General features: G+C 47.6%; 95 protein-coding genes and 2 tRNA genes (2 of these 97 cut by a window edge). 38 read left to right on the top strand and 59 right to left on the bottom strand.

Annotation, left to right across the window (positions count from 1 at the left end):
- On the bottom strand, positions 1 to 1715 hold the 5' portion of the coding sequence (gene alaS / locus LWL52_RS08815; protein ID WP_242918925.1) for an alanine--tRNA ligase. It extends 922 nt beyond the left edge of the window; the window shows 1715 of its 2637 coding nt (coding positions 1-1715); its start codon is at positions 1713 to 1715; its stop codon lies beyond the left edge, outside the window.
- Positions 1716 to 1919: 204 nt separating this feature from the next.
- On the opposite strand from alaS, the gene LWL52_RS08820 reads away from it, so the two are divergent.
- From LWL52_RS08820 to LWL52_RS08830, 3 genes are all read left to right on the top strand, one after another.
- Positions 1920 to 2267, top strand: coding sequence for a MerR family transcriptional regulator (locus tag LWL52_RS08820; protein WP_242918926.1), 348 nt, complete (start codon positions 1920 to 1922; stop codon positions 2265 to 2267).
- 22 nt (positions 2268 to 2289) lie between these two features.
- Complete coding sequence (gene dprA, locus LWL52_RS08825; RefSeq protein ID WP_242918927.1) at positions 2290 to 3411, top strand: DNA-processing protein DprA; 1122 nt, start codon at positions 2290 to 2292, stop codon at positions 3409 to 3411.
- 145 nt (positions 3412 to 3556) lie between these two features.
- The gene (locus LWL52_RS08830) at positions 3557 to 4372 is read left to right on the top strand and encodes an aminotransferase class IV (RefSeq protein ID WP_242918929.1); all 816 of its coding nucleotides are present in this window, start codon (positions 3557 to 3559) and stop codon (positions 4370 to 4372) included.
- Between the two features lie 35 nt (positions 4373 to 4407).
- Here the strand turns inward: LWL52_RS08830 and LWL52_RS08835 are convergent, their stop codons facing one another.
- From LWL52_RS08835 to LWL52_RS08845, 3 genes are all read right to left on the bottom strand, one after another.
- Positions 4408 to 4965, bottom strand: a complete 558-nt coding sequence (locus LWL52_RS08835; RefSeq protein WP_242918931.1) for a hypothetical protein — start codon at positions 4963 to 4965, stop codon at positions 4408 to 4410.
- Between the two features lie 138 nt (positions 4966 to 5103).
- Positions 5104 to 7647 carry a family 20 glycosylhydrolase gene (locus LWL52_RS08840; protein WP_242918933.1) on the bottom strand — a complete coding sequence of 848 codons (2544 nt, stop codon included), beginning with the start codon at positions 7645 to 7647 and terminating at the stop codon, positions 5104 to 5106.
- 230 nt (positions 7648 to 7877) lie between these two features.
- On the bottom strand, positions 7878 to 9068 hold the full coding sequence (locus tag LWL52_RS08845) for an MFS transporter (RefSeq protein WP_242918935.1): 1191 nt from the start codon (positions 9066 to 9068) through the stop codon (positions 7878 to 7880).
- Positions 9069 to 9225: 157 nt separating this feature from the next.
- Between LWL52_RS08845 and LWL52_RS08850 the strand changes: the two genes are divergently transcribed.
- The 4 genes from LWL52_RS08850 to LWL52_RS08865 all read left to right on the top strand — a co-directional run bounded on the left by LWL52_RS08850 (position 9226) and on the right by LWL52_RS08865 (position 13496).
- Positions 9226 to 10293, top strand: a complete 1068-nt coding sequence (locus LWL52_RS08850; RefSeq protein WP_242918938.1) for an oxidoreductase — start codon at positions 9226 to 9228, stop codon at positions 10291 to 10293.
- 54 nt (positions 10294 to 10347) lie between these two features.
- On the top strand, positions 10348 to 11190 hold the full coding sequence (locus tag LWL52_RS08855; protein ID WP_242918939.1) for a prephenate dehydrogenase: 843 nt from the start codon (positions 10348 to 10350) through the stop codon (positions 11188 to 11190).
- A 143-nt stretch (positions 11191 to 11333) separates the two neighbouring features.
- The gene (locus tag LWL52_RS08860) at positions 11334 to 12050 is read left to right on the top strand and encodes a 3-ketoacyl-ACP reductase (protein ID WP_242918941.1); all 717 of its coding nucleotides are present in this window, start codon (positions 11334 to 11336) and stop codon (positions 12048 to 12050) included.
- A 288-nt stretch (positions 12051 to 12338) separates the two neighbouring features.
- Positions 12339 to 13496 carry a Gfo/Idh/MocA family protein gene (locus LWL52_RS08865; protein ID WP_242918944.1) on the top strand — a complete coding sequence of 386 codons (1158 nt, stop codon included), beginning with the start codon at positions 12339 to 12341 and terminating at the stop codon, positions 13494 to 13496.
- An 81-nt stretch (positions 13497 to 13577) separates the two neighbouring features.
- On the opposite strand, the gene LWL52_RS08870 is transcribed toward LWL52_RS08865, so the two are convergent.
- Positions 13578 to 14351: an MBL fold metallo-hydrolase gene (locus LWL52_RS08870; protein ID WP_242918945.1), complete on the bottom strand. Its 774-nt coding sequence runs from the start codon at positions 14349 to 14351 to the stop codon at positions 13578 to 13580.
- 419 nt (positions 14352 to 14770) lie between these two features.
- On the opposite strand from LWL52_RS08870, the gene LWL52_RS08875 reads away from it, so the two are divergent.
- Positions 14771 to 15919 carry a putative sensor domain DACNV-containing protein gene (locus LWL52_RS08875; protein WP_242918947.1) on the top strand — a complete coding sequence of 383 codons (1149 nt, stop codon included), beginning with the start codon at positions 14771 to 14773 and terminating at the stop codon, positions 15917 to 15919.
- 30 nt (positions 15920 to 15949) lie between these two features.
- Here LWL52_RS08875 and LWL52_RS08880 read toward each other — a convergent pair whose 3' ends face one another.
- From LWL52_RS08880 to LWL52_RS08895, 4 genes are all read right to left on the bottom strand, one after another.
- On the bottom strand, positions 15950 to 17377 hold the full coding sequence (locus LWL52_RS08880; protein ID WP_242918950.1) for an amidohydrolase family protein: 1428 nt from the start codon (positions 17375 to 17377) through the stop codon (positions 15950 to 15952).
- A gap of 50 nt (positions 17378 to 17427) precedes the next feature.
- The gene (locus LWL52_RS08885; protein ID WP_242918952.1) at positions 17428 to 17589 is read right to left on the bottom strand and encodes a hypothetical protein; all 162 of its coding nucleotides are present in this window, start codon (positions 17587 to 17589) and stop codon (positions 17428 to 17430) included.
- 33 nt (positions 17590 to 17622) lie between these two features.
- Positions 17623 to 18417 (bottom strand): thymidylate synthase, encoded by a 795-nt coding sequence (locus LWL52_RS08890; protein WP_242918954.1) that lies wholly within the window; start codon positions 18415 to 18417, stop codon positions 17623 to 17625.
- 210 nt (positions 18418 to 18627) lie between these two features.
- A complete protein-coding gene (locus LWL52_RS08895; RefSeq protein ID WP_242918956.1) occupies positions 18628 to 18876 on the bottom strand; it encodes a hypothetical protein in 249 nt (82 codons plus the stop codon).
- Between the two features lie 115 nt (positions 18877 to 18991).
- Between LWL52_RS08895 and LWL52_RS08900 the strand changes: the two genes are divergently transcribed.
- The 4 genes from LWL52_RS08900 (at position 18992) to LWL52_RS08915 (ending at position 24576) form a co-directional block, all read left to right on the top strand.
- Positions 18992 to 21262, top strand: a complete 2271-nt coding sequence (locus LWL52_RS08900) for an efflux RND transporter permease subunit (protein ID WP_242918958.1) — start codon at positions 18992 to 18994, stop codon at positions 21260 to 21262.
- Between the two features lie 49 nt (positions 21263 to 21311).
- Positions 21312 to 21881 carry a hypothetical protein gene (locus LWL52_RS08905; RefSeq protein ID WP_242918960.1) on the top strand — a complete coding sequence of 190 codons (570 nt, stop codon included), beginning with the start codon at positions 21312 to 21314 and terminating at the stop codon, positions 21879 to 21881.
- A 152-nt stretch (positions 21882 to 22033) separates the two neighbouring features.
- The gene (locus tag LWL52_RS08910) at positions 22034 to 23977 is read left to right on the top strand and encodes an AAA domain-containing protein (RefSeq protein ID WP_242918961.1); all 1944 of its coding nucleotides are present in this window, start codon (positions 22034 to 22036) and stop codon (positions 23975 to 23977) included.
- Between the two features lie 86 nt (positions 23978 to 24063).
- On the top strand, positions 24064 to 24576 hold the full coding sequence (locus LWL52_RS08915; RefSeq protein ID WP_242918962.1) for an FKBP-type peptidyl-prolyl cis-trans isomerase: 513 nt from the start codon (positions 24064 to 24066) through the stop codon (positions 24574 to 24576).
- 373 nt (positions 24577 to 24949) lie between these two features.
- Here the strand turns inward: LWL52_RS08915 and LWL52_RS08920 are convergent, their stop codons facing one another.
- Positions 24950 to 27142 carry a glutamine synthetase III family protein gene (locus LWL52_RS08920; protein WP_242918963.1) on the bottom strand — a complete coding sequence of 731 codons (2193 nt, stop codon included), beginning with the start codon at positions 27140 to 27142 and terminating at the stop codon, positions 24950 to 24952.
- 267 nt (positions 27143 to 27409) lie between these two features.
- Between LWL52_RS08920 and LWL52_RS20655 the strand changes: the two genes are divergently transcribed.
- The 3 genes from LWL52_RS20655 (at position 27410) to LWL52_RS08935 (ending at position 31414) form a co-directional block, all read left to right on the top strand.
- Positions 27410 to 29248: an LTA synthase family protein gene (locus tag LWL52_RS20655; protein ID WP_242918964.1), complete on the top strand. Its 1839-nt coding sequence runs from the start codon at positions 27410 to 27412 to the stop codon at positions 29246 to 29248.
- Between the two features lie 131 nt (positions 29249 to 29379).
- Complete coding sequence (mtaB, locus tag LWL52_RS08930; RefSeq protein WP_242918965.1) at positions 29380 to 30699, top strand: tRNA (N(6)-L-threonylcarbamoyladenosine(37)-C(2))-methylthiotransferase MtaB; 1320 nt, start codon at positions 29380 to 29382, stop codon at positions 30697 to 30699.
- A 91-nt stretch (positions 30700 to 30790) separates the two neighbouring features.
- Positions 30791 to 31414 carry an OmpH/Skp family outer membrane protein gene (locus LWL52_RS08935; protein ID WP_242918966.1) on the top strand — a complete coding sequence of 208 codons (624 nt, stop codon included), beginning with the start codon at positions 30791 to 30793 and terminating at the stop codon, positions 31412 to 31414.
- Between the two features lie 241 nt (positions 31415 to 31655).
- Here the strand turns inward: LWL52_RS08935 and LWL52_RS08940 are convergent, their stop codons facing one another.
- Positions 31656 to 32900, bottom strand: a complete 1245-nt coding sequence (locus LWL52_RS08940) for an ABC transporter permease (protein ID WP_242918968.1) — start codon at positions 32898 to 32900, stop codon at positions 31656 to 31658.
- Positions 32901 to 33034: 134 nt separating this feature from the next.
- On the opposite strand from LWL52_RS08940, the gene LWL52_RS08945 reads away from it, so the two are divergent.
- Positions 33035 to 34300, top strand: coding sequence for an asparagine synthetase B (locus LWL52_RS08945; protein ID WP_242918970.1), 1266 nt, complete (start codon positions 33035 to 33037; stop codon positions 34298 to 34300).
- Between the two features lie 84 nt (positions 34301 to 34384).
- Here LWL52_RS08945 and LWL52_RS08950 read toward each other — a convergent pair whose 3' ends face one another.
- The 3 genes from LWL52_RS08950 to lpxK all read right to left on the bottom strand — a co-directional run bounded on the left by LWL52_RS08950 (position 34385) and on the right by lpxK (position 38110).
- Positions 34385 to 35002 carry a MiaE family protein gene (locus tag LWL52_RS08950; RefSeq protein WP_242918972.1) on the bottom strand — a complete coding sequence of 206 codons (618 nt, stop codon included), beginning with the start codon at positions 35000 to 35002 and terminating at the stop codon, positions 34385 to 34387.
- 56 nt (positions 35003 to 35058) lie between these two features.
- Positions 35059 to 36966 carry a putative porin gene (locus LWL52_RS08955; RefSeq protein WP_242918974.1) on the bottom strand — a complete coding sequence of 636 codons (1908 nt, stop codon included), beginning with the start codon at positions 36964 to 36966 and terminating at the stop codon, positions 35059 to 35061.
- Between the two features lie 94 nt (positions 36967 to 37060).
- Entirely contained in the window at positions 37061 to 38110 is a 1050-nt protein-coding gene (lpxK, locus tag LWL52_RS08960; protein WP_242918976.1) for a tetraacyldisaccharide 4'-kinase, read from the bottom strand.
- Between the two features lie 70 nt (positions 38111 to 38180).
- Between lpxK and LWL52_RS08965 the strand changes: the two genes are divergently transcribed.
- The 10 genes from LWL52_RS08965 (at position 38181) to groL (ending at position 49109) form a co-directional block, all read left to right on the top strand.
- On the top strand, positions 38181 to 39281 hold the full coding sequence (locus LWL52_RS08965; RefSeq protein WP_242918979.1) for a Nif3-like dinuclear metal center hexameric protein: 1101 nt from the start codon (positions 38181 to 38183) through the stop codon (positions 39279 to 39281).
- Between the two features lie 3 nt (positions 39282 to 39284).
- Positions 39285 to 40016 (top strand): zinc ribbon domain-containing protein, encoded by a 732-nt coding sequence (locus tag LWL52_RS08970; protein WP_242918981.1) that lies wholly within the window; start codon positions 39285 to 39287, stop codon positions 40014 to 40016.
- 218 nt (positions 40017 to 40234) lie between these two features.
- The gene (locus LWL52_RS08975) at positions 40235 to 41524 is read left to right on the top strand and encodes an anthranilate synthase component I family protein (RefSeq protein WP_242918983.1); all 1290 of its coding nucleotides are present in this window, start codon (positions 40235 to 40237) and stop codon (positions 41522 to 41524) included.
- A gap of 307 nt (positions 41525 to 41831) precedes the next feature.
- Positions 41832 to 43262, top strand: a complete 1431-nt coding sequence (miaB, locus tag LWL52_RS08980; RefSeq protein WP_242918985.1) for a tRNA (N6-isopentenyl adenosine(37)-C2)-methylthiotransferase MiaB — start codon at positions 41832 to 41834, stop codon at positions 43260 to 43262.
- Positions 43263 to 43350: 88 nt separating this feature from the next.
- On the top strand, positions 43351 to 44622 hold the full coding sequence (locus tag LWL52_RS08985) for a sigma-54 interaction domain-containing protein (RefSeq protein WP_242918987.1): 1272 nt from the start codon (positions 43351 to 43353) through the stop codon (positions 44620 to 44622).
- Entirely contained in the window at positions 44606 to 45133 is a 528-nt protein-coding gene (locus LWL52_RS08990; RefSeq protein ID WP_242918989.1) for an LptE family protein, read from the top strand. Before LWL52_RS08985 ends, LWL52_RS08990 begins: the two co-directional genes overlap by 17 nt.
- 38 nt (positions 45134 to 45171) lie before the next feature.
- Entirely contained in the window at positions 45172 to 46482 is a 1311-nt protein-coding gene (locus LWL52_RS08995; protein WP_242918991.1) for a DUF8458 domain-containing protein, read from the top strand.
- Between the two features lies 1 nt (position 46483).
- A complete protein-coding gene (gene secG / locus LWL52_RS09000) occupies positions 46484 to 46876 on the top strand; it encodes a preprotein translocase subunit SecG (RefSeq protein WP_242918993.1) in 393 nt (130 codons plus the stop codon).
- A 270-nt stretch (positions 46877 to 47146) separates the two neighbouring features.
- The gene (gene groES, locus LWL52_RS09005; protein ID WP_242918996.1) at positions 47147 to 47437 is read left to right on the top strand and encodes a co-chaperone GroES; all 291 of its coding nucleotides are present in this window, start codon (positions 47147 to 47149) and stop codon (positions 47435 to 47437) included.
- Between the two features lie 37 nt (positions 47438 to 47474).
- Entirely contained in the window at positions 47475 to 49109 is a 1635-nt protein-coding gene (groL, locus tag LWL52_RS09010) for a chaperonin GroEL (RefSeq protein ID WP_242918998.1), read from the top strand.
- 856 nt (positions 49110 to 49965) lie between these two features.
- On the opposite strand, the gene LWL52_RS09015 is transcribed toward groL, so the two are convergent.
- Entirely contained in the window at positions 49966 to 50559 is a 594-nt protein-coding gene (locus LWL52_RS09015; RefSeq protein WP_242919000.1) for a hypothetical protein, read from the bottom strand.
- 160 nt (positions 50560 to 50719) lie between these two features.
- Entirely contained in the window at positions 50720 to 52162 is a 1443-nt protein-coding gene (locus LWL52_RS09020) for a peptide MFS transporter (RefSeq protein ID WP_242919002.1), read from the bottom strand.
- Positions 52163 to 52377: 215 nt separating this feature from the next.
- Here LWL52_RS09020 and pckA point away from each other — a divergent pair, with 215 nt between their 5' ends.
- The 3 genes from pckA to LWL52_RS09035 all read left to right on the top strand — a co-directional run bounded on the left by pckA (position 52378) and on the right by LWL52_RS09035 (position 55546).
- Positions 52378 to 53991 carry a phosphoenolpyruvate carboxykinase (ATP) gene (pckA, locus tag LWL52_RS09025; protein ID WP_242919004.1) on the top strand — a complete coding sequence of 538 codons (1614 nt, stop codon included), beginning with the start codon at positions 52378 to 52380 and terminating at the stop codon, positions 53989 to 53991.
- Positions 53992 to 54131: 140 nt separating this feature from the next.
- A complete protein-coding gene (locus LWL52_RS09030; protein ID WP_242919006.1) occupies positions 54132 to 54848 on the top strand; it encodes a 16S rRNA (uracil(1498)-N(3))-methyltransferase in 717 nt (238 codons plus the stop codon).
- 29 nt (positions 54849 to 54877) lie between these two features.
- Complete coding sequence (locus LWL52_RS09035; protein WP_242919008.1) at positions 54878 to 55546, top strand: DUF4159 domain-containing protein; 669 nt, start codon at positions 54878 to 54880, stop codon at positions 55544 to 55546.
- 42 nt (positions 55547 to 55588) lie between these two features.
- Here LWL52_RS09035 and LWL52_RS09040 read toward each other — a convergent pair whose 3' ends face one another.
- Positions 55589 to 56098 (bottom strand): hypothetical protein, encoded by a 510-nt coding sequence (locus tag LWL52_RS09040; RefSeq protein WP_242919011.1) that lies wholly within the window; start codon positions 56096 to 56098, stop codon positions 55589 to 55591.
- 363 nt (positions 56099 to 56461) lie between these two features.
- On the opposite strand from LWL52_RS09040, the gene smc reads away from it, so the two are divergent.
- A complete protein-coding gene (gene smc / locus LWL52_RS09045) occupies positions 56462 to 59998 on the top strand; it encodes a chromosome segregation protein SMC (RefSeq protein WP_242919013.1) in 3537 nt (1178 codons plus the stop codon).
- 307 nt (positions 59999 to 60305) lie between these two features.
- Here the strand turns inward: smc and LWL52_RS09050 are convergent, their stop codons facing one another.
- The 6 genes from LWL52_RS09050 to LWL52_RS09075 form a co-directional block, all read right to left on the bottom strand.
- Complete coding sequence (locus LWL52_RS09050) at positions 60306 to 60665, bottom strand: MmcQ/YjbR family DNA-binding protein (protein ID WP_242919015.1); 360 nt, start codon at positions 60663 to 60665, stop codon at positions 60306 to 60308.
- A 57-nt stretch (positions 60666 to 60722) separates the two neighbouring features.
- Complete coding sequence (locus tag LWL52_RS09055) at positions 60723 to 61277, bottom strand: 1-acyl-sn-glycerol-3-phosphate acyltransferase (protein WP_242919017.1); 555 nt, start codon at positions 61275 to 61277, stop codon at positions 60723 to 60725.
- A 98-nt stretch (positions 61278 to 61375) separates the two neighbouring features.
- On the bottom strand, positions 61376 to 62002 hold the full coding sequence (locus LWL52_RS09060) for a hypothetical protein (RefSeq protein WP_242919019.1): 627 nt from the start codon (positions 62000 to 62002) through the stop codon (positions 61376 to 61378).
- Positions 62003 to 62093: 91 nt separating this feature from the next.
- Positions 62094 to 62858 (bottom strand): patatin-like phospholipase family protein, encoded by a 765-nt coding sequence (locus LWL52_RS09065; RefSeq protein WP_242919021.1) that lies wholly within the window; start codon positions 62856 to 62858, stop codon positions 62094 to 62096.
- 2 nt (positions 62859 to 62860) lie between these two features.
- Complete coding sequence (locus tag LWL52_RS09070) at positions 62861 to 63703, bottom strand: MBL fold metallo-hydrolase (protein ID WP_242919024.1); 843 nt, start codon at positions 63701 to 63703, stop codon at positions 62861 to 62863.
- Between the two features lie 177 nt (positions 63704 to 63880).
- Complete coding sequence (locus LWL52_RS09075) at positions 63881 to 64831, bottom strand: acetyl-CoA carboxylase carboxyltransferase subunit alpha (protein WP_242919026.1); 951 nt, start codon at positions 64829 to 64831, stop codon at positions 63881 to 63883.
- A 222-nt stretch (positions 64832 to 65053) separates the two neighbouring features.
- On the opposite strand from LWL52_RS09075, the gene LWL52_RS09080 reads away from it, so the two are divergent.
- Positions 65054 to 65127, top strand: a tRNA-Asp gene (locus tag LWL52_RS09080).
- A 54-nt stretch (positions 65128 to 65181) separates the two neighbouring features.
- Positions 65182 to 65255: transfer RNA gene (locus tag LWL52_RS09085), tRNA-Asp, on the top strand.
- A 1112-nt stretch (positions 65256 to 66367) separates the two neighbouring features.
- Here the strand turns inward: LWL52_RS09085 and LWL52_RS09090 are convergent.
- From LWL52_RS09090 to LWL52_RS09245, 32 genes are all read right to left on the bottom strand, one after another.
- The gene (locus tag LWL52_RS09090; protein WP_242919028.1) at positions 66368 to 67687 is read right to left on the bottom strand and encodes a nucleotide sugar dehydrogenase; all 1320 of its coding nucleotides are present in this window, start codon (positions 67685 to 67687) and stop codon (positions 66368 to 66370) included.
- 220 nt (positions 67688 to 67907) lie between these two features.
- Positions 67908 to 68717 carry a glycosyltransferase family 2 protein gene (locus LWL52_RS09095; protein WP_255748870.1) on the bottom strand — a complete coding sequence of 270 codons (810 nt, stop codon included), beginning with the start codon at positions 68715 to 68717 and terminating at the stop codon, positions 67908 to 67910.
- Positions 68718 to 68796: 79 nt separating this feature from the next.
- Positions 68797 to 69372, bottom strand: a complete 576-nt coding sequence (locus tag LWL52_RS09100) for a WcaF family extracellular polysaccharide biosynthesis acetyltransferase (protein WP_242919030.1) — start codon at positions 69370 to 69372, stop codon at positions 68797 to 68799.
- 3 nt (positions 69373 to 69375) lie between these two features.
- Positions 69376 to 70524, bottom strand: a complete 1149-nt coding sequence (locus LWL52_RS09105) for a glycosyltransferase family 4 protein (protein ID WP_242919032.1) — start codon at positions 70522 to 70524, stop codon at positions 69376 to 69378.
- A complete protein-coding gene (locus LWL52_RS09110) occupies positions 70521 to 71513 on the bottom strand; it encodes a glycosyltransferase family 4 protein (RefSeq protein WP_255748873.1) in 993 nt (330 codons plus the stop codon). The genes LWL52_RS09105 and LWL52_RS09110 overlap by 4 nt, the downstream gene beginning before the upstream one ends.
- Positions 71514 to 71573: 60 nt before the next feature.
- Entirely contained in the window at positions 71574 to 72956 is a 1383-nt protein-coding gene (locus tag LWL52_RS09115; protein ID WP_242919037.1) for a hypothetical protein, read from the bottom strand.
- A gap of 15 nt (positions 72957 to 72971) precedes the next feature.
- Positions 72972 to 74129: a glycosyltransferase family 4 protein gene (locus LWL52_RS09120; protein WP_242919039.1), complete on the bottom strand. Its 1158-nt coding sequence runs from the start codon at positions 74127 to 74129 to the stop codon at positions 72972 to 72974.
- Positions 74126 to 75334, bottom strand: coding sequence for a glycosyltransferase family protein (locus tag LWL52_RS09125; RefSeq protein ID WP_242919041.1), 1209 nt, complete (start codon positions 75332 to 75334; stop codon positions 74126 to 74128). Before LWL52_RS09125 ends, LWL52_RS09120 begins: the two co-directional genes overlap by 4 nt.
- A gap of 37 nt (positions 75335 to 75371) precedes the next feature.
- Positions 75372 to 76592: a glycosyltransferase family protein gene (locus LWL52_RS09130; RefSeq protein WP_242919043.1), complete on the bottom strand. Its 1221-nt coding sequence runs from the start codon at positions 76590 to 76592 to the stop codon at positions 75372 to 75374.
- Positions 76589 to 77587, bottom strand: a complete 999-nt coding sequence (locus LWL52_RS09135) for a glycosyltransferase family 2 protein (protein WP_242919045.1) — start codon at positions 77585 to 77587, stop codon at positions 76589 to 76591. The genes LWL52_RS09130 and LWL52_RS09135 overlap by 4 nt, the downstream gene beginning before the upstream one ends.
- A 27-nt stretch (positions 77588 to 77614) precedes the next feature.
- Positions 77615 to 78508, bottom strand: coding sequence for an SP_1767 family glycosyltransferase (locus LWL52_RS09140; RefSeq protein ID WP_242919046.1), 894 nt, complete (start codon positions 78506 to 78508; stop codon positions 77615 to 77617).
- Between the two features lie 148 nt (positions 78509 to 78656).
- Positions 78657 to 79535, bottom strand: a complete 879-nt coding sequence (locus LWL52_RS09145; RefSeq protein ID WP_242919048.1) for a glycosyltransferase family 2 protein — start codon at positions 79533 to 79535, stop codon at positions 78657 to 78659.
- A complete protein-coding gene (locus tag LWL52_RS09150; RefSeq protein WP_242919050.1) occupies positions 79522 to 80769 on the bottom strand; it encodes a glycosyltransferase family 4 protein in 1248 nt (415 codons plus the stop codon). Before LWL52_RS09150 ends, LWL52_RS09145 begins: the two co-directional genes overlap by 14 nt.
- Complete coding sequence (locus LWL52_RS09155) at positions 80769 to 81797, bottom strand: glycosyltransferase family protein (RefSeq protein ID WP_242919052.1); 1029 nt, start codon at positions 81795 to 81797, stop codon at positions 80769 to 80771. The genes LWL52_RS09150 and LWL52_RS09155 overlap by 1 nt, the downstream gene beginning before the upstream one ends.
- Positions 81798 to 81850: 53 nt before the next feature.
- Complete coding sequence (locus tag LWL52_RS09160; RefSeq protein ID WP_242919054.1) at positions 81851 to 82792, bottom strand: glycosyltransferase family 2 protein; 942 nt, start codon at positions 82790 to 82792, stop codon at positions 81851 to 81853.
- 1 nt (position 82793) lies between these two features.
- Entirely contained in the window at positions 82794 to 83858 is a 1065-nt protein-coding gene (locus tag LWL52_RS09165) for a glycosyltransferase family 2 protein (protein ID WP_242919056.1), read from the bottom strand.
- A gap of 18 nt (positions 83859 to 83876) precedes the next feature.
- The gene (locus LWL52_RS09170; protein WP_242919058.1) at positions 83877 to 84542 is read right to left on the bottom strand and encodes a DUF1919 domain-containing protein; all 666 of its coding nucleotides are present in this window, start codon (positions 84540 to 84542) and stop codon (positions 83877 to 83879) included.
- Positions 84543 to 84613: 71 nt separating this feature from the next.
- A complete protein-coding gene (locus LWL52_RS09175; RefSeq protein ID WP_242919060.1) occupies positions 84614 to 85282 on the bottom strand; it encodes an acyltransferase in 669 nt (222 codons plus the stop codon).
- A gap of 83 nt (positions 85283 to 85365) precedes the next feature.
- A complete protein-coding gene (locus LWL52_RS09180) occupies positions 85366 to 86217 on the bottom strand; it encodes a DUF5672 family protein (RefSeq protein ID WP_242919062.1) in 852 nt (283 codons plus the stop codon).
- Positions 86214 to 87170: a glycosyltransferase family 2 protein gene (locus LWL52_RS09185; protein WP_242919064.1), complete on the bottom strand. Its 957-nt coding sequence runs from the start codon at positions 87168 to 87170 to the stop codon at positions 86214 to 86216. The genes LWL52_RS09180 and LWL52_RS09185 overlap by 4 nt, the downstream gene beginning before the upstream one ends.
- A 72-nt stretch (positions 87171 to 87242) precedes the next feature.
- On the bottom strand, positions 87243 to 88154 hold the full coding sequence (locus LWL52_RS09190; protein ID WP_242919066.1) for a glycosyltransferase family 2 protein: 912 nt from the start codon (positions 88152 to 88154) through the stop codon (positions 87243 to 87245).
- Positions 88117 to 89070 carry a glycosyltransferase family 2 protein gene (locus LWL52_RS09195; RefSeq protein ID WP_242919069.1) on the bottom strand — a complete coding sequence of 318 codons (954 nt, stop codon included), beginning with the start codon at positions 89068 to 89070 and terminating at the stop codon, positions 88117 to 88119. The genes LWL52_RS09190 and LWL52_RS09195 overlap by 38 nt, the downstream gene beginning before the upstream one ends.
- Positions 89067 to 89510: a GNAT family N-acetyltransferase gene (locus LWL52_RS09200; protein WP_242919071.1), complete on the bottom strand. Its 444-nt coding sequence runs from the start codon at positions 89508 to 89510 to the stop codon at positions 89067 to 89069. The genes LWL52_RS09195 and LWL52_RS09200 overlap by 4 nt, the downstream gene beginning before the upstream one ends.
- A 15-nt stretch (positions 89511 to 89525) precedes the next feature.
- On the bottom strand, positions 89526 to 90359 hold the full coding sequence (locus LWL52_RS09205) for an O-fucosyltransferase family protein (RefSeq protein WP_242919073.1): 834 nt from the start codon (positions 90357 to 90359) through the stop codon (positions 89526 to 89528).
- A gap of 94 nt (positions 90360 to 90453) precedes the next feature.
- Positions 90454 to 91158 carry a WbqC family protein gene (locus LWL52_RS09210; RefSeq protein WP_242919075.1) on the bottom strand — a complete coding sequence of 235 codons (705 nt, stop codon included), beginning with the start codon at positions 91156 to 91158 and terminating at the stop codon, positions 90454 to 90456.
- Between the two features lie 2 nt (positions 91159 to 91160).
- Positions 91161 to 92243 carry a DegT/DnrJ/EryC1/StrS family aminotransferase gene (locus LWL52_RS09215; RefSeq protein WP_242919077.1) on the bottom strand — a complete coding sequence of 361 codons (1083 nt, stop codon included), beginning with the start codon at positions 92241 to 92243 and terminating at the stop codon, positions 91161 to 91163.
- On the bottom strand, positions 92240 to 93511 hold the full coding sequence (locus tag LWL52_RS09220; RefSeq protein ID WP_242919079.1) for an ABC transporter ATP-binding protein: 1272 nt from the start codon (positions 93509 to 93511) through the stop codon (positions 92240 to 92242). Before LWL52_RS09220 ends, LWL52_RS09215 begins: the two co-directional genes overlap by 4 nt.
- A 182-nt stretch (positions 93512 to 93693) precedes the next feature.
- Positions 93694 to 94566, bottom strand: a complete 873-nt coding sequence (locus LWL52_RS09225; RefSeq protein WP_242919081.1) for an ABC transporter permease — start codon at positions 94564 to 94566, stop codon at positions 93694 to 93696.
- 1 nt (position 94567) lies between these two features.
- On the bottom strand, positions 94568 to 95680 hold the full coding sequence (gene gmd, locus LWL52_RS09230; protein WP_242919083.1) for a GDP-mannose 4,6-dehydratase: 1113 nt from the start codon (positions 95678 to 95680) through the stop codon (positions 94568 to 94570).
- A gap of 348 nt (positions 95681 to 96028) precedes the next feature.
- Complete coding sequence (locus LWL52_RS09235) at positions 96029 to 98416, bottom strand: GumC family protein (RefSeq protein WP_242919085.1); 2388 nt, start codon at positions 98414 to 98416, stop codon at positions 96029 to 96031.
- 39 nt (positions 98417 to 98455) lie between these two features.
- On the bottom strand, positions 98456 to 99235 hold the full coding sequence (locus LWL52_RS09240) for a polysaccharide biosynthesis/export family protein (protein ID WP_242919087.1): 780 nt from the start codon (positions 99233 to 99235) through the stop codon (positions 98456 to 98458).
- Positions 99236 to 99367: 132 nt separating this feature from the next.
- Complete coding sequence (locus LWL52_RS09245; protein WP_242919089.1) at positions 99368 to 100204, bottom strand: DUF481 domain-containing protein; 837 nt, start codon at positions 100202 to 100204, stop codon at positions 99368 to 99370.
- Positions 100205 to 100554: 350 nt separating this feature from the next.
- Here LWL52_RS09245 and LWL52_RS09250 point away from each other — a divergent pair, with 350 nt between their 5' ends.
- On the top strand, positions 100555 to 101211 hold the full coding sequence (locus LWL52_RS09250) for an HD domain-containing protein (protein ID WP_242919091.1): 657 nt from the start codon (positions 100555 to 100557) through the stop codon (positions 101209 to 101211).
- 744 nt (positions 101212 to 101955) lie between these two features.
- The gene (locus LWL52_RS09255) at positions 101956 to 103947 is read left to right on the top strand and encodes a monovalent cation:proton antiporter family protein (protein ID WP_242919093.1); all 1992 of its coding nucleotides are present in this window, start codon (positions 101956 to 101958) and stop codon (positions 103945 to 103947) included.
- 15 nt (positions 103948 to 103962) lie between these two features.
- Here the strand turns inward: LWL52_RS09255 and LWL52_RS09260 are convergent, their stop codons facing one another.
- Positions 103963 to 104553: a DUF4136 domain-containing protein gene (locus LWL52_RS09260; RefSeq protein ID WP_242919095.1), complete on the bottom strand. Its 591-nt coding sequence runs from the start codon at positions 104551 to 104553 to the stop codon at positions 103963 to 103965.
- A gap of 171 nt (positions 104554 to 104724) precedes the next feature.
- Here LWL52_RS09260 and LWL52_RS09265 point away from each other — a divergent pair, with 171 nt between their 5' ends.
- From LWL52_RS09265 to LWL52_RS09280, 4 genes are all read left to right on the top strand, one after another.
- The gene (locus LWL52_RS09265; RefSeq protein ID WP_242919097.1) at positions 104725 to 106017 is read left to right on the top strand and encodes an acetyl-CoA hydrolase/transferase family protein; all 1293 of its coding nucleotides are present in this window, start codon (positions 104725 to 104727) and stop codon (positions 106015 to 106017) included.
- 91 nt (positions 106018 to 106108) lie between these two features.
- On the top strand, positions 106109 to 106942 hold the full coding sequence (locus LWL52_RS09270; RefSeq protein WP_242919099.1) for a DUF1206 domain-containing protein: 834 nt from the start codon (positions 106109 to 106111) through the stop codon (positions 106940 to 106942).
- A 348-nt stretch (positions 106943 to 107290) separates the two neighbouring features.
- Positions 107291 to 108649, top strand: a complete 1359-nt coding sequence (locus LWL52_RS09275) for a sigma-54-dependent transcriptional regulator (RefSeq protein ID WP_242919101.1) — start codon at positions 107291 to 107293, stop codon at positions 108647 to 108649.
- 194 nt (positions 108650 to 108843) lie between these two features.
- Positions 108844 to 113514, top strand: a complete 4671-nt coding sequence (locus tag LWL52_RS09280; protein ID WP_242919104.1) for a PAS domain-containing hybrid sensor histidine kinase/response regulator — start codon at positions 108844 to 108846, stop codon at positions 113512 to 113514.
- Between the two features lie 116 nt (positions 113515 to 113630).
- Here the strand turns inward: LWL52_RS09280 and LWL52_RS09285 are convergent, their stop codons facing one another.
- From LWL52_RS09285 to LWL52_RS09295, 3 genes are all read right to left on the bottom strand, one after another.
- Entirely contained in the window at positions 113631 to 114056 is a 426-nt protein-coding gene (locus LWL52_RS09285) for a helix-turn-helix transcriptional regulator (protein WP_242919106.1), read from the bottom strand.
- A 598-nt stretch (positions 114057 to 114654) separates the two neighbouring features.
- Entirely contained in the window at positions 114655 to 115200 is a 546-nt protein-coding gene (locus tag LWL52_RS09290) for a plastocyanin/azurin family copper-binding protein (protein WP_242919108.1), read from the bottom strand.
- Positions 115201 to 115243: 43 nt separating this feature from the next.
- A protein-coding gene (locus tag LWL52_RS09295; protein ID WP_242919110.1) for a L,D-transpeptidase family protein crosses the window boundary here: on the bottom strand, positions 115244 to 115343 show its end. It continues 1661 nt past the right edge of the window; the window shows 100 of its 1761 coding nt (coding positions 1662-1761); its start codon lies beyond the right edge, outside the window; it ends in the stop codon at positions 115244 to 115246.

Genomic DNA, 115343 nt, shown 5'->3' on the forward strand with positions numbered 1-115343 from the left:
AGGGCGGCATGCAGCAGGTGCGTGGCCGAGTGGTTCTTGCGGATCAGGTTACGACGGACAGCATCTACCTCGCTTTTAAATGTTCCTTCCACCTGCTGCGGCAGCTTGGCCGTGATATGCAGGATCAGGTCGTTTTCCTTTTTGGTGTCCAGCACCTCGATCTGTTCCGTGTCGGAAATCAGGTAACCGGTATCACCTACCTGGCCGCCGCTTTCGGCGTAGAACGGTGTTTTGTCCAGCACCAGGTGGTACTCGCTCTTGTTCTTGGTTTTCACCTGGCGGTAGCGCACAATGTGGGATTCTGTTGATTCCACATCGTAACCAACAAATTCGTTGACCACCTCCGGCTGCAGGATCACCCAATCGGTCTGCTCAGTGGCGGAAGCATTGCGGGAGCGGTTCTTCTGCTGCTCCATCTCCACATCAAAACCAGCTTCATCTACCTTCAACCCTTTTTCACGGGCGATAAGTGCCGTCAGATCCAGTGGGAAGCCAAAGGTATCATAGAGTTCGAAAGCCGTGCGGCCATCTATGGTATTGTTATTTTTCCTGAAGGTCTCCTCCAGGGCATCCAGGCGTTTAAGACCATTTTCGAGTGTTCGCAAAAAGGCGTTTTCCTCTTCTTCGATCACGCGCTGTACAAAGCTCAGCTGCTGCAGCAGCTCGGGGAACACGTGCGCCATCTGGTCGGCCAGTACGGCAGCCAGTTTATAGAGGAAAGGCTTTTTGAAGTCGAGGAACGTAAACCCGTACCGCACTGCGCGGCGCAGGATACGGCGGATCACATAGCCCGCCTTGTTGTTGGACGGCAACTGGCCGTCGGCAATGGTAAAGGCAATAGCCCGGATATGATCCGAAATCACCCGGATGGCAATGTCCGTCTTTTCATTGGCGCCATACGTTACGCCGGCTTCCTTTGCCACAAACTGGATAAGGGGCTGGAACACATCGGTATCGTAGTTAGAGCGCTTGCCCTGGATGGCCATGCACAAACGCTCAAAGCCCATGCCGGTATCTACGTGCTGCGCAGGTAGTTTTACCAGCGAACCATCGGCCAGGCGGTTGAATTCCATGAACACGTTGTTCCAGATCTCCACTACCTGCGGGTGGTCGTTGTTCACCAGCGATTTACCATCCACCTGCGCGCGTTCTTCATCCGTACGCAAATCAACGTGAATCTCAGAGCACGGACCGCACGGACCGGTATCGCCCATTTCCCAGAAGTTATCCTTCTTATTACCCATTAGGATACGGTCTTCCGCGATCATAGACTTCCAGATATCGAACGCATCCTGATCCAACGGCAGGTTATCCTTTTCATCACCCTGGAAAACTGACACATACAGCCTGTCTTTTGGCAGCTTGTATACTTGGGTCAGCAACTCCCACGACCATTCCAGCGCATCCTTTTTAAAGTAATCCCCAAACGACCAGTTACCCAGCATCTCGAACATCGTATGGTGGTAGGTATCGTAGCCTACTTCTTCCAGGTCGTTGTGCTTGCCGCTCACGCGCAGGCATTTCTGGGTGTCGGCAACGCGCTTGTAAGGAGCCGGCTTATTGCCCAGAAAATAATCTTTGAAGGGAGCCATGCCCGAGTTGATAAACATCAGGGTAGGGTCATCTTTTACTACAATTGGCGCAGAGGGCACGATCTGGTGCTGTTTGGAAGCAAAGAAGTCCAGGAACTTTTGTCTAATCTCAGCTGAGTTCATGTATGAGTGTTAAGCATTTAGATACTAAGTGCTATACTTGTTGTTTAAGAACAAAAAATATAGAATTTTTGCCTTTCAGAAACACACTGTTTTCGCGGGGTCTGAGGCGCTCAATAGAGACAAAAGTAGCATATTTTAGCCGTAATCAGTAGCATCGCCCCCGAAAATTAGTAGTTGTGCCTGCCATACAATAGACTTAACACTATGCCTTATAAAGAAAGAGAAATAGAAAAGCAGTACTACACCATCGGGGAAGTGGCTGCCATGTTTGAAGTTGCCCCCTCGCTGATCCGCTTCTGGGAAACCGAGTTTGAGCAACTGAGCCCTAAAAAGAGTAAAAAAGGGAACCGCCAGTACACGCCAAAGGATATTGAGATGCTGCGCACGGTATACCACCTGGTAAAAGAGCGCGGCTATACGATACAAGGCGCCCGCGAGATGCTCAAGAACAAAGGGGTGCAGACCAAGGACAAGATCGAAATTATCCAGTCGCTGGAGAAAGTGCGCGCGTTCCTGGTGGGCATCAAAGACCAGCTGAACACCAAAGCTTGAAAGTTCCGTACAGGATTAGCCTATGGTAGAAGAGCAGAACCTGTACGAAATAGCCCTGACGAAATTGCCCGGGGTGGGCGGGCAACTGGCCCGCTTACTCGTGAGCTACTGCGGCTCGCCGCAGGCTGTTTTTACCTCGCCGGCCGGCAAACTGCTCAAAGTGCCGGGCATTGGTAACAAGCTGGTGCAAAGTATAACTGCGGGTGGCCGGGCGGCTTTGCTGCAGGCAGAAGATATCCTGAAACAGGCCCAGGAGCAGGATGTGCAGGTGCTGTTTTATACTTCCGAAAAGTACCCGGATCGCCTCAAACAACTACCCGACGCGCCGATCCTGTTATACTTTAAAGGCAACGGTAACCTGAACACGCGCCGCATCATCAGCATGGTGGGTACGCGCCAGATCACCAGCTATGGCCAGGCTATTACCGAACAGATCATAGCCGATCTGGTGCCTTATAATGTGCTGGTGGTAAGCGGCCTGGCGTATGGCGTGGATATTGTAGCGCACCGGGCGGCACTGCAGGCCGGCTTATCGACGATTGGCGTCATGGCCAGCGGCCCGGATGTGATCTATCCGGCTGTACACCGCAAGTATGCAGAACGCATGCTGACGCAGGGTGGGCTACTGACGGAAAACCCGTTTGGCACCAAGCCCGATGCCCCGCGCTTTCCGGCCCGCAACCGCATCATTGCCGGCATGTCGGATTGCACCATCGTGGTGGAAGCTGCCCTGAAAAGCGGCACCCTGATCACAGCTGACATTGCCCACAGCTACGACAAGGAAGTAATGGCGGTGCCGGGCAACCTGACCTCGCCGGTATCGGAAGGCACCAATTACCTAATTAAGACTAACAAGGCGGCTGTGTATACTTCAGTGCAGGACCTGGTAGAGTTGCTGAACTGGGATCTGGAAGATGCGGCGGCAGCCAAAAAGCAGGCAAAGCAGCTTTTTCAGCCGGACGATTTTACAGCCGAAGAATGGAAAGTTGTTGACGTCTTGCTGCAGTCGCGGGAAGAGCACATGGATAACCTGAGTTGGAAGGCGCAGCTGCCTGTCAGCCTCCTGGCTTCTGTGCTGTTAGGGCTGGAGTTTAAAGGAGTCATCAAAGCCAAACCCGGTAAGAAGTTCGCCCTCATCCGATAAGGGTTGGGAGTTCTGAGTCTTGAGTGCTGAGTCCTGAGTTGAAAAAACTGTGTTCCTTCACTCTTATGCATTAACTCATACCTAGCCTATACTTTATACTTGCTGCCAATTCTTAATTCCTAATTCAGAACTCAGAACTCTACACATGTTACTTTACAATGGCCATTTGATGCAGGAGCAGGCGCTTCGGCTGCCACTCTCAAACCGGGCTTTTCAGTACAACGACGGATTTTTTGAAACGCTGATCGTGCAGCAAGGGCGCATCCGTTTCTGGCAGCACCATGTGGCGCGGATGCAGGACGCGGCTGCAGCCCTGCAGATCAGGTTATTTGATCAGCTTGCACCTGCTGCCCTGGAGCAGCAACTGCTCACGCTGGCCGGGCAGAACAAGGCTGAAAAGTATGGCCGCCTCAAACTGAAAGTATGGCGGGACGGAGCGGGCTTGTATACGCCCCAAACAGATGAAGCTGCCTGGCTGGCTACCGCCGAAGCTACAACACCAGCCGATGTAAGCCCTTTGCAGGTGGGCCTGTGTAGGCGCACCACGACATTACCCTCATCGTTCTCTCACTTTAAAGGCCCCAATGCGCTGGTATACGTGCAGGCTGCCCGCGAAAAAGCAGGTACAACCTATAACGACATGCTGCTGCTCTCACCCGAAGGCGCAGTGGCGGAACTGATCTCGTCCAATATTTTCTGGCTGCAGCAAAACACGCTTTTCACGCCTTCGCTTACAACGGGCTGCGTCAATGGCATCCTGCGGCGGGCTATCATGCAATGGGCTTCTGAAAAAAGGGTTGATGTGGTGGAATGCCAGATAGGATTGGCAGAACTCAGTGAAGAGGCAACTGTTTTTGCGGCTAATGTAACCGGCTTCAGGTGGGTGCCAGCTATCAGCGGGCAGGCATACGGGCAGCAGCACCCGTTGTTAGACCAACTGCAGCAGGACTTGTTCCAATAAAAACAGTTTTGATAAGGGAAATTTTTGCTTAAAAGCTAACCGGCAGCAGCATGTTCGGCCGCTTGATAGTTTCCATAGTTTCGCAGCATTTCTTCCAGTACCTCCTGCGGCACCGAATCACTGAAGATCTCGCGAAATTTGCTTTTCATGATCTGCAGCCAGCTTTTCTGGCCTAAAATATTGAGTAGCGCTTTCAGTTCTTCCACCTCTTTCAGAAATTCTACCGCAGGTATACTTGGCCCATATTCGGACTGAAGCATGCGCATGGTAAACTCGTCCATCTGGTGCCGCAGTAACTCCCGCTGCAAAGGTAAAATCCGGTCTTTGGGGATATAGGTGCTTTCGTTAAAGAAATTACTTTCCTCCAAGAACTCGACACCATCTGCTGTGATCTGAGCCAGGAACTTATCTCCAATGGCAATCGATCTGATCAGGCCGTCCTTTGTGAGCGTATCTACTATTTCTTTTGCTTCTACCTGTACAATTTCTAAATGATGGGACGTAAATAAATCTGCTACGTCGTACCATTTTCCATCATACTTTTTCTCGTAGAGCGCCAAAAGCAGGAACCGGATGTTTACTGCTACTTCCATAAAAAATTCTCTACTTACTTATAGAGGGAACAAAATTATCCAATGATAATTTCCGCAGAAGGGTTTAAGTAAGTGAGCCAAGCTAGAAGTCGGGCAGAGACATCCTTTAAATTGGTAGATACCTCTGCCCGTCTAATCCTATTTTTTGGTATTTACTATTGTCACTTTTCCGCCGCGGCCGGTGGTCGTAAACGCTCTCAGTTTTACAGTACCGTTGGCGGTGATCGGAGCTTTGTATTCCGGACTTTTTGCGGAAGGTTCCGTGCCATCGGTGGTATAGCGAATTGTCAGGCCGGGTAACTGCTGGTTAGCATGTACCTTGCCGTCTGCAACCATTGCTCCTGGTGCCGGTATGCGGTAATTGAAACCACCTGCATACTTGTCCAGGCGCGGAAGCTCGCGTTTGCCCACTACATTCACAAACTCAGACCAGGCTGTGCCATACAGGGCATTGCTTTTCGCTTCGTCGGATTCGGTGGCCCAGGCCGGGTCGCTGGCCCAGGCTCTTTCGGCCAGACCAAGCAGTTTAGGTAGGATCATGAACTCCAGCCGTTCGTTGTTCCGTACTGTTTCGCTCCACAACGGCGCCTGAATACCCACAATATTTGCTTTTCCTGCTTCTGTGAGCCGCACTTTGTCTTTGAAAATAGCGCGATCAACAGGTTCACCCCTGCTGTCCTCTTTCGTGTTTTTCAGGTAATCGTAAGGGATAAAATAAAAGGGCTTGTCTACATCCACATAGCCGCCCCAATACAGACCCGGCTCGTCATAATCCTTCTGAGAGGCCAGGTCGAAGTATAAATTGGTCACGTTGGTGAGCACCACTTTGTAACCGGCATTGGCTAGCTTATAGGCCAGGTCTTCCGCTCCGGTCAGGTTGTTCCATACATCCACATGGAAGTTTTCATTAGCAAACTGCGGGTTGGGCACATACACTGTGCGGCCATTTTCCTTCACTTTTTTCAGGCCGATCTCTTCCCAGCCCGACAAGTATAAGTTGCGTTTCTTAAGCATGTCGTTTACGTTGCCGTAAAAGTAGAACCACAGGTCATCAGTATTTTTAACCTTAGGGTTGCTTTTGATCAGGGCCTGCACGGCCGGCGACTTCTGCCACACACCGCCCGGCACTTCATCGCCTCCAAAGTGAATTGTCTGGATCGGAGCACCGGCCTCTTTATACATTTTCAGGATCTCATCTACTACCGTTTCCAGGAAGTTGTAGGTAGAAGGCTGTGCAACGTCAATCACGTTGTCGTTCCAGTTCTGCACAGATTTGTAGACTGATTTATCATTCAGGTCACGTAGCAGATAGCGTTCTGCCTCCGCTTTCTTTCCTTCCTTCATCAGGCGGTCATAACGCGCATCCATGGCTTTGATGGCAGCGCGGGCGTGTCCTGGCGTTTCTATTTCAGGGATTACCCGGATATGGCGGTCGTTGGCATACTTGAGTATTTCGATGAAATCTGCTTTGCTAAAGTAGCCACTGCCGGATTTATTATCGCCCGATGGACCTGAACCATAGGAAGGCTGCAGAAATTGTTTGTTGTCTAATGTATGACCACGCTTGGCACCTACTTGGGTCAGTTCCGGCAAAGCAGGAATTTCCAGGCGCCAGCCTTCATCATCGCTCATATGGAAGTGAAACACGTTGAGCTTATACAAGGCCATCAGATCGAGCAATTTAAGCACCTCCTGCTTGGGATGAAAGTTGCGGGCCACATCTAGCATAAAGGCGCGGTGCCCGAAACGGGGTGCATCCTGAACGCTCACACCGGCAATGGCTACAGACTGCTGGGGGCTGGCCAGCGCAGCAGGAGGAATAAGTGTTTTAAGGGATTGGATGCCGTAAAAAATACCGGCGGGTGTCGTTCCTGAGATCGTGATCGCATCGGCAGTTACCTTGAGCTCATAGGCTTCAGGTCCCAGGCCTTCCTTTTTCTCCAGGCGAACAGCTTTGCCCGTGCCTGTGGTTTGTACAGCCGGTTTTTTGCCGAAGACTGTTTCCAGGTAATTTGCCAGCAAGGTTGCTTCGCCTTTAAAGGCAGCCTCCGCAACAATAGGCACAGCAGCCGTTAAGGCAAAGCTTTTACCAGTTTCGGAATAGCTGGTAGGTGTCGGGAAAACTTTGGGTAATTTTTCAAGCGGGATGTCTTCAATGGTTTTATTCTGCTCATACAGCGCCTGGGCTGATTTCCAGAGAACGGCATTTTTCTCCCGGTCCGGCGTAGTATAGACCGTCGCCGGTAAGGCGATTCCCTTGGAAGGGTTGCTGTCCCAAACCAGGTAAAAGCCTTCAGGGGTATCGTTGGTATTGAGTACCTGCCTGCGGCTTACAAATTCAAGCCGACGGGATTCTCCGGCAGGAAGGCTCTTAAAAGAAGCGGTGGGCACCATTTTTAAAAGATCGCCATTTACGGCCATCACATTTACCTGGCCGTCTTTCGATTTAGCTGATCCGCTTCCGTGAAAGTATAAGCTCCAGCCTGAGGCCGGCAGCGCCTGTTTGCCTGTGTTGGCCAGCGTCAGAGCGGAAACGGTTTGCTCCGGGCTGCTGTTATCCACTAATTCCCAGGTGATTTTCAGGGTAGCGGGGTCGAAGGTGGAGGCTGCTTTTTTTGTCTGAGCCTGTAGTAGCGTACCAAAACTGACAAATAGCAGGATTACTAGCAAGAGGTGCTTCATGTGTTTGCCTTGAAGGTGAAGTGTTTGTTAAATTTGCTTAAGATAGCCATTATATCTGAGCAATCATAGCGGCCTTGCTATACTTGTACAACCTGGCCCGAAAGTCAGTATGCTCTAACTCTCCATCCCTGAACAGGTTGTTGAGCAGTGGCTTATACGGAAAAGCAGCTGCAGGGATAACCGAAGTATGGTATATACCGCTTTTTAATTTTATCCTGCTTTGCAACCGCTTACTTGTTGCGGCGCAGAAAGCGCACGTGCACCAGCAGCGCCAGCACCGAAAAGAGCAGCCCTACCCCCACTACACCCGTCCAGTGCCAGCGGAGCCACGCCTGGCTAGCCAGCCAGGTGCCGGCCGCCCCTCCTATAAAGTATGTTACCATGTAGACGGTGTTCAGGCGATTGCGCGCCTCAGGCCGCAGCGAGAAGATAAGTGTTTGGTTCGAAATATGCGTGGCCTGCACGCCTAGATCCATTACAATAACGCCCACCACTAACCCCATAATACTATGGCTCGACAGCCCGAAGATCACATAGGAGAGGATCACTAAGGCAATGCTGAAGGTCGTAACACGGAAGCCGTTTCCTTTGTCGCTCAGTTTGCCCATAAACGAGGCGGCCAATGCACCGAAAGCGCCGATCAAGCCGAAAGCACCCGCCACATCGCTGCCGGCGTTAAACTGCGGCTCCTGCAGCAGAAAAACCAGCGTTGTCCAGAAAGCGCCAAAACAGGCATAGCACAGGGCGCCCCGCACGGCGGCAAGCCGCAGCAGCGGCTCTTCCCGGGCCAGATGCACCAATGACGCCATCAACTCCCGATAAGTGCCTTTGTAGTCGGGGTGCACTTCTGGCAACAGAAAGTATAACGCCAGCCACAGCACCACCATCATGCCGGCCCCGATCAAAAACATAGCCCGCCAGCCCAGGTGCTCGCCCACAAAACCGCTCAGCGTACGCGACAGCAGGATGCCGATCAACAGACCACTCATGACAAAACCTACGGTGCGGCCCCGCTCCTCCGGCTTGGCCAAGTGCGCAGCCATGGGCACCAGCAGCTGCGGCACCACCGACGTAGCCCCGATCAGGAAGCTGGCCAGCAGCAGCATGTTAATGTCTTTTGCAAAAGCCGCCAGCAGCAAACTGGCCACAATGAGCACAAAATCAACCATGATCAGTTGCTTGCGCCGCAGCATGTCGCCCAACGGGATGATGAACAGCATGCCCACGGCATAGCCGATCTGGGTAAGCATGGAAATAGCGCCCGCCTTTGCCTCAGTTACGCCAAATTCAGCGGAGATCTTGCCCAGCAGCGGCTGGTTATAGTATAAATTGGCTACTACCAATCCTGTGGCAACGGTCATGACCCAAAGGTTTAGCCGGGTAAGCGGCGGGGTAGTTGTGGCGGAAAGAGATGATTCCATATGTAAATAAACTGTAACTTGTAAGCGCGTTATACTTGCCGAAGATCAAAGATACGTATAAGCGGAAATCAGGAAGGCGTGTTTATGTTAATCTGAACACAAAACCTGCTAATCCTTTTGCCCGATCTGAAGCAGCACATCCCTAAACCAAGTTTTTATGAGCGAACCTATTAACGTCGGCCTTCTTGGCTTTGGTCTTTCCGGCCGCGTCTTTCATGCGCCTTTTATTTCAAGCATTCAGGGCCTGCGCCTGAAAAAGATCCGCGAAACCCGCGAAGAGCCCATCCACCACGCAAAGCAAAGCTATCCTGAAGCGGAGATCGTAGCGGAGGCTCGTGATATTTTCAGGGATGAAAGTATAGACCTTGTGATCGTTGCTACGTCCAACACCTCGCATGTGCCGCTGGCCACAGAAGCCCTGCTGGCTGGCAAGCATGTGGTGGTCGAAAAGCCTTTTACCATTACCTCGGCAGAGGCCGACGAGCTGATCGTGCTGGCCCGCAAGCAGCAGCGTCTCCTGACTGTGTACCACAACAGGCGCTGGGATAGTGATTTCAAAACCGTCAGGAAAGTACTGGAAAGCAAGCTACTGGGCAACGTGGTGGAGTATGAAGCGCATTTCGACCGGTTCCGTAACGAGATCAAACCCAACACCTGGAAAGAAGAAAACCTGCCCGGCTCCGGCATTCTCTATGACCTCGGCGCCCACCTGATCGACCAGGCCTTGTGCCTGTTCGGGCTTCCGGCAAGTATAACCGCTGAGGTGGGTACACAGCGGCAGCACTCCCATGTGATCGATCATTTTGACCTGCGACTGCATTACGAAGGGTTAAAAGTGACGCTGAAAGCCGGCATGCTGGTAAAGGAAGTGGGACCGCATTTTATACTGCATGGCGACCGGGGGAGCTTTGTAAAGTATGGCATGGATGTGCAGGAGGCCGCCCTGAAAGCCGGAGGAATGCCCGCTGAAAACCCGGCTTGGGGCGATGAGCCACAGCAGCTTTGGGGCACGCTCAACACCAGCTACAAAGACCTGGAACTGCATGGCAAAATAAAAAGCGAGATTGGCGACTACCGGGGATTTTACGAAAATGTGCTGCAGGCCATTCGTGGAGAGGGTGCGCTGGAAGTGCAGCCCGAACAGGCCCGGAATGTGATCCGCATCATCGAGCTGGCCATGCAAAGTGCCGAAGAAAAACGAACCGTGCCTTTCAGCGAAAGATAAGCCGGGTGTGCGTGTTCGTATCAACAGAAAAATGACTATTATTTATACAGAAGTATGAAGTTGTGCATCATCGGGTTGGGTTTGTTGGGAGGATCGTTTGGACTTGCCGTGAAAGCAGCCCGCAGTAATACGCAGGTAACTGGCGTAGAAAATGATTTGCAGCATGCGCAAAAGGCGCTGTCTTTGAAATTGGTGGATGCGGTTATGCCCCTCGAAGAAGCTGTTACAAATGCCGACCTGGTCGTCCTGGCCGTACCGGTGAATGCCATTGCCGCGCTGTTGCAGCCGGTCCTGGATCTGCTTCCCTCCGGCGCCACGCTAGTAGATTTCGGATCCACGAAAGAGCAGATTTGCCAGATAGCCGACAAGCACCCGAAACGAGGACAGTTTGTCGCGGCCCACCCCATTGCCGGTACTGAATACTCGGGCCCCGAAGCTGCCTTTGAAAGCCTGCTGGCGCAGAAGACCATGATCATCTGCGACAAAGAGAAAAGCGCGCCGGCATCGCTGGCGTTGGTCGAGCAACTTTGCAGCGAGCTGCACATGCCGCTGCGCTACATGGCCGCCGCCGATCATGACCTGCACCTGGCTTATGTTTCACACCTGAGCCACATCAGCTCGTTTGCCCTGGGCCTCACGGTGCTGGACAAAGAGCAGGACGCAAAAAACATTTTCGATATGGCCGGGAGCGGCTTCTCCTCCACGGTGCGCCTGGCCAAAAGCTCTCCCCAGATGTGGGCACCCATTTTCACGCAGAACAGGCAGAATGTCTCCGAAGCCCTGGACAGCTACATCACCCAACTGCAGCAATTCAAAGCCCTTATTGCAGCGCAGGACGAAGAAAAGTCCCGGGCGCTGATGGCCAAAGCCAATGATATCCGCCGCATTCTTGGATGAGTTTACACGATGTATAGCCTAGCCTTTTAGCGGCTGTATCCCCCTTCTTTTATACTTGTATGGGAAAGGAGAAGGCAGTGCATGCGGCCTGCAGTTTGATTTCTTCGTATATTTGTAGCAACAAATTTTAACAAGATAACAGGATGGAAACATTAACCGGAAAGAAAGCCCTTGTAACAGGCGCCGGCAAAGGCCTGGGGCGTGCCATTGCCATTGCCTTGGCGAAAGAAGGCGTGGACGTAGCTTTACTGGCCCGCACTGAAAGCCAGCTGCAGGAAGTAGCTGAACAGGTAAGAAAGCAGGGCGTTAAAGCAACGGTGGTAGTGGCAGACGTAGCCGACATGGAAGCCGTGAATGCCGCCGTTGCGCAGGCCAAAAGCGAATTAGGCCCTATCGATATATTGATCAACAATGCGGGGATCGCCTCTTTTGGCAAGTTCATGGAGCTGGAGCCAGCCGAGTGGGAAAACATCCTGCGGGTTAATGTACTGGGTGTATACTTTGTAACGCGTGCTTTGCTCCCCGACATGATCGAACGCCAGACTGGCGATATTATCAATATATCGTCGACGGCGGGAAAGGGCGGCAATGCCGTTACCAGCGCTTACAGTGCTTCTAAGTTTGCGCTCATCGGGTTGTCGGAATCGCTGATGCAAGAAGTGCGCAAGCACAATATCCGCGTGAGCACCCTTGTGCCCAGCACTGTGGCTACCGACCTCTCCATTGACCTGAAATTAACCGATGGCAACCCGGATAAAGTAATGCAGCCCGACGATTTTGCTGAATTTATCATTGCCCAGCTCAAACTGAACCGCCGTGTCTTTATCAAAGAAGCCGGCATGTGGTCTACTAATCCCTAAGTATAACAGGTATAGCAAGTATAAAAGCACCCGGGTTGAAGTTTAGCTTTGGCCCGGGTGCTTTTTTCCTGAAGTCTGATTTTATACTTTAGGCAAGTATAAGCACCTATTTATGGCTGCCTATACTTGCCTTCTTTATTTGAATCTCCCGCAGCGTGTCCAGCAACCCTTCCCGATTTGGCGCGCTCCTACTCCATTCGTTATACTTTCCTGCCTCTCAGAACCAACCTTTTTGCCGGCTATACTTATATACTTTTTAATTGCTTCTCTGATCTTAAAGCACTTACCATGAAAAATGATGATCATCTGCCAGGCCACAGCCGGCGTGACTTTATCAAAGGATTTTCGCTGCTGCTTGGTTCGGCAGCCTTGGGTGCCCCTTACCTGGCACAAGGACTGGATAGGTTAACTAGACCGGGAGAGCACCAATTCTTCTCAGGAGACCGTGCCAAGAAGAAACTGGGGATTGCGCTGGTTGGGCTGGGCAGCTACAGCACCCACCAGCTGGCACCGGCGCTGGCCGAAACAGAAAACTGCTACCTGGCAGGCATCGTAACGGGCACGCCCGCCAAGGCAGAAACCTGGAAAAAGAAGTATAACATCCCCGATAAGAATATTTATACTTACAAAACCTTCGATCAGATCAAGGATAACCCGGCCATTGATATTGTGTATGTAGTGCTGCCCAACGCCATGCACGCTGAATATACGATACGGGCAGCGCAGGCAGGCAAGCACGTGATCTCGGAGAAACCAATGGCCACCTCGGTGGCCGACGCAGAACGTATGATAGCGGCCTGCAAAGCGCATCAGGTCAGTTTATCGGTTGGTTACCGGTTGCATTACGAACCACACAACCTGCGGGCTATGGAACTGGGACAAAAACAGGTATATGGTAAGGTGAAAACGATCAAAACAGAGAATGGCTTTGTGATGAATAACGCCGGTAGCTGGCGCCTGAACAAAGAACTGGCCGGCGGCGGGCCGCTGATGGACATGGGCATTTACTGCGTACAGGGCGCCTGCTATACGGTGGGCCAGACGCCGGTGGCAGTGACGGCAAAATTCGGAGAAGTTACCCGCCCCAGGGTGTTTGATGAAGTGGAGCAGTCGATTGATTGGCAGCTGGAATTCCCGAATGGCGCCTTGGCAAGCTGTGGCTCCAGCTATAACGAAAATGTTAGTTACCTGCATGCTGAGGCCGAAAAGGGCTGGTGGCACCTGGAGCCCGCCTATGGCTACGGGGGGATTACGGGCAAAACCAGCGAGGGGCCCATGCACCTGCCCCAGGTAAACCAGCAGGCCCTGCAAATGGATGGCATCGCGCAGAGCATCCTCGAAAACAAAGCCTCCCGGGTGCCCGGCGAAATGGGGCTGCGCGATGTGAAGATCCTGATGGCTATTTATGAAGCGGCCAGAACCGGTAAAAAGGTCCGGATCGCCTAAGCCTTTCGTGTTAGAGTATAACCGCTCAAACAAAAATGCCCGGACAAGTGCCCGGGCCTTTTTGTTTGAGCATACTTGCTGCTATTGTTTTGTTGCCTTATCCGGGTACCAGGTCAGCAGGCGCACTGCTATATTTTTGTTCTTGCTTTCTACTGCTTTCTTAAACGCTTCTACATCGCTAAACCCATTCTGTCCGCGGTAATGATACGGGTACACCACTTTTGGTTTAAAAGCCAGCACACCACTGGCTGCCTGGTTTATGTCCATGGTATAAGGCAGATTCATGGGCACAAAAGCGACATCAATATGCTGGAGGGCACGCATTTCCGGGATGTCTTCTGTATCGCCGGCTATATAGACGCGCTTATCTCCCAGCTGCAGAATGTAGCCATTTCCCCGGCCTTTCGGGTGCTTTGCATCGGCTGTTTCCGGTAAATTATACATGGCAACCGCTTGGATCGGAATGTTCAACTGCGTGGAATTCTGACCATTTTTCATGACCACCACCTGCGCTTTATACTTGCTGGGCAGTTTGTCGGCTACTGCCTGTGGCACCACCAGCACAGCACTGTCCAGTTTAATTGAATCGAGTGTAGCCACATCCAGGTGGTCGCCGTGGATGTCGGTGATCAGCACCAGGTCCGGCGCTTTTGTCCCCGCATAGGCTTTGGCACCACCGGTCGGATCTACGTAGATCGTTTTATTATCCCAGGTCAGCACCATGGAAGCATGCTGAATGGGCTGGATGACAAGCGGCCCTTTGCTGGTTTCAATCTTATCGTAAGTGGCAATCTGCGCCTGTGCCTGCCACAAGGCTAAACTCAAAAAGAGGGTAAACAGAGCTTTTAATTTCATAGGTTTATAGGTTAGAGTGATGTTTTAAAAGGAATTTCAGGTCAGCAGTCAACAAATAGCAGCAGCATTGATCCGGATTAAGGGAATTTACAGCTTACGCCGCTCACTTTCATCCTCTACTTTTCGGCCGCGTGCAAACCAATCGATCTGCAATAACTATACTATAAAACAAGGGAGTAGTTGCTGCTGTAAGGCAACCATAACGGCAACAGAATGTTTAGCTGGGTGGCGATAACTATCTATACAAGTATAGCTTACGCGGCTGCTAAAGTATAGAAAGCCCGTGGATTTAGCGATTAAGCTTAGCATAATGAGAATCGGAAGAATACATCAGCCCTGCCGGGATCAAATTTAACGGCTATACTTGCAGGAACCTCTAGCTGCTTTTTTGGTATATTGCTTAAAAGAAGGGTAAAAACATGAGCCTGATCCGTGAAACAACTTACCTGGCAGCCCAGGCCGTAGCCGACACGATAGAAGAGCATTTTTTGCAGCACCTGCAATCCGCCCGCGAGCAGGGCGGCGAGGCGCTGGCCTCTAAGCCTTCTGCCCGGATCATAGCGGCCATAATCGATACGGCTTTTTGGGCAAGTCTGCGCCGCGAAGAAGGATACGCTACCCGCATTTCATTGGCCTACATGCCGCCGGAGCAAACAGACCTGCCGCTGTTGTTCGAGCGGCGGCTCCCCTTCTCTTCCACTTTTCTAACCAAAATATCGCCGGCCGTGGAGCGACCGGGCATTCACCTGGGGGTGTGGCACGAAGGCGATGAGCTGTATATCTGGGGCGCCACGCAACACGTTCCAGGCCTGTGCTTTGTGCTGGATGTCTCGGAACCCGGCTTGCTGGTCGTGAAGCATCGCCGGGTAGGCGGCGTAGGCAAGTTTGCCAATGTGGCCATTCTGAAAGGCGATCAGGTGAAAATTGTGGATGAGCAAAGCGGCAGCCTCCCCGATTGCCCGACGCTAGTGTCTACGCTGCTTCGCTTCTCGGCCCCTGCCCCCGTTGATGATGCGGTGAATGTGCTCGTGCAGCTGGCCGTCTCCATGCGCGCGCACAAACGCGGCGGCCTGCTCCTGGTGGTGCCACCGCAGTCCATGGCCTGGCATGAATCCATCATCCATCCTATCCTGTATGCCGTAACCCCGGCTTTTTCCGTGCTGGCCGATCTCATGCGCCAGGATATAAGCGAGCAGCGCCAAAGCATCTGGCAGGGTGCTTTGCATACCGCTGTGGAAACGTTGGCCGGGCTGACGGCCGTAGATGGCGCCACGGTAATAGACGAGAACTATGAGCTGCTGGCCTTCGGGGCAAAGATCGGGCGCAAGAAGGGCGCAAGCCCCGTGGAGCAAATCCTTTTTACTGAGCCCATCAAAGGCAATGAAGTCAGTATACTTTCTCCGGCGCAAAGCGGCGGCACCCGGCACCTGGCAGCAGCGCAATTCGTACACGACCAGCAGGATGCCCTGGCCTTTGTCGCCTCCCAGGACGGCAATTTCACCATCTTTGCCTGGTCGCCCTGCGATGGGATGGTGCATGCCCACCGCGTCGACACCCTTTTACTTTGAGGATTACCAGGGTCTGTTGCTGCAGGAACTTCAATTCAAGCCTACGATACCTTGTACCGATTCAAAGATCTTGGGCGCATCAAACCCGACGCCATTTTTAAAGACAATCTCGGTTTGTCTGATCTGTTTAATATCTTTTGACAGGTCTCCGTTTATCAGCACCAGGTCTGCCTTTTTTCCTTTTTCGATGGTGCCGATCTCTTTTTCGCGGCCCAGGTAAATGGCTCCGTTAAGCGAGCAGATCTTGATGGCTTCGGCTGGCGTAAAGCCCCCTTCCACCAGCAACTCAACCTGCCGGTGATTGGCATATCCCGCAATGGTGCGACCCGCGCCTGTAGGGTCAGTGCCGGCTACCAGCAGGCCTCCGGCATCATAGAACTGTTTTTCCCAGGCCAGCTCTTTCTGAAACAACGCTGCGCTGGCTGAGTCTTTATGCTGGGCCGCCTGCCAGTTGGCAACGATCTTCTTTCTAACTTCCGGCACCAGCGCAGCTTCGCCCCCACCCAGCACGGCTTCGCGATTGGTATAAGGCTCAAACACAGGCAATGTAGAGGTTACCGCCACGCCTTTGCTGATCAGCAACTGCTGCAGTTCTTTCATTTCGGGGCTGTTTACGGCCAGGTTCTGCAGCGATTTACGGGCATTGGCCGGGCAATCATCTTCCTTTTTGTTTTCTGCAAAATCGGTGCTGGCCAGAAAGCCATGTTCCAGGTTATCAATTCCCAGATCGGCAGCTTCGCGGTAGGTGATGGCGCACAGATGGCCGGTTACTTTCATGTGCCGCTGATGCGCTTCCCGCACCACCGCAGCCAGGTCCGCTTTGGTGGCATGCATGTACATTTTAAAGGAGGTGCAGCCTTTATCGGCCCAGAAATTTACGCTCCGGGCAGCATCTTCCGGCCCCTGGATGGTGTTGAGCGCCGGAATATCTAGGGCTGCTTCTTCGATGTAGGGTGCTGTTACGTCCATATCCGGCCCGATCAGTTTGCCTTCCTGTATCATGCGCTTGAGAGCCAGGTCCGTTTGGGGTTCGATACTTCCGGCAGTGCGGATGGTGGTGGCGCCGCCCGCCAGGTATAACTTCGGAAAGGTGCCCGGCATTTGGGCAATGTTGAAGTAATTGTCCAGCGGCTTGGTATAGTATAAATGTTCATGCAGCATCACCAGGCCCGGAATCAGGGTCTTACCCGTGCAATTGATCACCTCCGCCTCCTTTGGCAGCTTTATCTTTTTCGCATTGCCTACCTGCTCGATCCGGCCATTCCGAAGGATAACGGTTTGATGCTGGCGCGCCGGCGCACCGGAACCATCCAGCACCGTAGCATCGGTCAGCGCAATAACGTTGGCTTTAACCTTGATGAATTCGTTTACCTTCGGGGTAAAGTTTTGTGCCTTGCCTGCGCTTAGGCCACCACAGAAAGCAAGCGCCGCAAGCACGGCAGGAAGCGATTTGAACATAAAGATGCGGTAAGATATAGGTACCGATGAATGATTTAACAGGTCAGTTCTTATGCAAAGGCCATCACCGTATAGATCAGCGAGACAAGGCCATACACGATCAGGATCCATTTAATGACCTTCTTCCTGTTAATGGCACTTTTAAGAAAAGGGTAAAAAAGAAAGTAGATCAAGACCGCTGCTGCCAGCAGATACTGAATTCCTTTAAACATAATGTAAGTATGACCGCTGCCGGAGGTTGTTTGTTATACTGCTACCGGCGCTTTTATGCCCGGATGCGGATTATAGTTCACCAGTTCGAAATCTTCGAAGGTAAAATCAAAGATGTTCTTCACCTCGGGGTTCAGCTGCATTGTGGGCAATTCGCGGGGCTCACGCAAAAGCTGCTTTTGCGCCTGCTCCAGGTGGTTGAGGTATAAATGCGTATCGCCGCCGGTCCAGATAAACTCGCCGGGCTGCAGGCCCGTTACCTGCGCCATCATTTGCAGCAGCAAGGCATAGGAGGCAATGTTGAACGGTACGCCCAAAAACACATCGGCGGAGCGCTGGTATAGCTGGCAGCTCAGTTTACCCTCGGCCACATAAAACTGGAAGAAAGCATGGCAGGGCGGCAACTTCATCTGCTCGATCTCTCCCACGTTCCAGGCGCTCACGATGATGCGGCGCGAATCAGGGTTATGTTTCAGTTGCTGCACCACTTGCGTGATCTGGTCAATGTGGCGGCCATCAGGCGTAGGCCAGTTGCGCCATTGGGAGCCATACACAGGCCCGAGTTCACCGTTTTCATCGGCCCACTCGTCCCAGATGCTGACACCATTCTCTTTGAGGTAGGCAATATTGGTTTCTCCTTTCAGAAACCAGAGCAACTCATGTATGATCGATTTAAGGTGCACTTTTTTAGTGGTGACCATCGGAAAACCATCGGCCAGGTTAAAGCGCATCTGGTAGCCGAAAACACTTAGGGTGCCTGTTCCGGTCCGGTCTTCTTTCTTCACCCCGGTAGCGAGGATGTGCTGCATCAGGTCCAAATATTGCTTCATGCGGGTCGTGTCTTTTTCGGTTACAGGTCAAAAGCTAAAGATAGTATTTTTGTTTTTACGCAGGTATGAAAATGTGCCTGCAACCAGAATTTAAGTATGTATACCTGCTACAGCAGAGGCAGCCGGTCCTGCTTGGCTGATCAACAGCTTGCAGTAAACAGAAAGAGGCCTTCTGCACGCGCAAAAGGCCTCTTCTCAAAAACACCTGCTTTATTGCTGGGCTTTCGTTTCTTTTTCGGTTTTAGTTACTTCGGCCTTGGCAGTAGCATTTTTCTTGCAGCAGGCATGCGCGTCTGCTGTTTTGCTTAGCGTCGTTTTTGCCGATTTCTTCTCTTTTTTGGCTTTGCCGGCATCTGTGCAGTTTTCTTTGGTGCACTTGCCTCCCTCGCAGGCCATGGCTGGGGTGGCAGCAGCTCCGATTAAACCGGATAAAGCAAGAACTAGAACAATTTTCTTCATGATGCTTTTGATTTTGAGCGTTCCGAACAAAACGCCTGTTTAGTGGTTGTATGTTGCGTAAAGTTAAAAACTCCGTCCAAAGTATAAAATCATTTAAGCTCCTTTTCTGACCTCCTTGAACTACCGCAAAATTAGTTACCTGGTGCTGCTGTTGATCGCCCTGCTTACAGTGGCGAGCGTATACTTTGCTTCGCGCCTTCGCTTCGATTATAATTTCGATAATTTCTTCCCGAAAGGCGACCCGGAATTGGCCTATTATTTTAAGTACCGGAATACGTTTGGCAACGACAACGATTACCTGCTCATTGGGCTTGAAAATGAAAAATCCCTTTTCGATAAACAGTTCCTAACCCGGGTCGACAGCCTGACGCGTTATTTACAACGGCAGCCACACGTCGAGGCGGTGCTCTCTCCTACCACGGTTAAAAGCCCGGTGCTGGAAACGTTCGGCTATTTTGAAATACCATACCTGCATCCTGCCGAGCCGGAACGCTATACCCAGGATTCTTCCCTGGTATACAGCACCCCCGAACTGGTGGGTACCCTTTTCTCTGAAGATGCCACGGCCGTTTCCCTATTTGTTCAAACGTCGGATAACTTGGAAAAACCTGCCGCCGATACGCTCATGGCCTCGCTGACATCAGAACTGGCACAGCTGGGACTTACACCCCATCATATAGCAGGCAAGGCCCTGGCACAATCGGTATTTGTAGACAAGATGAAGGTGGAGTTGGCCATTTTTATGACGGCCTCTATCCTGCTTGTCATCCTGGTGCTCTGGATCACTTTCCGAACATTGTGGGGCGTGCTGATCCCGCTGATCGTCGTGGTGCTGTCTGTGCTTTGGGGTATGGGCGTGATGGGTATTTTTAACAAGCCGCTGGATGTGATGACGGTATTACTCCCTACCATTATGTTTGTGGTAGGCATGTCGGATGTGATCCACATTCTCTCCCGTTATCTCACTGAAATCGGGCAGGGAACAGAAAAGCTGAAAGCGATTAAAATTACATTGCGCGAGATCGGGCTGGCCACGTTCCTCACTTCGCTCACAACTGCTGTCGGGTTCCTGACCTTGCTGACCACTACCATAGAGCCGATCCGCAAGTTCGGCCTCTATACGGCCATAGCAGTGGCACTGGCCTATGTGCTGGCCTTTACGCTGCTACCGGCGCTGCTGGTGCTCGTGAAAAAGCCTAAACCAGTGCAGGCCAGACATGCGCACCATACCTGGCCTATTCTGCTGCGCCGCATGCTGCGCTTCATCCTCAACTACCCCAAATTTATACTTGGTAGCAGCGCCCTTATCACCCTTGTCTCGCTTATCGGTATAGCGCAGGTAAAGGTAGACACGACGCTGCTGGAAGACCTGGGCGACAGTGACCCCATTGTGCAGGACTTCAAATACTTTGAAAAGAAATTCTCAGGTGTCCGCCCCTTTGAAATGCACCTGCAGGCAGCTTCCGGCCATACCTTGTACGACTATGACGTGCTGCACGAGATTAATAAGCTGGAAAACTACCTCCTCCACCAGTATGGCCTTAACTTTATTTCGTCGCCGGCCACCCTGGTTAAAACGCTGAACCGGGCGCAGAATGGTGGTTTAAACGAATATTATAAACTACCTGAATCCAGCAGCGGCTTGCAGCCCATCCGACAGCGGCTGCAGGCTTACCGGAACCGCAGCGAACTACGGGCCGTGGTAACGCCCGATGCCCTGCAGGGGCGGCTAAGTGGCAAGATGTCGGATATTGGCAGTGCTGCGGCTTCAGCCCTAAATGATTCGCTCAATGCCTTTATAAAGCAGCACATCAATCCGACTTATTTACAAACGCGCCTGACGGGCAGCGCCCTGCTGCTGGACCGCAACAACGAATATGTGGTGACTAACATGCTGCAGGGATTAATGATTGCTTTTTTAGTCATTGCCACCATAGTGGGGCTCATTTACCGTTCGCTCCGCATGGTGGTGCTTTCCCTTATTCCTAATATCATACCGCTGCTGATGATCGGCGGGATCATGGGTTTTCTGCACATCAACATGACCGTTTCCATGTCCATCATCTTTACCATCGCATTCGGCATTGCCGTAGACGATACCATCCACTTCCTGAGCAAACTGCGCCTGGAGCTGCGGGCCGGAAAATCACTCCCCTATGCGGTGAAGCGCACATTTATTTCTACGGGTAAAGCCATCATCATTACCTCCTGCATACTCGTTGCAGGCTTCCTGACGCTTATCTTCTCTACCTTTGATGCCACCTTTTATGTGGGGCTCTTTGTAAGCCTGACCTTGTTCTTTGCCGTGATCGGCGACCTGTACCTGCTGCCCGTGCTGATACTCGTATTTTACAGGTCTCCTGAAAAGTTTTTAAAGCGCTTTTGAATAAGGTTAGCCATATTTGCAGGATGTTCTAACAAAACCGGCAGAAGAGATGAGATCGATATTATGCGCACTGGCCTTGTTATGCCTCACCACCTTCCGGGTGCAGGCGCAGGATGACAGGCTGACGACCCTGATGAACGAGCGGGAGCAGCTGGTGCTGGAGTACCAGTTTTATAACCAGCAGAACAGCAGTTTTTGGGGCAAGAAATCCAAAAAGGACCTGATCAATATCCTGGAAACGCTCAAGAAGATTATTAACAAAGACTCGGAGCTGATCGGGGCTATAAAAGTGGCCAGCATTAAAAAAATAGCTGAAAGCACGGTGGAGAATCAGCGCGAAGGCAAGATCACGGTAGAGGACCAGCGGATCGTAAATGCCCGGATCGCGGACCTGCAAAGCCAGATAAAAGTGCTGCAGGTAAACGTAAAAAAACGCGAGCGCACGATACACGAACTGCAGGAGCAGCTTAAAAGCAAGGATGATCTGCGCTATGGCAAAGACCGCGTGATTGCTATTCTGGCTGGAGCGGCGGTGCTGTTTCTGCTCTATGCCGTGTTTCTGCAGGTGCGCCTGAACAAGGTGCACGCTAAAGGAAAAAAGAAGAAAGTTGTGAAATAAATTTAACTGTTTCAGCTAAGTATAAGTATAGCGAAAGGAGTTATTTTGGCACAGGTTATGTTATACTTTGCTGACATAACAGCAAGAAAAAACAGCTAAACATAAAATTTATAAAGGGCTGGCTTTACCTCCAGCCCTTCTTTTTGATATACATGAGCGAAATTTTGTATGAACTCAAGCAGGTCCAGGAACTGCTCAAAATTGAACAGGAAGAGGACCGGCAGCAGTATAAGATCAAAAGCCAGAAAAGCACAATTGCCGAGCGCAAGGCCATGGGTTTTTGCTGGTACCCCGTTACCATCACCAAAGAAGAAATAGGATTCGGCAGCAAAGTGGTGCTCGAACTCGAGCGCACCAAAGACCGCGATCAGCTGCACCTCTTCCAGACTGGCAAAACAGCCGCGCTGTTCAGCAACAATGGCGAGCGCCAGAACCTGAGCGGCGTCATCGTAGGCCTCAAGCGCAATAAGATCCTGCTGGCCACCAACAAGGAAGACTTACCCGATTGGGTGGAAGATGGCCGCCTGGGCATCGACCTGACCTTCGATGAGATGAGCTACCGTGAGATGGAGATCGCCATGAAAAAGGTGATCGAAGCCTATAAAACCCGGTTGGCTGAGCTACGGGATGTGTTGCTGGGCGATGTAGCTCCCCGCTTCACAGACGAAAAGATGGACGATATCGCGGTACTCAATCCTTCGCAGAACGAGGCGGTTCGCAAGATCGTGCAGGCCAAAGATGTCGCCATTATCCATGGTCCTCCGGGCACAGGCAAAACGACTACACTGGTGCAGGCCATCCTTAAAACCCTGGAAACGCAAAAGCGGCTGCTGGTAACTGCCCCCTCTAACACGGCTGTGGACCTGCTGACCGAAAAACTGGCCATAGCAGGTATTAACGTGATCCGGATCGGGAACCCGTCGCGGGTATCGGATGTGCTGCTCGACCATACGCTGGATGCCCAGATCATGAATCACCGCTCGTTCAAGAACCTGAAAGAATACCGGAAAACAGCGGAAGAATACCGGCGCATGGCCTTCCAGTACAAACGCAAGTTTGGGCATGAGGAGCGGGCGCAGCGCCAGTTCTTCAAAGCTGAAAGCCACCGTTTGCTCGAGGAAGCCGACCGCGTGGAAGATTATATCACCGAAGACCTCCTTGACCAGGTGCAGGTGATTACGTGCACGCTCGTAGGAGCTGCCAATAAAGCCATCCGCCACCTGGAGTATGATACCGTGTTTATAGATGAGGCCGCCCAGGCGCTGGAGCCTGCCTGTTGGATCCCGATCTCACGCGCCAAACGGGTGGTACTGGCCGGCGACCACCGTCAGCTGCCGCCTACCATAAAATCCTTTGAAGCCGAAAAAGGTGGCCTGGGAAAAACGCTTTTTGAGAAATGCATTGAGCGCCAGCCGGAGGTGGCCGTGATGCTGAAAACGCAGTATCGCATGCACCACCAGATCATGGCTTTCTCGAACCAGCAGTTTTATAAGGGAGAATTAGAAGCGCACGAAAGTGTGCACAGCAGCGATCTGCACCAGTTCAACCCAGCCTTTGCGCCAGGCCTTGCTGTAGAGTTTGTGGATACGGCCGGTTGCGGTTTTAACGAGATGGAAACGCCCGAAAGCGCCAGCTCGGCCAACCCTGATGAAGCTAACCTGCTGCTCAACCACCTCGTGCACCTGCTCAAAAATCACAGCCCTGCCGATGAGGATACGGAGCCCCTGCGCATCGGGGTTATTGCTCCCTATAGGGCACAGATCAACTACCTGCAGGACCGTGTGGAGCACATGCCCCTGTTGCACGACCTGCGTCAGAAACGGGAACTGACTGTAGGGACGGTCGACAGCTTTCAGGGGCAGGAGCGCGATATTATTTACATCAGTATGACGCGCAGCAACGACAAAGGCGAAATAGGCTTTTTGAGCGATATGCGCCGCATGAACGTAGCCATGACCCGGGCCAAAAAGAAACTGGTGATTGTGGGCGACAGCGCCACGTTGAGCCACCACCCGTTCTATGCTGACTTTTTAGCGTATGTAGAAAGTATAAATGCTTACCGAAGCGCCTGGGAGCTTAGCGAGTGCAGGCCTTAAATAGCGTGCGACAAAGACGGAAGCGATAATGGAAAGAAGCGCTTATACTTAGCCTTAATAACTTGTGAAATTATAACCTGTGAATTATGAAAATTGAGAAAAACCGAGTGGTGACGCTCACCTACGAACTCCGCATTACAGACGAAAACGGAGAGCCAAACCTTGTCGAGACGGCCAACCAGGAGCATCCGATGGTCTTTATCTACGGCATGAGCGGCCTGCCCGATCAGTTCGAAGACAAACTGGAAGGACTGAACGTAGGCGATACGTTTGATTTTAAATTGGCGGCAGAAGAAGGTTATGGCGACTTTGATGAAAATGCGCTGGTAGACCTGCCTATGAACGTATTTGAAGTAGAAGGAAGCGTACCTGCCGACATGCTGGAGCAAGGCAACTATATCCCGATGTCCGACAGCGAAGGTAACCAGCTGCAGGGCCGCGTAGTGGAAGTAACCGCCGACACGGTGAAGATGGACTTTAACCACCCGCTGGCCGGCAAGGAGCTTGCCTTTAAGGGCAAAGTAGAGAATGTGCGCGAAGCAACCGAAGAAGAACTTGCCCACGGCCACGTGCACGGCGAAGGCGGCCATCACCACTAAGCCTGAAATTATATTTAATAAACAAAAAGGAGCAGCCGCAAGCTGCTCCTTTTTGTTTTATGCATTTATGCAGAGCCTAAGTATAACCGGAATATAAATTCGAAGTAGTTTACTTTCCTGGCGCAAGCGTCCGCTTGTGCCTACACAGTTGGACGCATGAGCATTTAAGGTCCCTTCCTAAAATATGACTACAAACGTGCGGACACAAGCGGACGCTTGCGCCAGATATGGTTTGTTCAGAAAGTAAGTATAGCTGTTTTGTAAGTATAGCTGTTTTGGACATCCTTGCCCGCGTAATACCGGCAATAGAAGACCTGATAAAAAAGAGCGGCACCCAAACAGGCGCCGCTCTTTTACTAGCTCAAATAAAAGCTTATTTGCGGAACAACAACTCACGGTACTTGATCAGTGGCCAGTCTTCGTCGTTCACCATCAGTTCCAACTTATCTACGCTGTAACGGATCGTGTCGAAGAAGCTAAGCACTTTCTCGTTGTAAAGGATCGCACGTTCGCGGGCATCTTCCACTTTATTGGCCACTTTACGGGCTTCTATCATCTGGTCTACACTCTTTTGAATGGTGGAGATGTGGCGCGACATTTTCTTGATCCCTTCAATAGTCGATTGCGTGTACTCGTCCTCCAGGCCCAACTCTTTCAGGCCGCGGAAGTTCTGTATCAGCTTATTCTGATAAGCAATCGCCGTTGGAACCACGTGGTTCATGGCCAGGTCACCCATAATGCGCGACTCGATCTGGATCTTTTTGATATAATCCTCCAGCAAGATCTCGTGGCGGGCGCAAAGCTCCACTTCCGTAAAAATGCCATGGCGGATAAAGAGTTCCTTCACTGCTTCGTGCTCATACACATCCAGCGCCAGCGGCGTAGCTTTGATGTTGGACAACCCACGTGTCGCTGCCTCATCTTCCCACTCCTTCGAGTAGCCGTTTCCTTCAAAACGAATAGCTTTGGATTCGGCAACATACTCGCGGAGCACCTGGATAATGGCCAGCTCTTTTTTCATGCCTTTCTGCTCGATCAGCTCATCCACGGTATTGCGGAAATTGTTCAGCTGATCTGCTACGATGGTGTTGAGTACCGTCATAGGCGAAGATGAATTGGCAGAAGAACCTACGGCGCGGAACTCGAACTTATTTCCTGTAAAGGCAAACGGCGAGGTACGGTTACGGTCGGTATTATCACGCAGGATCTCGGGGATCTTATCGATACCTAACTTGAGGTACATGTTATCGCCTTTTTCCATCGGCACTTTGGCCGTACGCTCCAACTCATCCAGCACTGCGGTGAGTTGCTGGCCCACAAACACGGACATGATGGCCGGAGGCGCTTCGTTGGCACCCAGGCGATGGTCGTTGCTGGCCGAAGCAATGCTGCCACGCAGCAGGTCGGCATACGTATAAACCGCCTTGATGGTGTTGATGAAGAAGGTCAGGAACTGGAGGTTCTCTTTTGGCCGCTTGCCCGGTGCCAGCAGGTTAACACCGGTGTTGGTGCTCAGAGCCCAGTTATTGTGTTTGCCGCTGCCGTTTACGCCTTTAAAAGGCTTCTCATGCAGCAGTACTTTAAAGTTATGGCGCTCAGCCACCCGGTCCATAATATCCATCAACAGCTGGTTATGGTCTACTGCCAGGTTAGCGTCCTCAAAAGTAGGGGCACATTCAAACTGGTTTGGAGCTACTTCGTTGTGGCGGGTGCGCAACGGAATGCCCAGGCGCAGGGCTGTGTTTTCAAAATCAACCATAAAGGCGTGTACGCGGCTCGGGATGCTGCCAAAATAATGGTCTTCGAGCTGCTGGCCCTTGGCAGGCGCATGGCCAAACAAAGTACGGCCGGTCAGCACCAGGTCCGGGCGGGCATCAAACAAGGCACGATCCACCAGGAAGTATTCCTGCTCGATCCCCAGTGTGGTATTTACTTTGGTTACGTCTTTGTCGAAATACTGGCAAACCGGCACAGCGGCGTCGTTCAGCAGTTTCAGCGACTTGAGCAAAGGTGTTTTATAATCCAGCGCCTCGCCCGTGTACGACACGAAAATAGTGGGAATACAAAGCGTTTTGGTGCCGGCATTTTCGATCAGGAAAGCCGGGGAAGAAGGATCCCAGGCGCTATAACCGCGGGCTTCGAAGGTGTTACGAATGCCGCCGCTCGGGAACGAAGACGCATCCGGCTCCTGCTGCACTAGCGAGTTACCTTTAAAGCTTTCGATCGCATCGCCATCTGAGGTAAGGTCGAAGAAAGAATCATGTTTTTCGGCAGTTGAGCCGGTCAGCGGCTGGAACCAGTGCGTATAGTGGGTAGCCCCTTTGCTCATGGCCCAGGTTTTCATGGCAGATGCTACGGCATCGGCCAGGTTGCGGTCCACTTTCTCGCCACGTTCAATGGCTTTGCGCAAGCGCTTGAAATAATCAGAAGACATGGTGGCGCGCATGGCTTCGAGCCCAAACACATTCTCACCAAAAAAATCAGAAATCTTCTCTGCAGGAAGAACTACCTTCCCTGGTTTACGCTTGTTTACGAGTTCAAGCGCTTTAAAACGAAGTACAGCCATAGGTTCTGGAAACGGTTGGGTTTATTTTCACGAAAGATAAAGAGAAAATTTCACCTGCAAATCATCAGGGTGTATTTTTTAAAGGCACTTTCTGAAAATAATCTATTACCAGGAACATACCCCCATTAAAAACACCCCTACTTCTGCATGAATGATGTAGCTTCTGGAAAACACCCCTCATTTAATAAAGGCCTTTTCTAAATAGTATGAAATTGCCTCTTCCCTGCTTTAGTAGGCAGGACCTACCTTATGCATTATATTTGTGTTGTGAAACGACGCATCTATTTTCAACCGCTATACTTCCTGTTCTGGCTGCTATACTTTATGATGGCCCGGGCGGCTTTCCTGCTCTTCCACCTCGACCGCACCCGGCAGCTGAGCTTTGGGGATATTGCTAAGACTTTCTTTTATGGCCTGCGCCTGGATATGTCATTTACAGCTTACCTGTGTGCCCTGCCTTTTCTGATACTGCTGGTACAGGCCGTGTGGCCCCGGCTTCAGGTGGGGGTATTTCTCCGTATCTATACCATCTTGCTTCTGGTGGTGCTCTCGCTGCTGCTAACCGCGGACCTGGAGCTTTATACCTTCTGGGGATTCCGGCTGGATGCCACACCCCTGCAATACCTTAACACGCCCGGCGAAATGATGGCTTCTGCCGCCGCAGCCCCGGTCTTGTTGCTCACACTTATTGCCTTTATACTTAGCGCTAGCTTTGTGCTGCTCTATACTTTATACATCGATCTGAAGCATTTTCAAAAGCTGGCCGTAAAATGTGCGTTGGCTGCTGCAAGCGTGGGGTTCCTGGTGCTGCTGGTGCTGCCCATGCGCGGAGGCTGGCAACAGATTCCCATCAACCAGAGTGCGGCCTATTTTTCGGAGAAGCCTTTTGCCAACCATGCCGGCTTGAACATGCCCTGGAATTTGATGCATGCGCTGCTTCGCTACAACAAAACAAGTAAAAACCCTTACCACTTTATGGCAGACACGGCCGCGGCCCATAGAGTGGCTGCGCTCTACGCTCCTGCTTCGGATTCAACAGTTCACTATGTGACGCAGCCAAAGCCCAATGTACTATTCATTATACTTGAGAGCTACACGGCTAAATTTATAGCGAGCCTGGGCGGCGAAAAAGGCGTTACCCCGAACCTGGACAGTCTGGCAGCAGAAGGCATCAACTTTACCAATATGTACGCCAGCGGCGACCGCAGCGAAAAAGGGATGGTGGCGCTGCTGAGCGGCTACCCGGTGCAAACCATCACTTCCATCATCAAGTTTCCGCAGAAAACAGCCAAACTCCCCCAACTCAGCAGTGTATTTGCCGGGCAGGGCTATCGTACCAGCTATTATTATGGCGGCGAGCTGGAATTTGCTAACATCAAATCCTATCTGCTTAACGGCGGCTATCACCGGTTGATCGACAAGTATGATTTCCCGAGCGAAAGCTATAACTCCAAATGGGGCGCCCATGACCATATATTGTTCGAGCGCGTGCTCCACGATCTGAACCAGGAAAAGCAGCCCTTCTTCAGCACCGTGTATACGTTAAGCAGCCACGAGCCGTACGAGATCCCGATTCCGGCAAAATTCCCGGGAACCGATAACGAAGCTAAATTCCGAAATAGCGTCTACTACACCGACTGGGCGTTGGGCAGGTTTATTGCGCAGGCAAAAAAACAGCCATGGTGGCAACACACGCTGGTGGTACTGGTTGCAGACCACGGGCACCCGCTCCCCGGCAACGATCCGAACCACGCGCCCAGCAAGTTTCATATTCCGTTTATACTAACCGGCGGAGCACTGGAAACTAGCGGCAAACAAATCGCCACCATCGGCGACCAAACCGATATTGCCACTACGCTACTGGCGCAGCTTGGCCTGCCTCACGCGCAGTTTACGTGGGGTCATAACCTGCTGGCACCAGCCCGGCACCCGTTTGCCTTTTATGTGTTTAATGATGGTTTCGGGTTTATCACCCCGCAGGGCAAGGTGGCCTTTGACAATGTCGCCGGGCAGCCGATCCTGCGGGAAGGCACAGTAACAGACGAGCAGCTTGAGAATGGAAAGGCCTTAATGCAATACTCTTACAGCGATTTCATCAAAAAATAAGTCCTTTGATGCGTGCTTAATAGCATGAGTGACAGGCTGGAACATAGTAAACAAGTATACCAAAGCAATAGAAAGTATGCGGGGCAATTATTCGGTCTTTGATTATTAGATTTCGTACCTTTGCCCTGATTATGAAAAAAGTCGCGTTTTATACTTTAGGTTGTAAGCTCAACTACTCGGAAACCAGCACCATCGGGCGCATTTTCCAGGAGCGGGGCTTTGAGAAGGTGGAGTTTACCGACAAGCCGGATATCTATGTCATCAACACTTGTTCGGTAACGGATAATGCCGACAAGAAATGTCGTAAAATAGTGAAAGAGGCCCTCAAGCATTCGCCGGATGCCTTCATTACCATCCTGGGCTGCTACGCCCAGCTTAAACCAAAAGAAATTTCTGAAATACCGGGGGTGGACGCTGTGCTGGGTGCTGCCGAAAAATTTCAGCTGGTAGATATTCTGGAAGGCTTTGTAAAGAAAGACAAGCCCTCCATCCATGCCAGCCCTATTTCTGAAGCCCACACCTTCCATAACTCCTACTCGTTTGGCGACCGCACCCGCACCTTTCTGAAAGTGCAGGATGGCTGCGATTATTCCTGCTCGTTCTGCACCATTCCGCTGGCCCGTGGCAACAGCCGCTCCGATACCATTGAAAATGTGGTAAAATCAGCGCTAGAAATTGCTGAATCAGGCGTGAAAGAGATCGTGCTGACAGGTGTCAATACGGGCGACTTCGGGTTGCAGGACGGCAAACGCGTGGAGACATTTTACCAGTTGGTGCAGCAGCTCGACCAGGTAGAGACCATCGAACGCTTCCGCATCTCTTCCATTGAGCCCAACCTGCTGACCAACGAGATCATCTCATTTGTGAGCAGCAGCAACCGCTTTATGCCACACTTTCATGTGCCGCTGCAATCGGGCTCGAATAAGATCCTTAAACTGATGCGCCGCCGTTACCAGCGCGAGCTGTATGCCGAGCGCGTTGCCGCCATCAAAGCGCTGATGCCGCACTGCTGCATTGGGGTGGATGTGATTGTCGGCTTCCCGGGCGAGACCGAGGAGGATTTCCTGGAAACCTATAACTTCCTCAACGAGCTGGATGTGAGCTACCTACATGTGTTCCCTTACTCGGAGCGAGAAAACACGCTGGCTCCGGCTATGCCTGGCAAGGTGAGCATCAAAGAGCGTAACCGCCGGGCCGACATGCTGCGCATCCTGTCAGAAAAGAAAAAGCGTCATTTTTACGAACAGAACATCGGGCGTGAATTTACGGTGCTGTTTGAAGACGATGTGCACGAAGGAATGATGGAAGGCTGGACCGAAAATTACGTGCGCGTAGCGGTAAAGTATGATCCGGTGCTGGTAAACGAAACCAAACACGTACGCCTGACCGGACTAGACGCCCGGGGTCTGATGGAAGCGGAAGAAACGTACGTGGAAGTACTGAAACATTAATAGCCCGGAATATTCTGCTTCTAAAGTAAAATACCTTTATATTTAAGTTTCCAATAGCTTATTTACCACCTTTAAAGGATAACGAACGAAAGTGAAAGTAACCAAAATCGTACTGGGAGTAGCCGTTGCTGCTGCCTTCTTCACGGCCTGTAACCAGGAGCAAAAGCCAAAGGCAGGGGCCACTACTGCAGCCACAACATCCAACGACTCAACAGTAGCCGCAGGCGAGAAAATTGTGTATGTTAATTCCGATTCGCTGCTGGCCAACTATGGCTATTTTAAAGATGTGCGCACCCGCCTGGAAGGCAAAAGCAAAAAAGCAGAAGCGGACCTTCGTTCCAAAGCAGAGGCATTTCAGCAGGAAGTGGGCCGCTACCAGCAAACCGGCCAGGGTATGACCAACGAGCAGCGTGCCAGCACAGAGCAGCGCCTGGCGCAGAAGCAACAGCAGTTGCAGGCCCTGAACCAAAGCACCAGTTCGGCCTTAGCCAATGAGGAATCGGAAGAAATGAAAAAGATCTACGACAACGTAGAGACTTACCTCAAAAAGCTGAGCGAAGAGAAAGGCTATAAAATGGTGCTCACCTACTCAAGAGGCAACAGCGCGATCCTGTACGGCGATAACTCCCTGGATATTACACACGAAGTTCTAGCTGCCCTGAACGAGCAGTATAAAACTGAAAAAGCAGATACGACCAAAGCGAAGAAGAAGTAAGCTTCTGATCATACTTGCTAGAGAATAGAAAAAGGCGGGAGTTGATCCCGCCTTTTTATTTTAACTGGTAATATAGATTCTTCAAAGGGATCTAAGCTGTCACGCGAAAAGCCATACTTTACTATAGCTAACTAGGGTAGCTTCGTGGCTGTTAGTAGTCGATTTAATACTTGTATCTATCCAAGCGATAGACTTTCGCAAACGCCAGAGACCGCAGCAATCAAGTATAAGTATAAGCCGCTTATTCGTAGCGCAATGACTCGATAGGATCGAGTTTGGATGCTTTAAAGGCCGGGTAATATCCCGATACCACGCCCACAAAAACGCAGATGGCAAGTCCGGTAAACACCCACAGCCAAGGCACAATAAAACCGCCGTCACCAATGAGCGCGGCAATGCTGTTGCCGATCACTACGCCTAGCAAAATGCCCAGTAAGCCGCCTAAAATGCAGATCACGATCGCTTCGATAAGGAATTGCTGGCGGATCTGGTGCGCGGTGGCGCCTAAGGCTTTCCGGACGCCGATCTCACGGGTACGCTCGTTCACCGAAACCATCATGATGTTCATCAGCCCCACCGATGCGCCCAGCAAAGTAATAAACCCGATCACAAAGCCTCCCACTTTCAGGTAGCCCGTAATTTCGCCCAGGCTCTGCAGCAGCGAGTCACTGCGCCGGATCTCGAACGATTCCTCCCGCCCTAGCGCATCGTGGCGTACGTTGCGCATAATGCCGGTTGCCTCGCCCATTACATAGTTCAGCTCTTCGGGCTTCGGAATAGCCGTTTTGATATCATAATTCAGTTCGGAATTACCCTGACGCGGAATCTGACGGCCGGTTTCCAGCGGGATGATAATGCGGCGATCGCCGCCGTTGCCGCCCATGCTACTGCCTTCTTTTTCCAATTGCCCAATAATTTTAAAGCGCCTGCCAAGGAAGGTTACATATTGGCCGATGGGGTTAACTTTCGGAAACAGGTTGTCCACCAGTTCGCTGCCCACAATGGCTACATTCGTGCCCGTTTCCTGCTCCACAGTCGAAAAGCCTCTTCCTCTTGCCAGATTCAGGTTCTCGTTCTGCAGGTAGTTCTCATCTCCGGCAATGATGGTGATGTTGGGGTTTGTTTTCTCGGTTTCGCTTTTTACAATAGTGGCCCCTGAAATGAAAGCCGATAAGCTCACCATTGCATTGTCAGACATGAGGCTCTTATACTGGGAGGCTTCCTCATAGGAGATCTCCGGATACTCTTTTTCTGTTCTACCCTGCCGCCGGCCACCGTTATTGGCGCCCTTGCGCTCGATATCGAAGGAGTTAGCACCCAAGCTTGAAAAAGTTTGGTCGAGGGAGTGCTTCACCCCGTCCACGGCAGTGAGTATGCCTACCAGCGACATAATGCCGATCGAAATGATTAGCCCCGTCAGCACCGTCCGCAGCAGATTGCTTTGTATGGCGCGAAGCCCTTCACGAATATTCTCAAGCAGGTTCATCCTTCAGAATTTATGTATGCGCCTCACACTTTTTTACGTTAAGTATAAAACCGCGGCAGCGCTTCTAAGATAAAGCATTTTCTTAAACATTGATCTGATTTTATACATTTGTAAGGATTATCAAGACGAAACCCATGTTTTTCCGTACCGCCACGCTCCTGCTTTGCCTGCTGCTGTTCGCCTTCCGAAGTATGGCCAGCACGATCCTGATCCCGATGGATGAGACGCAGAAAGATCATTTAAAATCGTATGGCATAGCTTACTGGGCGCTCACCAAGCATATTCCGGTAGACTGGCTGCTCAATTACCGCGGCGGTAGTTTTGCCTTTCAGCACGCCCCACAGCTGGAAAATGAGTTGGTTGTGCGGGGCATCAGTTACCAAGTGATCTCAGATGCGCAGTATAACAGCGTGCTGCAGGAGGTGTCGGCTCCTGATGCCAACATGGATGTGGTAAAACTGGAGAAAGCCCCCAAAGTAGCCGTTTACTCGCCTAAGACCAAAATGCCCTGGGACGATGCCGTAACGCTGGTGCTTACCTATGCCGAGATTCCGTATGATGTGCTCTATGACGAGGAGATCATGAAAGGCGACCTGCCCAAGTATGACTGGCTGCACCTGCATCACGAGGATTTTACTGGCCAGTATGGCAAGTTTTATGCAAGCTACCGCAACTATCCCTGGTACCAGGAGCAGCAGGCGGAATCAGAAGCGATGGCCAGCAAACTGGGTTTTAAGAAAGTTTCGCAACTGAAGCTGGCTGTAGTAAATAAGATTAAGGATTTTTGTGCCGGGGGCGGCTTTCTGTTTGCCATGTGCTCAGCCACCGACACCTACGACATTGCCTTGGCAGCTGAAGGGGTGGATATTGTAGAAGCCATGTTCGACGGCGATGGGGCTGATCCGCAGGCGCAACAGAAACTGGATTTTACCAAAACCTTTGCTTTCCGCGATTTCCAGATCTCCCGCAACCCGCTGGAGTATGAATACTCCAATATTGATATGCAGCCACAGGAGCGGCCGGTTACAGAAGACAATGACTATTTCCAGCTGTTTACCTTCTCGGCAAAGTATGACCCTATCCCAACCATGCTCACGCAGAACCACGAGAAGACCATCAAAGGCTTTATGGGCCAGACCACCGCGTTCCGCAAAAGCCTGGTAAAACCGGAAGTAGTGGTGATGGGCGAGAACAAGGAACTTGGAGAGATTCGTTACATGCACGGTACCTACGCGCGCGGCACCTGGACCTTTTATGGCGGCCACGACCCCGAGGATTACCAGCACCTGGTAGGCGAAGACCCCACCGACCTGGCCCTGCATCCTAACTCGCCCGGCTACCGGCTTATACTTAACAACATCCTTTTCCCGGCTGCCAAAAAGAAAAAGCAGAAAACTTAAGGGAGTGCTGAGTAACGAGTTCAGAGTCCTGAGTTTAAGTATAGATTAATACTCGAGACTCAGAACTCGTTACTCAGAACTTACTTAGTGCATCCGGTCGGCACGGGGCTGCAAGGCGGCAATGATGTCGGCTTCAATGGCCAGTAATTCTTTCAGGCGGGCATCAACCACATCGGCGGGCATGTATTCTTTTGCCAGTTTGATAAAGCTCACATAATGCCCTGCTTCTGATACCATCAGCTCGTAATAGAATTTCTGCAGGTCCTCGTCCTGAATATTTTTCCAGAGCAACTTAAAGCGCTCGCAACTGCGGGCTTCGATCAAGGCATTGATAAGCAGGTGGTCCATGAGTTGGCGCTCCCGTTTGTCGCCTTTGCGGATGTGCTTGGAGAGCGCCACCACATACTCGTCCGTTCGGTTGCGTCCCAGGGCAAAGCCACGCTTCTTCAGCTCGGCAAGCACCCGCTCAAAATGGCTCCACTCCTCGGCTACCAGGTCCGTGAGTTCCTCTACCAGGCGGGTTTTATCCGGATACTTCACGATGAGCGAAATAGCCGATGATGCTGCTTTCTGCTCGCAGTAGGCATGGTCCACCAGAATATCTTCGATGTTCTTTTCTGCAATATTAGCCCAACGGGGGTCAGTGGGCAGTTGCAGCCGAAGGATGGTTTTGGTGGGTTGGGAGGGCATTTCGTTCGTCATACGTTTTTCACCTTTCTTTTCCTGCGCTTGGCAAGCAGGTGTGTTGCTGTTGTGGGTTAGTCGAAGAACATCCATTTGATGCCAAATATAAAGCTGCGCCGCATGCCCGGGTAATATGGTGTGGCAAAGTAGCCGGGCTGCCACAGGTCAAAGTTGGCATGGCTCATTTTCAGGAACACATTCACATTCTTGATATCGGCTGTCAGAAATACATCAATCACAGGGTAAGTATCCAGCTTAAAATCATTCTGTAAATAGAACTGCTGGGTTACCGGCATGTAGGCATCGGCGTAATACCCGGTTGGCATGGTGGCCTGCACCCCAAACTGGCCATCGAGCGCCTTTTTAAACAAGGGGCCCTGGAAGTATAACTTGGAATCGAGTAGCCATTCCGGCACCCGCACGTAGGCTGCCTCATCGGTGTTGGTGTAGGCTACAAAGTTTTCGAAGTGAACAGGCCCGAAGCGGATATGATGTGCCAACTCAGCTCCCCAGAGCCGCTGGTTTCCGCTCAGTTGTTGTGGCAGTGCTGTTTCATCGAAATAAATATAGCGCTTGATGCTTGTATAATTACCTGTCAGGCGCACAAACTGGCGCGCACCCAGCTTTCCTTCATAGCGCACTTCGCCGTGGTCGGTCACGTTGCTCTTAAAGCTGGTGTTGTTCCAGAGAAACTGGTTGCTCAGTAAATACTCCTCGGTAACAGAGGGCGATCGCAACACGCGCTGCAGGGAAGCACTTAACCCTGCAAACCGTGCCACGCCCCGCACCTGGTAATCGTTGGATAGCTGAAACTCACCGTCTACGGCCAGTTCTGCTTTGTTTTCATAAAATAGGCGCAGTTGGCCGCCTACAAACAATTGGTTATAGGCTTTGTCTGCCAGTATACGCTGTTCTGCAGTGGTGTCTGTTTTAGCTGTTTCGAGGGTGCTGTAGTTTACTTTGGCATTCCGGAGCTTGGCGTAGGCTTTGTACGAGGAGACCTTGTTGTTTCCTGTCAGTCCGAACACGTTCTGCAGCTCTTTATACTCGGCTACATCATCGGTCTTTTTCTGGTTATACAACCCGATCGGATAATAAAAACCCACTGCCGATTTGCCCGGCTGCAAGGCATCGTCTTCATACGCTTCCTGCTGCACGTGCCCGTCCAGCATATGATAAAACTTGAGGTTTTCCTGAGCCAGCTTGTAGATCTGTAACAGGTGGAGGTGATTGCGTTTTTCGTTCGTAGCGGCTTGTTCCAGGTTTACCGCCTGCGACTGGAAGTTGAACAGGCTCTCACGGGTGGTCGTATCGGAAGGTACTAGCACCCCTCCCTGTTCGATCTGTTCTGTTTTAAATAAAGTAAAGTTCACGAACAGGTCATACTTCTTGTTAATGGAAGCATAATGGCTGAAGGCCTTAAAGCCCTGCTGGTTCACAATCCTATCACTTGCCCTGGCGCTCACGCTGTTGCTGTTGAGCTGCTTCTGTGCGGCCAGCAACTGGTAAGCCACTCCTATGTTCCAGCGGGGTGTAATGTTGCGGGCATAAATGGCTTCAAAGACCTGCTCGCCACGCCCACCCTGGATATACATGAGGTGCGAGTAGGGCGAACGGGTATCGTAATAATTCAGATTGTAAGGATCATAGGCATAACGGTTGAATGCGTTTCGGCCAAACCGCACCCCGATGGTAGTGGGCACTCTGAAAAGCAGCGGCTGGGAGGCCGTGCCGATATTGCCCAGGTGCTGGTAATAGGCCGTATCCTGGTACCAGTAACGCTCGTTATTGAAATTGTTGATGGTGGTATCGATGCGCTCTTCTACATAACGGCCCTCCAGCACATCCTTTTCAAAAAGCTGCAGCGTAGTTTTGGGGCTGAAAATAACTTTTGTAGAGTCGTCGACAATCTGCGCCTGCGCCGTCCGGACAGACACCAGGCCAAGGAAAAATATAACAGCGACTAGTAATTTTCTTTTCACACTTCAAAATTAGTAGAATTTAGCAGAACTCCGCCCATTAAGCCCGGTGCAGGGCCGCCTCCCAGGCAGGTCTTCTATACGGGAAACGGCCTTTTCATGAAACAAACTGTCGCACATGCTGCAATATCAGCTTGTCGAACTTGTCTTTCTCGTCAATAAAGGTCACTTCCACCGGAATATAAAAGAGTGGCAACGTATGGGTAAGCTCCTGCAGGGCTTCGCCCGCCAGCTTCACAGCATCTTTGCGGGTAGTCAGCACCGAGGCGCCCCGGAAGAGATCCTTTTGCAGCATTTCCTTCATTTTATGCATATCCTGCAAGGTATAGCTATGATGATCGGGATAGGCGGCATGATGCAGGATGGTATATCCCTGCTTTTGAAGATAACGTACCAGCGTCACCGGATTGGCAATGCCGGTAAGCAACACCAGTTTATTTGCCAGCCTGGCAGCCTGACCGAGGGGTACCGGCTGGCCATACGTAAACGTGGAAAAGAACACCGGCGCCTTTTTGCGGCTATACATCCGGATGGCAGCCTTTATCTCGTGCTGCCGCTGCAGGGGCAGCATCTCCGGGCATTTGCTTACAATAATGGCATCGGCCCGGGCAGCCCCGCTCCGGGGTTCCCGCAGCATACCGGCCGGCAACACCAGGTCGTGGTAAAAAGGGCGGCCATACTCGGTGATGAGCAAATTGAGTGAAGGGTGAACGGGGCGGTGCTGCATGGCATCATCAAGCACAATGACCTGCAGGTCGGGAACGGCCTGCTGCAGCCGTTGCAGGCCCAGCACGCGGTCTTCGGCCACCGCCACTGTCACTTCCGGGAAATCGCGGTGATATTGATAAGGTTCATCTCCCAAGCGCTCGGCAGTAGCTTCTCCGTCGGCCAGCAGAAAGCCTTTTGTTTTGCGCTTATAGCCGCGACTCAGCGTAGCAATTTTATACTTGTGCAGCAGGCGCAACAGGTATTCTACGTGCGGGGTTTTGCCTGTGCCCCCCACCGTTAGGTTGCCGACGGCAATAACGGGTACCTGAAAACGCGCTGAGGCCAGGGTGCCGGTATCATACAGGGCATTGCGCACCTGCATCACCCCGCCGTATACCAGCGAGAAGGGCCAAAGCAGCATTTTCAGATATTTAACCATAATTTTGTTTCGGGAACAAAATTAAAATTATTTTAACGCCCCACATCAATTTATACGAAAGAGCTACCATATGGCAACTATAAAAGAGGTAATAGAAAAAATAGAACAGCTAGCACCACTCCCTTACCAGGAAAGCTATGATAATGCCGGCCTGCAGACGGGCAACCCGGCCACCGACGTATCGGGTGTCCTAGTAACGCTCGACTGTAACGAAGCCGTATTGGAAGAAGCTCTAAAAAAAGGCTGCAATCTGGTGGTCGCCCATCACCCGGTGATCTTTAAAGGGATCAAGCAGCTTACCGGCGGTAACTATGTAGAGCGCACTATTATACAGGCTATTCAAAACAACATTGCCATTTATGCCGCGCATACCAACCTGGACAATGTGGTGCAGGGCGTAAACACCAAAATTGCCGATAAAATGGGCCTGCAACAGCAGCGCATCCTGGTAAATAAACCGCAAACCCTGATGCAGCTGGTTACCTTTGTGCCCGTTTCCAGTACCGAACAGGTGCTACAGGCCCTGCACCAGGCGGGCGCAGGCAATATCGGGGAGTACAGCAACTGCAGTTTTCAGGTGCAGGGCACCGGCCGGTTTTTGCCTTCCGAGCAGGCAAACCCCACGATCGGCAAGCCCGGCAAAGCAGAGGAAGTAGCTGAAAACCGACTGGAAGTCATCTTCCCCGCCCACCGGCAGCATGCTGTGATGGCTGCTCTGAAAAAGGCCCACCCTTACGAGGAAGTGGCCCATTACCTGTATGCGCTCGAAAACCAGAACCAGGAAGCAGGCATCGGGGTGTTGGGCGAATTGCCGAAAGCTTTATCGGAAGAGGCGTTCTTGGCGTATCTGAAATCGAAAATGCAGCTGCAGGGCATGCGCTATACTTCGGTGGGTGCCCGTCCGATTAAAAAAATAGCGGTTTGCGGCGGCGCGGGTAGCTTCCTCATCAAAGATGCCATCCGGCAGGGCGCTGATGCGCTGGTGACGGGTGATGTGAAATACCACGAGTTTTTTGATGCGGACAGCAAAATCATGGTTGCTGACATTGGCCATTATGAGAGCGAGGTATTTACAAAGGAGATATTTTATGACGTTATTTCAAAAAACTTTCCTAATTTTGCAGTCTATTTATCGGAAGTAAATACTAACCCTATCAGATACACCTTTTAATACATGGAAAGTACTGTAGCCAGCAAATTAGAAGCTTTAATGACGCTTCAAAGCATCGATTCGCAGCTTGATGAAATTAGACGCGTTCGGGGAGACTTACCCGAAGAGGTTCAGGACCTGGAAGATGAGATTGAAGGTTATGAAGTAAGGGTTCGTAAATTTGATGACGAGGTTGCCGGGCTCAACGAGTCTATTGCACAACGCAAGCAGTCTATCAAGGATGCTGAAACGCTGATCCGCAAGTATGAGGACCAGCAGCAGAACGTACGCAATAACCGCGAATACGACGCCATCACCAAAGAGATCGAACTTCAGAAACTGGAGATCCAGATAGCAGAGAAAAAGATCAAGGAGGCGCACTACCAGATCGAGCAGAAAATCAACGAGATCGAAGGCACCAAAGGCCGCCTCGAAGAACGCCGCAAGGACCTGGACAACAAGAAGCACGAACTGGGCCAGATCGTAGCTGAAAGCGAAGAAGAAGAGCAGAAACTGGAGCATGACCGCGAATCAGCAGCCAGCAACATCGAAGATCGCTTGTTGAGCGCTTATTCAAGAATCCGCAAAAACGTACGCAACGGCCTGGCTGTTGTATCGGTAAAGCGTGATGCCTGCGGTGGTTGCTTTAACACCGTACCTCCTCAGCGCCAGGCAGATATTGCCGCTCAGAAGAAAGTAATCGTTTGCGAGCACTGTGGCCGTATTCTGGCTGGTGTGGAGCAGCGCGTTTTCTAGATCACCTGCGGCAACACCCGCTGGCAGAACAGATTTAAAAGGATGGCTAAACCCCATCCTTTTTTTATGCCGCTGCCCTGCTCCGGCTACCACGCTGCTGACCGGGAAACATCTAGCCGGACACCATTTTATACTATACGCCCTTACACTAAGTATAAACACGGGGCATATGCCGGAAATTGCCTTCCAAAAACATACATCGTTTATTGCGCATACGGATGCATGCTGTAGAAATCACTGCGGATACCTTACCTGTTTCGCTTGCCGAGTTCCGCCTGCGGGCACTTACCTGGGCCAGCCAGTATACGCTGGTTGCCTATTATAATTCGAATCAGATCGCTTACCCCCATCACGGCTTTGAACACCTTCTGGCCGTATCAAACAACCGCCCACTGGAGCTGGATAGGGAAAATAGCTTTGAGGCATTGCGCCGGCACCTGCAGCAGCACCCCAGCCTGCTCTGCGGTTACCTGGGTTATGATCTGAAAAACCAGCTGGAGAAATTCTCCAGCAGCAACCCGGATGCGCTTGGCTTCCCTCCTGTCTTTTTCTTTCAACCGGAGGTATACTTATACTTTAACCCAGCAAGCATAACTCTTTATACTACTGATGATAATACGCCGGATATTATCGATGTCATACTTGCCTGCAGCCCTGCCGCCCCTGCTGCGCCGCAGGGAATCCAAGTAAGACAGCGCGTAGCACCAAACAAGTATAAAGCCCATGTGGAGCAAATAAAAAACCTGATCCTGGAAGGCGACGTGTATGAGCTTAACTACTGCATGGAATTTTATGCCGAGCAGGTATCGCTCGCACCTCTTCCCTTGTACCTGGCGCTGAACGAGGCCTCGCCTACCCCCTTTTCGGGCTTCCTGAAGCAGCATGACAAGTACCTGCTTTGCGCCTCTCCGGAGCGCTTCCTGAAAAAAGAAGGTGCCCGGTTGATTTCCCAGCCCATCAAAGGCACGATCCGGCGGGGCGCTACGGAGGCTGAGGATACCGCTCTGCAGCAGCAGTTGCGCCACGATGAAAAGGAGCTTGCCGAAAATATGATGATCGTAGATTTGGTGCGCAATGACCTGAGCCGCTCCTGCGTCATCGGAACCGTGCAGGTAACGGAGATGTTCGGCATTTACCCCTTCCGGCAGGTTTCGCAGATGATCTCCACCATTGAAGGCACCCTTCGCCCCGACAAAGATCTGGTGGATGCGCTAACCGGCGCTTTCCCGATGGGAAGTATGACCGGTGCGCCGAAGATCAGCGCCATGCAGCACATTGAAGCACTGGAAGACACCCGCCGCGGCTTATACTCAGGCGCATTTGGCTACATCACGCCGGCGCAGGATTGCGATTTTAACGTGGTGATCCGCAGCCTGCAGTATAATGCCACAACCGGCTACCTTTCATTTATGGTGGGCAGCGCCATCACCTCCGATTCCGATCCGGAACGCGAATATGCCGAGTGCCTGCTGAAAGCCCAGGCTATGCTGCAGGTATTGGGGTGTTGATTGGAAAATTTGAAGTTGTGGAGATTTGGAGATGAAGAAATTTGAAAATGGGAATCGATCCTTCCGAAATCAAAGGCTTTGTTTGTCACTAGGTATTCGTTAGTACTGCTGCTTTCAACTTATATCAGCTAAACCGATCTTCAAGTCCCTACATCTTCAAATTCCCAAATCTCCACCTTTTCTAATTTCCACATTGATCAATCTTCAAATCTCCTAATTTCCAAATCTGCACATTAACTTCCCTGTCATTCTGTCACGGTTTTAGAAGAGATTATCGTATATTTGCGGCTGTAATAGTAGTAGAAGTATGGAGCCTATCGTTGATTTAGATTTTATAGATAACCGCACCCCGGAGCAGGCAGCGGCTTGTGACACCCACGTTACCACAGAATCCAATACCGGCAAAAGCCGCAAGCTGTACATAGAAAGCTACGGCTGCGCCATGAACTTCTCTGATTCAGAGATCGTTTCGTCGATCATGTTCGAGCAGGGCTTTGATACGACCGCTGATATTGCGCAGGCCGATGTTGTGTTTCTCAATACATGCTCTATTCGAGAAAAAGCAGAACAGACGGTGCGGAACCGCCTGGGCCAGATCAACTATTTCAAAAAGAAGAAACCTGATATGCTCGTCGGCGTGCTGGGCTGCATGGCCGAGCGCCTTAAAAAATCCCTGCTCGACGAAGAAAAGATCGTGGACCTGGTAGTTGGCCCGGATGCATACCGCGACCTGCCCAACCTGATCAACGAAGTGGATGGCGGCCAGAAGGCCGTGAACGTGCTGCTCTCCCGCGAAGAAACCTATGCCGACATCAGCCCGATCCGCCTGAACAGCAATGGCGTGAGCGCCTTTATCTCCATCATGCGCGGCTGCGACAACATGTGCTCGTTCTGCGTGGTGCCCTTTACGCGCGGCCGGGAGCGCTCACGCGATGCCCATTCGATTGTGCGTGAAGCGGAGACGTTGGTGGCGCAAGGCTATAAAGAAGTGACGCTGCTGGGCCAGAACGTGGACTCGTATAAGTGGACCTCAGAAGATGGTACTGAAAGCGTTAATTTTGCGAACCTGCTGGAGAGAGTTGCGCTGCTGTCGCCGGACCTGCGCGTACGCTTCTCTACTTCCCACCCCAAAGATATTACCGACGAGGTGCTGTATACCATGAAGCAGTATGACAACATCTGCAAGTATATTCACCTGCCGGCCCAAAGCGGCAACTCGCGCGTGCTGGAACTGATGAACCGCACCTATGACCGCGCCTGGTACCTGAACCGGGTAGATGCCATCCGAGCCATACTTGGCGAGGACTGCGGCATTTCCAGCGATATGATTGCCGGCTTCTGCTCCGAGACCGAGGAAGAGCACCAGGATACGCTCTCGCTCATGGACTATGTGCAGTACGATTACTCTTACATGTTCTTTTATTCGGAAAGACCGGGCACGCTGGCCGCACGCAAACTAGAGGATGACGTGCCGCTGGAAGTAAAAAAACGCCGCCTCGACGAGATCATCAACAAGCAGCGCGAAACCTCGCTGGCCCGCAACAAGCGCGATATCGGCAAAGTGCACAAAGTGCTGGTGGAGGGATTTTCCAAAAAGTCGAAAGAGCAGCTGAGCGGCCGCAACGATCAGAACAAAGTCGTTATTTTCGATAAGAAGCATTACCAAAAAGGCGACTACGTCAACGTGTTCGTGCACGACTGTAGTGTAGGCTCCCTTTTTGGCGAAGCGGTAGATTAGATTTGGAAATTGGAAGATGCGAAAATCTGAAAATTATACTTCAGAGCATCTTCCAATCTCCACATTTCCAAATCTTCAAATCTGATAAATGCGCAACATAGATATTCAAAGTATAAAACAGCGTTTCGGGATCATTGGTAACTCGCCCCAGCTCAACTATGCCATTCAGGTGGCTGTGCAGGTGGCGCCAACCGATATGACCGTGCTCATTAGCGGGGAAAGCGGTAGCGGAAAGGAATCCTTTTCCAAGATCATTCACCAGCTTAGCCCCCGTAAGCACGGCCAGTTCATTGCTATTAACTGCGGCGCTATTCCGGAAGGAACGATCGATTCAGAGCTGTTTGGTCATGAAAAAGGCTCTTTTACCGGTGCACAGGAAGCTCGCAAAGGCTATTTTGAAGTAACTGACGGCGGCACAATCTTTTTAGATGAGATTGGTGAGATGCCGCTGGGCACGCAGGCACGCCTGCTGCGCGTGCTCGAAAATGGCGAATTCATCAAAGTAGGCTCCTCCAAAGTACAGAAAACGGATGTGCGGGTAGTAGCCGCCAGCAATGTCAACCTGCTGAATGCCGTAGAAAAAGGGCAGTTCCGCGAAGACTTGTACTACCGGTTAAATACGGTTCCGATCTCGGTGCCTCCGCTCCGCGAGCGGGGCGACGATATTTACCTATTGTTCCGCAAGTTTGCCAGCGATTTTTCTGACAAGTATAAGGTAAAACCCATAGAGCTGACACACGAAGCCGTACAGGAGCTGCTTGGCTTCCGCTTTCCAGGCAACATACGCCAGCTTAAGAATATTGTAGAGCAGATCTCGGTGCTCGAGTATGACCGCGAAGTGGATGCCGACAAGCTGCGGCACTACCTGCCCCGCGAACAAAGCGGACTGCCAGCCATACTTAAGAAAGAGAACCCTTCGGATCAGCACATTTCGGAACGCGACCTGCTCTATAAAGTGTTGTTCGATATGCGGCGCGATGTGTCGGATCTTAAAAAGCTGGTGTATGAGATGATGGCCCATCAGCCAAACGATGAGGAACTGCTCAAAGAACACGGGCATTTGTTCGATAACCTGGAGCAGTACAACAGCCGGAGCTTTCAGCCTGCAGAGCCCAAGCACACCGAGCCATACTACCTGCCGGTAAAGCAGAGCCAGCCGCACGGGTACGAGGACCAGAAAGTAGAAGACATTCCACACGAAACCGAAGAGGAAAGTCTCTCGCTGGAAGACAAAGAAAAAGAGCTGATCATGAAAGCATTGAAAAAGCACCATAACAAGCGGAAGTATGCCGCGCAGGACCTGGGCATTTCGGAAAGAACCCTTTACCGCAAATTAAAGCAGTATGATATTGAAGAATAACAACCGTCTGATCCTTTGTATGTGCTCCCTGGTGCTGCTTTTGTGCGGCGGCTGTGGCGTATACTCCTTTTCCGGTACCAGCATCAGCCCCGATGTGAAATCTATTTCCATCCAGACCATCGAGAACAGCAGCGGCCAGGGGCCGTCTAACCTGACGCAGATCGTAACCGATAACTTTAAAAATTATTATCGCCGGAATTCGAATTTGACGGTTTTGCAGTCTAACGGCGATTTGCAATTGGAAGGCCAGATTGTTAGCTTTACCATTACACCAGCAGCCATCCAGCGGGAGGGCCTTGAAGATCGTGCGGCCCTGAACCGACTGACCCTTGGCATCCAGGTGCATTACACAAATACCAAGAACCCGGATGAAAGCTTTGACCGGCTTTTTTCCATTTCCGAAGACTTTGCCCAGGACGTGGATATTACGCGTATCCCCACCTCAGCTATCGAAAGCCTGTCAGATCGCCTGATAGCCGATGTGTTTAATAAAACTGTTGCCAACTGGTAGTATACCGTCAGGTTTAATTCGTTACAAATTGTTTTTACATGAATAAATCGGCTTTTCTTAAACTAATACAAGAGGTATCGAATATTTCGGACCAGCAGACAGAAGAGCTGGAGAAGGTTGCTGCGACCTTCCCCTACTGCCAGACGGCACACCTGTTACTAGCCAAATCGGCTTACGACAAAGGCAGTATGCTGTCTACCCAGCGCCTGCGCCGCGCTTCTGCCTATGCCACAGACCGGCAGCTGATGAAGCGCCTGATCTATACATCTCCTGCCCCCCTTCCCGTATTCGAAGAGCCCGAAGCACAGGAAATTAAACCAGAAGAAACACGCGAACTACAGGCAATTAACAACTCTGCTCTAGAGGAGATTACAGAAACAACGGAGGACTTTATTACTGCGCCGGAAGCTGTTATACCAGCCGAAACAGAATATGACACCCCGGCAGAAATAGCAGAGATAAGTGATGGCAATGCTCAAGAGGAGATAGCGCTGCCGGAAGCATCAAAACCGATTGCAGAACAGCCGCCGGTACGGGTGCCTACCGAGCAGGAATTGATGGATGCCGAACTGGCAAAACTGCTGACCATCAACAGCCTGAGTGCCTCTTTTACTGACTTACTGGCCCAGAAACCGGATGTAGTACCACCATTAGCCAGCAATTCCTTTATAACTGGGGCGCCTGAAGTGACCCATTTGCAGGAAACACGGGAAGCCCTAGAGGAACTACCGCAGGAGGAAGAAGCACCGGAACAAGATCCTGCCATTGCGGCAACGGAGGAGTATACTTTTGTGCCGCTTAAAACGCTGCCGGAAGAAGAACTTCTTGCCGCGTTTGCCTTACCTGCCAACCCGGAAGCAGCCGAAATCAAGTACCGCTACGATGTCATCGATAAGCTATACGACGAAGACGTGCTGGGCTATGGGATGGCCTCCAGCCGCATGGGCGAAGCGCTGCAGCTGAAAGATGACATTACTCCCCCGCGACCTTTGGGCTTCCACCCGGAGCTTATTCTGGAGTACAGCAAAACACATGAACTGGAAAAAGCCACGCCGGCTAGTGAAGATGTACTGGTGCAGCAACTTGATATCATTGACCAGTTTCTAAAGCTTAACCCTCGGTTAAAAGCCCTGAATAATATCAAATTACGCTCCGAGCCGCAAGAAGACCTCTCGCTGCGGAACAGCAAGATAAAGAAAGGCATAGCCTCGGAGAGCCTGGCAAATATCTTTCTGCAACAGGGAAAAATAAAGAAAGCCATTAAAATATATGAGCAGCTCATTTTGAAAAATCCGGAAAAAAAGAGTTACTTTGCCGAACAGATAGAAAAATTACAAAACTTAACCTAATATGTATATCGCCCTTATCAGCATTATTATCTTTGTTTGCGTGCTGCTTATTTTAGTGGTACTTGCCCAAAATCCTAAGGGAGGCGGCCTGTCTGGCCAGTTTGGAGGCAGCACCAGCCAGCTTGTAGGTGTTAAGCGCACCGGCGATTTACTGGAAAAACTTACCTGGGGATTTGCTATCGCCTTGATCGTAATGTCGTTGGGCTCACACATGGTTGATTCCTCTTCTGAAGATTCTTCGATCATGAACAGAAGCGTGAACGAAGAGCGCGCGCGCCAGTCGCAGTTACCATCTGCTACACCAGCTTTGCCAGGAGCTGCTGCCGATTCTACGGCTGTTATCCCCGACCCGGCTGACATTCCGGCCGTAGTAGATACCACAAAGCAAAAATAGGCATCGCCCTTATAACAATACCTGAAAGCCAGCTGAACCCTCAGCTGGCTTTTCTTTTTTAGCCCTTGCCCGCCTGGGCTGCCAAACCTGACAGACCGCTTGCTCTCCGCAACCGCCGGCTGCCAAATATGTCAAACCTGTCAGGCAGGTGGCCGTTATTAACTGAAAATTTGACTTAATGTGGCAGTTAGGCCAGCGTGGCACAAGAAATGATAATACACCTGTGGTTTCAATGTTTAATATCAACCATAAAATTATAACTCACAAACTATGTCAATCAGTATTAAACCATTAGCAGACAGAGTAATTGTAGCTCCTGCTGCAGCAGAAGAAAAAACCAAATCAGGTATCATTATTCCTGATACTGCTAAAGAGAAACCTCAACGTGGTGAGGTAGTAGCCGTAGGCGAAGGAAAAGTATCAGAGCAGGGCGCTTTGATGAAGCCTCAGGTGAAAGTAGGTGACCAGGTATTGTACGGCAAATATGCCGGCTCTGAGATCTCCGTAGATGGTAGCGACTACCTGATCATGCGCGAGTCAGACATCCTGGCTATCCTTTAATCTTATCTCATTAACGTAATTACAAAATCTTAATATTATGGCTAAAAACATCACATTTGATACAGACGCACGCACCAAGATCAAGTCGGGCGTAGACAAACTGGCAAATGCCGTAAAAGTAACCTTAGGTCCTAAAGGCCGCAACGTTATCATCGATAAGAAATTCGGTGCGCCGATGATCACCAAAGACGGTGTATCGGTAGCGAAAGAGATCGACCTGAAAGATCCTATCGAAAACATGGGTGCTCAGCTGGTGAAAGAAGTAGCTTCTAAAACTGCTGACCAGGCTGGTGACGGAACTACAACAGCAACTGTACTTGCCCAGGCCATCTATACAGCCGGTATCAAGAACGTAGCTGCTGGTGCAAACCCGATGGACCTGAAGCGTGGCATCGACAAAGCCGTTTCGGCTGTTGTAGAGAACCTGAAGTCTCAGTCTAAAAAGATCGAGAATTCTTCCGAGATCTCTCAGGTAGGTACTATCTCTGCCAACAACGATCCTGAAATTGGTAAAATGATTGCCGATGCCATGGACAAAGTTGGTAAAGACGGTGTGATCACGGTAGAAGAAGCAAAAGGCACGGAAACAGAAGTGAAAACGGTAGAAGGTATGCAGTTTGACCGCGGTTACCTGTCGCCATACTTCGTGACTAACGCTGAGAAAATGGAAGCCGATTTCGACAATCCTTTCATCCTGATCTACGACAAAAAAGTTTCTACCATGAAAGAACTACTTCCGGTATTGGAGCAGGTTGTTCAGACAGGTAAAGGCCTGGTGATCGTAGCAGAAGATGTGGACGGCGAAGCTTTGGCTACCCTGGTGGTAAACAAACTGCGCGGTTCGCTGAAAATTGCTGCTGTAAAAGCCCCAGGCTTTGGCGACAGAAGAAAAGCTATGCTGGAGGATATCGCTATCCTGACTGGCGGTACTGTGATCTCAGAAGAGCGCGGTTACAAACTGGAGAACGCTACACTAGACTACTTAGGCCAGGCTGAGAAAGTGATCATCGACAAAGACAACACTACCCTGGTAAACGGTGCCGGTCAGAAAGATGATATCGTGGCCCGTATCAACCAGATCAAATCGCAAATGGAGTCTACTACCTCTGACTATGACAGAGAGAAACTGCAGGAGCGTCTGGCAAAATTATCCGGCGGTGTTGCCATCCTTTACATCGGTGCTTCTACAGAAGTTGAGATGAAAGAGAAGAAAGACCGTGTGGATGATGCCTTGCATGCAACTCGTGCTGCCGTAGAAGAAGGTATTGTAGCAGGTGGTGGCGTGGCCTTGATCCGTGCGCTGGATGCGTTAGAAAACGTAGAAGTAGCAAATGCTGACCAGCAGACGGGTGTTCAAATCATTAGAACTGCACTGGAGTCGCCGCTGCGAACAATTGTGGCTAACGCCGGTGGCGAAGGCTCTGTAGTGGTACAGGCGGTGCGCGAAGGCAAAGCCGATTACGGTTACAATGCCCGCGAAGACAAGTATGAGAACCTGTTTGCAGCCGGTATCATTGACCCAACTAAGGTAACACGTCTTGCGCTGGAAAACGCAGCCTCTATTGCAGGCTTACTGTTGACTACTGAGTGTGTTGTTTCTGAAGAGCCTGAAGAAGACAAAGGCGCTCCGGCAATGCCAGGTGGCATGGGCGGAATGGGCGGTATGATGTAATCTGCCATTCTTATTTAATCATACAAAAACACCCTGCGTCAGTTTTGGCGCAGGGTGTTTTTGTATGTGATGCCTTTATACTTGGTAGTTGCTGGTAAATGCTTCGGTTTATACTTGAGGCTATACTTGCTGGCCGCTGTATTGCTGTGTTTTATACTTGTGCCTATACTTAGTTGCAGCTATTTCACTGATTATATATTTCCAGCTATACTTCTTAGCTAGCCTTTGATGCTCCTTTATACTTTGGTTATACTTGCTAGCTGCCTTTCTTCCGTAGTTTTATACTTCCGGTTATACTTGGTAGCTGCCTTAATTTCAGTTTAAACTGTAGCTATACTTGCTAGCAAGCTGTATTCCTCAGTCTTATACCTGCCTCGTTTCATTTCTTATTTTGGAGCGCACCAAGCCCGCGGGGGCTCGTCCTTTCGTTTCGCGCTGTGGCGTGAAGCTGCTCCTCGCTCGCGCTGCGGGCTGACCTGACGGGCACCGCAACACACCAAGGCGCTCAACCCGAGGACTGAGACCTGTTCGCTAGCTACTGTATTTTGCAATCAGCCCCTTGTAGGGACAGGTCGCGACCTGTCCGCCCAATAGCATTCGCAATGAAAGTATAGCCTAAGTATAAGTATGAACCTTCTCTCCTGACTTCTTTATTTTTGTCATCCTGAAAGGATCTTGGTGGAAAGTTTATTAGGCCAAAACTACAGCGTTTATACTTCAACATAAGCAATGACAGGCCTGCCTCCTTAGCCAAGCGGGGTCAGGAGCGGTTGGACCCGGTACTACTTCTCTAATTCTATAGCAAGAACCCTCAGCCGAGCTCTCTCCTATATTAGTAAAAGCAAAAATAAAAAGGCTACTTCATTTCCCGGATCAAGATGGTGATATCGTGCGGCGCGGGTTCGTCGCCACCAAAGTAAGGATATAACTGGTAGCCTGCTGCTACTCCTGCGCAGGAACGGGGAAGCGTCACCTGTTTGTCATGCAAGAAGAAGGTATAGGAGCGCTCGCCCATCGTCAGTGTGCAAGCTGTCTTCTGCCCGATCACCATATTCCCGATGTAAGCCGACTGCCGTTTGCCGTCCACATAAGTATAAGCATGCAGTTCGAGCTGGTTGTTATACCAACGCCAGCCAAACCTGGCGCTGTTCTGCTGGTGTGCTTGGCCGCAATCAGCTACCCCGTAAAGCTTATTGATATCGCCTTGATTGGCAGGATCTGCTGTGGTATAAATGGCCGAGCTATCAAACGTCACTTCAAAGCGGATTTCTAAAACCGCTGTTTTCCGGAAAGGATTGGATGTGGCATAATGTTGTCCTTTTTTGATCAGGTAGGTTACTGCGACAGGTGCGGGCTCCGGTGAGGCGGTAGCCTCCTCCTCGTCGCCCTGGCAGGCGCCAAGCAGCAGGCAAATCAGCGCCGGCACGTACCATGTTTGGAGTCTCTGCATCCGGAATACAGCTATACTTGTCCTTGTTCTTTCCTTCAGCTGTCGTTAATTTTATCTGAAGGAGCCGAATTTTAAAACGATGCGTGCGCATTTTGGTTCATAAAAAAAGCTCCTGCCGTTACCACGACAGGAGCTTTTGAATTTATACTAAAGCCAGAGATTATCCGCGGCCGTGCATCATATACATCAGCTTGCGGGTAAGGGCCACCAGTATCAAACCAGCTACAATCACAAATACGCCGATAGTAGAGAAAATGGTGAATGCACCAAGCTCTTCTACATAAGAAGCGATGTAACCACCGGCGATCTGGGCCACAAACGGCGCCAGGAACCACACACCCATCAGCATCGATACCAGCGTAACCGGCGCCAGGCGTGTTACCATCGACAGTCCGATTGGGGACAGGCAAAGCTCACCGATTGTATGAAAGAAGTATGTGGCGATCAACCACATGATGCTTGCTTTCACCGCTTCATCCTCTACGCCGCCACGCTGCATCACAGCGCCCACCATAAAGAAGAAACCAATTCCGAGCAGAATCATACCAACGCCCATTTTGGTTGGAATGCTTAGGTCTTTGCCGCGCTTGGATAAGTAGATCCAAAGGTTGGCTGTAAGCGGAGCAAACGCTACAATAAACAGCGGGTTAACAGACTGGAACCAGGAAGTCGGGATCAGGAAGCCAAACACTTCACGGTCAATATACTTGTCGGTATAAAGCGTCAGGGAGCTGCCCGCCTGCTCAAAACCGGCCCAGAAGAAAATCACAAACACGGTAATGATAAAGATAACCGATACACGGTCCACTTCTTCTTTGGTAAGCTTGGTTTTGGTGGGTTTCCCTGTCAGAGCATCATTCTCCACTTTTACAGGCTTCAGACCAATATCCCCCAGGTATTTCTGGCCAAGTGTGTTAAATACGATCTGGCCGATAACCATGCCTATACCGGCTGCCAGGAAACCAAACTGGAATCCGTAATGCGTTACGCGCTCTACGCCATTCACAATGGCTTTGGTGGCAAACAGGTCTTCGGCAAGATAACCACAGATAAGCGGAGCAAAGAACGCGCCCACGTTAATACCCATATAGAAGATGGTGAATGCCGAATCGCGGCGCGGGTCGCCCTGTGCATACAGGTTACCCACAATAGATGAAATGTTAGGTTTAAAGAAACCGTTCCCCAGAATCAGCAAAGCAAGCCCCAGATACGTCATCTCCACGCCTATGTAAGGCGTCGAAAATAAGCTGAACTGGCCCAGGGCCATGGTAACACCCCCGATGAGGATCGCGCGCCGATGGCCTAAGTACTTATCGGCTAACCATCCGCCGGCGATAGGCGTAAGATATACCAGGCCGGTGAACCAGCCGTAGATCAGGGTGGCGTTAGCTTCGCTAAAACCCAACCCGCCTTCGATGACTGTTTTAGAGAGGTAAAGCGTTAACAGACCACGCATACCGTAGTAACTGAAGCGCTCCCAAAGCTCCGTGAAAAACAAAAGGTACAGCCCTTTCGGATGCTTTTGCTTTCCCTTTGCCACTGCATCATCTTGGATGTAGCTGTCATTTACCTCTTCGGTAAGGGAATTTTGATTTCCAGACATAAATGTTTATAAAAGTTGGTTAGTGTGATTCGTTAACCTTAAATAAAAAGTAAATATATCTTTTTTGACGCATCCCGGCAAATATTTTCTGAATCCTACCTTATCAAAACGCAGTAAAATGATTGAATGAGTATGTACTTACTCATATTAATTTTTATACTTTTGTGCTAAAATTCTGAAACATCCACTTCGCTATTAAAACCTAAAAACATCACATGAAAGAAACTGGCGTAAAATCAAATGCAGTTGGTCTGGAAACCCTAGGCATTCTGGAAGCAAAAGAAGTACTCTGGAACCTGCCTCCTGCAGCTTTGGTGGAAGAAGCCATTAAAAATGCAGAAGGCTATTTAACGGATACCGGCGCGCTGATGTGCGATACGGGTAAGTTTACCGGCCGTTCTCCCAAAGACCGTTTCATTGTCAAAGACGAGCGAACGGCGGATACTGTCTGGTGGGGCGACATCAACATTGGGTTTGACCCGGAAAAGTTCGACCTGCTGCAAAAGAAAATGGTGGATTTCCTGAAAGACCGCAAACTATATGTGCGCGATGCCTATGCCGGCGCCCACCCGGATTACCGCTTAAACCTGCGCATTGTGAACACGCAAGCCTGGCAAAACCTTTTCTGCCATAACATGTTCCTGCGCCTTACGCCGGAGGAGCTTGCCAGCCATGTGCCCGATTTCACCATCATCTGCGTGCCAGAGTTTTTAGCGGATCCGGAAGTAGATGGAACGCGGCAGTCCAATTTTGCCATCATTAACTTTACCTTGAACACCATCCTGATCGGCGGCACCGGGTATGCCGGCGAAATTAAGAAAGGGATCTTTAGCGTACTCAATTACATGCTGCCACAGGAAAAGAATACCCTGTCGATGCACTGCTCGGCCAACGTAGGCCAAGATGGCGATACAGCCATTTTCTTTGGCTTATCCGGTACCGGTAAAACTACTTTATCTGCTGACCCGAACCGCGGCCTGATCGGCGATGATGAACATGGCTGGACAGACGATAGCGTGTTTAACTTTGAAGGCGGTTGTTATGCCAAGGTAATCGACCTGACCCAGGAAAAAGAACCGCAGATCTGGGATGCCATCACGTTTCCGGCCATTGTAGAAAACACCCGCTTTGTGCCTGGCACCCGCACCGTAGATTATACCAACAAGTCTGTTACGGAAAATACCCGCACAGCCTACCCGATCGATCATATTGCCAATGCTGTGGAGCCCTCCCGGGCAGGTATCCCGCAGAACATCTTTTTCCTGACAGCCGATGCCTTTGGGGTTTTGCCTCCTGTTTCGAAGCTGAACACCAGCCAGGCCATGTACCATTTCATTTCGGGCTACACGGCTAAGGTAGCCGGTACCGAAGTAGGCATCACCGAGCCTCAAACCACTTTCTCGGCTTGTTTTGGCGCCGCCTTCCTGCCGCTGCACCCCACCCGCTATGCCGAAATGCTCGGCCGCAAAATGCAGGAAAGCAATGTGAATGTATGGCTGATCAATACCGGCTGGACGGGTGGTCCTTATGGCATCGGCCACCGCATGAAACTCTCCTATACCCGCGCCATGATCACGGCCGCCCTGCAAGGTGACCTGGAGCAGGTGGCGTATACCATGCATCCGATCTTCCAGGTTGCCATTCCGGACAGCTGCCCAAACGTGCCAGCCGATATCCTGAACCCGCGCAATACATGGGCCGACAAAGACGCTTATGATGCAAAGGCATTGGAACTTGCAGCTTCCTTTATCAAGAACTTCTCTAAGTATGCCGATTATGCCAGTGAGGAGATCCTGGCAGGCGCGCCGCACGCTGCCGCAATCGCATAACTCCGCAATCTTATCTTTGAAGCCTCTCCGCAACCTGCGGGGAGGCTTTTTTTGTTTAAGGCTTTTCCATAGGCGCAAATTCTATACCTTCGTATATTATATAGCCACTTGCCCCTAACGCCCTTAAGCCCCGACTGCCCGTGCACATCTTCTATACACCCGACCTGAAAACCGATACCTATACCTTGAATGAGGAAGAATCGAAGCATTGCACCCGTGTGCTGCGGCTGCAACAGGGCGACATGGTGTCGCTGGTAGATGGCGTTGGCGGGCTTTATACCGCCATCATCCAGGATGCGCACCCTAAAAAATGCAGCCTGCAGATCATTGAAAAACAGCTGGAGTATAACAAGCTGCCACACGAAATTCATATTGCCGTGGCGCCAACCAAGAACCTGGACCGGATGGAGTGGTTTGTGGAGAAAGCCGTGGAGATAGGTATAAACGAGATCACTTTTCTGTTGTGTGAGCATTCGGAACGCCGGCAACTGCGCCTGGACCGGCTGGAAAAGATAGCGGTAAGCGCCATGAAGCAGTCGCAGAAAGGCTACCTCCCGCTCTTGCATGAGTTGGTGCCCTTTCAGCATTTTGTGCAGACCTGCCAGCCCGAGCAGACATTCATCGCTCATTTAGAAGATGATGCCACCAAAGGTATAAAGGAATTTTATAAGCCCGGGCAGCCGCACTGCATCCTCATCGGGCCCGAAGGAGACTTCTCTCCGCAGGAGATCGCCCTAGCTTATAATGCCGGCATCCGGCCGGTTACGCTGGGCAAAAGCAGGCTGCGTACCGAAACGGCCGCTTTGGTGGCCTGCCACACGCTACATGTACTGCACGATGTGCTGGCCCCGTTATAAAGTATGGCGAACGTTTAAAGCACCGGATTATGAAAAAAAGCATCCTCCTGTTTCTGCTCTTTGCCGTTGTGGCAGCGCCTGAATTGCTGGCCCAGAACCCGGGCTTTAAAATTGCCAAGCTCAAGTATAACGGCGGCGGCGACTGGTATGCCAATAAAACTTCGTTGCCCAACCTGATCCAATTTTGTAACCGGAACCTGAACATGAACATCGCCCCCGAAGATGAGGTGGTGGAGGTCGGAAGCCCGGAATTGTTCAGCTACCCGTTCGTGCATATGACGGGGCACGGGAACGTTGTTTTTTCGGATGCAGAAGCGCAGAACCTGCGCAAATACCTGCTAAGCGGCGGCTTTCTGCACATCGACGATAACTATGGCTTAGATAAATTTATCAGGCGGGAGATGAAGAAGGTCTTCCCCGAACACGAGTTTGTAGAATTGCCTTTTGATCACCCGATCTACAAGCAGAAATTTACGTTTGCGCACGGCCTGCCCAAAATACACGAGCACGATAACAAGCCGCCTCAGGGCTTTGGCATCATTCACGAAGGCAGGCTGGTGTGCTTTTATACCTATGAAACGGACCTGGGCAATGGCTGGGAAGACCAGGAAGTATACAACGATCCGGAAGCCAAAAGGCAGCAGGCCCTGCAAATGGGAGCCAACCTGTTAACCTATGTGCTCACCCATTATCAATAAGAAGATTTTACCCAGTTTACCGTAATTTATACCTGCTCCGGCTCACTCATACTTGCGCTTAAATATCTCCGATAGTATAAAAGCATCTTTGGCTGTGGTCGGGTTTCGCAAAAGCTCTTTGTAGGGCTGCTGCTTGGCCTGGACTTTATCGTAAGCATTGAAAGCTACCTGCCGGCGCTGCTGCGACTGCCGTAACACTTGCCGGGCCTCTGCCGGCTTCTCCCACGATAACTCTCTAACAGGCATTTCCTCGTAATTTATCACTACGGGCTGCGGCCTGGGTGTAAGTTCCTGCCGCACCTTTTCTTTGGCCGATTGTACCAGCACCTCTCCTTTTGCCAGCGGCTTTTGCGCTTTTGGCTGTAGCTCCCGCAACATGTCTTCCAGCGAAGTAGCTGGCCTGGGAGGCTGCAGCGGTTTGCCTTTGGAAGTATAGCGGGTGTCCTCGGGTAGATGGGCGTCGTCGGGTCCTTTAAACGCTTTCAGCCACTTGGTAAAGATCAGATAGGCAACCCCGAGTAAAATATAAAGTATGATTTTGAAATCTTCCATAGCGTATTTTTCTATTCCAAGATAAGCAATAAAGCAGCCCGATACAAATGGTGGGTCCGGCTTAGTTAGGCGCTCCATATACCACACATTAAACGCCTTTTACTGTGCAGCGGGTTCTTCCCGCACCGGGCAGCTCTGGCGCTGAGGTTATACTTTGCTCTTCCAAAAACAGCCCCTGCAAAATGCCAGCAGCAGAAAGATACAAACTGCGCCATAGCGCTGTATTTGAAGGATTCCATTCTATAACAGGGGCCAAAGTATAAATTTCTTTGCACCACTTCTCAGAAATCAGGCGTTCGGTTCATGCAGGTAACTAAAATACCCTTATTTTTGAGTTAGGTTTATAGATTTCCGCTAACGCGAATGCAAGTATCAAGATTAGAAATCAAAGGATTTAAAAGTTTCGGGGACAAGGTTGTTATCAATTTTGATAACGGCATAACCGGGATTGTAGGGCCAAACGGCTGTGGCAAGTCTAACATTGTGGATGCCATCCGCTGGGTGCTGGGCGAGCAGAAAACCCGCAACCTGCGCTCTGATAAAATGGAGAACGTGATCTTTAACGGCTCCAAAACCCGTAAACCGGTGCAGCTGGCCGAGGTGTCGATCACGTTCGACAACAACCGTGGCGTGCTGCCCACCGAGTACTCGCAGGTAACGGTAACCCGCAAATACTACCGCAACGGCGACAGCGAGTATATGCTCAACGGCGTCACCTGCCGCCTCAAAGACATCAACGAGCTTTTCCTGGATACGGGCATCGGCTCGGACAGCTACGCCATCATCGAGCTGAAAATGGTGGATGAGATCCTGAACGATAAGGAAAACTCCCGCCGCCTTTTGTTCGAGGAAGCCGCCGGCATTTCGAAGTTCAAGGTGCGCAAAAAGCAAACCCTCAAAAAGCTGGAAGAAACCGACGCTGACCTGGAACGCGTGGAAGATGTGCTTTTCGAGATCGGCAAGAACATGAAAACGCTGGAACGGCAGGCAAAGCAGGCCATCCGGTATTTCCAGTTGAAAGAAGATTACAAGAAACACAGCCTGGAATATGCGCGGCGCAATGTATCCCAGTTTCAACAAACGCTGGAGCGCCTGGAACAGGATGTGCAGCAGGAAAGCACGTTAAAGGAAAACTATATTGCGGCTGTTACCGAAGCGGAAGAAGCTATTGCAGACCAGAAGCAGGAACTGAACCAGACCCAGGAGCAACTGGCCGAGATGCAGAAATCCATGCAGGTGCAAACGGCAAAACTGCGCCAGCTGGAAAATGATATCAAGCTACGTTCCGAGCGCAGCCTGTTTCTGAAAGAGCGCGTGCAGCAGCTGCGCATGCAGATAAGCCAGGATACGGCTACCCTCGACCATACCCAGCAAAGTATAGCTGACCTACGCGAGGAACTGGAAACCGTGCAGGAGCAGTTTGCAGACGCCGAGGAACAGGTTGGCGAGCTGAAAGAGCAGGTGCAGGAAGCAAACGAGCAAAAGATGACGCTGCAGGATGCCTTCCAGGAACTGACGCAGCAGCAGAAAGCAAAGCAGAACGAAGTATACCAGCTCAACAAATCACTGGAGATCAGCCAGGTGCAGATCCAAAGTATAAACCTGGAGCTGGAGCGTATGCAGCAGCAGCAGCTCACCGCCGACGAAGATGCCCGTTTATTTATGGAGCAACTGCAGGAGGCGCAGCTTAACCTGGAAGAGCGCACCACCTTGCTTGTGCAATTGCAGGCCCGGGAAGAGTCGCTGCTGGAGAGCATCGAAAAAACAGAGCATGATATTGAAGCGCTTAAAACGCAACTGGTAGACCTGAACCGGATGCTGGACGCCCGCCAGAATCAGTATACCCTGACCCGCTCGCTGGTCGAGAACATGGAAGGTTTTCCGGAAGCGATCAAGTTTTTGTGCCAGGCAGAAGGCTGGTCCAAGCGGGCTCCTCTCCTTTCTGATATCATCTCCAGCAAGCCTGATTATAAGCCGCTTATCGAGAGTTACCTCGAGCCCTACATGAACTTCTTTGTGGTAGATTCGCTAGCTGATGCGCTGGAAGCAACCAGCCTGCTGAAGCAGGAAAACAAAGGGCGCGCCAACTTCATCATCCTCTCCGAAGTGGAAGAGCTGGAGCCAACGGCCACTTTCAGCGAAGGCAAACTGGTAGCGGCCTACGAGGTGGTTTCGGCAGATAAGAAGTATGGCAGCCTGCTGAAGTATATGCTCAACAACGTATACATCAGCGAGGATACGGAAGACGATTTCTCTTCTGAAGATTACCGCACGATTATTCTTAAAGATGGCTCGGCCATCAAAAAGCCGCTGAGCTTATCCGGCGGTACTGTGGGCTTGTTCGATGGTAACCGGTTAGGCCGCAAGCAAAACCTGGCGCAACTGGAAGAGGAAGTAGCCGCGCTCACCAAACAGGTAGACCTGCTGCAGAGCCGCATTAACACGCAAAACCAGATCCTGCTTAACTATAAAGGAGAGTCGCAGAAAGAGCCCATCAAACTGATCGAAAAAGAAGTAGCCCGTTTGCAGCAGGACCTGCTCACTGTGCGCATCAAGCATGAGCAGCACCAGCAAAACCAGCGCAACTTCGATCAGAAGCAGGACGAGCTGCAGGAGCGCCTCTACGCCCTGCGGGAACAAACGCAGGAAGTGTCGCCGCAGGCAGCGGCAGACCAGCAGGAATTGCAGCGCCTGGAAGAAGAACTGGCCGTTTACACCAACCAGCTCAATCAGCAGCAGGAACAGATCGCGGTGATTTCGGGCAGGTATAACCAGGAAAACATTACGTTCCATCACCTGAAGAACCGCCTGGCCAGTTTGCAGCAGGAGATCAGCTACAAGCAGAAAACGGTAGAAACAAACCAGGAGCGCATCACCGGTTTTAAACAGGAATTGGTAAAATCGGAAGAGGAAATTGCCGGAGCAGATAGCTTTATTTTCGAAAATCAGGCCGTGGTGGAAACAATGGTGGAAGCCCGCCGCGAGTATGGCTATGAACTGGAGGAGATCGAGAAGCAATACTTTAGCCTGCGCGGCGAGCTGGACGAGAAAGAGAAAGTGATCCGGGAGCTGCAACGCAAACGCCAGAATGCCGATGAGTTGCTGATGCGCATGCAGCAGGCCAAAAACGATACGCAGCTCAAGCTGGTGGCTATAAAAGAGCGCCTGGCAGCAGAATTCAATATTTCGGACGAAGACTTTGCCAGCCCGGCACCGGAAGCCGAACTGCTGATACCCCTCTCGAATGATGAGTTGAGCAAGCACATAGCAGAAACCAAAAGTGCGCTCGATAAAATGGGACCGGTAAACGCCATGGCGGCCGAAGCCTATACCGAGATCGAGGAGCGGAACACCTTTATTACTGAGCAACGCAACGACCTGGTTAATGCCAAGAACATCCTCATCGACACCATCAACGAAATTGACTCGGTGGCCAAAGAGAAGTTCATGGATGCCTTTAACCAGATAAAGCAGAACTTTATACTTGTGTTCCGCAGCCTGTTCACCGAAGAGGATAACTGCGACCTTGTGATCTCCGACCCGAGCAACCCGCTTGAATCCAAGATCGAGATCATGGCCCAGCCAAAAGGCAAGCGCCCGCTTACGATCAACCAGCTATCTGGAGGCGAGAAAACGCTGACAGCTATCTCGCTGCTATTCTCGATTTACCTGCTCAAGCCGGCACCATTCTGTATTTTTGACGAAGTGGATGCCCCGCTCGACGATGCCAATATCGACAAGTTCAACAACATTATCCGCAAATTCTCGCAGGACTCGCAGTTTATTGTGGTAACGCACAACAAGCGCACCATGGCCTCGACCGATGTAATGTATGGCATCACCATGATCGAAGCCGGTATCTCCCGCGTTATACCTGTAGACTTAAGGCAGATCGCTTAGTATAATCTTTCGATAAAAAAGAGCCGCAGCTAAAACGTTAGCTGCGGCTCTTTTCATTTATACTTATTTCTATTTTTTACCTCAGGTAGCAATTTACAAATGCTCTGTAAGTATAAACCCACCCTAATCCGTCCATGAAGGTGAATCACCTACTATCCTGGGGCATGTGTCAACTTGTGCTTACTACCCTGATTAGAGTATACTTGTAAAAAAAAGATCAAGCAAAGGTTTATCACTTCTAATCTTGTTTTACCTGGCAACACAAGCTAATTCTTGGGCTAGTGAATCAGGTAATTAGTTGATGTCACTAACGATCTTGCTCTGTCAAAAACAGTTGATGCTGTATTTTTTTCGGGAGTTTGGATCGTACCAATTCATACGACTGCTTAACATAAGATTCCCACTCCTGCATAGATAACCGCCCCCACTCCTGCACCTGCACCCATTTGTTCCGCGCCATGTAGGGTGCCGGAATCACTTGCGGTGAGCTGGAAAGCTCGTCAAACTCTTCCTCTCTTACTTTAAACGATACCGCATGGGGTGCTTCCAGCGAAGTGACACAAAACATCTTGCCTGCTACCGAAAAGCAAAGATCAGCGCCCCACTTGATGTCTTCGCTTACGCCGGGTAATTGCAAGCAGCATTCGCGCAGCTTTTCTATGTCCATTGATTTATATTAAGTATAAAAAGAATAGCTTATTGTGAAAGAAACTTGAGTCTATACCTAGCGAACGCCGTTTTCAGGAAAGCGCCCAGACTTAGTACGGTAAAAGGCTTGGATCTTCTCCAGGTCAGCATCAAAATCACCTGAAGGATAAATGGTTGGTCCGATACCTGCTTCTTTTTTAGCATAATCCAGGTAGCCCAACACGATCGGAACGCCTGCCCCCTCGGCCACATAATAAAACCCACGGCGCCAGCGGGGCTGGTATTTTCGGGTGCCTTCCGGGGTTACCATCACGCACATGTCCTGGCCAGGTCGCTCATCGAAAATCCTGATCATGGCATCTACCATGCGCGTGTTTTTGGAACGGTCGATGGGCAGTGCGCCCATGCGCCGGAGCAAGCCGCCGAAAGGGAAGCCCATGAACTCCTTTTTGATTGTGAACCGAATCGGAGCATCCATCAGGTAAAAGGCAGCGCGGGCATAGATAAAATCCCAGTTACTGGTATGTGGGGCAGCCACCATCACACAGCGTCTGTTCTCGGGAGTAAGCCCCCCGTGTAATGTCCAGCCCGATACTTTAAAGATGAGCTTGGATAGATATTTTGCAAACATGGTTTATGTAGGTATAAGCGCCTGTCACCGTTACCGCTCCTCAGCAGCAGGGTCAATGGCAGCTTAAATATAAGGTATAAATTCCTACATACCCCTATTTACAAGGCCTGCTTGATAACATTTGCTCTTTTGCGAAGCAAATAAGCCTGTACGCCAAAGCCCAGCATAGGTCCATAAGTGATGTAAGACTTTCCGTTTTCGATCTGTTTGAAATAACGCACGGAAAGGAGGGGCTCGAGCGAGAACTTTTCATTAAAAAAGTAAGCATAGCCTACGCCCAGCGCACCCGCGTACAGGTTGTTCTTCTCGCCTGTCGAAAAGTTTAGCAAGCCCATCTCAAGCGAGAGCTCACCAAATACCCCGTTATCCAGGTAATAGCGCGTAAAGGGCCCTGCCAGCAGCATGGTTTTCCGGAAAGGTTTGTTTTGCTCGGCATTGGAGGTAATTTTCAGGCTTTCATGATTCATGGTGATGTTGAGTCCAACGGCGAAATCATGGAGCAGAAAATAGCCGTTTTTAGCCTGCAGCATGGCCTGTATCTTGGTGCCCTCTACCGTCTGGCCGGGGAGGCTCAACTCATCAGTCATTTTATCAGCCGTGGCATTCAGGGTACCCCCAATCAGGATGGAACCCTGCTTTATCTTGGCATTCATGATGAAACTTTTGTTTTCCTGCGCCAAAAGGGTGATGGGCAGAAAAAAGAGCAGGAATAAAAATGAACGCATAAGTCAGGATTGGTTTTGAGCTTATACGTAAATCAGCAAAGGTTATGTTCTATAAATTACAGATTTTTATAGCAAAAATTATAATTTAGGATTATTTATATAGTAGCTGCTTAATATGCCGTTCCATTTGCATGGTATAGCGGTAGCCGATATCAAAAATCTCATCTGCTTTCCGGTAATTGACCAGCCTGTAGTATTTCAGCTCCTGCGGCTCCAGCAACATATCACACATAGGAATCCGTAGTTTCACATTGTTGTTGATGGCAAGCAGCACGGTCCGTTCCAGCATACTCCGGAAAGAAGTAACCTGCGCCTGATGGTTAACAGGATTCACATGCACGCCAATCTTAACATCGCAGTTATTATAAAGCGGATCAACGGGAAGGTTGTTGAGCAGCCCGCCATCGTTGAGCAGCTTGCCGTTAAAGGAAACAGGCTGATAAAGGATAGGCACGGCAGCGGAGGCCATCAGTGGCCGGATGAGCTCACCGGAAGAAAAGTAGGCGGTCACGCCTTCGTTCATCTCGGTAGCACTCACCACTACAGGAAGCTTTAGATCTTCGAAAGTAGCATTTTCGCCCAGGTGTTGCTTATACAGCTTTTCCACTTCAGCCAGGTGCATCAGCCCGATCTTGCCAAAAGTAGGCCGGACGATCTTAAAGATGCTCAGTTCTTTGATCAGCTTCAGGATTTCATCAGGCGTAAAGCCGGCGGCGTAAAAAACACCCGCAATAGCCCCCGAGCTAACCCCGGAAATCATGCTAATCTTTAGCCCCAGTTCATCAAATGCTTTTAATACACCCAGGTGTGCAATGCCTCTGGCGCCACCGCCAGACAAGGCTAGTCCTATCCGCATGCTTATACTTCGTTCAGGGGAAAGGTGCTGCCCAGGCGGATTCCTTTTTCGGTTTGCTGCACAGTACAGCATTCATTCACCGCATCGTGCTCCAGGTACAGCACATATTCTTCCCGGGCGGCCTGCTCCAGGAAAGCAGCTTTCTCATCCAAGGTTAACAGCGGGCGGGTATCATAGCCCATTACATAAGGCAGCGGAATATGCCCTGTGGAAGGCAGCAGATCGGCCATAAACGCCACCTTCTTGCCTTTATAAGGTATGATAGGCACCATCATTTTGTCCGTGTGCCCATCGGCATAGAAAATATCGAATTGCGGAAAAGGAGATGGTGCTGCCGGATCTATAAACTGCAATTGGCCGCTCTCCTGCATCGGCAAAATATTTTCTCTCAGGAACGAGGCTTTTTCACGGGCATTGGGTTTTGTAGCCCACTCCCAATGCGCGGCATTAGACCAGTAGGTGGCATTCGGGAAAGCGAGCTCCGGAGCTCCCGTGCTTGCGTTATACTTCACGCCGCCACCGCAATGATCAAAATGCAGATGCGACAGAAACATATCGGTTACATCTTCCGGCGCAAAGCCAGCCTGCTTGATCGATTTCTCCAGCGAAGCATCGCCGTGAAGGTAATAATGGCTGAAGAACTTGGCATCCTGTTTGGTGCCAATGCCATTATCTATGAGGATCAGCCGGTCGCCATCTTCAATCAGCAGGCAGCGCATGGCCCAGGTACATAGGTTATTCTCATCAGCAGGGTTTGTGCGCTGCCACAGTGTTTTAGGCACCACGCCAAACATGGCCCCACCATCCAACTTAAAAAACCCTGTATCTATTACATGTAACTGCATTGGTAGAAGTTAGAAAGTTAAAAGGTTAGAGAGTTAGAAAGTTATAATGTTTCGGTATTTGCTGGTGGCTTATACTTTGATTAGGCCGTGCGAGTTGAAGAAAAGTTAGATTCGCCAAAGATTATGATAAACTACCCCTTTGGCTTTCTAACTTTCTAACCTATACCTTTCTAACTTTTAGCTTTCCAGCACCACGCCCATATTCGAGAACTTATCGATGCGTTGCATAATGCGGTCGCCGGAATCTATGGTTTCCAACTCGTCCAGCAGTTTAATGAGCTCTTTTTTGAACATGCGCATCATCTTCTCAGGCTCCAGGTGAGCGCCACCGAGGGGCTCTTTGATGATGCCGTCGATAAGCTTATGCTGCAACATGTCTTTAGCTGTAAGTTTGAGGGCTTCTGCTGCCTGTTCTTTGTAGTTCCAGCTGCGCCATAAAATAGACGAGCATGATTCAGGCGAGATCACCGAATACCAGGTATTCTCCAGCATCATCACGCGGTCGCCAATGGCAATGCCCAGCGCGCCACCAGAGGCTCCCTCTCCTATGATGATACAGATTACCGGCACTTTGAGCATGAACATCTCTTTCAGGTTACGGGCAATGGCTTCGCCCTGTCCGCGTTCTTCTGCTTCCAGGCCGGGGAAAGCACCGGGCGTGTCGATAAGCGTGACGATGGGACGGTTGAATTTCTCGGCCATTTTCATCAGCCGGAGTGCTTTGCGGTAACCCTCGGGGTTTGCCATCCCGAAATTGCGCATCTGGCGCTGCTTGGTGTTGCGCCCTTTTTGCTGACCGATAAACATGATGCTGCGGCCATCCACTTCACCGAAACCACCCACCATAGCTTTGTCGTCGCTTACAGTGCGATCGCCGTGCAGCTCGATAAACTTATCGGTAATGCCGTTAATATAATCTAAGGTATAGGGCCTGTCGGGGTGGCGCGAGAGCTGCACACGCTGCCAGCGGGTCAGGTTGGCATAGGTTTCCTTCTTCAGGGTCTTGATCTTCTCCTCCAGGGCCTTTACTGCCTCCGACACATCGACCTGGCTTTCGGAAGCCAGTTTTTTCATGTCCTGCAGTTTGCCCTCCAAGGCAGCAATGGGCTGTTCGAAATCTAAAAGCATAGTTCTTTCGCTAGTTTCAGTTACAAATTTAAGAGTTTCCTGAAATGGTGACAGAGAAGATTACGATTTCTGCCAGATAAAAAAATAATGAGCGTGTGAATGAAGCATTTACACCTTTTAAGGCAAAATATAGCCTGAAAAAGATGCTTTGCTCTTGCAGAATTAAAATCAAGAATATACCTTTGCATCACTCTAACGAAAAGCGCTGGAGAAAAACAAAACGGTCTGGTAGTTCAGTTGGTTAGAATGCCGCCCTGTCACGGCGGAGGTCGCGGGTTCGAGTCCCGTCCAGACCGCAGGTAATACTGCGGTAACGCACACAGCGCACCAAGCGCTTAGTTTAAAATCTTGGTCTGGTAGTTCAGTTGGTTAGAATGCCGCCCTGTCACGGCGGAGGTCGCGGGTTCGAGTCCCGTCCAGACCGCGAAAGCCTGAAGAGAAATCTTCAGGCTTTTTTGGTTTTATGGGTGTTCGTAACCTCAGTTCTGCCCTCTCCATTTACTAATGAGCCTCTTACACGGGAAAGTGAGATCTGTAGTTGGTTCTTATTCATGTATAGGCATTGCAATATCGTGTCCAACCACCCCTGCCCTCCTTGACTTTCAAAGGGGGGCCCCTTTACCCCCAGGAGAGGAGCATGTTGTTACTATTGTTGAAGTATAAGCGGTGTAGTTCGGAATGTTGTGTAAAGAGTTACTCTTTTCCATGTTGTCATCTCGACGCAAGGAGAGATCTGTTTGAAATATTTTCAGGATTCAGTATCAGATTTCTCACGTTGTTCGAAATGACAGTTTTCTGAAATATGAACAGTATAGTTTAAGTGAAAAAAGAACATTTCCCTCCTCCCTTCAAAGGGGGACTTTTGGCTGATGGAGGGAGACAGTATACTTGCATAGTGAAAGCTTCATCTCCCTTCCACCATGATCCTTTCAGGATGACAAAGAAGAAAGAGACAAGGAGGAGAGGTTTATACTCAAGCTAAACTTTCAAAGCGGCTGCCATTGCGCGGACAGGTTGCGACCTGTCTCTACAGGATTTAAGTTGCATAGTATAAGCCGTAGCTATCAAAACTAATCCCAGTCCTTGGGTAGAGCGCCTTGGTGTGTTGCGGTGCCTGAAAGGCAGCCCGCTAGGGCAGCTTCACGCCACAGCGCGATACCCAAGGACGAGCCCGCGCGGGCTTGGAGCGCTCCAAAGCTAAAAGTGAAACAAGACAAGTATAAGACTGAGGAATATAGTTAGCTAATAAGTATAGCCGGAAGCAATTAGCTGAGGAAGAAAGGCAGCTATCAAGTATAGCAAAAGCATAAAGTAGCCTCAAACAGCCACTACCAAGTATAACCGGAATATCTTACTTGTAGATCAGCCGCTAGCAAGTATAGCCGAGAAGTATAAAACAAAGTATGAGAACATCACGACGTTCTTAAAACTTATGCCGATAAAGGCAAAAAATAATTTAGTGTCCTGCTATAAAACGAAAAGCCTGAAGAAATCATCTCCAGGCTTTTTGATAAAATCTTTGCGCTAATTTATTCCTTACAGCCTAGCATCTACCAGGCTTCGGTCCAGGCAGGCTTTGGTATCGAAAATAACCGCGTTGTTGCGCTTATACTTCAGGTAATCGAAGTTTAGGAACTCGTTGTGCGCTACAGCCACTACAATGGCATCGTATACCACGTGCTCGTCCAGCTTATTTAAGATCTGCATGTTATACTCATGTGCCACTTCTGCCACATCCGCCCAAGGGTCATAAACGTCTACCTGCAGACCAAACTGCGTCAGCTCGTGGTAAATGTCCACCACGCGGGTATTGCGTACGTCCGGGCAGTTTTCTTTGAAAGTAAAGCCCATGATCAATGCGCGCGAGCCTTTGATCTTGTGATCTTTGTTGATCATCAGCTTCACCACTTTATCAGCTACAAACTGTCCCATGTTGTCGTTTACCCGGCGGCCGGATAAAATAACTTCCGGATGGTAGCCCAGCGATTCGGCCTTATGCGCCAGGTAATAGGGGTCCACGCCAATGCAGTGCCCGCCTACCAGGCCCGGCTTATACTTCAGGAAGTTCCACTTGGTGCCTGCCGCCTCGATCACATCATTCGTATCGATGCCGATCTTATCAAAAATGAGAGCCAGCTCGTTCACAAACGAAATGTTCACGTCGCGCTGGGCATTTTCGATGGCTTTGGAAGCTTCGGCTACTTTTATACTAGGCGCTTTGTGCGTGCCGGCATCAATAATAGAGCGATACAGATCATCTACACGCGAGGCGATTTCTGGGGTGGAGCCGCTGGTCACTTTCTTGATCTTGGTCAGGGTATTGATCTTATCACCTGGGTTAATCCGCTCCGGCGAGTAGCCGGCAAAGAAATCCTTATTAAACTTCAAACCCGATACGCGCTCCAGTACCGGTACACAATCTTCTTCGGTACAGCCCGGGTAAACGGTTGATTCATAGATCACCACGTCACCGGTTTTCAGCACGCTGCCTAGCATTTGCGAGGCTTTGATCAAAGGCTGCAGATCAGGCGCTTTAAACTGATCGATAGGCGTTGGCACTGTTACAATATAGGTATTGTAGTTTCGGAGGTCTTCTTTGTCGGACGAAAAATGAAGTCCGATCTTTTTCTTTCCCTCCTTTTTCAAGCCGATCACTTTTTCCAGATCCGCCATGTTGGCTTCCTGCGTTCTGTCCCGTGCTTCGCTTAATTCCTGCACGCGCTCGGCATTGATATCAAAGCCCAGCACATCATACTTCTTTCCAAATTCGATGGCAAGTGGCAGGCCCACGTACCCTAATCCAATGATGGCAATCTTAGCATTATCGACAATGCCATTGTTTCCGTTGTTGCTCATTTTAAAGTTGACAGATGAAACATATGCCTTACAGGCAGATATTAATATACACGAATATACTATTATAGCTAAATTTAGTTGAGCTTACGGACGCTTTTATTGCACCTTTTTCTTTCCACTGTTTCCTGGATATCCTACTGCTAACGCATAAACCTGCCGAAATACTATATCTTACGGCCAGGAGGCACAACAATACTGCATAAAGCGGCAGGCGTTTATTTCAGAGGTACTGCATCAGCTTTCGCAGGGGTTTAAGGAAACGCGTGTAAAAGTGTGGTTTCAGTCCGTTCAGGTGCCAGGCAGCCTGATCTTCCCGGTTTGCCCGTATCCTGTTCCTCCACGTAGCATTACTTTTCCCGCCCACACGCATTTTAACCAACTTCTCCGGAATATAACGGGTGGTGATCTGGTGCTTGTACAAAAAGCGAAGCATTAATTCATAGTCGGCAGCACTTTTAAGCCGGGTATTATAAAGGCCATAATTCTCAAAGCAGGCTTTCTTTACGTAAAAAGTCGGGTGAGGTGGCATCCAGCCGTAAATAAATTTTTCCCGCCTATAGCTTCCAGAAACCCAGTTACGGACAATGTTATTGGTATTCTCCTTCCGTACATACAGTAGGTCGCCGTACACGCTGTCGGTCTCCTGTTTTAAAAACGTTTGCGCCACGGTAGCAACCGCCTCTGCATTGAAAAAAATATCGTCGGCATGCAGCAGCCCAATCACCTCCCCTGTTGCCAGTAGTATACCTTTGTTGATGGCATCATACAGCCCCTGATCAGGCTCCGAGACGAACTGGCTGATACGGGCGCCATAGCTTTTCACCACGGCCACGGTACCGTCGGTAGAATTCCCATCCACCACAATGTACTCGATATGCGGGTACGTCTGGCCCAACACCGATTCAATTGCCTCCGCAATGGTTTCGCAGTTGTTGTATACAATGGTGATCAGTGAAATTTTCACGGAAGCCGAAGGATTAGTATGAATGTGTCTGGTTAAAGTATACTTATACTTTTGATGTAATGGCATGAGGCTACAAGTATAGCGCACATGCTTCAATTCTAATTAGCCCGAAAGTCACTCCCTGGCTATTTCCAGCCTGTTTCTCTTAATGCAAAAAAGTAATCTCCCGCTTGCGCTTCTCGGTAGCTGGGTTTCCCTGGTAGATCCCGAAGGGCTGCAAGGCCGTGGTCGCAACTGAGCCAGAGGCCAGCACGCTGTGAGAGCCGCAGGTTACGCCCGGACACACCATGGCTTTCGCCCCGATCCAGACGCCTTCTTCCAGCGTAATGCCCGCTACTAGCAGATCAAAAGCAGGCTTCCTGTAATCATGACTCCCAGTCAGTAGCATGGCTCCCTGGGAGAGCGTTACGTTAGCGTGCAGCACCACATGGGTTAGGTTATCGATCCATACCTTCTCCCCGATCCAGACATGATCTCCCACGGTAAGTAACCACGGGTATTTAATATTCACCCCCGGCTTAATGTCCACTCCCATGCCTACTTCAGCGCCAAATGCCCGCAGGAGAAACACTTTTAGTTTGCGGAACGGGTTGAGCGGATTGATAAAGAAAAGCGCGTTTACCACAAACCAGAGGGAGCGTTTCAGCGGACCGGCGCCTGTGTCGTACCAGGCATTGTTGTAGCAGGCTTTGTTCACTTTTAGCTGTTCGTCGGTTAGCATAATTTATCGGAACATTAACTGGTTTAACGCTACGGCATCCTTATCGTTTATTACCTGCTGCCCGTAATGATATGCATTTTCAGACCAACGGTCATAGGCTTCCTGCCCCATATGCACAAAGGTTTCCAGGGCATTTACAAAAGCCGCCGGAGTGCTTAAGGGCAGATCAAAGCCAACTTGCCGGTGCGCCAGGTCCTGCCAGGGTGTCTGGTCGCTGATGAGCACAGGGCAGCCGCTGGTAAAACTTTCCAGGATGATATGCCCAAAATTTTCTCCCCGCGTAGGCATCCACAAGGCATGATTTTGATTTAAAGTTGCAACCACTTCATTAGTCTTTAAACTGCCTTTATAGGTTGCGTTGATAGTTGAGGGTAAGCGTTTCATCAGTTCCTGGCAAGCTTCCCAATATGCGACATCGTATACAGGACCATAGATATCAAAACTGATCCTGCCGCTATGCTGCCAGCCTGCCAGCACTTCTAAGGCATAAAGTAAGTTCTTTTCAGGTGAAATGCGCGCAATGTTGACAAGCTTCAACTCACCTGCTGTTTTGGCACGTCTGCTGTTTGCGTGTGCATCGGTTACTTTCGGCAGGTTTGGCGCTACTAAAACTGTAGCTTCGGAATCGATCGCCTGAAGTATAGCCTGCTTCTCTCCTTCATGGGTGGCATGAAATATGATACCCTTGTACAGCCTCAGACGCTTGGCTATACTTAAGAACAACTTTTTCCGGTGGCGTTTTACGTTAATGGCGCTCGAGGCCAGCATGCCCCTAGCCGAAACAATGATATGCGGGTGTTGCTGACGCTTTAGAATATAAAGGGGCAGGATCGAAAAGTAAAGCGAATAAATGCCATTGATATAGGCAATATCCGGCGCTACCGACCGGATCACCTGATGTAGGTTCCGGAATGTCAGCTTACCTGCCGAGAAGTAGTATACTTGGATATGGGCATCCAGTGTATTCCAGGCGTCTGAGGTGATGCCCTGGTATGGCAGCGTTTCACAATAATCCGTGTCACGGGTGATAATATAAAAGTCGATTTCCTCCTTCAGATGGGCTACCAAGTTGGCACACGATTGTACAGGCCCGCCTGCTTTATAGCCGGGTACAAACCAATCGACTGTCAGGAGCACCTTTTTCTTCATCATGTTAACATCCTTTCGTACAGGGCCAGATACTGTCGGGCAATCAACTCGGGCTGATACTTTTTAGCATTCTGCAGCCCATTCGCGATCAGTGTTTCCCGAAGCGCATCATTTCGGATCAGTTCCAAAAAACCTTCCCGGATGGCGGCTATACTATGCGGATCAACCAACAAGGCCGCGTTGCCTGCCACTTCAGGCATGGCGCTCACATTGCTCGTCAGCACCACCCTTCCGGTCGCATTGGCCTCCACGATCGGCATTCCGAATCCTTCAAATATAGAAACAAAACTGACAATATCAGCCTTTCTATATTCGGCTGCCAGCTCCTCATTCGTCAGACCTGCCTTGTTTTCAAAATCGATGCGACATTCCTGTAAAAGCTCTTGTTGCGCAGGGGTTAACATCCCGATTATGGTGAGTTTACAAGGTATGCCTGCCAGGGCTTTGATCGTTCGTTCTAGGTTTTTGTTTTGCTTCGTTCCGATCTGCAGAATCGCCGGCATTTCTTTCTGAAAGAGCTTCGGTACGTACTGAAACAACTCAGAAACAGGGTTCGGAATCACGATCACTTTCCCGGGGTTTACCGGCACCTGTTCCAGCAGTCTGGCTTTGGTCTGGTGCGATACCACCGTTACAAAGCGGGCCCGCGAGACCGGCCATTTGAGCCAAAGCAGTTGCAGCGCCCATGCGGCCAGCACATTCTGCCGTTCCAGCGATTCCACATCGTGGATGGTGAGAACGATCGAGCGCCTGCTCAGAAAGAGCGCAGTATAGGTAATGTCGCCCGTAATATGATTCACATGCCTGCTCCTGTTTTCCCGTAGCTCGCGCACGAGTTTCCACCTGTTAAACAAGCCAGCATTTTTGCTTTTTAAAGTATAAAGCCTTGCCTCCGTGCCTTTCCGTATATGAGGGTAAAGGGCCAGAAACAGGTTTTCAATGCTGTAAGCACCTGCGCGGTTTGGACGTAAAAAAAGCGTGATCGTAGGCAAGGCAGGTACTTGGTAATGTTTGAGTATAATGACTGAAGTTAAGGGTTTAAGTTAGATTTCCTATATCTCCACTTTAAGAACTTTCCGGAAAGAATAAAAAACCAGCAGCATCACAATTGTCGCCTTTACCAGGTAGTTCAGGGTCGTAGCCAGATCTGTTTCCGCCTTCACAACCTGCAAAAAAAGAAATGGGATCCATAAGACGTACGTGGGGTGCTGCCTGCTTTTTAAGATGATGACCCGCAGGATGAAGCTGAAGACAATCCCAATCAGGAACATAAACCAGATGGCTCCCGTTCTTCCGTAGTTGCCATATCCTTCTCCTAGCAGGCTGATGTTCATGCTGGTACCATCCTGCAGGATGATGCCCGTGAAGCGTTGCATGTTTCCCCGACCTCCGGCTATTGCCTTATTCTCTGATATAAAACGAGGCAGAAGGGCTGCACTGAATGCCGCATTTATGGTTTCTCCTTCAGCGAACGGCTGGTTATAAGGTATGTAACGCATCACCCTCGTGATAATCCAACCCTGATTTAGCCTCGTGATGGTATTTTCACTTCTTTGGATATCAAGTAACTGTTCAGGCGCATACAAAGTTTTCATTACCATGCTCATAAATAGTTCAGTTCTATTGAAAGAGCTTAAGGAGGCGTTTGACCAGGCTATGTTTCTATACTGGTACTTTACAGCCTGTAGAACAAGTAGCATAAAAAAACCAACAAAAACAGCAAACAACTTTTTTTTAAGACTAACCTTGTTCTTGATGGTATAGATGAAAAGAAAGAACATCGCCCATAACACAAGATCGTGGAAGACAGCAGAAGCAAGTACTTCCAGCAAAAGTGCGGCAAACACGATATAGAGAATGGTATTGTTTCTGGAAGGACTTATGTACAGATAAAAGGCTCCTACAAATTTTAACAAAGACAGGAGATATAAAAAAAAGAAAAGCGAAGGTGGAACAAAGCTACTGCTAATAGAAGCAAGAAAGCCAAGAACTATCAGGTAATAGGCACCTTTTATCTTGTGAGATGACGCTTCCTCCAGTTCCTGAACTGCGGTTCTGGAAATATGTCGTACACGAGCCACAGGTAAAAGCAGCCCTAAATGATAGAGAATAACCCCTGGTACAGCAAAACTAAAATATTCTTCTTCCGGTACTTGCATGCCATAAAATGGATGATTTACACCTGTATAGTAACTTAAAATGGGACCGACAATCCATTGTAGACAGGCCAGAAAAATAATTATAAGATTTACCGGGATTCCCTGCCCAAATCCGAAAAGAAGTTCAGTGAAAACATAAAGTGAAAAAAGAGCGCCAACCAGAGCAAGAAATGTCATGGAAGTAAATGCCAACAGTAGAATGGATACAATTGCAATAGAGGCTATATGAAAAATAGCTTTAGATGTACCGGCCTCATTGTTTAACGCTTCTACCATTTACTCAAAATTTACTTACCCTTTTAACAGTTCCTCGACGGCAACACATATTTTATCGTAATTCCAATCCTGGATTTTGAGGGCAGAAGCCTTCCCCATGTAACTTAGCTCCGCTTTAGTCATACTGCTCAACAAGTGCAGTTTCTCCTGTAGGCTGTCTATACTCCCTGCCTCGAAGATAAACCCGTTTACACCAGGCTGTACCAGATCAATTGCGCAACCTACTTTGTCGCTCACAAGTACTGCTTTTCCGCACGCCATTGCTTCGTTCACAGCCAATCCCCATGTTTCGCTGTCAGACCCCAATACAAATACATCGGCCATTCTGTAAACTGCTGGCATCAATGTCTGATTCTGAAAATCCATATAATGAACCTTTGCGCAATTCTTATACTTACTTTTCAGCTTAAACTCCAGTTGTCCATTACCAACCAGAATCAGGTGCGCGTCAATAGCAGGCGCAGCAAAGGCTTTCAGCAAGAGTTCCGGATTTTTAACAGATTCCAGTTTACCGGCATAGAGAAAGACTTTGGCCGCAGCAGGTATACCTAAGCGAGTTAAATTATTTTTTGCCCACAAGTCAGCTTCACCATCTATGTCAGAGCTAAATCTATTATTTTCTATTGCATGTGGCGCAAAAATAAGCTGTTCCGGCTTCAAACCGTGTTCTAGATAATAGGCTTTGTTCTGGCTGCCAACAAAAAGGGCAAAATCAACATAACGATAGATCTGCCTTAACACCAATCGTCGCAGCTGCTTTTTTATACCCTTTTTGTCATTCAGCAAAGTGGAGTCACCTCTGAACAAGACGGGCACTTTTCCGTTGAAATGACGCATTACCTGTAAATGCGAATAATAATTCCAACCTATAACCAGAATAGCGTCCGGGTTATAATCTTCTATTTCCTTGATCAATTCAGGATTTTGTATGCTCCAGAACGTTTTGGGTCCTATCGTAGCAGTTTTATTTCTTGTAAACAGATAGGAATATCCCTCCAGTAAAGGTATATCCCATGTAATTACTTTTCCGAATCCCGGATCAAAAACTTGTTCTTTCGCCTGGAACCAGGTATAGAATACTTTTAAATCAAGTTTTCCTATTGCAGAAAGCATTCTAAATATAGGTGCATTGTATTGCACCGGGTGCGTTGCAACTACAGCTAAGCGTTTCATGTTAGCTCCTCTAACTTTTGCACTAATGCTTGAGCAGAAGCCTTCGCAGAATATTTGTATAGCACCTGTAACTGAGGGCTCCAGGAAATCTCATCGTGAAGTAGAGTATCCAGCTTACTTACTATATCCTCTAATAATTGCTGTTCAGCTACTTCCTCCCTGTACTCAACCAGTAGGTCTTCTGCTCCACTCTCCTTCATTACCGTAACGGCGCTGCTCTCGCCATGCAATATCCCGAATACCGGCCTGTTGCTTAATAAGGCCTGGAAAGTTTTGGACGCGGTATAATGCTTTTCAGTACTGCCGATGATCATAACAGCAAAAGAAGCTGAAAGAAAATGAAGCACATGCAAAAAAGGAAACCGCTCCCGCACCTCATGCACAACAGTCTCGATTCCATAATGCCGGGCATAATCAGCGATCGTATTGCCCGCATAAGCGCCTGTTCCTAAAAAAAACAGTTGCTTCCGGTTATCCCATGCGCCCTGCTCTACTTTCTGCTTTATAGACTGGAACAATAGTTTAATAAACAAATGGGAATTGGGCAGAAAGGCACCTGCATAAACTAATGGCTGGCAATCCATGTTTGCCCACGGTAAGGTAATCTTGTCCACTTTAACCTGGTGGTCTCGGGGGTCGAAGCCATATGGCATGCCTACATGCGCCACGTGCCTTTTATTGAAATTACGATCCAGTACAGGGGCATAATACGCCGAAGACACACCGGAAATCAACGCAGCTTTTTTTACTGCAATGGGTTCCAGCCACCTGGCTACCAACAGGCTCAACTTCGATCGCCAGTCGCGGCGGTTGCTGATATCGCGCACCCAGGGGTCAATGTAATCAATACCATACTGGACACCCGTTTTGGCGTGCAGCAGCCTTCCTAACAAAGCGGTATAAAAGGATGGTATGGGGATCCAAATAAAATCAATGGGACGGCTTTGCAGCAGCTCAAGGGCTTTCCGGTACAGGAAAGGAAAAGCCCGCAGGCCAATATCCCCTACCAGTCGCGGATTTGTGATGCCAAAAGCTTTTGTATACACTACTTCCACATCAGGAGAAACTGTTTTAGCGATATCCAGGTCCGGCACTTCCTCATAATAGGCGGCCTTTACTGTCAGCACTACTGGTTGCCAACCAAATTCTTTGAGAAAGTTGGCGATCAGCCGGGGCCGGTGTACCCCAGCCAGGTTGGAGGGCACCCAATGCGGATAGATGATCAGGAGGTTCTTCATTACGTTAAAATGTCTGCCAGATTTCTGTCAACTTTTCGGCTTCTTTCTCCCAGGCAAGCTCTCTTGCTGCTGCAAATCGTGTTTGCTTCGCCTCCCGGATCGGTTGTAATTTCGCCAACACCTGTCTGAAAGCTGTTTCAAACCCCTCTGTACTCTGCTGAAAAACACTTCCTATCTGCGGGTGTTCATCTATAAATAATGCTTGTCCCCGGGTGTCTGTCGCTAAAACAAATAATCCCGCCTGTGCATAGGCAATAAGTTTGTTGGAGAGGGCTATATCCTTATTTATATCACTCCTGCTTATTTCAATTGCTAGGCCTATATCATAATTTGCAAGTTGTAAATGAAGTTCTGACTGAGGTAAAGGTTCTCTATATTCGATCACATCATCATATTGCTTTAAGAAAGCTTCATAAAATTCCGGTATTAAATTTCCTATCAACGTCAATTTCACACGATCTCTAAAACTATAAAGTACCGGTATAACCAACTCAAGCCCTCTGCCTGCTGCAATATTTTGAGAAAACCACACTAACTTAGTTCTAGAATTCGACAAGGATTTCGGCTGCTGGAATTCAAGCAAAGAAAATGCATTATTCAATAAAAAACGTTTCTGTTCAGACACATCATGTATGAAGCTAAATGTAGCTTCACCAATGAGCGGGCTTGCATAACTAACATAGGCCGCGGTAGGCAGTAACTTTTTCAGTATGAATTCCCTTCTTTCTTTTTCATTTCCGGCATCCCGTGATACCATTTCGCCAGGATGATAATCTTCAATGTCAAAAGCAAAGGGTATAGTGTATTTTTCAGCAAAATTATAGGCCGGGTAAAGGGACCCTAAATTATGGCTTATGATGAAGTCGTATGAAGAAGGTAAGCTTTCTAGGCTGCGATTCAGTAAATAACTTCTTTTATCAGAAGCAAAAGCATTTACTCTTCGGGAAAATTTTAAAAATTTATAAACCTTCCTGCAGCCGTATTGCACGCCAGAAGAAAATAGCCAGCTTAATAAATTTTTTCTTGTAGCAGGTATAGTTATAAACTTTACCCCTTCAAGAGATTCTCTTAAACTATGCTCAATATTATTAGTCCAGTTGTCAAAATCGAAAAGAACAACAGTGGGAAGGTAACCGGCTTCCACAGCAACCTTTACTTCCTTTAACAAGCGAGGGTTTGTAGTAAGATTGTTAGTGGTCAGAAAAAGTATATTCTTTGACTTCATCTTTCTTCCCTCAAATAATATTTCACCAAGCGTGCAGCTTTCCACCCTAAAGTATGCTTGATTACTTCTATCAATCCTCCACCAAGCGTTGGTAAAGCGGCATTAGTGTCCAGGGCATTGTATCTCCTTAAGGCTATTTTAGAAAGTACCCTGTGTTTTGGATAGGATGAAACGGCAAAATTCAGGTATTGCGTAGCGATAGCTTTTCTTAACTCTGACGTGTTTGTCTTTTTAAGCAAATAAGAATGCTTCAGATCAATTGTTAACAAGGTATTCTGAAGATAATTTTTACCAGTTTTCTGGCTTAAGCTAGCCTCCCTTAATGACCTTCGGTAATAATTATAAACCCCCGGTACATGCAAGACACCTTCGCTGGCCAGAACAACACGGGTAAAAAATTCGCCGTCATCATCGGGGCATCTATAGTTACGCCAACCGCCTGCTTTATCTATCAAATGACGCGGAACCAGCCAGGAGTTTGTCTGTATAAAATGAGGTTTGCCGTACCCTCCGTACAGGTTTATTAAAAAGTTTGCAGGGTAATCCGTGGAATAAATGTAGGATGACTGATCTACTTTCCTGCTCTTATTCAATAACTCTTCCTCATTGAAAAAATCAATATGATCACAAACGGCGACTTTATTTGGCTGCCTCTTTAAGGCTTCAACTTGTTTTTCAATCTTATCTTCCGAAAGAAAGTCATCTACATCCAGGAATTGAATATATTTTCCTGTTGCATTTGCCAGCCCCGTATTACGGGCTGCAGCTGCCCCAGCGTTCTTTTGCCTGATAATTCTGCATCTATCTGATTCAAAAGCTTTAGCTATAGCGTAACTCTGATCTGTTGAAGAATCATCTACAATAATCAGCTCAATATTCGAATAAGTTTGCGATAAAACTGATTTGATAGAATCCGACAATATATGCTGACTGTTGTAAACTGGGATTATAACAGACACTATGGGAAAATAAGCCGATTCTGGAGCTGCAGACATTATCTTTATGAGCTTTATACCACAATCCTATAAAACTGTAGCTATGATTTGTAAATTATATGTTACATCAGACACATGCTCCGGCGCTTTATTATCAAGTGCTTCATTTGTATGCTTATCGGGAACATTAATTGTCCAATTTGCTTTCATCTTATACCATTCATACTCAATGTCTATATGCCCTATATCAATAGCCTGATATCCTTCTTGGTGAAGATCATAGGCTAAAACAGTAGCTGTGGGCCCAAGAGCTATTAAAATAACATTATCTTTCCTTATCTTCTTAGCTTCTTCTAGAATATCATTGTATTTACTAAAGGCATTTACTGTCGGGCATAATATCCTTTTAATTGATTTAGTATTATCGAAAAGATCATTACCTAGCCCTAAACGGCTTTTGCTACCCTCAATTATAATAATATTCTTTTCATGCCATACTGATTTTATAGAATTAAACCTTTCATTAGCGAGTGTAATACTCTTGTAAATTATATATGGCCTTGTAATAAATGCATTATAATAAATAGTATCAGAATTTAACGATTTAGCCCAATAACCATAATATTTTGCCAGATGTTTAATCCAAATATACTTTGCCTTGTCTTTATACTGATTGAGATTACTAAAAACATCAGGGATACAGATAATGATTCCTTTTTCATTGGATCTAAGAACCTCCTGAAGTCTAAGGGATAGCTCTTTGGAAGCATTTTGAAATTCAATATCCTCCCCTCTCATCAGCCTGATCTCCCCATCTCCAAATCTCGCAACAGAGCTCTTACTAACTATTATCTTTTTTACCGTAGACTCTACTGATAGCACATTAGGTGTTAAATTTTTATATCTCAGGTAGGATTTAACAGCCACGTACCTCGCATTTGCTTTGTAGAACGAACCCTTAAATCTTATCTTCTCTATCAAATTGCCCATATAACTCAAAACAATGTCTCTACTTGTGTAAAGGCAAGTAAGTTTTAAATTAAATATATTTAAATCATATATATTTTAACCATTCTTATTTATAATTCTAAGTTTAAGCTATACTTGAATCTGAAAGCTGACTAGTTTTTCATAAATGAAAGATACCTTCAAAAGCATCTCTTATACTAAAATTAGCTGATCGCAAGGACTGCTTAGAGCGTTTTAAGTCATTGGACTTAGCATAAAAAGCGAAAACGTTAACGATAAACCGCCTTTTGTTTTTCTTTTGAAGGTATTGAATATCTTTCTGATCTAAATGTAAGTTAAGTTCGTCCAAAGCATCTCTTAAGTAGCAATAAGAGTTATGTAAGTAAGCATATTTATTATTAACCTCCTGTCCCTCATGTCTTCTATAGTATGATATGGGAAATGGAAAAACCAAAACGTGTGCTTCAGATGCTGCTTTAAGGTTGAAATAACCATCATTGGCAGGTCCATATTTGGTTGGAAACCCCTCTAAGTATTCAAAGAATTTTCTTTTTATGATCATTCCTCCCGGCCCTATCTGCAGGAATGGCTTTGTGAAAAAGTGTTTCTTTATAGCAGACTCCGGATCCAAAGCAAATGGCTCCAAGTGGCCCTCTGGACTAAAAACTCCAAATTGTGCCTTCTTATTAAGAGAAAAGGCTGTGGTGCATTTTACTAGAGAATCTTCATGAAGTAGATCATCAGAATCCAAGTATGTCAGTAAGTCTCCCTTTGCATAACTGGCGGCACGGTTCCTGTTTGGATAATCACCCAGGTTTCTCTCATTCTTGTATACAGCGATTCTGCTATCGGAGCTTTCATATTCCTTTGCAATTTCTAAAGTTCTGTCTGAAGAGCAGTCATCAGTTATGATCAATTCCCAATTAGTATAGCTGGATTTTAAGACGCTATCTATCGCCTCACTGATGTAGGATTCACGATTAAAGGCCGTCATTAAAATACTAATCAGCGGCTGCATTAAATCTTTATCGCCCTCCATCTTTCTCTTTTAATAAACTCTTGATTTGAGTATTTATACTTTCCCCAATCACTTGCCAATCGTATTGTTGCTTTACCAACTTCCGTGCATTTCGTCTTATCGAATCAAACTTCTGTCCATTTGTGAGCAACGCTAAGATCTGAGCGACAAAAGCTTGCGGATGATCAGCGATCAGCAGATGTTTTCCATCTTCATACCTTATACCCTCTGCACCTATTGTCGTTGAAACTACAGGATTGCCAAGGCTCATGGCTTCAAGTATCTTTAGTCGCGTACCGCTTCCACTTAGCAAGGGTACAATGGCAACTGACGCTCTGTAATAATATGGATTTACATCAGGGACAGTACCAACAAAGTTTACATTTTTGTCTTCAATAAAGGCTTTATAATAATCCACAGAAGCGTTCTGGCCAACTACAGTAAGCACCAAACCAGGTAGTTCCGATTTGAGTGTAGGAAATACATCACTATAAAACCATTGCAAGCCTTCCATATTTGGCTGGTAATTCAGGCTGCCACAGAATATAATTTCCTTTTTGCTATACTTCAAAGCATCCTCATCATAAGGCTTCTTTGAAGTGTCAACTCCATTGGATACAACTATTCCCGGTATATTAGCCTTATTTAGTCCAATAAGTTTTTCTCTGTCTTCTTTGCTACAGCAAAAGAAGCAATCTACACTTTTATGTAGTTGCTTTTCCTGTTGCAGTGCGCAATTAGCATAGCTCAATAATCTATTATCCTGCAGTGCTTTTGCCTGTTGTGCCCAGAGGTCTGAATCTACATTATGAGCATCATATAAATGGACAGAACCAGGACTTAGCCGTTTAATAAGTGCTGATAGTTCCCCAACTGCTTCAAGATTTTCATAATATACTATATCAAATTTTAACTCCCTTATTAAGGATGTTATAATGGGATATGATGCCAGAAAGTAACTGTTGGCTTGCCCCCTAATTATCCGCTTCTTTACCCTATAACTAATCGCATTCATAGTCTTCATATAGATACCGGAAGCAGAGTCGGGTATATGTATTCTGGAGGTACTCTTAATAACTACATTCTCTGGCAGAGTATAGCCATTAACTGAAGTAAAGGAGCCTTCCGGTTGGGTCGTAACAACATAAACTGTATGCATACGAGCCATTTCTTTTAAAATGTTAAAGCAACGCAAAGCACCACCTCCAACCGGTGGGTAAAAATTATAGGGTATGATTGAAAGAATGGTGGCCATTACTTAATACTCTTTCTTTCAATAAGTTCTAAAACTTTCATCAATTCAACTTTATTCCCTTCATAAAAATGAGGATAATAATCTATAAACTTTTCAAATACCTCTTTAGGAGTATTTAAAAGATCATAGTTTGTCTGAAAAGCTATTAGTTTATTAATCAAATCATTTCTAGAATGATAAACTGTAAAGATATCCGGCAATTTACCTTCCTGATGTATTTGCGGATTTTCATCTAATCGCCAAGACATTGGCCAAGATGAGCTTGAAGTAAATATTTGCACCCCTGCAGTCAGGCATTCAGCTATCGGCAAGCCAAACGCTTCTGGGAACTGTAATAAAATTACACTGGATTTGTTATAAATTGCTCTAATCTCTGTAGTAGTATATTCCCCTGATAAAGCGATATACTTAATTCCTAATTCATTTAGAACTTCTAGTTGATCTTCCCTATGAGATTCGTATCCAGCCTGTGCAAAATCAACTAAAACGATAAACTCATCTTTTGTATTTGGTATAAGGCCTGTATTGCGAAGATCTAAGCCTATACATGACCAAGGACCTTTAGCATTATTGATTTCAGTTGTGTCAGTTACAGCCAGATGGTAATCGTATCTCTCAATGGTAGGATCACTTTTAGCTAAAAGCTGGTCAATTTGTGTAGGAGCATTACCTAAATAATATACCTCGTAATAGAGTACGGGCTTACCAGTAATATTCTTTAATTTTTCAATATTATAATGATCTTTCCAAAAACCATTTGGTGTACATTCGCAAATAACAATAGCATCATATTGCTTTAGTTTTTTTAAAAATAAATGGTCTTGAAAAAAGCTTTGAAACTTTTTTCGAAGCCAAAAATGGTATTTGTACCTGTGAGCTTGCTCCTGATAAGAGTATAGCCTTGCTAAAACATCTATATTATGGAAGATATCAGCATTTATTCCAACATTTTTTAGCTGATATTTTAATGACTCAGCTAAAATTCTGGGACTTCGATAATCCGGCCGGCTAAGGATTGCTATTTTCAAAAATTGACTAAGCGAATAAGATGCATGATATAAAAACAGTTAATATCTGACTTTTATTTAAGATTAATTAACCTTTTGAAAAATCTTACCGGAGATAATATAGCTTTACCAAGACGATATCTAAAGCTTGTTTCAAAACTTATCCTTAGTTTGTGGTAATTTTTAATCTGTTCAACTAAAGCTTCTTCACAAGCCTGAAGCTCTATAGATTGGAGTAACTCACAGTTATTAGAAGACAATATATCCAATTTAGATGTCTGTTCTATCTGAATTATCCTGGCTAGTAGTGGCCAGGTATAAGCAGCTTTAGCGTTTACTCCTGTTAATTGATTATGTGTTAATGAATACAGACGTTGTTGAATAGTGTACAAAGGTTCTGCGATAGACACTCCCTTATAGACTTTCAGAATATTATAAACCCAATAAATATCCTCAGCAACTCTCCCCGCAAAGTACTGATGATATCCTGGATAGATCGATAGTACTTCCCTTCTTATCATCATGGTTGCACACATAGTTGGTGCAAAGTTTGTAAACTTTCGATTTCCAAAGGAAAGAAATTCGTCTTTTAAATGCTCATCTGTCAGGGATATCAAATTAACCTGCTTTTTAGGGCTATTAACATATCTGTAATTGGTAAAGCAAATTCTTAGATCAGCGTCATCTAAGAAAACCTTGACTTGTTTCTCTATTCTATCGGGCTCAGACCAATCATCTGCATCCTGAAAGGCAATTAAATCACCTCTAACTGTTTGTAAAGCTGTATTAACAGCACCAATTTTAAGTGTGTTTTTTTCTAATGCGATGATCTTGATTCTATTATCATTTATATTTCTAATTATTTTTAAGGTGTTATCTGTAGACGCATCATCAACTAGAATTATTTCAATGTTTTTATAAGTTTGGTTGACTATTGAAAGGATAGACTTCTTAACATATTTATCTACATTATAACAAGGTATAATTACAGAAGCAAGGGGCAATTCATTAGACATTTTAAAATAGCTTTGATACAAGAAGTTTGCAGAAGTGTTTTAACAAAAAGGTATCAAATTTCCCTATTTTCATTAGCTCATAAATTCCGCTTTTTGCATTGGCAAAGTCCTTTTTAATAAAGCATAAATTAATAAATTTTTTTATAAAATATATTTTTAGTTGTTTTTGGTTAATTGAACAACCAAATTTCCAATCCCTATTTAACTGCCTAACATCTGCGTCTGAATAAATATACTTTTCCCAGAAGCTTCTAATAAATTCGGGTACCATTATAAAACGCTGCAGATCTAAAATAATACTGCTACGCTCATTTAAAAAATTATCTTTTACTTGATTAGACACAGTTTTAGAATTTTCATGGAATCTGAAATTCACTACAGGGTCTTTGAGTTTATAAAAGTTTTGTTGACCATATAATAAAAGGAACCGTACCCAAAGCTCTCCATCCATGATAAAGTGCATGTCTTCCGGTACAGGACTAATTTGTTTGAACTCTCTTAATCTAAAGAAGGTAGATGGTTGAGCAATCTGGCAAAATTCAATAGTTTCTTCAAGAGACTCTTTAAGTACAGTTCCTTCTCTAAGAATAGTTTTTCCATTGTTCCAAACATGATTCTCATAACCTGATACAACTAAAATCTCTGGATTAACCTTGAAAATTTCTGCTACTTTAAATAAGGCACCAGGTTCTAACCAATCATCACTGTTCAGCCAATTTACTATATCACCTGTACAACGTTCAAGTCCCTTATTTATCGCATGGCTCTGCCCTTTATCAGGTTCACTTATCCAATAAGTTATGTACGACTCATATTTTCTTATCACCTCAAGAGTATTGTCTGTACTTCCCCCATCAATGATAATTATTTCAAGATTTGGATAATTCTGTTCTATAGTTGATACTATAGTTTGCTCTATAAATTGTCCTTGATTAAATGAGGGGGTTATAATTGAAATTTTAGGAAAATAAATAGGCTTATTGCAATTAGTAAGTTCTTTGCTACTTCCCTTTGACAATTCTAAACTCCCGGAGAGAGATTTGTATATACTATTTTGAATGTTCATTTCCTATAATTTTTTGGATTAGGCATTAAGCCATTTTACGACATCAAAGTAATTTCTATACAGCCAACGATTATCATAAATATTACCAATGCTTGGTTTGCCGTCAAATGATTTTAAATGAACTAGTGATTTAATAGAAGGTATATCTTTAGCGCTAAAAAAGACTTTTTGATAAGGTAAATTATCAAAAACTGTGATTTCATTAATATTACATTCCTCATTATCAGAAAAAGATAAATACAGATTATCAAAGTTCACTCTTTCAGCTCTCTTAGTCCATTTCTCTTTGGCTTCCTGCTCACTTTTATAATGCAAAAAGTGAATTTCAATCTCCCCATTTATTAAACCGATTGGATAATAACTCATCTCACGTAATCGGTTTCCCTTTTTGTATTTCGATTGATTAATAAAGGTTATCTCCTCCTGAAGATTACTCCTGAGATCTATCAAAAACTTTATATAGCAGGGAGCGAAAAAGAAAAGACCTACTGTTGGCGTTTTATAAGAAAGCTGAAGGTCCTCATACACGCTTCCTCCCCAGCAGTTATTAGAAATTATAGTAAAGTCTTTATTGCGATTTGATTTCCGTATATAATATAAGTAAACCTTCTCTCTTATTTCGTTTAACCTATAGTTCACATACCTTCTATAGAAACTTGATTTTATTCTTAATAAGTTAACCATAGATCCTTGATATAATTTTCCATAGTTAATCTGCAAATAATAAAGACTTAACAGATACTTAATTAAAATTATTAATAAATACGCTCTCTTTTCCAGTCAATATTAGTACGAACAACTCTCGATGGTATTCCCGCAACTACAGAATGAGGAGGTACACTCTTAGTTACAATTGAGGCAGTTCCAATAACACTATTATGGCCAACAGTTACTCCCTTTAAGATTTTAGCATGTGCTCCTACCCAAACATGCTCTTCCAAGGTAACATTTGCTGCCCTATTTATTCTCTTACCAGTTTCTAAATCCAAAATACTATGTGAATCACCGGTCCTGATTTCAACATGCCTTGCTAACATACAATCTTTTTTAATTTCTAGCTTTGAATAAGGTTCTGTTACAGCTAAATGTCCTCTCTCTATAGTTGTGTTCTCATGTATCAGAAGCGAACCATATCTATCTTCCATCCATAATTCACCCTCACCAAAATAACAGTTTTGGCCAAGATAAAGACGATGATTATCTCCTCGTAAATAAATAAGTGTATTTCTTATAATTGTATTAGAACCAATAATTATTTCATTGTTATTCCCTATTACATCAACTAAAACATTGGTTAATAGGCCCTTGTTGGAAAAATAATTATTAATGCCCTTAAGCTTGACGGATTTAGCTCTCTTTTTTTCTAAAAAAGATTTCTTAAGGTATGTAAACGGTACCTTTAAGTATCTAAGAACTTTTAACAAATGACTAATAGTTAGAATGATTATACAACAGGAATACTTTAAGAACAATATCTAATAATTAATTATGTATTCCTTTTCAAAAATTAAATTTGAGAGGGTATAAATTGTTTCCAAAAATCGTAATGATATTTAGTCCAGGCATGACAGCCAAAAGGCAGCTCTTCTCCATTTAGCAAAAATAAATATTGAGGGTTTACTTCAAAGCTAAATTTTGAAGCATGTTCTACATCTGCAACCTTAAATTCCTTTGATATTTTTGAGGCCAATACCCCCCAAAAGAAATCTTCATTAATATTTATATCTTTATACTTCAATATAAGGTTAGCCTCTTTGATATCAGTTTTAAACAGAAGCCTTATAATAATATTACACCATTTGTTTGTACTACTTTTTAAACTAAGCAACCCTAATAATACTACTACTATATTCAAAACCTTATGAAGCCTTTCAACTTTTTGAAGGACTCCTAATGCTGACCTAATAGTATGCAGTGAAAAGCCGCCATTACCTACTCCTGCTATTTTTAAAGATGTAGATTCACTCCAATCTTCAAACCACGGTGCACCAATAAAATCAAAGTCTGTCATACACCATTTAAAAAGATCATCCTTAAAAACGTATGCATCAAGTTGATATATAAGAATGTGGCTATAAAGAGTGAATTTACTATAAAAAAAATAGCTTTTTAGTAATTGATTATATCCATCTATATCAGAAAAGTAAAAATTCGAGAAGACATGACATTGTGCCCTAATATTAAATTCTACAGCTTTCTTATTATAACTGGTAAAGTTTAGTCTTTCAGGGCCAATAAAACAAATATCATGTGCATTCAAGATTTTAAAGCTCTGTTCTAATGAAATTATTTCGTAAATAGAAAGCTCATTAAAATCTTTGTAAACTGGGATTATTATACATGCTTGCACCTTCTTCATATTCTACATAGACAAGATTTAACCCACTTCAGAATTTTAGTTTCAAAAACCTTATGAAAAGCATGGGCAATTACCCCTTTTTTATTTTTTTTGTTTATTGTAGAAGATGAATAATACTCACTGATACATTGTATTACATAATCAGACTCAACTAGTGGAATAGACTTAATTGCTACACTATCAGTAACTTCTTGGTATAAGTACCGTTTATCCATCCCACAATGTTCACCAGAACCATCGAAGCCAATGTTCCTAACTAATGATTTACCAGGATGCAAGCAAAATCCATTGTGTAAAAAAATACTTGCATGCCACCTTATAGCCCAAGTGTGGAGATCTCCAGTTACATTCGCCTCAAGCTGTTCAGAAAAAGCTGTTCCTTGTCCTTTATTAAAATTTCTTTTAGTAAAATTTTTACTAGTCTTTAACTTTTCATTAAGAGTATATATATCCCAGATAAAATTATCCCAAGCTCTTTTCCATGTTGCCCAACCCCAACAAGAATTAACATTGTAGAAGAAAAGCTCAGGAAGAGAACATGGTACAGGATGAAAGTGTCCTGCAATATGGTACACTTGTTCTTCAGATTCATATTGACTTAACGCCTTGTTCATATAATTTAGGAAGCCAGTACTTGTTACAATATCATCTTCAAGTACTATAACTCTTCCATGATCATTAATAACTTTTGTAATGCCATCCACAATTGAATCTGCTAAACCTTTATTAGTTTTAGATTCAATTATAACAACCTCTTTGCACCACTGTTTTTTTCTAAGTACTTTTCTTGTTAAATTTATTTCTTCTAAAGCTTCTACAGTAATATCTGCCTTAGGCCCATCCGCAAAAATATATAAAACCGATTCGTCAGCTAAATAATTATTAGATAAGGCTTCCAATGTCTTTAGTGTATGATCTGGCCTATTATAAACAAATAGAACTATTGGTGCCATTAGAGTTTTCAATGGTTAGACTAGCAATTAATCAGCATCAATAACAGTTGCCTATTAAAGTTGCGCATTTTTTTATTTTATAACTTTTAAGAGGTACCTTCTAAAGACTTGAGATTCAAACAAAGCAAACTTAGGATTAATTAAAAATATTTTAATAAAAATTATAAATTTATTCATTCCATGAAAATTTTTATAAGGAAAATAAAGAACGTGATAAAATAACCTATTCAACACCATTTCTTTTCTACTTCTACTAACACTTTCAATATTACACCATTTATATAAATTTATGAGCATTAATAAATAATCCTTATCTACTTGAACTTTGTTACTTGTTAAACTTGTGGGGCTTCTTCGTTTAATTGATACAAAACCTTCAACAAAACCAGATATTAGTTTACATTTAGCTGCTAACTTAAACCACATGAAAGTATCTTCGGAGGTCTTAAGTGACTCATCAAATAGACCGCACCTTTGGAAAACTTTTTTCCTAACAGTCAAGCCATTGATGTGAAACCAAATTGAATTTCCAACTGGCTGTAGATTCTCGAATAGCTCATGTGGTTTTACATTATTATTTATTGTGTAAGAACGTATATCTTTCTCATCATTGGAATAAATACCTACATTATCATAGACTCCATCAATGTCATTCCGGCTGCCTAGTATTTTGATAGCACTCGCAAATCGATTTGATAAGTAAATATCATCAGCATCTAAGAATGCCACATAATCAAATTTAGCTTTTTGTAAGCCGAGATTCCTAGTGGCTGCTACTCCTTTATTTTTATTATTAGTGTGGTATAAAACAATAATTCTATTATCTATATCAGCTAGCTGGTAGCAAATAGCTAAACTATTATCATTAGATCCATCTTCAACTAAAATTATTTCTGCAACTTCTGATAGAACTAACACAGATTTTACAGCTTCTATTATAGAATTTTCAGCGTTGTAAACAGGAATAATTACTGATATGTACATTTCTTAATACCCTCCTACTTAATCTTCTGAGTATAAGGAAAGCCCTACCATACTCCTTTGTTTGCATTAGAAAAAAAAAATACATAAAATTATACTTTCTCCAGTACTTTTCTGCTTTATAATAATCTGCATCCCAAGCAGCCATCTCAAAAGCATTTACTACATTATTAAATATATATTTTTTTAATTCATTATTAAGTAAACCATATATAGTCAAGGCTGTTTTGAGATTCCAGCACCATTTATCTAAGTAACTTTTTGAAGTCCAAATTCCTCCGTTATGTATTCTTATACAAGATTTATCAATGTTATCAAAGTATTTGGCTTTGCCCCTTTGTGTTAAAATTGCTTGTAATAACTTATCTCCATTTAATGTCTTTTCAAATGCTGTTAAATATGTTGAAATGCAAAAGTTTCTGAAGAGAATTGTAGGGGTAGGCAGGTACTGTCCTAGTAATAATTCGTTAACATTATAATCCCTTTTATTCGCATCAGGTAGTCTATTATCATTTACTGGTTCACCTTCATCATTAATCATAGTAATACCATGAAATGACATCACGTATTCTGGGTTATTATCAAGAAAGGAAACCTGCTTTTGAAGCTTTAAAGGATCCAGCCAAAAGTCATCTCCTTCCAGCATAGCCACATAAGTACCACTGCAATTCCTGAACGTGCGGATGAAGTTCTTTTGTGCGCCAATATTTCTATTATTATGAGGTAGAAGTTTAACTTTATAAGGGAACTTATTACCATATTCTTCACAAATTGCTCTTGTCGAATCTGATGAATAATCTTCCCCTATTACTAATTCAATAGGAAAATCTGTAATTTGTTTTAATACGCTTTCAATTGCTTCCCTAATATAACTCTGATGATTATAAGTAAGCATACATACTGATACTATTGGCTTCATAGCTTCATCTTCATCAATGTACGATCATTTGATTCAATAAAAGCCTCAAAACCTAAACTCTTATACAAATGAATTGCTCTAATATTATTTGAAATTACCTCAAGCCTTAACTCTTGAAAACCTTTTTCTTTTACCACATCCTTCATGTTATTTAATAGACACATGCCTATGCCTTGGCTACGGTATTCTAAATCTACATAAAAAAGTGATAGAAACGCCTCCTGCCGTGAGGGATCGTTATCATAAAATGCACAGAGACCCACAAGCACATTCGCTTCAATTGCTGTAATAAAATGAGCCTTATTGTATAATTTATACGCATAATCAGTGAGTTTAATAAAATCAGAAAGAGGTGGGTTAAACATCTGATTAATGTCTACAATAGTTTTTAATAACTTTTGTTCCTCAATAATTTGATATCCTCTCCTGTAAATGATCACTTGGCTTGCTGTAGGTTATTTCCCAATAATTTGAAGAGGTACCTGCCCTAACTCAGATGCAATAAAGCTAAATGAACTCCACCAAGAGCCAAGAATTTTATCTGTTTTAGAAAGAGTGTACAGATCAACAAGAGCATCTTGAATTCCTTTTTCGGTGTCACGGGCTAGATTCTTATTCTCATTCACAATTATTCTTTCACCAAATAGTTTCTTAAAATACTCTTCTGTATCAATATCATCAGTTGAAAGATAAAAAGTATAATTTGGATCTTTAGCTAATAACTCCCAGATTGCTTCTACAAAAAGATCTGTTTTACTTATTTCAATGGACTCGTTATTATCTGTTCTTCTGATATGTATACCAACTGTTCTCTTGCCAAAACCTCTAGTAAGTGAATCTATCCTTAGCTGTAAGCTATCTACAGGCTTAAAGTTATGATAAAAGTTATTTTTACCTTCCTGAGTAAAAAAATCATGGCAAGTATCTATAACAAGACAATTCTTCAGATTTAGCCAATATTCATCCTCAAATCTGTGCTGCTGCACCCGATTATCATCATAGTAGTTATGTTTTAAATTTATAATAGCATGCTTCAGTTTTTTCACTCTTCCCTTTATTGTTGGGCTGTGGTCTGGTTTATAGTTAGAATAATAATTTAATACTTCATTTTCAAAAACAATATCAAAATAAACTATAGGTTGAAATAGCTTATGGAAATCACAGTTTAAACTTGAATCTTTTTGCCATACAATTTTAAAGCTCCTGCTCCTATTATTGTTTAGTACCAAGCAGGAATTCAGAACTCTCATTCTATTAGCAAGCCCTAAATTTGGTCGAACTATGATCATATTATTTTATAACCGTTTGCGGTAGTATATAAATTGAGAATGCTACATATAAATATGCTTTACTAAATATAAAAAATAGCTTAGGGCAAATGCATTAAACGAGTCTGTAATGCGTAAGTATATTTTTAATTTCCTCTGGCGGGCAAAACATTAATGTATCAATAATAGAAAGTCCTGGAATAGGATCATTCTTAAACTGTTTATAAGGTTTTAATTCACCTTCAAGAAAAAATAAATTAACTCCAATCGTCGCGAAATCCGCTTTATCATAAAGTTTTTTACCTCCTATCGCATTGATGTAAATTTTTGCATTTTCCCGTTTGCAAATATCTTTTATACGGTCTTCTCCATTAAGTTCATGATTGTTATAAACACTTGATGATTCAATTATTTGTGTCTTAAGCTGAATATATTCTGAGATTTTAGAAATACTCTTAAGTGCAACCTCAGAAATTGGTACACCTTGCTGTTTTAAGATAACACTTTCAATTAAAGGTAAAATTTTATCGTAAAAAGGGGCTTTCCTATAAGCTTGATTTAAAGTTTTGAAAAATTTCGTTTCCCAATTAAGAGGGTTGTAGGAAACATATATTTCATTTATTCTCCTAAAAGAGCTAGCTCCATCTAAAGGAATATGGAACATATGTTTATTTTTATTCAGAAGTATTTGATTTCGATTAATCCATCCCTGCTTTATGAATGCTACATCATCATACACAACAAACTTATCTACAGCTTGAATAAGTTGAAAATAGCCTATGTAAGGGAACAAATAAGGTTGCATTATCGCTAGCTTCATACCTAATAGTTTTGTGCTCTTAGTAAAGCCCGTCCTATCATATCCACTTCTTCAAAAGACAAATCATGATATAGGGGGAGACATAAAATCCGGCTCGAAAAGTCAGATGATACTGCAACCTGCTGCTCAGGGATAACATAATTCAAGGTATGCAATGATGGATAAAAGTATCTACGAGGATATACATAAATCCCATGTAAAGCTTCAACTGATTTTAATAGTTGTTCCTCCGTTTCAAAGGCTAATGCATAGTATGCATGATTAAAGTCTATATCGGGATATATAAAAGGCTTTTGTGCTTTTAATGGCTTTAGAATTTGATCATATCTAATTGATAGCAACTTTCTTTTTTCTAATACTTCACTTATATAGTTAAGATTACACAGCCCCATGGCTGCATGAAACTCACAGTTTTTTCCGTTAATACCTATTCCATAGAATTTTTCGGTTCCATCATGTCCAAAATTACGCATATGCGCAATTTCCTTGGCAATCTTAGCATCATGTGTAATGATAGCACCACCCTCAATGGTATGAAATAACTTGGTAGCATGGAAACTTATGGTGCTCACATCCCCATATTTAAAAACTGACTGCCCCTTGTACTTGGAACCAAAGGCGTGAGCACCATCATATACTACTCTTAGTTTGTATTTATCGGCTACTTGTTGTATCGCCTCTATATCACATGGATTTCCATAAACATGGGTAGCAAGTATAGCGGATGTCTTTGGAGTAATGGCTTTCTCAATTAACGCAGGATTCAAGTTTAATGTATTAGGGCAAATATCAATGAAAACGGGATTACAATTCTCCCATACAATGCTGCTGGTAGTTGCTACATATGAAAATGGTGTAGTTATAATATCACCAGTTAACCCAAGTGCCCTGATAGCAAGTTGTATGGCTATTGTGCCATTGCTTACGAAAAAAAGATGTGGCACATCAAAGTAACCCTTTAGTCTAAGTTCAAGCTCATTAACTAACGGGCCATTATTCGTGAGCCACTCTCGCTTCCAGATACCATCGACATAGTTATCATATTCCTCTCTTGGAGGTAAAAATGGTTTTGTAACATTTATCATGAAATGGTAGCTATAGGGAAGTTCAACATAGGTCTTACATAACCTGGCCATTTGCCATGCCAGTCGGATTCTTTTCTATCTTCGTGAATTTCAAGATTTATCGCATCCAGATGTTTATATAGCATTACTGATCTATCGGCAACAAAAAGAACCCTAATTGTAAACATACCATCATTAAGAAAATCTCCTGGTATTTGACAAGTTGCTTTGTAAAGGCCTTTTCTTAATTGCTGTGCTTTGGTTCCTACATTAAAGACACATTCATAATTCATGGTATCAAAATGTAAACTAACATTGATTTCCCTCCCCTCTATATAATTCCAAAACTCAATATCGATATTGATCGGAGTATGGACGGTGAATGCTTCTCCCTCTCTTAACACAGGAGAAACAGCTTCAACGCGTCGAATCCTAATAAACTCATTTCCAGGAGCGAATTTTTCATCAGAAAAGAACTGTTTAGTCTGTGGAGAAGTATTATAGCTTAAATAATGTCGTACTACCTCCTCTGTATCCCCCTGTAACTCAATTCTTCCTTGATGCATAAAAATAGAGGAACCACAGATATTCTTAACAGCAGTTAGATTATGGCTTACGAATAGTATAGTTTTTCCATCTTTTGTACTAACATCTTTCATCTTCCCCAGGCATTTCTTCTGGAATTCAACATCGCCTACAGCCAAAACTTCATCAATAATTAAGATATCCGGGTCTAAGTGTGCTGCAACAGCAAAGGCTAGCCTTACATACATACCAGAGGAATAGCGTTTTACGGGTGTATCTAAGTAGCGTTCAACCCCGGAGAAATCAACTATTTCATCGAACTTCCTCTGTATCTCACTTTTATTCATTCCTAAAATAGCACCGTTCAGGTAAACATTATCTCTACCGCTTAGCTCTGGGTGAAAACCAGTACCAACCTCAAGCAAACTAGATATTCTACCTTTTAATTTGATACATCCGGTAGTTGCGCCTGTTGTTCGAGATAATATTTTCAACAGTGTAGATTTACCCGCCCCATTCTTTCCAATAACACCAACTACTTCTCCCTGTTTTACTTCAAAGTTGATATCCTTTAATGCCCATACATAGTCGCTGCTCCCTTTGATGCTGCGGTTGTTTTCTTCGCCTATTTTAAGGTATGGGTCTTCCTTGCCGCGTACCTGATGCCACCAGCGGTTCAGGTCGTGGGTAAGCGTGCCGGTGCCTACTTCGCCCAAACGGTACTGCTTGCTCAGGTTCTCTACTTTTATTACGGTATTAGCCATTTGCTATTTAATATCTTATAGGAGTATCAAACCACCTCTAGTCCTTCCCCCGAAACAAGCCCGGTATCTGCGACTTATCTAAGGCGGGGAATTTTACCTGAATTACTTGCCTAATCAGATAATCCTCTCTACTTCTAATCTATAAAAATCCTGGGTCTTGTGTCCTGGTACTTGTGTCCATTTTAAACAGTATCCATAAAGGTCCGCTCTACTTTGCTGAAGGTTAACAGGCCGATGAGTAAAATCACCAGCATGAATGCGAAGCTATAAAGTATAGCAGACGCTGTAAAGGTACCCTGCCCGAACAAAGCGAAGCGAAAGGCTTCAACTAATGGCGTGAGCGGATTCCAGTTGATAAACCAGCGGTAACTTTTGTTAGCTAAAAAAGAAAGCGGGTATACTACTGGCGTGGCATACATCAGGAGCTGCACGGCAAAGCCGATCAGCACCGTAAAATCCCGGTACTTGGTGGTGAGGGAAGAAATGATAATTCCTAGTCCCAAACCTAAACCAGCCAGCAGCACTAAGAGCAAAGGGAGGATCAATAATCCGCCACCTATATGAAAAGTATAGCCCTGCAAGGTATAATAGAACAGCAGGCCCAGCAGTAGCAGGAACTGAATGCCAAATTTAACCAGGTTAGATAGCACCGTGGCTAACGGGATGATCAGCCTGGGGAAGTATACTTTGCCAAAGATGCCGGCATTGGCCACAAAGGTGTTGGAAGTAGCGGTCAGACAGCTGGCAAAGTAGTTCCAGATGGTAATGCCGCTCAGGTAAAAAAGGATAGGTGGTATGCCATCGGTAGGAATATTGGCAATGTTGCTGAACACCACCAGGAACACCACCGTGGTAAAGATAGGTTGTATAAAATGCCAGAGCGGGCCCAGGATCGTTTGCTTGTACTGCGCTTTAAAATCCCGTTTTACAAACAGCACCAGCAAGTCCCGATAGTTCCAGACTTCTTTCAGCTTTAGGTCAAAAAGATGGGCCCTGGGTTCTATCACTAAATCCCAGTTTTCTTCCTCTGATACGGCAGATTGCGTGGATGCCATACTATTCATTATAATTGAGTACTTTATGGCCGCCATTGAGCAGGTAGGTATCGCGCTTGAAGAGTTCCACATCGGCCTGCATCATGTCCTGCACCAGGGCTTTTAAGTCATACTTAGGCACCCAGCCCAGCTTCTCTTTGGACTTGGTGGCGTCGCCTATGAGCAGGTCCACTTCGGTGGGTCGGAAGTAGTTCTCGTCCACGCAAACCACCTCTTTGCCGATCTCCAACTGGTACTCGGGGTTGGTACAAGCAGCAACATAGCCCTTCTCCTCAGCGCCCTCTCCCTTGAACTCGATGGTGATGCCCACTTCGGCAAAGGCCATCTTCACAAAGTCCCGCACAGTGGTGGTTACGCCCGTAGCGATCACGAAGTCTTCCGGAGTGTCCTGCTGCAGGATGCGCCACATGGCTTCCACATAGTCTTTAGCATGGCCCCAGTCGCGCTTGGATTCCAGATTGCCCAGGTATACTTTCTCCTGCAAACCCATGGCAATGCGGGCAGCCGCGCGGGTGATTTTGCGCGTCACAAAGGTCTCGCCCCTGAGCGGCGACTCGTGATTGAAGAGAATGCCGTTGGTGGCAAACATGCCGTACGCTTCCCTGTAGTTGACCGTGATCCAGTAGGCATACAGCTTGGCTACCGCATAAGGCGAGCGCGGGTAAAAGGGTGTGGTCTCCGACTGCGGCACCGCCTGTACCAGCCCGTAGAGCTCGGAAGTAGAGGCCTGGTAAATTCTTGTTTTCTCTGTAAGTCCCAGGATGCGGATCGCCTCCAATATTCTAAGCGTGCCGATGCCATCGGCATTGGCGGTGTACTCGGGCGTATCGAAGCTCACCTTCACATGGCTCATGGCCGCCAGGTTGTAGATCTCGTCAGGCTGCGTTTCCTGGATGACACGGATGATGTTCGTGGAATCGGTCAGATCGCCGTAGTGGAGCTTGAAGTTGATGTGCTTCTCGTGCGGGTCCTGGTAGAGGTGATCGATGCGGTCGGTGTTGAACAAGGAGCTGCGGCGTTTGAGGCCATGCACTTTGTAGCCTTTCTCTAAAAGTAGTTCGGCCAGGTAAGCACCATCCTGCCCGGTGATGCCAGTGATAAGAGCTGTTTTCATGATAACTTAAGTTCTGAGTTCTGAATTCTGAGTCAGGAGTAAAGACACAAATATCAGAAAATGGTAAAGGTACTCGTGTAATGGTTTTGCTATGACCTGCCACTCGGCTCACATCGCTACTTTCAGATTAAAGCTACTATATTGATATCCTGTTTTTAAACAGGATCAACTAATAACCTTTACAGGCCCGGCAAATGTCTGACATTAAATATAAATAGAATGTTCAAAATGTTTATAAATAATATGAATTAAGCTGATATTAATAGTTCAATAACGATGCTTTGGCCAGTCCCACTCCTGCTTGCCTTTAAATGCTTCAGGTCAAGTATGAGCACCTTGTAGGGTTTGTTAAAACATGCTCGTCACTTTGCTCCACCAGGATTTCTCCTGCACATCTTCGGCGTAATAGCCATACCCGTAACCATAGCCATACCCGTACCCATAGTTCAGTTTTTTATAATCCACGTCGTTAAACAAAATAGCGGTATTTCGGATCTTTCCGCTTTCATACTGTTGCTGCATACTTGTCAGAAAGCTTTTGAGCGAGTAGTTCTGCCGCACCATAAAGATGTTCACATCGGCCAACTGCATCAGTTCCAAACCATCCGAAATGATGCCTACCGGTGGCGTATCCAGGATGATGTAATCGTAGGCGCTCTTTAGTTCTGTGATCAGTTGCTCCATCCGCTTGTTCAGCAGCAATTCCGACGGATTTGGCGGAATATCGCCGGAAGGCAGGATATGCAGGTGTTCCTGAATTGTGGGGTGTATGATGTCCTCAAGGGGTGCATAGCCTGCCAGGTAATTACTCAGCCCCACCCGGTTGCGTACGCCAAAATCTGAGTTGTTATTAGGCTTGCGCATGTCAGCATTTACCAGCAGCGTGCGTTCCCCGGAGATCGCAAAAATATAGGCCAGGTTCTTTGCCGAGAAGGTTTTTCCTTCCCCACTGATGGAAGAAGTAACCACAAAGATCTTTCCTTCGTCTGTTTCAGAGCCAGCCATAAACCGCAAATTGGAGCGTACAGTCCGGAAGGTTTCAGCCAGGGCGGATTTGGGGCTCTGATCCACCAGATTCACCTGTTCTTTTTTGTTATGCCCGATCAGCCCCAGGAGCGGCAGCGTGGAAAGCGTTTGCAGCTCCTCTACAGTGCTAATCTTCGTGTTAAAGAAATCCTTCAGAAAAATCAAACCTACCGGCACTGCCAGCCCGAGCAGCAGCGCAGTAAGGTAGTTTTTGGAAGGCGTCGGCGCGATCTGTGCCGACTTGTACGCTTCGCTCAGTATTGTGACGTCCGAGGTATTGGCGGCTTTTGCAATGCCGGCCTCCGCCCGTTTTTCCATTAAAAAAACGTACAGGTTCTCGCTTAAACTATAAAGCCGCTGGATGTTGATAAGCTGCCTTTCTGCCGCGGGTAGCTTCTTTAAGGAGGCCGAGGCCGCGGCCGCTCTGCTGTTGAGATCCTGCAGAGCAATTGTATTGGCTCGCTCTATACTTGCCAGATTCTCGAGCATCACCTCCTTCATTTCCTGCAGTTGCTGCCGCTTCGATTGCAGCTCTTTTGCAACCAATGGGTTGGCTGTGTTGGTGTTCTTGGCAAGTATGGCAATATCGGCTTGCAACGCGACAAGCTGACCTGTTAAGGTGTTCAGCACCGGATCAGAAATGCCCAGGTTGGCGGGCGCGATCAGCTCCTGCTTTTCGATGCCTTTCTGCAGATATCCCCGCAGGTATTGGTAATATTTCTGATTGATGAGGAGCTGCGCTTTGCTTCCTTCAATCTCCTGCAATTTAGAGGCAGTTTGTCCTCCTTCCTGGCTCACGCCAAGCTCTGCATTCTTCTTTTTAAAATTTTCTAAGTTGCTTTCGATAAACTGGAGCGAGTCGCTGATCTGCTGCAGCTGGTTATCAATAAAATCGAGTGTGTTGGTTGCGTTGCTGTTCTTAATGGCCAGGTTATTCTCCCGATACGTTTGCATGTGCGCGTTCAGGAACACTACCTCTTTGTCGGGTGTGGGGCCGGTGAGTTTGAGCACCAGCGCGGAGGCGCCGCCCGGGTAAGGCGACACGTCCAGTGCGCCGGCATACTGGTTGGCCACATCTTTGAGATTGTTTACTTTAAAGAGGAGCTCGTTCGAGATATCAGATGGCTCCATCGTTTTGGAAGTGATGCGGAAGGTAAAACCATTAACCTGGTACGTTTTGCCGGAAGTGAATTCCTTGTTTTCCAGGTGGCCTTTCCAGCCGGGGTTTTCAGACGAAAGCTTATACTTGCCCTGCCCTGTAAGGTCCACTTTAAAAAGCACGCCGTAAGGAATTGCAGCAGAGGCGGTGTCAAAGGAAACGCTGAACGGCGATGCACCGCCGTACACTTCGGTCAGCTTTACATTGCCCCGCTGGTAGTACGATACGCCAAAATCAAGCTTCTGCAGGGTTTTATAGGCTAATCCGGCGGTCTTGAGCAAAATAGACTCATTCGTGAGCCCCCGGGAACCCTGGAAAACTTCCGTGCCATACAAAAGAGCCGCTGCCGAAGCGCCACTCTCCACCGGCTGGTTGATCATCACAGCGGACCGCACTTCGTACTGCGGAATAGTATAGCGGTTGACAAGAAACGCGAGCAGCAAGGCCACGGCGACGGAAGCAAACACCCAGTACCAGTAAAGCAGTACTTTATGGAGCAGCTTTTTGATATCCAGACCGGCGTCCTGCTGTGTTAGCGTATTTTTTTCCAAGGGTTTGCGAGCAAGGATTTAGAAAACGGTATTCAGAAATTACAGAAAACGGGTCACTAACAGAATGAGCGTGGTTGCAATCGAGATCGTCAGGCTCACATTGGCCAGCAGGTTCTCTTTCACATACTTGGCCGGCAAGGGGTCTATCACGATCATGTCGTTGGGCTGCAGGTAGAAATTCTTCATGGCGATAATGTCATCATCGAGCAGACTGAACTTATAGAGCTTTGCTTGCCCGTTCTCATAGCGGATCAGCTTGATGTTTTCGCGGTTCGAATAAGGCCCGAAACCGCCGGCCGAAGCAATGGCTTCCAGCACATTGATGTTGTCCTGGTAAGTGGTGTACTGCCCCTGCCCGCCTACTTCGCCCAGCACAGTATAACGAAACGTTAACAGGCGTATATTAACGGTTGGATCAGAAAGGTAAGGTTTTAAGGTAGCGGTAACTTTTGCACGGGCCTCTGGCATGGTCAGGCCATTCAGGTCTACTTTGCCTACCACCGGCAGCAGGATGTTACCTGTCGCATCCAGGGTATAGCCACTAAGCACCGGGTCTTCGGCACCGGCTACCACGGCAGGCGAGCCCAGGAAGTTATACTCGGCAGGCGTGGTGCTTTGCACTTTCAGCGAGAGCACATCACCAGGCTTCAGGGTATAAACCTGCGGCTGCAGGTCAAAGGTTTTCAGTAACGCATCCGCCTTCCCCTGGTTCGCTACCTGGGGATTTTCTTGCAGTAAGAGCAACTTTTTCTGGGGCACACAGGAGGCAAAAAAAACCACTCCCAGCAGGATCCAGTAAGCTTTCAGGGTGTTATGCATGCAGGTTATGCGCCAGTTCGTTTCGGACCAAAGTATACAGGAGGTTTGTAGCCTGAATATACGTTTTAATTGGTGAAATTATGAAATTCCAGCATCATTTAAAGTTCTGGCCCCATTATTTTCGGCCTGAATTTAAAACTGTACCTGCAGCCCGTTGGTAAGAGCATATACAAACTTTGTCACCGGCACGATCGGCCTGTCTTCGAAGGTACAGTTAAAGTTTGTAAGGAAAGATAGCCGGCTGTTGAGCTTGACGTTCAGCGACACGTCGCCACTGACACGGTTACGCATGCGCCTGATGCCAGGGTCATACCCAAACTGGTAATACACAATGCTTTCGGTGCTCAGCTGGTCATTAAATTTTACCCTGGTGCTCACGTAGTTGGTGCTTTTCAGCAGGTCGGCGATCTGCAAATTGGTTCCCTCCTGCTCCAGGTCCTCCCATTCTTCGTGTTCGTGCATCAGCCCGGTGCCGGCAAACAGGCTCACATCATTTTCGCGGAGCAGCGCCAGCCGCAAGCCGCCACCGGCCAGCGTTCGCAGTTCCAGGCCCCGGGCCTTATCTGTTTGCACCTGCGTAAATACCTCGTACGACAGCTTGCGCTTCCTTAAAAAGTTGATGCGAAAGTGCGAGTAACCGGTACTGGCCACCGTATTGCGCTGCTCTTTCGAATCATAGTTCACCAGCAGGTAATTGTAATCGTTTAAAAGCAGGTAGCTGTTTTGTGATGAGACGTAGGCCAGGTTGCCATGAAAAGTTAGCTGCAGATAGTTGTTGGGGTTGCTTTTACCGGCATTGCGGTTAAACATCGAAAAGTTAACGCCCAGTTTGCCGGTCAGGTAATTGGCAGAATCCTGCTCTACACGGGCGCGTTCGATATTCAGAATTTGGGCCTGAGCGGGCTGAAAGAAGGTAAAAGAGAAACAAAGAATCAGAAAACAAAAAACGTGGGAAAATAATCGCTGCATTAACAAGGTCATTTCAAAATGGAATCAAACTAGCCAGCCTCAGGCAGCCAAATGCCTCAGGCAGAGACCAAAATTAAAACAAATATCCCTGACCTGCACCTCCGGGGTGCAAATTGCTGCCCCCTTCTTCTGCAAAATCGGTGTGGTCGGCACCTGGTTCAGACCGCATTTTGCTGCTATTGTCTATTCATTTAGTTGCCTGAGCAAGTATGCAGGAGCGCGCACGCTGACGTTGGTTTACCAACCAACCCTGCCGACACCAATACTTTATAAGTAAGATTTCTATCGATAGATTCTCTTTTTATAACTTTATTATTTTCTAGCTTTGGCCAAAACAGCTGCATTACCTTATGAGTAACACTCAGGATATTATTAACGCAACAGAAGACTATGTAAAAGCCTTACTAACAGGCGAAGGATCAGGGCACGATTGGTGGCACATTTATCGCGTCTGGCACAATGCCAAAGCCATTGCAGCCCACGAGCAGGCCGATCTATTCGTTGTTGAACTGGCCGCTCTGCTGCATGACGTGGGCGATCATAAATTCCATAACGGGGATGAAACAGTGGGGCCGCGCATGGCGCAACAGTGGCTCGAAAGCCTTAAAGTGGCGCCTGAAAATATTGCATCTATCTGCCTTATCATAAAAGAACTATCTTATAAAGGTGCCGGCACTTCTTCGGCCATGAGCAGCCTGGAAGGCTGCATTGTGCAAGATGCCGACAGGCTGGATGCGATTGGGGCGATCGGTATTGCGCGCACATTTGCCTATGGCGGCCACAAGAACCGGGAGATGTATAATCCTGAAATCATGCCCGAACTGCACGACACGTTTGAAGCCTATAAAGCTAGTACGGCGCCTACTATAAACCATTTCTACGAGAAGCTTTTACTGCTCAAAGACCGCATGCATACCCGCACAGCCAAAGAAATCGCACAGCAGCGGCACCAGTTCATGGAAAGCTTTCTGGCGCAGTTTTATGCTGAGTGGGACGCATTGCGTTGATCTTAGTTGAAGCAATAGTTTACAAGAACTACTTTATACTATAGCTTTAAACTGACCAATGGTTCTCTGCCCCTTTTAAGTGTCGGACCAGTGCCTGCTGTTTCTCTGATGGCGCCAATCTTTGGATTGGTACCTTTTATCATAATAGGTCTCTGACTGCATGAGCTCGCAGAGACCTTATATGGCGTATGGAGGGGCTTTTACACCAAGCTATGCTTTGGCCTTTGGACCAGCGGGTTACAAATTCGACACTATTCTAAAACACTGGTTTCAAAACTGCGCCAGAGAAAGTATGAATCAGCCATGCCGCAAGTTTAGCAAGAGCGCAACTTGTGGCTGTACAGGAAGCCAGTTTGCAACTGGCGGATCATCAAACCTTATTTTGAAAATTATTCCGCGTCCCTAATGGTAATCTTTGGACAGGACGACATATTCTCGAAGTATACTTGTGCCAGTTACAAACTGGCCTACATGCTTAACTACCAGTTCCGCTGCGCTTAAACTGGCGGCATATGCGAGCAGCAAGCAACTATTAAATAAGCTTTCAAATTCTTACTCGCAGCAGTTCTTCATCTTCTATAAAAAATTTCTGCCTCATTCTTATAGCTGCAGTGTATACTATATAAAGGTGATGCCAGAACAAGTATAAAGCGTCGCGCTGCATTCCATTGGTTGCTGATTTAGCTGTTCAGAAAATAGCTGCGTAATTTAGAGCGTATACTTCATCTGCCTCAACCGCCAGCTATGGAAAATAATTTACTCTCTGATGTGGTCATCATATTGGGCCTGGCGGTGGTGGTGATCCTGCTATTTCAGCGTTTCCGCCTTCCCACCATCCTGGGTTTCCTGGCAACTGGGGTCATTGCAGGTCCGCATGGTTTAAGCCTGATCACCGAAACAGAAGATATCGAGATTCTGGCAGATATCGGCGTTATACTACTGCTCTTTATTATTGGGATGGAGTTTTCGCTCCGCAACCTGGCCCTCATCAAGCGCACGGTACTGCTCGGCGGAACTGTACAGGTGCTGGTTACCATCGGGCTGGTGGCCCTCATTATGCTCCTTTGGGACTTTAGCCCGGGCGAGGCTATCTTTATGGGGTTTCTAATTTCGCTGAGCAGTACGGCCATTGTACTGAAACTGCTCCAGGACAAGGGCGAGATTAACAGCCCGCAAGGGCGTGTAGTGCTGGGTGTGCTTATTTTCCAGGATATTGTGGTAGTGCCGATGATGCTGCTCACGCCGCTGATGGCCGGCGGATCGCAGAATATTGGCATGGAGCTGCTGCTGATGGTGCTGAAAGGCGCCTTTATTATCGTTTTTATGCTGATTAGCGCCCGCTACCTGGTGCCCCGCCTGCTCTACCTGGTAGCCCGCACCAAAAGCAAGGAACTATTCATTCTGTCAGTAGTGGTTATTTGCTTTGCTGTGGCCTGGCTCACTTCCAGTATGGGCCTGTCCCTGGCCTTGGGGGCGTTTATGGCTGGTCTTATCATTTCCGAATCTGAGTATAGCCACCAGGCAACGAGCAACATCCTGCCTTTCCGCGAGATTTTTACCAGCTTCTTCTTTGTTTCCATTGGCATGCTGCTCGATTTCACTTTCATGCTCCAGCACCTGCCGGTTATCCTAAGCCTTACCTTACTCGTTTTCCTGCTCAAGAGCCTGGTTGCAACATTGGCAGCCCGCCTGCTGCAATACCCGATACGCATATCGCTTCTGGTAGGCATGGCGCTGTTTCAGGTAGGTGAGTTTGCCTTTATACTTTCCAAAACAGGCATCACTTATGGGCTGCTCACCAATCAAATCTACCAGTATTTCTTAAGCGTTTCGCTGCTGAGTATGGCGCTTACCCCCTTTATCATATCCTATGCGCAGCTCATCGCCTCACGCCTGAGTTTGTGGTTTGGTGCCGGTAAAGATGAGCTCCCTTTTACCCCACCTACAGATGCCCCGGCAGACATTCCGGGCTTGAACGATCATATCGTCATTATCGGCTTTGGCATTAACGGACGCAATGTGGCCAAGGCAGCCAAACAGGCCAACATCCCTTATGTGGTGCTTGAGCTTAATGCCGTAACTGTGAAGCAGGAACGCAGGAAAGGTGAACCTATACTTTATGGCGATGCCGTGCATAGCAATATACTCTACCATGTCAACATTCAGCAGGCCCGGGTAGTGGTGGTGGCCATTTCGGACCCGGAAGCAACCAAGCAGATCATTGCCAGCATCCGCCAGGTGTCGGATAAAGTCCATATTATTGTGCGCACTCGTTTTGTGCAGGAAATGGAGGAGAATTACCACCTGGGGGCCGATGAGGTGATTCCGGAAGAATTTGAAACCTCCATCGAGATCTTCACGCGCGTGCTCTCCAAGTACCTGATGCCCCGCGACCAGATAGAAGCGTTCACGCAACAGATACGGGCCGATAACTATGACATGCTCCGCAGTATGGCCGGGCGCAACAGCAGCATAGGAAACTTTGAAGTGGAGCTGCCGGATATAGAAGTGGCCAGCCTGCGGGTATATACGGGCGACAGGGAGATCCTGGAAAAACCGTTACAGGAAGTTAATATCCGTAATAAATTTAATGTTACAGTCGTAGCCCTGAAAAGAGATGGCAACACCATGCTGAACATCAATGCTAAAACGATTCTCAAACAGGGTGATGTACTCTATGTGATCGGCAAACCCGGCGATGTGATGCGCTTTAATAACTACCTGAAGAATGACTGATTGCTCTCCCGGGTGTCAGGACAATTTGCCCAGCACCTCGGCTACGAGTTTCTTTACGCTGCCATAACCGGCCTTAAAGTTGGTCACAGCTCCCTCTGACCAGCCGCGCCATACCAGCGCGTTCGTTTTAGGATTGATCATGTCGATGATCAGCGTTCCTTCCTTGAACAGATCTACCGGGCGGTAGCCGGGCAGCCCGCCATCGTTGTAGTGATACCGGTAGCCGGCCATGTAGGCATAACTATAGCCAAAACCCGATGCAAAGTTCTCGGGCTTGTCTTTCTCCACCGGCACCTGCACGCTCACATCGTAAGCCAGCAACACGTCCGGGTTTTCCGTTACCGGCACCTGCTTATACCCTCTCTGCTGCAATTCTTCCATCACGGCATGCCGGATATGCTGGTCAAGGCTTGGGCTAAATCCTTTGTCATAGGTTGCCTGCGCCGGTGGCTGCTCCTGGTACCAGGCATAGGTTGTATACTTGGCCGGTTTTGCACCGGGAGCTGAAATAGCGTTTGTATGCGCGATGCCGGAGGCTACCATGCAGGCGCTTACCAGAAAAGGCAACAACAGGTATAACCAGGCGAAAGGTATTTTTCTTTTCATAGTGTTACATATCGTTTGCATATCTACGGAAGAAGCCGTGTTTTGCTGCCACAAAGGTAATAGGTTATCCGGAAGAAATGATGCTTATCATCCTTTTGCCCGGCCTTTCGGTATAACTTGCGTCCGCCAATGGCCATAAACTTTGTATTAAAATAGCAGGTATAGCATAACATGATGAACAAAAAACTACCCAACTACCATACGGCCGAAGATGCGCTGAGCATCATCAAATCCGGTGACCGCGTTTTTGTACAAGGCAGCGCTGCTACACCACAGTTCCTGATCCGGAAGCTTACCGAGCGGGCATCCGAGTTGCGGGATGTGGAAATTGTGAGCATTACGACGTACGGCGATTTCCCGCTGTCCGAAGAAAAGTACAAGGATTCGTTTTTCATCAACTCCCTTTTTGTTTCTGCCAATGTACGTGAGGCCGTAAACGGAGGGCGTGGCGATTATGTGCCCGTTTTCCTGAGCGAAATTCCCCACCTGTTCCGGTCGGACATTTTGCCAATCGATGTGGCCATTGTGCACGTTTCTCCGCCAGACAAACACGGCTTTTGCTCGCTTGGTGTTTCCGTGGATGTGGCGCGCGAAGCCGTACTGAGTGCCAAGCATGTGATCGCTCAGGTAAATCCGCAGATGCCGCGCACCCACGGTGACGGACTGATCCAGGCTTCCCGATTCGATGTGTTGGTGGAAGTGAATGAGCCCCTGCCGGAAGTGGATTACAGCCTGCGCATGTCCAGCAAAGAGCAAACCATCGGCCGCTACATTGCCGAAATGATCGACGATGGCGCTACCCTGCAGATGGGCATCGGCGGCATACCCGATGCCGTGCTCAGCTGCCTGACCAACCATAAAGGACTGGGCATCCACACCGAAATGTTTTCGAACGGGGTAATGCCGCTGATCAAGAGCGGTGTAATCACCAACGAGCACAAATACCGGCACCCGGGCCGCATTGCCACAGGTTTTATCGTAGGCAACCGCCAACTCTACGATTTTGTAGACGACAACCCGCTTATCCTCATGCAGCGCACTGATTACGTGAACGACGTGCGGATCATCAGCTCCAACCCGAAAGTAACTGCCATCAACAGTGCCATCGAAATTGATCTTACCGGCCAGGTTGTGTCCGATACCATTGGCACTCTGCAATACTCCGGTATTGGCGGCCAGATGGATTTTATACGGGGTGCAGCCCTCTCAAAAGGAGGTAAGCCGATCATTGCTCTGCCATCGGTGACCAACAAAGGCATTTCCCGAATCACGCCCTTCATTAACCAGGGTGCCGCGGTGACCACCACGCGCGCACACGTGCATTATGTCGTGACCGAATTTGGGGTGGCATACCTGTACGGCAAAAACCTGCGCCAGCGGGCCCAGGCGCTGATCAATATTGCGCACCCCGATCATCGCGACCACCTGGAGGAAGAAGCCTTGAAACGCTTCCGCCATTTGTAAGCCTAGTTAGCGCAGGGCAACAACCATCTGGTGCAAAACCGGGTATGAGGGAATACTTTTAATCTGGAAGTAACTAAAACAAAAGCTAAAGATGAATATTTCCGCTCATGTTCCTGCTCCACCCCCGAAATGGGTCGAGAGTTTTGCACGCTTCGGTCTCACCGCCAAAGGTGTCGTTTACTGCCTGGTAGGTATTCTGGCTTTTATGGCGGCTTTCGAGCTGGGCAATAAATCGTCGGAAGATGCTGGCAAATCGGGTGTTTTCCAGTTTATTCAGCAACAACCTTTCGGCAAAGTGCTCCTGGCCATCGTGGCCCTAGGGCTCTTCTCTTATAGTATCTGGCGCCTGATCGGCGCTATAAAGGATACAGAAAACAAAGGAACCGGTGTAAAAGGCATTGGTGTCCGCCTGCGCTATGCCTTCAGCGGGCTGGTGTATGGTGCACTGGCGTTTCTGGCGGCAAAGATGGTGGTGGGCGCTGGAGGCAGCAGCGGCGGCGATGACTCCCGCCAGACCCTTGCCCGCGAGCTTCTGCAGCAACCCTTCGGCCAATGGCTGGTGGGCATACTTGCTGTCGGCACAGCCATCGCCGGTGTTTACCAGATCTACCTGGGTTTATCGGATAAGTATAAAATGAAAGTACAGCAAGCTGGCTTAGCGCACCAGCATGAACGCACCATGATCCGAGCCGGCAAAATAGGCTATGTAGCCCGGGGCATTGTGTGGCTTGTGATTGGCTATCTGTTCCTGAAAGCGGCGCTAACAGCGAATGCCAAAGAGGCGGGCGGCACTGATAATGCTTTTCAATGGCTCGAGGCCTCATCATATGGTTCTTATTTGTTGGGAGCTGTTGCCCTGGGCCTGATCTGCTACGGCGTCTTTATGTTTATGCGGGCCAAATACCAGGCGATTAACGGCGGTTAAACAGTTACCTGTTTTCCGATTTATCAAAATGTAACGGGCTTATACTTGCTGAAACCAGGCAGTATAAGCCCGTTGTTTTTTTACTGCTTCAGGCCGTCCAGGCTAAATAACCTATACCTTGTCTGTCACAGATTTATACTTGCAAAGGGATGTACCGGCTTCCTAAAGGCAAATACCCTCTTCACCTACCGGCACCCAGCCATGCACATTTATCCTTTTCAGGCACCTCACCTTGTAAAAGCACAAAAAAAATATCATAATCATTAGAAATCATGGGTAAACCCTCCCTAACTTTGGGCTAAGCAGTACCATTCATAAGTGCTGCTATACCTGCGCCCTTTAGATTACATGAAAAACACACCCTTTAAAATTTTTATCCTGGATGATGATGTCTGGTACAGCGAATTGCTGGAATACCACCTGTCGTTAAACCCGGATTATGAGCTTAAAAAATTTCATGCTGCAAATGATTGCCTGCGGAGCATGTATGAGCGGCCTGATGTGGTGACCCTTGACTACTCGCTGCCGGATAAAAACGGAGCCGAGGTGCTTAAAAAATTAAAGGAACAGAATCCGGATACTTATGTGATCGTTATTTCGGGACAGGAAGATGTGGCAACAGCGGTGGATCTGCTTAAAAAAGGCGCTTACGACTATATTGTAAAAGACGAGGATACTCCCGAGCGGCTCTGGAATGCCATCAACAAGATCCGCGAAACCGTTTCGCTCCGCAAGGAGATCACCCAACTGCGCGAGGAGATCGGCCAGAAGTATGATTTTGGCAATGTAATCATCGGCAACAGTGAGCCGGTAAAACAGGTTTTCAGGCTTATGGAAAAGGCTTCCAAAACCAACATCACCGTTACGATCAGTGGCGAGACGGGAACCGGAAAAGAACTGGTAGCCAAAGCCATTCACTATAACAGCCCTAAAAAGAGCCGCCCATTTGTTGCGGTAAATGTGGCCGCTATCCCCCGCGAATTGCTGGAAAGCGAGTTGTTCGGGCACGAGAAAGGGGCTTTTACAGGAGCGGTAGCCCGCAGGTTGGGCAAATTTGAAGAAGCCGATAAAGGTACTATTTTCCTGGACGAGATTGGGGAAATGGACATCAGTCTGCAGGCCAAACTCCTACGGGTACTGCAGGAAAAGGAAATCACACGCGTGGGCGGTAATGCCGTGTTGCCGGTAGAGGTCCGGATAATTGTGGCAACGCACAAGAACCTGGCCGAAGAGGTGAAAAAAGGTAACTTCCGTGAGGACCTCTATTACCGCCTGTTGGGTTTGCCCATCCAACTACCCGCGCTGCGGGAGCGGGGCGGCGACATTCTGGTGTTGGCCAAATATTTTACAGATGCTTTTACAAAGGAAAATAAGTTGGGCAAAAAGTCCTTCTGCCCGGCTGCGCAGCAAAAGCTGCTCTCCTACTCTTATCCGGGCAATATACGCGAGTTAAAAGCCCTGGTGGAACTGGCTGCTGTACTTTCGGATGAGGAGATCATCCAGGAACACGACATAAATTTTATGGCCAATCATGCTGATAAGGACTTTATGGCCACAGAGCGCACCCTCAAAGCCTATACCACCGAAATCATCCAGCGCTTCCTGGATAAATACGACCACAACGTACTGTTGGTAGCTGATAAATTAGACATTGGCAAATCCACTATTTACCGCATGATTCAAAGTAATGAGCTGCGCATCAGGTAAGTTCCTGCAAGTATAAAAAGCTCTAGTTGCTTCTTGGCATCCTATAGCCGGCAGGTATAAAGTAGCTGCTTTTGCGTCTTCAAAAGTCCTATATACGTTTGCACTATTTTTATGAGATTTTTTAGAAATTACTGGGCTGTCAGCATATTTTAGCCACATAATTGGCTTAACTTGCCGCTGAAATTTCGATTATCATGGATTTAGTACAGGAGGTCGTTCAGCTTCGGCAGCAGCTGGACCAGGAACGTTTGGCACGGCAGGCTGCAGAGCGCCGGGCGGCGGAATATAGCAGCGCAGGGGAAGCAGCACTAACAGCACAACAAACGGCAGCAACCGCTTTTTCCCAGTTATCACCCAACTTTTTACAGGATTCTATTGCGCAGGGCTTCAGCTTTCCTTACGCCATGGCGGTAACGGATGCAGCTGGCCTTGTAATGTTCCTGAATACTCCTTTTCTGCAGGTCTTTCAATTGCCGGAGTCTCCGACGAGCTATGCAGGCCAGCCGCTGCAGTTGCTGGAAAGCACAGCGCTACGGCAACCGTACGTACCCGGCAGAACCTATACTTCTGATGCAGGCGCTTTAGTTTCAGAAATTACGCTGGCTAACGGGAAAATTCTGGCCCGCGATCAGTTTCCGTTTATACTTGCCGGTAACGCCTGCGGCCATACCTGGATTTACCGGGAGATTACTACAAAACGCCGGAACCGTAACCTGCTGGAGCATCTTTCCGAATTTCAGGAAGAGTACCCCAACCCTATCCTTCGGATCGACTACCTGGGCAAGCTATTATACACCAATGTGGCCAGTCAGCACCTGCTCATTACGCTGGGCCAGCGACGACAGGAAAGTTTCTGCCGGCTGCTACGCCGAAAGGTAAGCCAATTACCCGACCAGCAGACTCCTTCCACGCTCGAAACCTTTGTAGCAAACAATTACTACCTGCTTTCCATGGTGCCCTTTCCCGGAAAGGGCTATATCAATATCTACATGACTGATATTACGGGCTGGCGCAAAACCGAACTGGCTTTGCAGGAAAGCCAGCGCTTTATCGGCAACATTGCGCGCACCATCCCGAGCATCACATATATCTATGATATTGAAGATGATAAATGCATCTACATAAACAGCCGCATTAGCGAAGTGCTGGGCTATACCGAGGCTGATATTGCCGCCATGGAAGGCAACTTTCTGAGTGCTGTGGTGGTACGGGAAGAGTTGCAGCACCTCTATAGCCATATTTGCGACATGCTGCAAGCACCAGACAACCAGATGGTAGAAGTAGAATATCGGGTGCAGTGCAAGAATGGCAGCACCCGGCACCTGCTTTGCCGCGAAAGCGTCTTTAAAAGAAAGGCCGACGGTCAGGTAAAGCAAATTATCGGCGCGGCAGATGATGTGACAGCCCTGCGGCAGAAAAGCCAGGAACTGGCGCGGCAGAAGGAGTTTTACGAGAACATCCTGCACCTGATCCCCTCTGACATCGCTGTATTTGACAAGGAACTGCGTTACCGGTATGTAAACCCGGCAGCCATACAGGACCCTGACTTACGCAAATGGATAATCGGCAAAACAGAAGAAGAGTATGGTCGCTATCGGAACCTCCCGCCAGAACGCTCTGCCCATAGAGTCCGGTATTTGCGGCAAGCGCTGGAAGAAAAAAGCTATGTTGAGTATGAAGAATCATTCCTGAGCCGTGATAGCAAAAACCTGCTTCATTTTTTACGAAGGTTAAAACCGGGGCTCGATGCAGCCGGCAACGTCGAGCTGATCATTGGCCACGGGATGAATATAACTGACCTGCGCACGGCACAGGAGGAGATATCACGCAGCGAGGCAAAGAACCGGGCTATTCTGGCCGCTTTACCCGACCTGCTGTTTGTAGTCAGCCGTGACGGTGTTTGCCTAAATCTGAAAAACGCCACCCCGGAACACCCGCTGGTACTTAGATCAGAAGCTATCGGTAGCCCGATTGACCAGCTGCTGCCAGCCCAGTTAGCGGGTCAGATCATGCCCCTAATCCGCAGCGTTTTAATAAAAGGAACACCTGAAGTATTGCATTTCAACCTTACTAATACCAGCAGTTTATACTACTATGAATGTCGCCTGATCAAGTATAGCGAGGATGAGGTGGTTGTGATCATTCGCGACATAACGGAGGAGCACAAAGCGCAGGAGGAAGTACGCGAAAAGAATGAATTCATCCGCCTGGTCATCGAGACAAGTCCCAGCCTGATTTATGTAAAGGACGAAAAGGGGAATTTCATACTTGCCAACCAGGAAGTTGCCAGGCTTTTCAATATGTCTGTGCCAGAATTAATCGGGCTCAATACCGTTGATGTCAGTAACAACAGGCAGGAAGCGGATGCCTTGCTGGCTAGCGATTGGAAAGTAATTAACAGCGGCAAAGAAGTAGAGGTAATTGACAGGTATACCAGGCATAATGGGGAGATAGTCTGGTTTAACACCATCAAAAGGCCGTTGATCACAAGCAATGGGCAGGTACATGTGCTGGGTATCTCGACCGACATTACCGAGCAACGCCAGGCCCGGCAGCGCCTGGAGCAAAGCGAGGAATTGCATCGTCTGCTTTCGGAAAACTCCAGGGACACGATCAGCCTGATCGACCTGGAGGGCAATTATACTTACCTGTCTAAGGCCGCCGAGCAGATGTTCGGGTACGCCACAGAAGAGTTGCTGGCGATGCCCTCTTCCGTGCTCATCCACCCCGAAGACGTAGCTCTTGTGCAACAAAAAGGCTTTCAGCGGGCGTTAAAGGAAGGCAAAAATACGACCGTCGGGCACCGTGCAGTTAAAAAAGACGGAACTGTTATCTGGCTGGAGACAAGTATAAAGCCGCTTCGGGATGCGGACGGTAATATCGTGCAGATCCAGACGGCTGCCCGTGATATTACGCGCCGCCACACGGCTGATATGGCCCTGAAGAACAGTGAAAAGAAATACCGCGACCTGATTAACTATAGCCAAGCCTACATCTGCACGCACGACATGGAGGGCCGCATTATCTCGGTAAACACCTACCTGCAGCAGATGCTCAACTACACGGAAGAGGAGCTGCAGGGTACGTACCTGAAAGATCTTTTCCCGGTAAAGCACCAGCAGAATTTCCCTGAATACCTGGACAGGTTTAAAACGCAAAGCAACGTGGATGGGGTGCTCTCCATTTTAAACAAAGACAAGAACCTGCGCTACCTCTACTTCCGCAACTATAAAGTAGAAGAAGATACCCAAAACCCCTATATCATTGCCCTGGCTCAGGATATTACCGACCGGATGCTGGCCGAGCGCGAACTGTTTAAAGCCAAGGAAGCCGCTGAAGAATCGGCCCGGGTGAAAGAAAATTTCCTGGCTAACATGAGCCACGAGATCCGGACACCCATGAACGGCATCCTGGGCATGACGGGGCTGCTGGACAAAACTGCGCTGACGGATGATCAGAAAAACCTCCTCGACATCATCCGTCAGTCGGCTGACAACCTGCTGGTCATCATCAACGATATCCTGGACATTGCCAAAATAGAATCCGGCAAGCTGGAGTTGGAAGAAATCCCGTTCAACGTTCAAGACACCGTGAAGGCGGCTTTCCAGACCCTGACCTACAAAGCCGAAGAGAAAGGGATTGCTTATACCATGACGCCGCTTGCGCTTGCGCATCCGCTGTTGATAGGCGACCCGTATCGCCTGAACCAGGTGTTATTGAACCTGCTCAACAATGCCATTAAATTTACGGAAAAGGGTAGCGTAACCTTAAGTGTGGCGGTTCAGGAAGAAGACGCACAGCAGCTTACCCTGGTATTTGTGGTAGCTGATACGGGCATCGGTATTCCGAAAGATAAATGGGATTCCATTTTCGAGGGCTTTACCCAGGCTTACTCCAGCACTACTCGCAAGTATGGCGGCACCGGCCTTGGTCTGACCATAAGTAAAAACCTGGTGGAAATGCAAGGTGGCCGCATTTGGGTGGAAGATAACCACGCGCAGGGAAGCATTTTCAAATGCACACTCACCTATCGTAAGTCGGACCTGCAAATGGATGAAAGCCTGCAAAAAGAGGAGATCGATTACAACAGCCTGGGTTGTGTAAAGGTGCTACTGGCCGAAGATAACGAGATCAACATCTTTTTGGCCCAGACTGTTATGGAAAGCTGGGGCTTCCAGGTGACCGTAGCCCGGAATGGCCGTGAGGCAGTAGACCTGGCCCGCGAGCAGCTGTATGACGTGGTGCTGATGGATATTCAGATGCCGGAACTAAGCGGCACCGACGCAGCCCAGCAGATCAGGTTGTTTACGGACAAGGAAAAAGCAGCTGTGCCCATTATTGCGCTCACGGCAAATGCCCTGAAAGGCGATGCTGAAAGGTACCTGAGCGCGGGTATGAACGCCTACCTTTCCAAACCTTTCGAAGAAGATAAACTGTTTCAGAAAATAGCCGCCATACTTCCGGTAAAGCAGCAGCAGCAAATGCCTGTACATCCTGTAGCTGACAGCTTGCCTGCTACACCGGAAGCGCCGCTCTATGACCTGGAACTACTTCATAAAATGAGTCGGGGCAACGAGGCTTTTATACAGAAAGCGACGCAATTGTTTATAGAAACTGTGCCTCAAACGGTGGCAGAGATGCAACAAAAAAGCCTTCGCGAAGACTGGCCGGGTGTGAGTGCAGCTGCCCATAAACTGAAAGCCTCGATTGACACGCTTCGCATCACATCGCTGCGAGAAGTGGTGCGTGACATAGAGCAGGAAGCAAGGGACGGTGAAAACCAGCCAAAAATCCAGGCAAATATTGACCTGGTAGCTGCTGTAATCGGGAAGGTTATTAACTTGTTAAAAGCCGGCCAAAGCTGATCAGGAACGGCGGCTGTTTTCTCACTCTAGAAGCTGTACTCCCGCCAAGGGAGTACAGCTTTTTTATGAACTAGAATACCCGGCATAACTGCGGAAATTTATACGTCTGCGCTCCCTCAGGAAGCATTGTAAATAGAAAAGGTTTTATCGGTATAGAACAGGATGATCTGGGCTACTTCCTTCCCGGGTGGGTTGCTTGGAGGCAACTGATCTGCAGGTTTGCTTTCTTGTATTTTATCAGGAGGGGGCGGTAGCTTCTCCTCCACTTCCAGGCTTTTTACCGTGTTTTCAGGTGCCGACCCAGCGGTTTGTGTGCTTTTGGCTGCTGCTAAGGAAGTTAGCATATCCCCTTCTCCCAATAACAACCAGTTCAGTTGAATGTCGCGGTACGTCTGGATGATCTTGAGCATCACATCCAGACTTGGCTTGTTACGGCCACTCAGTATATGACTGATCACTGCCCGCGGAACCTCTACTTCATCAGCAAACTGGGTGGAGCTCAGGTTTTTGTAGTGCATCACCTGTCGTATTCTCTCGATCATAAGTATAGCCCTTGGTCTTTAACAAATGTAACCGCAGTTCAGCATATCTCCAAACAAGATCCTTTGTGATGCATAAATTTGCTTTACTTATACCTTAAGATCAATACCATTATTTGATTAATTATTAGACACTTGAGTGGGTCATTCCAAAACATAATTACTACTGTTTACAATTGTATATACATTTGTAAACAGTAGTAGAATTGACTTTTCACAGCTGTAAATGCGCGACTTACTTACTGCTTTTTAGAATTTCGTAACTTCTCCTCCCTCCGGATCACCAGTCGCGCTAAACGCTGGCTGCCACAATGACATACCTTTTAGAAGCATTTGTGGATAAGTCGAGTTATCCACAAATGCTTCATCTGCATGCTTTTAGGGTAACTTGTCAAAAGGAAAAGATGGAGGGCGCCCTGCTATTTTAGCATGCCATGCTAGCTGCTTTGAGCATTTTATAGTTGCGGTCAGTGGGTTAGCTCTAATGAGCCACGGGATTATACTTTGGCAGGAATGCCCCGACCTATGGAGCCACCCAGAGAGCAAATAAAAAAGGAACTGCCCGTTAAGGCAGCTCCTTTTCACATAGTAGCAGATACACTTATTTTACTTTAAATACACCATGCATGCGCCGCCAATGTTCCGGATAGGTACAAACAAATTCATAGTTGCCCGGCTTAAGGGGAGCCGTAAACTCTACCTCAACCGTTTGCCCCGGCAGGGCTATAGGCGACGACGCGATGACGGTGGTCGTATCGGGTACATAATTTCCGGAAGCCCCGAGCTGCTCGCCTGCCAGCGCTACCATTTTATACTTGCCGGGAGCCGTAAACACCACATTATGTACCATCGTCATATCTTCGGCTTCGTTAATGAGCTTAAGCTTGATCAGCGCGCCTGCCTTTGCTTCCAACGTGTCCTGATCATAGCGCATCTCTTCCAGGCTGTTTCCGGAAGCAGTAAGGGTTAAATGCACCACAGCCTGCAGGATAGTATCAGCTGCGGCTGCCTCAGGAGCTCCGGCGGCAATGGAGGCGGTATCTTTTTCTGCCTGGCGGATGTTTCCTGTTTCAGTTGTTTCCGTATCCGTGTTACAGCCCGGCAGCAGCATTACAGCCGCGATGCAGAGCATCCAGTATCGTTTCATCTTTATTTCTGTTTTGCCTGTTTAGCAGAACGCTCCGAGGGGCTTATCCAAAGTATTCCTTCGCGAGCTCTTTGTCGTGGCCATAGATGTCGTTGCGGAAGTGCTCCTCGCCATTCTCATCTACCCAAGCCGTGAAGTATACA

The sequence above is a fragment of the Pontibacter liquoris genome (genome assembly GCF_022758235.1).
GTDB classification, from domain to species: domain Bacteria; phylum Bacteroidota; class Bacteroidia; order Cytophagales; family Hymenobacteraceae; genus Pontibacter; species Pontibacter liquoris.

Excerpts from the sequence above, each read along its gene's own strand:
- LWL52_RS08820 (WP_242918926.1), top strand. The coding sequence starts at position 1,920 with ATGCCTTATAAAGAAAGAGAAATAGAAAAGCAGTACTACACCATCGGG.
- dprA (WP_242918927.1), top strand. The coding sequence starts at position 2,290 with ATGGTAGAAGAGCAGAACCTGTACGAAATAGCCCTGACGAAATTGCCC.
- LWL52_RS08830 (WP_242918929.1), top strand. The coding sequence starts at position 3,557 with ATGTTACTTTACAATGGCCATTTGATGCAGGAGCAGGCGCTTCGGCTG.
- LWL52_RS08835 (WP_242918931.1), bottom strand. The coding sequence starts at position 4,965 with ATGGAAGTAGCAGTAAACATCCGGTTCCTGCTTTTGGCGCTCTACGAG.
- LWL52_RS08840 (WP_242918933.1), bottom strand. The coding sequence starts at position 7,647 with ATGAAGCACCTCTTGCTAGTAATCCTGCTATTTGTCAGTTTTGGTACG.
- LWL52_RS08845 (WP_242918935.1), bottom strand. The coding sequence starts at position 9,068 with ATGGAATCATCTCTTTCCGCCACAACTACCCCGCCGCTTACCCGGCTA.
- LWL52_RS08850 (WP_242918938.1), top strand. The coding sequence starts at position 9,226 with ATGAGCGAACCTATTAACGTCGGCCTTCTTGGCTTTGGTCTTTCCGGC.
- LWL52_RS08855 (WP_242918939.1), top strand. The coding sequence starts at position 10,348 with ATGAAGTTGTGCATCATCGGGTTGGGTTTGTTGGGAGGATCGTTTGGA.
- LWL52_RS08860 (WP_242918941.1), top strand. The coding sequence starts at position 11,334 with ATGGAAACATTAACCGGAAAGAAAGCCCTTGTAACAGGCGCCGGCAAA.
- LWL52_RS08865 (WP_242918944.1), top strand. The coding sequence starts at position 12,339 with ATGAAAAATGATGATCATCTGCCAGGCCACAGCCGGCGTGACTTTATC.
- LWL52_RS08870 (WP_242918945.1), bottom strand. The coding sequence starts at position 14,351 with ATGAAATTAAAAGCTCTGTTTACCCTCTTTTTGAGTTTAGCCTTGTGG.
- LWL52_RS08875 (WP_242918947.1), top strand. The coding sequence starts at position 14,771 with ATGAGCCTGATCCGTGAAACAACTTACCTGGCAGCCCAGGCCGTAGCC.
- LWL52_RS08880 (WP_242918950.1), bottom strand. The coding sequence starts at position 17,377 with ATGTTCAAATCGCTTCCTGCCGTGCTTGCGGCGCTTGCTTTCTGTGGT.
- LWL52_RS08885 (WP_242918952.1), bottom strand. The coding sequence starts at position 17,589 with ATGTTTAAAGGAATTCAGTATCTGCTGGCAGCAGCGGTCTTGATCTAC.
- LWL52_RS08890 (WP_242918954.1), bottom strand. The coding sequence starts at position 18,417 with ATGAAGCAATATTTGGACCTGATGCAGCACATCCTCGCTACCGGGGTG.
- LWL52_RS08895 (WP_242918956.1), bottom strand. The coding sequence starts at position 18,876 with ATGAAGAAAATTGTTCTAGTTCTTGCTTTATCCGGTTTAATCGGAGCT.
- LWL52_RS08905 (WP_242918960.1), top strand. The coding sequence starts at position 21,312 with ATGAGATCGATATTATGCGCACTGGCCTTGTTATGCCTCACCACCTTC.
- LWL52_RS08910 (WP_242918961.1), top strand. The coding sequence starts at position 22,034 with ATGAGCGAAATTTTGTATGAACTCAAGCAGGTCCAGGAACTGCTCAAA.
- LWL52_RS08915 (WP_242918962.1), top strand. The coding sequence starts at position 24,064 with ATGAAAATTGAGAAAAACCGAGTGGTGACGCTCACCTACGAACTCCGC.
- LWL52_RS08920 (WP_242918963.1), bottom strand. The coding sequence starts at position 27,142 with ATGGCTGTACTTCGTTTTAAAGCGCTTGAACTCGTAAACAAGCGTAAA.
- mtaB (WP_242918965.1), top strand. The coding sequence starts at position 29,380 with ATGAAAAAAGTCGCGTTTTATACTTTAGGTTGTAAGCTCAACTACTCG.
- LWL52_RS08940 (WP_242918968.1), bottom strand. The coding sequence starts at position 32,900 with ATGAACCTGCTTGAGAATATTCGTGAAGGGCTTCGCGCCATACAAAGC.
- LWL52_RS08945 (WP_242918970.1), top strand. The coding sequence starts at position 33,035 with ATGTTTTTCCGTACCGCCACGCTCCTGCTTTGCCTGCTGCTGTTCGCC.
- LWL52_RS08950 (WP_242918972.1), bottom strand. The coding sequence starts at position 35,002 with ATGACGAACGAAATGCCCTCCCAACCCACCAAAACCATCCTTCGGCTG.
- lpxK (WP_242918976.1), bottom strand. The coding sequence starts at position 38,110 with ATGGTTAAATATCTGAAAATGCTGCTTTGGCCCTTCTCGCTGGTATAC.
- LWL52_RS08965 (WP_242918979.1), top strand. The coding sequence starts at position 38,181 with ATGGCAACTATAAAAGAGGTAATAGAAAAAATAGAACAGCTAGCACCA.
- LWL52_RS08970 (WP_242918981.1), top strand. The coding sequence starts at position 39,285 with ATGGAAAGTACTGTAGCCAGCAAATTAGAAGCTTTAATGACGCTTCAA.
- LWL52_RS08975 (WP_242918983.1), top strand. The coding sequence starts at position 40,235 with ATGCATGCTGTAGAAATCACTGCGGATACCTTACCTGTTTCGCTTGCC.
- miaB (WP_242918985.1), top strand. The coding sequence starts at position 41,832 with ATGGAGCCTATCGTTGATTTAGATTTTATAGATAACCGCACCCCGGAG.
- LWL52_RS08985 (WP_242918987.1), top strand. The coding sequence starts at position 43,351 with ATGCGCAACATAGATATTCAAAGTATAAAACAGCGTTTCGGGATCATT.
- LWL52_RS08990 (WP_242918989.1), top strand. The coding sequence starts at position 44,606 with ATGATATTGAAGAATAACAACCGTCTGATCCTTTGTATGTGCTCCCTG.
- LWL52_RS08995 (WP_242918991.1), top strand. The coding sequence starts at position 45,172 with ATGAATAAATCGGCTTTTCTTAAACTAATACAAGAGGTATCGAATATT.
- secG (WP_242918993.1), top strand. The coding sequence starts at position 46,484 with ATGTATATCGCCCTTATCAGCATTATTATCTTTGTTTGCGTGCTGCTT.
- groES (WP_242918996.1), top strand. The coding sequence starts at position 47,147 with ATGTCAATCAGTATTAAACCATTAGCAGACAGAGTAATTGTAGCTCCT.
- groL (WP_242918998.1), top strand. The coding sequence starts at position 47,475 with ATGGCTAAAAACATCACATTTGATACAGACGCACGCACCAAGATCAAG.
- LWL52_RS09015 (WP_242919000.1), bottom strand. The coding sequence starts at position 50,559 with ATGCAGAGACTCCAAACATGGTACGTGCCGGCGCTGATTTGCCTGCTG.
- LWL52_RS09020 (WP_242919002.1), bottom strand. The coding sequence starts at position 52,162 with ATGTCTGGAAATCAAAATTCCCTTACCGAAGAGGTAAATGACAGCTAC.
- pckA (WP_242919004.1), top strand. The coding sequence starts at position 52,378 with ATGAAAGAAACTGGCGTAAAATCAAATGCAGTTGGTCTGGAAACCCTA.
- LWL52_RS09035 (WP_242919008.1), top strand. The coding sequence starts at position 54,878 with ATGAAAAAAAGCATCCTCCTGTTTCTGCTCTTTGCCGTTGTGGCAGCG.
- LWL52_RS09040 (WP_242919011.1), bottom strand. The coding sequence starts at position 56,098 with ATGGAAGATTTCAAAATCATACTTTATATTTTACTCGGGGTTGCCTAT.
- smc (WP_242919013.1), top strand. The coding sequence starts at position 56,462 with ATGCAAGTATCAAGATTAGAAATCAAAGGATTTAAAAGTTTCGGGGAC.
- LWL52_RS09050 (WP_242919015.1), bottom strand. The coding sequence starts at position 60,665 with ATGGACATAGAAAAGCTGCGCGAATGCTGCTTGCAATTACCCGGCGTA.
- LWL52_RS09055 (WP_242919017.1), bottom strand. The coding sequence starts at position 61,277 with ATGTTTGCAAAATATCTATCCAAGCTCATCTTTAAAGTATCGGGCTGG.
- LWL52_RS09060 (WP_242919019.1), bottom strand. The coding sequence starts at position 62,002 with ATGCGTTCATTTTTATTCCTGCTCTTTTTTCTGCCCATCACCCTTTTG.
- LWL52_RS09065 (WP_242919021.1), bottom strand. The coding sequence starts at position 62,858 with ATGCGGATAGGACTAGCCTTGTCTGGCGGTGGCGCCAGAGGCATTGCA.
- LWL52_RS09070 (WP_242919024.1), bottom strand. The coding sequence starts at position 63,703 with ATGCAGTTACATGTAATAGATACAGGGTTTTTTAAGTTGGATGGTGGG.
- LWL52_RS09075 (WP_242919026.1), bottom strand. The coding sequence starts at position 64,831 with ATGCTTTTAGATTTCGAACAGCCCATTGCTGCCTTGGAGGGCAAACTG.
- LWL52_RS09090 (WP_242919028.1), bottom strand. The coding sequence starts at position 67,687 with ATGAGCAACAACGGAAACAATGGCATTGTCGATAATGCTAAGATTGCC.
- LWL52_RS09095 (WP_255748870.1), bottom strand. The coding sequence starts at position 68,717 with ATGCCATTACATCAAAAGTATAAGTATACTTTAACCAGACACATTCAT.
- LWL52_RS09100 (WP_242919030.1), bottom strand. The coding sequence starts at position 69,372 with ATGCTAACCGACGAACAGCTAAAAGTGAACAAAGCCTGCTACAACAAT.
- LWL52_RS09105 (WP_242919032.1), bottom strand. The coding sequence starts at position 70,524 with ATGATGAAGAAAAAGGTGCTCCTGACAGTCGATTGGTTTGTACCCGGC.
- LWL52_RS09115 (WP_242919037.1), bottom strand. The coding sequence starts at position 72,956 with ATGGTAGAAGCGTTAAACAATGAGGCCGGTACATCTAAAGCTATTTTT.
- LWL52_RS09120 (WP_242919039.1), bottom strand. The coding sequence starts at position 74,129 with ATGAAACGCTTAGCTGTAGTTGCAACGCACCCGGTGCAATACAATGCA.
- LWL52_RS09130 (WP_242919043.1), bottom strand. The coding sequence starts at position 76,592 with ATGAAGTCAAAGAATATACTTTTTCTGACCACTAACAATCTTACTACA.
- LWL52_RS09135 (WP_242919045.1), bottom strand. The coding sequence starts at position 77,587 with ATGTCTGCAGCTCCAGAATCGGCTTATTTTCCCATAGTGTCTGTTATA.
- LWL52_RS09145 (WP_242919048.1), bottom strand. The coding sequence starts at position 79,535 with ATGGAGGGCGATAAAGATTTAATGCAGCCGCTGATTAGTATTTTAATG.
- LWL52_RS09150 (WP_242919050.1), bottom strand. The coding sequence starts at position 80,769 with ATGGCCACCATTCTTTCAATCATACCCTATAATTTTTACCCACCGGTT.
- LWL52_RS09160 (WP_242919054.1), bottom strand. The coding sequence starts at position 82,792 with ATGTCTAATGAATTGCCCCTTGCTTCTGTAATTATACCTTGTTATAAT.
- LWL52_RS09165 (WP_242919056.1), bottom strand. The coding sequence starts at position 83,858 with ATGAACATTCAAAATAGTATATACAAATCTCTCTCCGGGAGTTTAGAA.
- LWL52_RS09170 (WP_242919058.1), bottom strand. The coding sequence starts at position 84,542 with ATGGTTAACTTATTAAGAATAAAATCAAGTTTCTATAGAAGGTATGTG.
- LWL52_RS09180 (WP_242919062.1), bottom strand. The coding sequence starts at position 86,217 with ATGAAGAAGGTGCAAGCATGTATAATAATCCCAGTTTACAAAGATTTT.
- LWL52_RS09185 (WP_242919064.1), bottom strand. The coding sequence starts at position 87,170 with ATGGCACCAATAGTTCTATTTGTTTATAATAGGCCAGATCATACACTA.
- LWL52_RS09190 (WP_242919066.1), bottom strand. The coding sequence starts at position 88,154 with ATGTACATATCAGTAATTATTCCTGTTTACAACGCTGAAAATTCTATA.
- LWL52_RS09195 (WP_242919069.1), bottom strand. The coding sequence starts at position 89,070 with ATGAAGCCAATAGTATCAGTATGTATGCTTACTTATAATCATCAGAGT.
- LWL52_RS09205 (WP_242919073.1), bottom strand. The coding sequence starts at position 90,359 with ATGATCATAGTTCGACCAAATTTAGGGCTTGCTAATAGAATGAGAGTT.
- LWL52_RS09210 (WP_242919075.1), bottom strand. The coding sequence starts at position 91,158 with ATGAAGCTAGCGATAATGCAACCTTATTTGTTCCCTTACATAGGCTAT.
- LWL52_RS09215 (WP_242919077.1), bottom strand. The coding sequence starts at position 92,243 with ATGATAAATGTTACAAAACCATTTTTACCTCCAAGAGAGGAATATGAT.
- LWL52_RS09220 (WP_242919079.1), bottom strand. The coding sequence starts at position 93,511 with ATGGCTAATACCGTAATAAAAGTAGAGAACCTGAGCAAGCAGTACCGT.
- LWL52_RS09225 (WP_242919081.1), bottom strand. The coding sequence starts at position 94,566 with ATGGCATCCACGCAATCTGCCGTATCAGAGGAAGAAAACTGGGATTTA.
- gmd (WP_242919083.1), bottom strand. The coding sequence starts at position 95,680 with ATGAAAACAGCTCTTATCACTGGCATCACCGGGCAGGATGGTGCTTAC.
- LWL52_RS09240 (WP_242919087.1), bottom strand. The coding sequence starts at position 99,235 with ATGCATAACACCCTGAAAGCTTACTGGATCCTGCTGGGAGTGGTTTTT.
- LWL52_RS09245 (WP_242919089.1), bottom strand. The coding sequence starts at position 100,204 with ATGCAGCGATTATTTTCCCACGTTTTTTGTTTTCTGATTCTTTGTTTC.
- LWL52_RS09250 (WP_242919091.1), top strand. The coding sequence starts at position 100,555 with ATGAGTAACACTCAGGATATTATTAACGCAACAGAAGACTATGTAAAA.
- LWL52_RS09255 (WP_242919093.1), top strand. The coding sequence starts at position 101,956 with ATGGAAAATAATTTACTCTCTGATGTGGTCATCATATTGGGCCTGGCG.
- LWL52_RS09260 (WP_242919095.1), bottom strand. The coding sequence starts at position 104,553 with ATGAAAAGAAAAATACCTTTCGCCTGGTTATACCTGTTGTTGCCTTTT.
- LWL52_RS09265 (WP_242919097.1), top strand. The coding sequence starts at position 104,725 with ATGATGAACAAAAAACTACCCAACTACCATACGGCCGAAGATGCGCTG.
- LWL52_RS09270 (WP_242919099.1), top strand. The coding sequence starts at position 106,109 with ATGAATATTTCCGCTCATGTTCCTGCTCCACCCCCGAAATGGGTCGAG.
- LWL52_RS09275 (WP_242919101.1), top strand. The coding sequence starts at position 107,291 with ATGAAAAACACACCCTTTAAAATTTTTATCCTGGATGATGATGTCTGG.
- LWL52_RS09280 (WP_242919104.1), top strand. The coding sequence starts at position 108,844 with ATGGATTTAGTACAGGAGGTCGTTCAGCTTCGGCAGCAGCTGGACCAG.
- LWL52_RS09285 (WP_242919106.1), bottom strand. The coding sequence starts at position 114,056 with ATGATCGAGAGAATACGACAGGTGATGCACTACAAAAACCTGAGCTCC.
- LWL52_RS09290 (WP_242919108.1), bottom strand. The coding sequence starts at position 115,200 with ATGAAACGATACTGGATGCTCTGCATCGCGGCTGTAATGCTGCTGCCG.